Source organism: Ruegeria sp. HKCCD6647-2 (assembly GCF_057221075.1).
In genome coordinates, this window is record NZ_JBWVBD010000003.1 from 1 (window position 1) to 115343 (window position 115343).

Genomic DNA, 115343 nt, shown 5'->3' on the forward strand with positions numbered 1-115343 from the left:
AATATCGTCTTTGATTGGTCTCGCGTGAAACTGGCCAACCAAACTGCGTCGTGACAAGAATGTGTGAAAGTCTGCCTTCACTTCATCGGACACCAGTGCAAAGAGACAAAGTCAAATAATTCTGTTTTGGGGCAGTATGAACCGGCAATCTGCGATTCACAACCATCGTTGCCAATACAGTTGAAGCGTCTTTGATCCGGTAACTTAATAAAAACAACGGTTTATCATAGCGCAGTGTTCGCAGTTGGGCCTTACCATCATACGATGCTCACCTGTTTAGTCCCCTGTTCCTGGGACACTGAGTTGGCGTTTTCAAAAAATTGTTTCCGGTGCGGGCGCGCACATGTTGAGGGCTTGGCGCGGATGGGTGTGATCGTATTGCTTAGCGGATGATTGATGGCGAACCTATCCTGCTCGGTCGAGACACCCTGCACCTATCTGAGCGCCGCGATGCTGGAGACTTCGATACTTTTGTGAGCAACCCAATTGTCCGTCGCCCCTACTCGACAATCAGACGATCCTACTCCCACAAAACCTGCAAATCCAAAAGCGGTGTATCTGCCAACACTGCCAAATTCTCGCGAGTGAAGTTATCCTTCACAGCTGAGGCGCGAAAAAAGCGGGCAGGTTGCATGATTTCAAGGGTACTTCCTGTCGTTTCGTCGGTTCGATGAAGTCAAATCAAATTACCGCGAAGCGCAGGTAACTCTCGGCCATGTGCCATGATATTTGCTTCACGCTCTTTTTGACCTGCGCGCGAGCCTCAACATCGGCGAATGAATCGGGATTTGGGTGTTCAATGCGGCATGGTCGACTTCAACGCTCCGTTTGGCTACGGTCCCTTCCAAATCGCCGCGCGAAATTGCATGGCGCAGGAATAAGAAAACGGCATACAGGATCTCATTTTTGCGGAAATGGGACCTTTGGAATAAGATCATGTTAGCGCCTGCCCGAAAGTGATGCTTAGACAAAAGGTTACTGAAAGCGCGCGCTCGTCAATCCGAGCTTAAAGTTTGCCACACTTCCATTTTCATCCTGAATTACGTAATCAGAGGGTAATCAAAGGGTCTCGACGCTAGGCCCCTCAGGACGGCAGACGAGGCTCAATGCCCATGGCAGCTTGGTTTGGCAACTCAATCACGAAACTCGCTGACCCGATCATTTGGAGAATGTCAAAATATTGCACTTAGATGAACTGGAAGTCGTCAACCGTTACGCTTTCCGGGGATATTCCATCCAACTGAATTGTCCCGGACCCGGTATTGATTAAAATGCCCGCATCGTTAGAGCTGATTTGAAGCTCTAAAAAACTCTGGACGATACCGTCTAACTGGATAACATCTTCTCCCTGCGTGAAATCGGTAATGCGATCATTGCCACTATTCCTTCCAAAGAGAAACTTATCCGTACCAACTCCTCCGGTCAGTTCATCATTGCCGACTCCCCCGATAAGCATGTCATCGCCTTCTTCACCGAACAAGAAATCGTCGCCAGAGTCTCCGATCAAGGTGTCGTTGTCGGCACCTCCCCAAAGGTTGTCGGACCCTTCCCAACCGGCAAGCCAGTCGTTGCCGTCACCTCCGACGACCGTGTCGTTGCCCTGATCCCCATAAACGGCGTCATTGCCATTGCCTCCTACAAGAACATCGTCGTTTTGGCCCCCATGCAGACTGTCATTTCCATCGTCACCCCAGATCTCGTCGGATCCTGTCCAGCCCCGCAAAAAGTCCTTGCCAGTGCCCCCGACCAACAAATCATTTCCGTCGTCACCGAAAAGAGCGTCATTTCCGGCTCCGCCAAGGAGAATGTCCTTATCCTGGCCTCCATGCATGGAGTCATCTCCGCCGTCACCCCAAAGGACGTCAGAACCTAGCCACCCCCTCAAAAAGTCATTTCCATCCCCGCCGGCCAAAGTATCGGCGCCTTCGTCACCGAACAATGAATCGTTTCCGACGCCTCCGACGAGGATATCGTTCCCAACTCCGCCGTGGAGGGAATCATTGCCGGTCACTCCAAATATCTGATCGTTACCTCCGCTTCCGCGGATATAGTTGTTCTGGTTGTTGCCAAGAAGATAGTCATTGCCTTGTCCGGCGATGTAGTTTTCGATAACGGTTCCACGCATGATGGCCATGTTCCCGATCAAGCCAAAAACATCGGAATAGCTTTCTGCCTTTAGATCAACGCGTTGACTATAGGTGTCGTAATAAAAGTCGATGGTATCAACTCCACCGTCGTCAACAATGGTGAAGGCAACGCGGCCGCCTACTTCTGTGATTTTGTCATATACGCCGCCGGCGTTAGAGCCATATCCATACTTTGTATCATTGGTGCGGATGTTATTTGGCGTCCCGTAAAGAGTCCAAACCGCTAAGATATCTGCAATCATAGGGGTAATGACAAATGCGAATGATGCATTTACAAGGGTATTTTCGGTCTGCGAGAAGTACGACATGATAGAAGCCTGCCAACTATCATTGTCATAGTGGTTGTGTACACCATAGGTTGCACTACCATTGTAATTTCCTGCATGCCCAAGCCCAATTGCGTGACCAATCTCGTGTAAATATGTCTGATGGGAATAGCTGTTGTAACTTGTCCCGTAGTACGCGGTCCACGCCTTGCTGACGTTCACACTTGACGAAGCGAAGTTCCAAACCGATCCGCCGGTTGGCCAAAAATAAGACTGTGCGTAAGCTCCGCTGTCCTCATCGTCAAAAGTGATTTGCGCCGACGAATTGACCTTGTAAAAGTTCAAACCGGTAACGCTTGACCACGTACCAAGCGCCATGGAAACGAGATGCTGTGCGCTTGTCGCAACACCGTTGAAACTGACCGAGATGTCGGAAGATGCCCACTTCTTGGCGGTAGCACCTGCTTCATAAACTAAATAGTTGGCAATCTGATCATTTGTATAGACAACCACTGTTGTAACTTCCTTACTAGTTTTTTAGTCGTCAACGAGACAACGAATTGTCATTTTCGCAAACCTTTCACAAACTCAGACGCCATCTTCTAATGGAATAATGAAAATTAGTCTTCAGTATCGTGATCCGGTTTTGGCGGCTGTCTTCGGTATGAGATAGGCAGCGGGCCAATGCTTATCTGCAGCATCATTTTGTCCAAAATTTGTCAAATCTGCTCGATACCCTGATATTCTGTCAGATAAGTCGGAGTTTATGGGTTTGCCCTTACGTCACATCTACATATCCCTAAAGCGGACACGCCAAATCAGCATTGAACCGCACTCGAGCCCTGCATAGGCGTATGTGCCGATGGCCATCCGCAAATGCTCGTGTTAAGTGAACGGTAAAATCCTTCAACAAGCGTTCATTATGCCTCACTCAAAAAATCACTCTGCAGGTTTTTTGCCAGCTCTGTACTTGCCTGCCTCATCACTTGATGATTTGTTTGCAGGTGTCGAACTGCTGTCGTTAGATGTGTTTGATACGATCCTAGCTCGACGCTGTTTAAGGCCAACTGATGTCTTTGCATGGATTGAAGAAGCGTTTGACGAGCCAGGTTTTTGCGCCAATCGCATAAACGCAGAAGCCATGGCACGGAAGGGCCACAGGGAACGAGGGAATGAGGTCTCAATCGGCGAGATTTACGATGTGCTCGGAACTTTGCAAGAATTGCCTGACGATGCCATAGAGAGAGAACTGCAGGCTGAAGACGCGTTTCTTTTTGCGAATCCAACATTTGTTAGGTTGATTGCCGAGGCGCGTGCGCGTGGAATCCGCACCATTGCGGTTTCGGATATTTATTTTCAGTCTTCTCAAGTTTCGCGCCTTTTGAAAGGAAGCGGTGTGACTGTTGATGCCGTATATACATCTGCCGATATGCGGGCAAATGATGTGGGCAAATACAATGGTAAGATCTACCCGCATTTCATTCAGCGGGAAAACATAGCGCCAAAAAAAATACTCCATATCGGCGACAATCTCGTGTCTGATTTCCGGAATGCGCAATCTGCTGGGCTGAGTGCGATCCTAGCGTCGAATCTCCATGAGACGGCGGCAGGTCAGCATGATCATGTTTCTAAGGTTGTAGTTGCTGCCGAAACATCAACCAGTAACATAATCGCCGGTCAGGCAACGCACGGAGCGGTGACAGGCCGCGTAGAGATGGGGACTCTGGAAGGGTTTGGGTATTGCTACGGTGGGCCACTTCTCCTTGGTATGATAAAATTTATGGTCGATCAGGCGGCGTCGTCCGGAATTCAACGCATTGTCTTGCTGGAACGTGACGGTAACATCCTGAAAGAGGCGCTGGACATTCTAAAGCCCAATGTCGGATCTTATCCATTTGAATATAGACTTGTACCGTCATCGCGGCGGATGTCGGTTTTTCCACTTCTGCTTTTGGGCGGATTCGAAAGCATCGAGAAACTATTTGCTTCGACGCCAAAGAAAATATGCGCGCAGGAATTCTTCGACGTGCTTGCATTGGATATGCCCCCGGATGAAATGCTTGGTGCTGAAAAACTGCGTCCGGCGCAGCATTTCGAACGGCATTCGCGTTATCTGCGGGCGCAAGCCAAACGTGAGCGCGCCGCGCTGCAAAGGATGTTTTCTGCAGAGTTGGCGATTTCGCGCGATGATCAGTCGACTGCTTGGTTCGATGTGGGTTGGGCGCTATCATCTGCAGCGGCTATGAATGGAATACTGGATGTCCACTGGCCCTGCTTTTGCGTCGGGTCTCACGATCAAGCGCCAGAGACGCTATCGCAAATGGGCTATCTTTTCGAACGTGGTCGACCCGATTGGGTGGATCAGGCGATTTCGAGTGCTTTAGAGACTGTCGAGTTGATTTTTTCCGCAGTCGCTCCGTCATCTCTTTATGCTTTACCGGAGGGTGAGAATGGATGGAATACTATTACTACACCTCATACGCCTGCCGCTCGCGTGCGCGATGTGTTTGTCGAAGCAACCTGGAATGGAAGCCTTAGTTTCATCAAGGACATGGCGCCTTTGGCTAGAGGCATAGTCAGCAGCGATCTGCGCCAATTTAATCGCCGTCTATTCGAGAATCTGTGTTCCTCGCCGAGTTCGGGGCAATATGCAATGCTAGGATCTGTGCCTCATAGCCGCGGGGTGGGAAACAGAAACTGGGAAAATATTTCCCATTACTGGAAGCCGATCACGGTTGCGAATGCGGAGCAAAATGAGATGCAGCAACCTTCTAGGAACAATCAAACAAAATCACTAAAAAATCTGATCACTTACCACCTTCTGACAGCACTTTCGCATCAGGCGGTTCCGTTTAGCGAACGGACCAGGGCACGTTTCAAACGCTCCGCAAAAAAACGTGCCCGTTCACCATAGAATTTATTGCCGGCGGTGATTTGACTCTTTTCGACAGCTTAGTGTTAGAGTCTGTAATGTTACGATTGTCGTGAGCCTCCCCAACTGAATTGGTCCATCGGCATGTTTAGGAAATGGAGGACCAAGTACTGGAGTCACTTCATAGCCGCAGAAGATGTCTTGGATTCATCCCGAAACGCTTTGTCCACTTCGACTTCTTTGGGCGGGGCTCAACTCTCTGAGCGAATAATGCGTCTTTGTCCACGAATATCAGATTGACTTGAGTGCGAGCGGCGAGAACGTATTTCTGGTTTTCTAGGAATTCGATCATTGCGTCCGAATTACCTGCAATGTGATGGTCTGATGGTTCGACCTGCACAATCACGGGGCGCCAGTTTTTCCAGTTCAGATCCTGCAGGATTTGCAGATCAATACCTTCAACGTCAATTGCAAGAAAGACCGGAGCTTCTTGCCCAAAATACTTCTCGAGCAGTGAATTGATGCGCATAGCCGGGACTGTACGAATATCCGCAATTCCGACTGAGCCCCCTCGCCATTCTTCAACAAACCGCCGATCGAGTGAACTAAGTTCGGATTGGTTGGAAACGAAGAATTCGACAGTATCTTGGTCGTCTGGTGTTATTGCGCAATGAACGATTGTGTCGAGAGGGCGTGCGGAACGAAGCGTGCCGATCAAGTCAATATTGGCTTCGACGATGATACCGCGCATCCCTTGTTGGCGATGTAGAAGGAATGTTGCGCTTGTAGCAAATGGATGATTACCACCAAGTTCTAGATACTTACATGTCCTAAGTTCAACACCGGCGCGCAACGACCATGCGGACAAAAGTGCATCAACGATAACATCTTCTGCAAGCTGCCCGTATTGTTCTCTTAGTGGCACCTCGATATCTGGTTTGGGAATCCCTTTTTCTTGGATCAATTCGTACAAGTAAGGGTTCAAGTGCATATCTCAACTCCGAGTGTGCGCGGGAACTGTCAACGAAGAGCACACCCGGTCAAACAAGTATGTCAGGCAAGTTTTTGCTCAGTCAACGCGGACTTTTCCAGTTTGACGCAACAATAGTCAACCCCAATTGATCTTGCTTGCATCGCTACCGGCATGCACCGCACCAGATACGGTGCCTGAACACAAAAAGTTGAATGCACGTGACCGAATGCAAGCCCGCCGGCGGGATTGGACGAGCAACACGACAAGTGTTCTGTCAAGAGATTCCGTATTGGGGTGACGACGGAGCATCAAGTTGCGCTGCGGTTGCGGCTTAGCAACGTCCACTGGAACGCAGAAATTCAGTCTGTCGGGCGGGCGCTTTGGGAAAGCTCCTTCAACATGACATGGGCAGGGTTTGAATCGGCCGACAAAGACGAAAACTTGTTATCAGTACATTGCGTCAGGCTTTGTCGCAACGAGACTTGCCTGCAATTGTGTTGATAGGCTGGGGGTAAGGCTTATCGCAAATCAATCAACTGGGCGCGGGTAGGAACTTTGAAGTTCTGTGCCTCATAGCCCTTGATGGGCCAACTACTCCGAGTTAGGGGTCCGTATTCCGGAATCTACAAAACTCGATCAAATAACCAGGTGGACCAGTCAATTGAAAAAACGTCTGAATTATGCTAATCGCCACTTAAGATTCCATGACCTCAAGACCTGCAAGCACCCATGCTAGTTGCTTGTGGCTCGCCGAAAGTTTCCGTAATAATAACAACTTATCAGCATGCGGCATATATTGAGGATTGCCTTGCTTCGCTTGCGAACCTGAACTACCCGAATTTTGACGTAACTGTTTTGGATGATGGTTCACCTGACGGGACCGGCGCGCTTGCACAAAAGTTTGCCGAAGAAAGTGGCCTCCCAATCAGCGTGATCATCCAAAAAAACACTGGTCAAGTTGCTGAAAATGCACAAAAACTTCTCGACATGACCGATGGGCCCTATGTGGTGTTTATGTCGGGTGATGATATGTTTGGTCCAGTCTTCCCGCTTCAGAAAATCATCGATCGATTGATTGCCGATTCGACGTTAGAGTTCGCTATTCCGCGTCAGCTTATGCTCAATGACGATCTTTTGGAATCACCCGGCAGCATTTATCGGCAGGACTTCGTCCAGGGTCTGCGCAGTGGTGACCCCGAAGAGATGTTCCAGAGGCATCTGTACCGCCAATCTGGGATGGTGTTTCTGCAGGGCATGGTGATACGTCGTGAACTCATCACAAGTGTGGGCGGGTTCGACACCACCGTTTCAGCAGACGACTATGCATTGGTGCTGCGGTTTTTTAATGAAACGCGGCGAAGGCAACACCGGTTTTGGTTCCATGAAGGAGCTTTATGGGTCTACCGGATGCATGCAGACAACGTCCACAAAAAGAAGTGGCGTCAAATGCGTTTTATATTCGAAGTTGTGGCCAAGTATATTCCTGAAGAGTATTGGGAAGGTTTTGATTTTTTGGTTATGAATGCGCCAGAGCCGACATTCGAGGATTTCAAGAAAACCCAAGCCTTGGTTGCCGAGATATTTGGTGAAAAGCATAGAGTCTTGCTGACACACCGTTTGGCAGAGATGACCCTGAACCACGCACGGGACATAGGCGACATGGACCTTTTGCGGGCCTTCGGCAAGGCGGAACATGTTAGTGAATCCTTGCGCCTCCGCGCCAAACGAGGCTATCGCTACGCTAAGTTCAGACGGTCGCTAAAGCGTCTGCTGATTTAACAACCTAACTTTTCATATGTTTGAAAGCGCCTCAGCTACCTGTAGTGGCGCGTCTGGTGGACAGTGAGGACCCATTGGGAAGGACAGTACTGTTTGTGCCAGATCCTCCGCCAAGGGCAGGAGCATTTGCGCCATGTCCAAGTAAGCACCCTGTCTATGGCAGGCTATGGGATAGTGAACCAACGTACCTATGCCCGCTTTTTTAAGCTGCTTTTGCACTATCTCGCGGTTTTTTGAGCGTACGACGTATAGGTGCCAAGCCGGGTCAGCCCAATCGGGCACCTCCGGCAAAATAAGCCCGGTTTTGCCCAGAGCTTTTTCATAGGCAGCGGCCAAAGCCCTTCGCCTGGCGGTCCAATCGTCTAGATAGCGCAATTTGACTGAGAGTAGCGCCGCTTGCATTGGATCTAGCCGTGAGTTCAACCCCCGGGCACTGTGTACGTATTTCTGATCAGAGCCGTAGTTGCCCAGCCTGCGTATGGTTTCAGCGAGATCCGGATCGGAAGTGGTTACAGCGCCGGCGTCACCAAACGCCCCTAGGTTCTTGCCCGGATAGAAACTCCAGCAAACCGCATCACCATGGCCGCCGATCCTGCGCCCTCTATAGCATGCGCCATGCGCTTGAGCGGCGTCTTCAATGACGCGCAGATTATGAGTCTGTGCCAGATTGAGGATGGGATCCAGATCAACGGGTTGCCCGTAGAGGTGCACGGGCAGAATTGCTCGTGTTTCGGGTGTCAGCGCAGCCTCAATCCGCGAAACATCTATATTCATTGTGCCAGGGTCCGGTTCCACTGGTTGCGGCACAGCACCCACCTGGCTGACCGCGAGCCAGGTGGCGATAAACGTGTGTGACGGTACAATCACGCCATCCCCGGGACCGATGCCGCAGGCACGAAGAGCCAATACCAGGGCGTCAAGGCCGTTGCCCGTGCCGATGGCATGGTCAACCCCGCAATAGTGTGCCCATTTCTGTTCAAACGCAGTGACCTCTGCGCCACCAATATACCAACCTGACTTGAGCACACGGTCGGTGGCAGCGGCAAGATCTGATTCAAGCTCCGCAGTCGCAGCGGCAAGATCGAGAAAGGGGATCAAACCGCTCCAACCTCCGCGCGATACTTGTCATAATCCCGAATGTAATCGGCTTCGTCATAAGGCGCTGAGGCCAGCACCATGCAGACAGCTCCCTGGCTGAACGCATCCATTTCCCTCCAGATCAGCCTTTCAACAAGAAGGCCTCGCTTTGGAGTACGCAGCCAATGGTCTTCACTCCTTGTGCCGTCGTCGATGGTGACGCGGAAAGAACCCGACAGAGCAAAGATGACTTGTCGCAATTCGCGGTGCGCATGACCGCCCCGGCTGCTTTCGGCGGGTACGTTGTAGAGGTAATACACACGGGCAATATCAAAAGGGACATGATTTGAGCCTTCGACAAAGGTCAGATCACCTCGCGGGTCGGCCACAACCGGCAAATCAATATGTCGGCAAGATCCCAGAACTTGTGTCATGTTGGTTCTCATAATTTAGCCTCAACGGTCCAGTCCAACATTAAAAAGTGTCAAGAGTGGGCCGCTTTAAAGTGATTCATTAGAGTTTTCGTTAGAGATCAGACTGTCTCACATTGAGCGTTTAGCGAGGCGAAGCGACAATCACCAGCTCTGCGGCGATATCAGGGTAGCGCTCACCCAAAACCATAAAGGCATCCAGCATTTCAGGCGACCAATCCGCTTCGATCTGGCCATCTGAAATCGGCTTTAGCCAATAGCCTCCAAAGAAGTCGATGTTGAGTCCGGCCGAGGTGAACTCCGCCCGCAAGCTCTCAGGCGAATAGACGCGCCGGTGCCCATGGTGGATGTCTTTTGCGGACATATCTTGCTCGGTCTGCAGCAAACCCATAATCACCGCAGCTTGACGGTGCAGCGAGCGGCAGTTTGGTACAGCGCAGATAATCCGGCCGCCGGGTTTGAGCCATTTGGCGGCGCGGGCCAGGATTTGTGGTGGATTGTCCACGTGCTCCAGTACATGCCCTAGCAAAATGACATCATATTTGGGATCACTATCCCATGCCTCGAAGAGTGCAACGTGCAAAGGGGTGTCAGGGAATTTTCTGCGCAGAATATCTGCGAACTCTGGCGAGCCTTCCAGAAGTTCAACATCAAGACGCGCGCCGAGAAGCTCGGCTGTCATGGTGCCTTCCGCTGGTCCCATTTCGAGGATCTTTTCGTCGCCGGTCATGAAGCGCCGAAAAATCGAGAAGCTGTGGCGGATTGTGGCCAACCCGGCAGGCCTTTCATACCAACTGTTTTGTGCGGTAGCTGAAATTCGTTCAATTTCTTTGTTTGCAAAATCCACATTCTTGCCCTTTATGTTTCTGCACACTAGCCCCTAAACGACGCAAGGTGCTTTCAATGTCAAGAAATCAATTGGCGATTGCCGTTGGATCGGCAGGCTCGGCAACCGGTCTCGGTGTCCTGCGTGCTCTTGCCAAGTGGAAATGTCCGCCGCGGCTTTTGGCATGTGATACGAACCCATCGCACCTTGTAGCGGCCGCGACGGAGTTTGACTTTCAACAAGTTTCTCCAGCCGAAGACAATCGGTTTGCAGAAGAAGTAGCTCGCATTTTGAGTACTGATACATGGTCCGCATATTACCCGATCCATGACGCTGAGATTGCTGCAGCGACATTAGCGCGTGACCAATTCGCTGCAAAGGGGATCAACTTGCTGGCTCCCGACAATGCAGCAATTGCCCTTACCCGCGACAAGAGCAGATTGGCCGAACGTTTTGAGCATTGCGGTGTTCCCGTGCCGAAAACGCAATCGCTTAACAGCGCAAAATGGTGCGGTAAGCATTTGCACGCGAAACCACGTACGGGTGTCGGCAGCAAGGGGGCTGTTAAGCTTTTGGATGAGGCCGCCCTCAAACGTGCGCAAGCAAGCGTGGGTTCAGGTGAAATGATCGTGCAGCCTTTTGTTCTCGGCACGGAGATCACCGTTGATGTCTTCTGCAACAGGCCGGGAGAGTTGGTCGCGCATTGTTGCCGGGAACGTCTGGAGGTCAAAGCTGGCGTCTGCACCAAAGCTCGGGTTTTTGAGGATCCCGTGTTGAAGGCTCTGGCCTCTAAAGTCTCGCTCGCCGTTGGTTTAACGGGATCTTTCTGTTTTCAGGTGCGAGGAAAAAGCGAAGTCGCTGATTGGCGGGTCATTGACGTCAATCCCCGCGTTGGTGGGGCAACGCCGATGTCTCTGGCTGTGGGCTGTGATTTCGCTTCGGCACACGTGGCGATGCATTGCGGCATTGACCCAACGCAGTTCTTCAAGCCATTGCCTCGTGAGGATGTTTTTGTTACCCGATCCTTCCAAGAGCACGTAACATGGCCGAAAAACCCGTAATCGGCATAGATCTGGACGGTACAATTCTCGATTGCCGCCCACGCCAGATGAGAGTTTTGCTGGATATTTGCCCCGAGATTTGGCCCCACGAGGAGGCGATTTGGGCCGCGAAGCGCAGCGGGTTGTCTACTTTGGCCGCATTACGCGCTCAGCACATAGCGCCTCCGGAGGACTTTGGAGATCAGTGGCTGACCAGGATCGAAGACCCAGCGGTTCTGACCTTGGACCACGTCTTGCCCGGTGCAAAGCACGCGTTACAGATCTTTAGCAGTCACGCCGATCTGGTCCTGATAACCGCGCGGCAGAGTCTTCGGGGTGTGCACGACACTTTGGATCGCTGCGATCTGGCTCAGATGTTCTCAGCTGTGAAGGTTGTTACGCCGGGCGCAACTGCCGCGAACGCTAAGGCCATGTGCCTGCAAGAATTTGGAGCAGTGGCCCATTGCGGAGACAGTGAAGTTGACGGGCGCTGCGCAGCCCAGGCGGGCGTTTCTTTTTGGGCGGTTTCCTGCGGGCAGAGATCTGCTGCATTTCTGCGTGAGACATGCGCACTGGATAGCATTCATCCATCCCTTGAGGTCTTAGTCACAAAACTTGGTTTCAGTCCCGGAAAATAGCCTGCGTGACCCGCTCCAGAGTAACTATTGAAGCACTCTACGGCAGCACTTAGCGGCGGTAGTTCAGGTTGTCAAATAAGCGGGTTCTGAAGATGTAGACGCTCTCCTAGCCCAAGAAATATGTTTTTATGTTCGAAAACAACCGATTTGGAGGAAATTGCGGCAGAACCCCCGCAGGGGTCAGGTCCTCAAGTGCTTTGGCAAATAGCCAATATGCGAGGAGGCAATAGAACCCAGTTACATTGCGTAGTATTGGGATCGTGAGGTCGGGCACATAAGTTGTGACGTCAGGCTTATTGCGCAATGTTATGTGAAACCGTTCGTGAAGCAGCAGAATAAAGATGGCACGGATGCAGAATTTATTTATCAAGTCGCGGCTCGCTTGAAGAAGCGCCATGTACCTTTCAAGAACCAAGAGGCACAGGCGGTCGCTTTTCACTGCGCGTTGATTTAGAAAATGCACCAGTCATTTTTATTAGCTTCGAGGCCCTGAATGCAGTGTATTATGATTTCCGGGTTTAGGTGTTTCAATCGCCCATTCTGTTTTTATGCGCTCGGCTTTTTGTTGAGTATGTCGAAGGCGGCCTTCCAATACGCATCTCTTCGGGCTTTTTCCCAAAGCTTGAGACTGGACGCAGCTTTGGGTGGTAACTTGGGAGCCAAAACCAAACGGGCGTTGTTTGCGCCGGGGCCATCTGAATGGGTAACATTGGCCAGGTGTTGGAGCGCTTCTTGGTCTGGCTCATTGACAAGCTGTAAGAAGGCGTCTGCCCATGCTGGATTGCCCAGAGTTTCAGGTGATAACCAATCCAGCAAAAAGACGTGATCCTCGACAAAACGAATAACACCGGCCTGCGCACGCTGCGCCAGTGCCTGGTGTTCTTTTTCTTGCGGTTCTTGATCCTCTAGAACCGGAGTAATTTCGCTCCCGTCTACCGTGAGGTCGATAGTCGAACCATGCGGGGCAGTGAGGATGAACTCCAAAAGTTCGACCCCTCCGGACAACAGCGCTTGGGTCAAACTATCATATTTGTCTGAGCCATTTAACCAGCCTTGCATATTCATACCCAGTTCGGCGTTTAGATGCATGTGGTCACGATGCAATCCTAAGTAAAAACCAAATACGTTGGTCGAGGCGGTCGGATTGCTTAGAGAGTGTAAAAAACAGCGCTGAATGTTGCCTACCCATCCGATGTCAACGAGAGCAACGCGAGTATTATCTGTCAGGGCTTCGTCATAAAACCGCGAGAAAGTCTTGCGGTTTTCGGCGTTGCGTCGCAGAATCTCCATGTACGTGCTATTAAGTGCTTGTACTGCGCAAGCTTTCAAGTGTTCTGGCAAGACGGCGTCGATATTCGAGATACCGAAATTCTTCAGAACGCCGCGATGATCTTCAGCGTCGATACCTGCAGCAGAGAAAATACGTTTTGCGGTAGTACGGTTCTTTCCCGCAGCATAATACCAAGTGCGCGACGAATGCCAATCTCGCACACCTGTTTTGAAGCCTGTTTTGCGCGACATGTAAAAATAGCTCGATGTCATGTCCGTTGCAGGAAGTTTCTCGAGACAAGCCTGCACGAGTTTCAGCATCAGCCACCCATCGCGTGCAACAAACACCGTGCGCTGAATGTCGGTGCTGCGAAACTGCGAGATCAGCCAGCAACTAAAGCCGAACAGCATCGGTCCCCAAACTCGGTAACCGATGCGCTCAAGCGGATCCTGTGGCATCCGGCTGCAAGCGTGAGGCTCTTTCAGAGCTTCCATCAAGGACCGCACAAAGTTGCCGCAACCGTGCGCGTTAGGCCGCACGGTGGGTACGTTTTTGATCTTGGCCCAGGTGGCATGATGGGTCGCCAGCCCGGCCTCGCGCGCCTTTGTCACGTCGGAATGCAGATTGTCCCCCACATGAAGCCAGTGCGCGCCTGTTTTCTGGCCCTCTACTTCGGCAATAAGGCCGTAAAGAGTGCCAGTGTGCTTGGATAGTCGCGCCTCGCCGGAGACGTACAGCGGATAGCCTTCCGCGCCGTCAAAGCCTTCGGTCACCAGCGTGTCGCGTAAGAACACCGCCGGCAGGTACATGTCGCTGACAAAGAGGATGTCACAGCCAGAGGCGCGCGCGGCGTCATAAAACGCCTTGCCCTCCGCCGAGGCGTGAAGCACGCGGGCCTCACACTCTAGCTCCAGCGTCTTCAGCCAGTCCGCCAAGTCAGGCGTGGCCCCGGTCTCCTGCAGCCATTGGTCATAGATCTCGTCAAAAGTAATCTCGCCTTCGCCACCTTGCTCAGCCACGCGGCGAGAACGTGCCTTGGCTTCGGCCAGCATGCGGGACTCCACGAAGCCGTCGAGGTGCTGGTGGTTCAGAAGGCTTCGCGAGTCCTCGAAGGCGCGCAGTCTAACCAGTTCAAATACATCAACGGGTGCCAGCACAAGGCGGTGCAATAGGGTGTCGAAGATGTCGAAGCTTACCAGCTCGACTCCCGAAAAATCCCTGTCACTCATAGCGGTCTCCCAGCCTCACTAGAATCCAATACGCTTGCGCTTCCTGTTGAGCTCCGACAAGAATGCGCCCAGTTTCGATTTCTTCTTTCCGCTCTTCTTTTTAGGTCGGCCGCTGCGCTTATTGAAATGCGTATGGTCCAGCTTTTCTGCGAGCGCCTGTAGCTGGTGCCCCTGTTCCCGCAAGAGCACCATCGCCGCCGCCTTGGGGCTGTCCGCCGTTCGCAGCAGCTTGTTGCGGATATAGGCGTTGTACAAATCGTGCTTTGCTTTACCGGCCACTACGGTGTTGCCCATGTCTCCGGTTGCGTGTTCTCTGTGATGATAAAAGGCGAGCAACTCGGGATGCACCCATATATCCGCCTCCATGCAGAACCTTAGGTGAAAATCCCAATCGCCTAAGACAGGTAGGTTCTGATCATAACAGCCCAGTTGTCGTGCTAGAGAGAGATCGAAAACGAAAGCAATCGGAGGGTAGAGGTTTTGCAAGGCCAACCGCGCTAGGCTTATCAAGCCTTCGTTCAAACGGTCCGGGGAATGGTCGTTCCAGGGTTCGATTTGATTGATCTTAATGTGGTTGGCAGTCACGGTTTCTTGGACCCAATTGACACGCGTCACCACACCCCGAATGCTAGGCATGATGGCATTTCTCTGCCGCAGTACGGCCGTTGCCACAGCCAGCATGTCAGGTGCCCAACTGTCGTCGTCGTCGTGGATAACGGCCAGCTCGGTAGTGAGCCGGGTCAGTCCTGAGTTACTCGCAGCCTCCATACCCACTGACTGTGGATGATGGACCACCTGGACGCGATCGTCACCTTCGAAAATGGCATGCACCAGCTCATCAACCAGGCCGGGCTCCCCCCCATCGTTCACGACAACGAGCTGCCAGTGCGGGTAGGTTTGGTGCTTCACGCTCTCCAAGGCTCGTCGCAACAAAACTGTGCGGTTCTTGGTGCGCGTGACTATACCCACGGAGACGGACTCGCTATAGTAGGGTTGGGGAGCAACGAATGGGGCGGTTGGCACCGGGATAGGGTGGGCGCCCTTTTCTTGCGATACGGTGGGCACGCCGTCGAACAACGAAGCGCGATCAGCAAAAATCATGTTAGCCCCGGTCCGGGCTACTAAGACGTAGCCTTTTTCGTGCATGAAGGTGACAATATCCGTGCTTTGATCAGGAGCAAAGTGGTCCGACGGCTTGGCCTGGACGACCGCAGGCCGCCAGCGCACCCAGTCCACGTCCTGCAGAACATCGAGGTCCGACCCCTCGATATTGACCGAAATGAAGATCGGCCCGGTGTTATCGAAATGCGTCTCCAGCAAAGTGTTGACCCGCTTCGCGGGAACCTTGCGGGTATTGGCCTGACCATCCCCGCCATTCTGCCAATCCTCGATCAAACCCCGGTTTGGCGAGCTTTGTTCTGAATGGTTGGAGATATAAACATCCACCTCGCTAACGTCCTGAGATGTTATTGCGCAATAAGCCACCTCGTCCCGAGGGCGTGCCGCCTTCAACCCGTCCAACAGATCGGCATTGTCTTCGACCAGCACTCCGGTCATGCCATGTAGGCGTTGCAGCAGGTAACTGGCACTTGTGGCAAACGGGTGATTGGCACCGATCTCTAAGTAGCGGCAGGACGACAGATTTGCTCCGGTGCGCTGTGCCCAGGCGATCAGCAGCCCTTCGACGATGACGTCCTCTGCCACCTGGCAGTATTGTTCGCGTAGGGGGACCTCGAAATCGGGCTGAGGAACTCCGGTTGCATTGCTACGCTCAACTACGAATGGATTTTTCATAAGAGTATTTTTCTCATTTGCCTTATAAATTGGAACCGAGCGCGTTTTGCACTGGGGCCAGATGCTTCATAGCAATAAGGATTGCAACGTCATTCATAATGCCGTTCAGCATGAGACTTCAACACGATATGTCGTGATTTCGACGCTCGAGTCGATCATCTCGCTGTCGGCCGACAAGGTGTCCGAACTGTGACGAGGGTGCCGCTTAGCTTGTAGCAGAGCGGAGTTCATTTTGTAGGATAGATCTTCTTCGTTTTCTTCGCATCAAACACAAAAGAAGTTAATAGAAATATGTAGTTATAATGTCATTATCAATTAATTGAATTTTTTTGGAAATGCGGCAGTTGATCCGTGCTTCTCTGCCGCAAGTTTGACTACATTTTTTGAGGATGGGCTATCATTTAATTTTCGTCACGGGTTTTGAAGGCGCAAACTGTGACAACTTCTTTCGACGGTGTGAAATTTCCGATGGAAGCTTAATTTCACGCTTTTTTGGCTACCTGTGTCATTCAGCGCTGTGCCGCGAACTGGACGAAATCCTAGTGGCGCACGGCGATCTTGATAATCATGCAACATTGAACCCTTGGATCGTTAATTTAGCACTATTGTAGAAATGCGGACTCGTTGTAGAAATCAGGTTTGCGAACTATTCAGCGATGCAGGTCGAACTTGCCTGCACGGGGTTTTACACGAGGTTCGAGGTCATGAGCCGGGTCGCACAGGAACCACGGGTGTTGCTGAAAGCCGGGAAGGCACCTTGAAATCCCGCGTGAATGCCCGATACACAACCTCGTGCGTAATGGCCAGGTTCGGACTGCGGCTACCAAAGTATCTTCGGACTTACGATGAGCGGATCCACGCGATCCTTAAAGATCGGCCAAACCTGTACAGCTTCAGTCTGCCTTCATTTGACCTGAGAACAACGGCCCTTCGACAAGCGGTTGAGTTTGGTAAAGAAATGGCGTGCCGTTCGAAAAAAGATGAAACTTGCCAATCGATTGATGACAATCACATGTGTTGGTCCTGTGAGTGCCGTGGCCTTTGTTGTGACGAGCGACAATCCAGACCGATTCACAAATTACAGATCGGTCGGTGCATATCTTGGCTTAACATCCCAGTGTTGCCAATCGGCGGACATCAACCATGGCGGCAGAATATCGATACGCGGTGATCCTACGCTGCGCACTACTCTCTATGAGGCAGTCAGCGAGTGAAACTGGCAAGAGATCGGAATAGCAGAGGTCGGACCCGGTCTTAAAGTCGCGCCAGTCGCAAGAAGGCGGTCGTCGCCCTGGGGCGAAAACAATTATTCCCGATGCACGCCATCTGGACGAACAGATTAGCTTTTCGAGCAAAGTGGAGCATAGTCAAATAAGTTTAAAACTGAAGTGCATGAGTTGCCGTATTGACCAACACGGCGGGCTGTCGACCAATCCCGGTGAATGTACATGCGGCTATGTTGACCACGAATGAGAACTTTGGGAGTTGATGAAACAAACCGCCCCGACGGCGCTGACGTCATACACCTTTCCGACTTCGACTCCCTTACAAATTCCATCGCATACTTCCGGACTCTCAACGAATCCGCGGAATTTGTGGAGCAGAACCAGAGAATTTCGGACCATTCGTTTAGAGACGTTGACGGCGATCTAAACCTGACCGTAGCCGATGCCTTCAATGCGGCGAATTTCACGGTCATTGGTCAACCGTCGACTTTCTGAACAGCGCACTGGAAATCAACGACAACACGCAAACGGCCGTTTTGGCATTGACGACCCCAGTCTCGACCACCGGTTTCATTCTCTTTCTCCTGTCCTCGCGCGCGGAGAAAACCGATGATACAGACTTGGCGGCTTCGCTCGCGACGCAAAGCAGCGCCACCTTCGCCGCAATCAGCCCGTTGACAATCTGAGCTGGGATGACGGCATCCTGTCGAGATCTAGCTAGAAATTCACTTGCGATTTGAATCAGCCATCCGGTCTGGCGACAATCTTGCAAATTTATCCAACACCGCCGGACTGACCACTGCCAACCTGAGCCTCATACAAAACAGCGTTCGTCTGGTTCTGGCAACTGCGGCGCTGGCCACAGGCAGTACTCAATTGGTCAGCATTTCGACCCTTCTTAATGGGGCCGGTGCCGTCCCGGCCCCGGATAACAGAATACAACCGGAAACGCCGCGGGAGCTAAATCTTTTGTCGTTGGAACAACCCTTGCGGATGTCCGCCCTTGCCTCCTCGGTCGAGGGCAACGACACACTGAACGGCGGTGGAGGCGATGAAGAGTTGAATCGCGGCACGGGCTCGATCCTGTTCGACGGCGGGTAGGGCAGTGATTTTCTGTCTGGCGATGGAATGGGGATGGACTCAAAGGTGGGGTTGATCAAATTGACAAGCGTCTCACTGTTGCTTTTTCGTGTGCAGGGTTTCTCTCTCATTCCCCCTTTCTGGATGTTTCGAGAAGTCGGAAACCTTCGCATATCAAACAAACCTAGTCAGTCTCATTATTTTGGACAGCAGACAGGGCAGGGTCAGAAACCAAGAGTACGAACACGACTAATTTGGATGCGACATCGGGCGCGATCAGATCATTGGTTGTCACATCTTCCAACGTTGCAGACCTATGCCCTGCTATAGTTGCTACAGCATTACCATTGTCGATTTTGATCACCAGGTACCCGGATTCGATACCAGAAATTTCAACTTCTAAATTCGATGCCACATTCACAATCAGTGATGGCATCGTCGCTAAAACTGAGTGGCCTTGTTGAAACAAGGGTTCACACAAGGCACTGGGATTGAAGCAGGCTGGTATGCGACTATTTCGTCAATTCTCGCCACTCGCCACTTAACCCAAGGTCAAGGTGTAATTTTTTCTGCCATCTTTAGCTTTTCACCGGAACCGTTGCTGACTGGATTACTTCCCAACCTTTGCCTGGAATGCCTCCGCATGGTTGGGAAATAGCGATTGAAGGAATTCCATTGTCTGCCCCAGCGCACTTTCGCGGGAGTAGATGTGCGGGAACAGATGCAGTTTCTGCCAGTAGCCGTCGGTTAGTGTATCGATCCAGCCGCCAGCCAAACGAGCTTTGCCGGCGTCTTCAGGCACCAATTGATGGCAGATATCGCCGAGCATTTTAGACCGTTTGTCCTCAAACTCGCGGGTGATCTCAGCATATTGTGGAACAAAATTCTGCTCACCGAAGAATGCAAACCAGATGGCGAGTGCGCTGGGGTTGCAGATCTTGGGACTAAAATCCGCCTCGATGATCGTGCGCAGTCGGGCTGCGGGGTCTTCGGGTGCTTTGTCCAGTGCCGCCTCCCAGTGGGCTTCGTAGGTTTGGTATTGATCCCGCAGTGCTTCAGTAAGGATTCCGGTCTTTGACTTGAAATAGAAGACTGCCACGCCCTGCGACAGCCCGGCCTCATTGGCAACGGTCGCCAGCGTCGTCTTGGCAAGCCCGTTGGTCACAATCGATTTCAGAGTCGCGTCGAGAATCTGGCGCCGTCGCATGTCGGCGTTTTCCTTGCGTTCCTTGCGCGGCTTCCTGCCACTGCCCTGCGATGCCACCATGAGAATTCCAAAATTCGACTTTTTTCCCTTGTTCCACAATTCGCTGCTCCTGTCAGCCCACTTATTTTTATTTGAGCGCTCAAAAAAACTTTACGAGGAAAATCATCTCTACTACGATCCACCCGACAAAGGCCGAGCCAGGAGAGATTCATGGGGCAACACGACAGATACGACGCCATCGTGGCAGGAGCCGGCCACAATGGTCTGACTGCTGCCTGCTATCTGGCCAAGGCCGGGCTGAAGGTTCTGGTCGTGGAAAAGAACGACTGGATTGGCGGCGCAGCGGTGAGCCGGTCCCTGCACGAGGGGTGGACCTATTCCAACTGCTCCTATGTCTGTTCGTTGCTGCGCCGCGAAATCGTGCGCGATCTGGAGCTGCCGAAATATGGGCTGCAAGTTATCCCCTACGAAGGAGGAGCGAGCTTTAGCCGGGACGGCGATTATTTTGCCTATATGTCCGACCATGACGCATTGCGTCGGGAAATCTCACGTCATAGTGCACATGATGCGGATGCCTATGACCGCTTCAGTCAAACGGTGATCCGCCAATGCCGGTTCATTCGGCCTTTCCTGCTGCGCAACGCACCGGACCCAACCTCGTTGAAGCCGCGCGACATCGGCGAGCTGCTTTTTCTGATCAAACAGGCGCACGGGTTGGGCAAAAAAGAATTGGGCGAGACCCTGCGCTTCTGGTCGATGTCGATCGGTGATTTTCTCGACGAGCATTTCGAGAATGACCTGATCAAAGCCCACATAGCCGGGGCAGGAATCATCGGTACTGGCTTGGGCGTCTATTCACCGGGTACAGCGTACGTTCTGTTACACCACTACATGGGCGACGTAGACGGCGCGATTGGAGCCTGGGGCTTTGCCCGTGGCGGAATGGGTGCGATCTCCAACGCACTTGGAGCCTGTTTCGAGGAAGCAGGCGGCACTATCGTAACTGGCTCAGGCATCGACCGGTTTCTGGTTTCCAATGGCCGAGTTACAGGCGTGGCGTTGGAAAATGGCGATGAATACCGCGCGCCCTTAGTGGCCTCCAATATGGATGTGAAGCGAACTTTCCTGGAGCATACCGAGCAGCAGCATTTACCCTCCGATTTTTTGAAGGCGGTCAAAAGGTTCAAGATTCGCGGCTCGTCGGGCAAGTTGAACATTGCACTGGATGCCTTGCCCGATTTTCCTGCCGCGCCCAAAGGTGCGCCTTTCTTGCGCGGCGATCTGCATTGCGCCGAAAGCCTGAACGAACTGGAACGCGCCTATGACGATTGGAAAGAGGGGCGCTGGTCGCAAAACCCCTATTTCGACATGCTGATCCCAAGTCAGATCGACCCGACCATGGCCCCGCCGGGCAAACACATGATGACCGTCTTTGTGCAATACGCGCCCTATGATCTGGAAGTGGGCGGCGTGCGTGCCGGAACCAACTGGAATGGCCAGACCCGCGGCGCCTTTGCCGATTGTGTCTTCGACAAACTGGAACAGGCCTGTCCCGACATTCGCAGCAAGACTGTACATGCTGAAATTCGCACCCCTTGGGATATCGAGCAAGAAGTCGGCCTTACCGAAGGCAACATTTTTCAGGGCGAGCTCACCTTTGATCAGCTGCTCTTTAACCGTCCGGTCCCCGGCTACGCGCAATACGATACGCCGATTGATGGCATGTATATCGTCGGATCCTCAGCCCACCCAGGCGGCGGTGTGATGGCGGCTCCGGGCGCCAACGCTGCCAAAGAAATCCTGCGCAACATTGGCAAAAGCAACGCAATGACTGGCTACGCAGCCTGAGGAGTTTATGATGACGACACCTACTTATGATGCGATTGTCATTGGCGCGGGTCATAACGGGCTGGCTGCGGCTGCGACGCTGGCCCGTAAGGGCAAATCGGTTTGCGTGATCGAAAGGAACGAGACCGCAGGCGGTATGGCGCGCAACACCACGCTTGCAGGCGGGATGCAGGTGCCGGAGATCGCGCATCTGCTTTACAACCTACACCCAAAAGTGACTAAAGAGTTGGGCCTTGGGACAGCACGTGCTCCCTTGGAATTGCGCAAGCTGGCTTCAGTGTCGCTGTCAGAACACGGTAACCATGCAATCATCCGTGATGGTAAGGCCGAAATGGTAGACGGCCGACCTCATCCCGAAGCCGCGCCTTTTGCTGAATTGATGCGCTGTTTGACCCTTTTTGCGGGATTGCTGGGCCAACTTTCCACTAAATCCCCGCCCTCGCTTGAAGGTGGATTGACCAGCCTGAACACGCTTACCGAACTTGGGAAGTTGGCCAAGCTTGGGCTGGATCTGAAGCGGATAGGCAAGAAGGACATGCGCGAGTTTCTCCGCGTGCTCCTATCCAACGCTTATGACTTGATTTTGGATGATCTTGAGGACAGCCCGCTGGCCGGCGCGCTGGCAGCGGATGCTGTGCGCGGCGCGCATGCAGGTCCGCGTTCGCCCGGGACTGTTTTTACTTTGATGTACCGCTTGGGACAGGGCGGCGGCGCACAGCTGCCTGTGGGCGGGATGGGAGCTGTTTCAACTGCGTTTGAGACTGCGGCCCGCGCCGCCGGGGCTGAAATTCGCACCGGCACAGGTGTATCTCGCGTGTTGGTAGAAAACGACTGTGCCGCGGGCGTGGTTCTTGAAGACGGCACCCAAATCTCTGCTCGGGCGGTTTTGAGTAACACTGGCCCTATGCCCGCGATGATGCTGACCGGCGCAAAATACTACGACGTCGAAGCTGTACGACGAATGCGCAACCAGCGCTGCAAAGGCTCGGCGGCCAAGGTCAATCTGGTGCTGAGCGGCACGCCGGAGTTTACGGGCGTCAATCCCGACCTTGCCGCGAGCCGAATGATAATTGCCCCGAGTGCAACTTATGTGGAGCGTGCGTTCAACCCGGCAAAATACGGCGAGATGCCAGAAAGCCCTGTTATTGAGGCGATCATTCCTAGCCTGACAGACCCGACGCTGGCCAAAGACGGACGGCATGTGATGTCTGTTGTGGTCAGTTCTGTTCCCTACGGGCTGGAGGGCGGCTGGAATGACACCGCGCTTGAAAGGCTCGCGGCTGTCACAATCGCTACGCTGGAAAAATATGCACCCGGCATTGGGGCAATGGTCACTGAGAAACAGGTGCTCAGCCCCGCATGTATCGAGGCGCGAACAGGTGCGCCGGGCGGACATTGGCATCATGCAGAGTTGGGCATCGACCAGATCCTAACGGTGCGACCCGCCAACGGCATGGCGCATTACCGATTTGGACCCGAAGGCTACTACCTCTGTGGTGCGGGCGCCCACCCGGGCGGAGACGTGACCGGTTTGGCAGGTCGCAACAGCGCAATGCAGCTTTTGAAGGACGGAGTCTTCTGATGACAAAACATGTACCCATCGGACTGATTGAAACTCCGTTTCACCCGCGACTGGAGGCGCTCAGCACGGCCAAGAACTGGACCAATTGGGCGGGCTATGTCTCGCCCGCTACGCTGGACACGGTAGAGTTCGAATATTTTGCCATCCGCAACCAGACAACCCTGTTCGACATCTCACCGATGCACAAATACCGCATTACCGGGCCGGATGCGTTGGAGGTCGTGAACCGGCTGGTGACCCGCGACGCAGCCAAGCTACGTGACGGACGGGTTGGCTATGTTCTGTGGTGCGATGAAGAGGGTATGGTGATCGACGATGGTACTCTGTTTCGCTATTCGGAAACCGATTTCCGCCTGTGCTGTCAGGAGACCATGTACACGTGGCTACTCGACACCGCTTGGGGCTTCGACGCAAAGATCACCGACGAGAGTCATGACATCGCGGCGCTGTCTCTGCAGGGGCCGACCTCGTATTCACTGTTGCAGGATGCAGGGCTGCACGATGTTGGGGAGATGAAGCCCTTCGATTGGCGCGAGATCGAACCGGATTTGTGGGTCTCTCGCACCGGGTTCACTGGCGATCTTGGCTATGAGCTTTGGATGCCGAACAGCAAAGCGCTGGATCTGTGGGACCGGTTGTGGGCGGCAGGTAGCCATTGGGGGTTGAAGGCAATTGGCTTTGAGGCGCTCAATATCTGCCGAATTGAAGCCGGGTTCATCGCCGCAGGCTTTGACTTCCAGCCCGTCCATGCAGCCATGCGTCTGGGCCGAGGTCGCAGCCCCTTGGAGCTGGGATTCGGTAAAATGGTGGATTTCACCAAGGGTCATTTCAATGGACGTCGGGCGCTGCTGAAACAACGGGAAACCGGTTTGCGGTATCACCTGCGCAAGATCGATATCGGCGGATTCAAACCTGCTGACGGTGCGCTGATCTACCACAAAAAGAAGAAAGAAGTGGGGCATGTGACCTCTGGCGTCTGGTCCCCGACCACCAAGCGCAACATTGCGCTGGCCGAATTCAAAGCCCCCTTCGGCGAGGGCATCACCGAAGATCTTTGGGCTGAAGTTTACGTCAACGAAGAAGGTCAATGGGACAGGCGCCTTGTGCCGGTTGCCATCGAGGACAATCCCTTCTTCATCAACAGCCGTGCGCGGGCAACTCCGCCACGCCCGTTCTAAATCGGATCAGGTATTCCCAATGACCAAGATGAAACCGAATGCATTTGCAAACGAACCGAGCCCGGACACCTTGAACGAGTGGGATCGCACGCATCAGCTGCACCCCTGGATGGCAATGGACGACTGGCGCGGCTACGACAACATGCTGATGGAGACCGCCAACGGTATTCATCTGTGGGATGCGACGGGAAAGCGCTATATCGACGGCCCCGGCGGCATGTGGTGCACCCAGATCGGCTATGGCCGTCAGGAGATGGCCGATGTCATTGCCGCACAGGTGATGAAGCTGCCCTATACATCTCCGTTCACCAACACCACTGAACCATCGGCGGTTCTGGCCAAGAAGATTGCCGATATGGCGCCGGGCGATCTGAACAATGTCTTTTTCACCACCGGCGGCTCGACGGCGGTGGATACGGCGCTGCGGACCATGCAGTATATGAACAACCGACGCGGTAAGCCGAAAAAGAAAAAGATCATCGCGCGTGAGAAGGGCTATCACGGGTCGACTTATCTGGCCCATTCGGTGACCGGTAAGGAACGCGACCAAAGCCATTTCGATTTTGAAACCCGGCTGGTGCATTTTCTGCCCGACGTGAATCCTTACCGCCGCCCTGCGGGCATGAGCGTCGAGGACTGGTGCGATGCCAAGGTCGCGGATATGGAGGTCGCCATTGCAGAGATCGGCGCGGACAATATTGGCGCCTTCATTGCAGAGCCGATCCTCTCCTCTGGAGGCGTCATCGTACCTGCGCCGGGCTACCACAAACGGACCTGGGACCTCTGCCGTGCCAATGACATCCTCTATATCTCCGACGAGGTTGTGACCGGATTTGGCCGGCTGGGTCATTGGTTTGCTTCCGAGGAGGTCTTCGGTATCCAGCCCGACATGATCACCTGCGCCAAGGGTCTGACCTCGGGCTATCTGCCACTGGGCGCATGCATCATTTCCGACCGGGTTATGGAACAGATGAGTCACCTAGGTAGCCCGTCTTCCTACACAAACGGGTACACTTATTCGGGTCATCCTGTCTCGTGCGTTGCAGCGCTTAAGAACATCGAGATTATCGAGCGCGAAGGTATCCTGGAGCATGTCCGCGCCGTCACTCCGCATTTCCAGACACGCCTGCGCGAGTTGATGAAGTTTGATATCGTCGGCGATGCCCGGGGCAAGGGTCTGCTGGGTTGTATTGAATGCCGGGCGGAGGATCTGGAAGCCGAGCGCAGGCTTGGCGCGATGATTGATGCCGCCTGCGAGGAAATGGGCCTGATCGTGCGCCCGCTGATCAACATGGCTGTCTTCTCGCCGCCGCTGATCATCACTTTGGAGCAGATCGACGAAATGTTCGACATCCTGGAACGTGCCATTCAGCAGGTGGAGGCTCAGTTGAAGTCGTAAGACTGGAGAGGATGGAACAGGTTCCAGTCACTCTCCCCGAACTGGCGGGTGCTACGGTGGTTCCGGTGCCCGCCTTTTTGTTCTGAATTGTTGGGTCCGCGGCAATCGCCGCGGTAATCCATTGGAGTGTATCGCTTCACACCGTGTGTTCGCGACGCCCGTATTTCGTGGCAATATCAACTTCCTGTCCCAGGTCCATCGCCGCGCGATATCCGCTTTGCACGGCGGCGGCAATGATGTGGGGGGCCTCGGCGTCGCCGATGCGGATCACGGATTTGATACCGGATTCACGCAGACTATCTTTCATCCCTTTTAGACCATCATAGAGATCCAGCACAGGCAGGCGGCGGGCGAGGGGGATGACAGCATCGCAGGAATGGGTGCTGCGATCTTCCGAGAACATGCAGGACAAGACTGCCTCTCCTTTACGAGCTGCTACCAGCATGCGGTTGGGCACCACCGTAACGCCCGCCTCAATCAAGGCGGCGTTGGATTGGTAGACCTCCGTGGTCCATTGGCCCCAGTCGCAGGGGCGGCCAGCGGGCGTCACCAGCGTGACCCGGTGACCTTCCTTGCGCAGTTTCAGCGCAAGAACCGAACCGAGGTAGTAGTGATCGTCATCATAGATCATCACATGATCCGCATTGAGTGGCTCCCCGTTCAGCACAGTTTCCGCCGAGACGAGCATGCCGGGTGCTTCTTCCTCCAATCCGGTATCGGAATGCCGCCCGATGGTGTCTGTTGCCCAGACTGCCCCAGTGGCGGCGATGACATATGCCGCACCAAGGTCCAGCACATCGGCCGCCGTCAGCGGGCTTTCCGGGTAGATTTCCACATTGGGCAGTTTCTCAATCTGCCCGACGCGCCAGTCGCGCACGCGGGCCCATTCTATCATTCCTGGCAAGCGGGACTCACGGGTGACGCGCCCGCCGAGGTCACGGCGCGCTTCGGCAAGCATCACCGTATGACCGCGCTCGCCCAGAACTCGGGCCGCTTCCAGTCCGGCAGGGCCTGCGCCGACAACCAGCACTTTTTCAGGCTTTTCGCTGCGCCCGGCTTTCTCGGGATGCCAGCCTTGGCGCCATTCCTCGCCCATGGTCGGGTTCTGGGTGCAGCGCAGTGGCACACCAAGCGAGTCATGCGCATAGCAGATGTTGCAACCGATGCATTCGCGGATGTCTTCGCTGCGGCCTTCCTCAATCTTCTTTGGCAGGAACGGGTCAGCGATTGACGGGCGTGCCGCACCGATCAGATCCTGCCCGCCCTGGCGGATCACCTGCGCCATGGTGTCAGGCGAGGTGTAACGCCCCACGGCCACAACGGGTTTGGAGGTTAGTGATTTTGCCTGTGCGATACTATCCGTAAAGGATGCTTCCTTGACGAAACGGCTCGCCCCCATCTCCACCCCGTAGTCAGGTACCACAAGGTCCCATAGGTCCGGCAGATCCGCCAGCATGGCAAAGGCGTCATAACTTTCGGCATCCTCAAGCCCGACACTGAAACGGGTGGCCACGGCGCATTTGTGGCCAACGGCCTCTTTGGTCTCCTCAATCAACTCGCGTACCAGCCGCACGCGGTTCTCCAAGGAGCCGCCGTACTCATCGCTGCGAGAATTGTTCACCGGGTCGAGGAACTCTGACAGTAGATAGCCGTGGGTGGCGTAGACATAGACGATGTCAAATCCGGTTTCGACCGCACGCTGGGCGGCATCGCGATGCCATTTGCGGATGTTGCGGATGTCCTCTCGATCAATTTTGCGCGCCTGTCCCGGATGCAGCACGGTGGAATCCGTCTGAGGACGGTTGCGCATACCCAAGGGCGCAAGCCGGGTGCCGAAATTCGTCACCATGCCGCCGCCGATCCACAGTTCCACCCCAGCTAGCGCGCCATGTTCATGCACGGCGTCGGTCATCAGGCGGTTGGCTCGAATATCATCCTCATCCCATAGCGCGGCATAGGGGTAGTAGTCGTTGTCTGATGTTGGGTGAATCGAGCAGAACTCGGTGTTCACAACCCCCCAGCCGCCTTCCGCCTTCATCCCCCGCATTGCCGCCACGGTGCGCGGACGCCGCCACCCCATGCCTGCGCAGTGCGGCACCTGGTAAAACCGGTTCTTTGTCTCGACAGGACCGATTTTCAATGGCTGGAACAGGATGTCATGGCGAGGATCGCGCATCAGTATTTACCCTTCGATAGGTAGGATTTCTCTTGAAATTTAATTGAGCGCTCAAATAATTCTTGTGTCAAGTCAGATTCCCTCTTAACCTTTTCCATATCACGGTCGAACCTGCGCCGGAGGTGGCAAAAGGCAGGAAACAGGGCCGCGACAACAGGGAGACTTTCATGGAATTTTTGAAAACAGCCACTGCGCTTGGCATGGCCCTGTCCCTTCAGGCAGGTATGGGTTTGGCCGCTGATGAGGAGCTGACAGTTTTTGACTGGGCCGGTTACGAAGACCCCGAGTTCTTCTCTGCCTATATTGAGAAACATGGGGACGGGCCGACCTTCGCTTTCTTCGGTGACGAAGAGGAAGCCTTCCAGAAGCTGCGTTCCGGTTTCCACGCCGACGTTGCGCACCCTTGCTCACAATCGGTACCAAAGTGGATCGAAGCGGGGCTGCTTGCACCGCTCGACACCGCACGGATCGAGCGCTGGGATGAGTTGGAGCCCAGCTTTCGTGACATTGAAGCCTATACCAAGGACGGCAAGAGTTATTTCATCCCCGCAGATTGGGGCAACACTGCGGTCACCTATCATACGGAACATCTTCGCGACGCGGACGTGGCGACCTTGCAGGTCTTTGCAGACCCCAAGCATCAGGGGCGGATCTCGATTGGCGACAATGTGGACGACGCCTATGCTTTGGGCTTCCTCGCCACTGGCGTCACTGATTGGACCAATGCTACGGACGAACAATTCCAGGCTGCATCCGATTTCCTGCGCGCGGTGCACCAGAATGTGCGTACCTACTGGTCCGACGGCGCGTCGCTGGCGCAGCTCATGCAAAGTGGCGAGGTCTATCTGGCCTGGGCCTGGAACGAGACCTACTCGACAATGACCTACGAGGGCCATCCAATCGCAATCAAGCGCGATACAGCCGAAGGTGCCTCTAGCTGGGTCTGCGGATATGCCAAGCTGGCAAATGCACCTGGTTCGGAAGACAAGTTCTATGACTTCATCAATGCATGGCTTGAACCGAAAACCGCTAACTATCTTGTTTCCAGCTGGGGTTATGGCCACGGCAATGCCAAGGCCATGGCAGAGATGAATGCCGAAGATTTGGCCGCAATGGGGTTGGAAAGCAGCGAAAGCCTGCGGGCCAAGACCCTGTGGCAAGCGCCGGTGCCTTCGGATCTGCGCGAGAAGATGATTGCCGAATTCGAACTGATCAAAGCTGGTTTCTGAAACCAGCTTCACCCTACGAGCGACCAAACGCCCCGCCAATTTGGTGGGGCGTTTTTTAGTTTGCTTAAATTTGGAGCCTTCCGCGGCGGCCCGGATTACTGGAACAGTACGATCGAATCCGCACCCCAACCCACAGGTACCTCGCTGCCAGGGGGAACGATGGAACGGCCTGCGGTGTTGCGCATTGAGATAGTGACATCTTCGCCGTGACCGGGCAGGCGCACGCTGTAGTAGGTCATGTCACCGTAATAGGCCGTACCGGTCACCTGTCCCATGGCCACCTGCTCGGTCGGTTCGCTGCCGTCGAAGAGGATGGTCAGCATCTCTGGACGGATGCCAATCGAATCCAGGTTCCGAAAATCCAGCCCTTCAGGAATCTGAGCCGACGGTACCTCGATGCTGCCAAGTGCCGGAATATCGAGCGCCAGATGGCCATTCATACGTCCCGAAGCCTTGGCGTCGAGAAAATTCATTACTCCGATAAACGAGGCAACACGCCTGTTCACCGGACGGCGATACAACTCCTCGGGGCTGGCGAGCTGTGCAATTCTACCTTCGAACATCACCGCGATCCGGTCGGACATGGTCAGTGCCTCTTCCTGGTCATGTGTCACCAGAATGAAGGTGATGCCTAGCTTTTGCTGGAGTTGGCGCAGTTCCACTTGCATCTGATCGCGCAGTTTTTTGTCGAGCGCTGACAAGGGCTCGTCCAGCAAAACAACTTTCGGCTTCATTACCAGTGCCCGGGCCAGAGCAACCCGCTGGCGCTGACCGCCGGACAATTCGTGGGCAGCACGATCGCCCAGTCCACCAAGGTCCACCATTTTCAGCGCCTGCTCCACTTCAAGGGCGATTTCGACTTTGGGCATCTTGCGGGTCTTCAAACCATAACCGACGTTTTCTGCCACGCTGAGATGCGGGAAAATCGCATAGGATTGAAACACCATATTGGTGGGGCGGCGGTTGGCGGAGACCCCCGCCATGTCTTGGCCTGCAATCACGATGGTGCCGTCTGTTGGCGTCTCGAACCCGGCGATCATGCGCAACAGGGTGGTCTTGCCACAGCCCGAAGGGCCCAAGAGCGAAAAGAACTCGCCCTCGTTGATGGTAGCATCAATGCCTTTTAAGGCCTGAAAGGTTCCAAAATTCTTGGCGACGCCCGTAAGGTCGATGATTGGCTTAGGGGATGGGGTAGCCATATCAGGCAAATCCTCCGGTGGCTGAAGCTTCGATACCCTGTTTCCGGGCTGAGCGGCGACGGAACCACTCGGCAAGGATCAGGAGCAGGACGGACAGAGTCAGCAGAATAGTCCCGAGCGCCATCACAGATGGCAGCTTGGCAGGAAAACGTAGCTGGCTCCAGATATAGACGGGCAGGGTGACTTCGGTGCCGGTCAGGAAGAAGGCGATGATGAACTCATCCAGCGAAATGGTGAAAGTGATCAGCAGGCTGGATACGACGCCCGGCATGACCAATGGCAAAACCACGCGGCGGAACGTGCCCCAGCGGCTTTCGCCCAAGTCGTACGAGGCTTCCTCCAGGCTTTGATCCAGCCCTTGAAAGGCAGAGTTCAGAATGGCGATGGCGAAGGGTGTGCAGATCAGCACATGGCCCAGTACCACGGTTGCCAGCGACAACGGCATGCCCAGCTGAATCAGAAGAACCAACAGTGCCACTGCTACGATGATCTCTGGTAGCACAAGCGGCAACATGATGAAGCTCATGATGCCGCGTTTGGCTGGGAACCGATAGCGAGCTGCCGCCCGCGCTGCGCAGGCGCCGAGGATGGTACTCAGCACAGCTGACGTGACACCGACAACCAGCGAGTTTCGAACAGCACCGTGCAGGGCCTCAGTCTTCCACAGTACGTCGAACCACTGGGTGGTAAAGCCGGTTAGTGGAAATGAAATGATTGTGGCGTCATTAAAAGCGAACATCGGCAACAGAATGACCGGAGCGTAGAGAAACACCATGTAGGCAACAGCGTAAAACGCCAGCCATTTGGCGGAAAGCCCCTTCTGTTCGGATTTCATGTCACCTTGCCTCCAAAACGTTTGCCAGCAAGGAAAATTACCGCGCTGATGCTGGCCACGATCAGCATCGAGGAGATAGCCAAAGCTGCCCCCAGCGGCGCGTTGTTTGCCTTGCCGAATTGAATCTGGATCATGTTCGCGATCATCAACCCGTCGGTGCCACCCACCAGTTTCGGTGTAATGAAATCGCCAATGGTCGGAATAAGTACGATCAAGGTGGCGGCGACTACTCCGGGCATGGCCAATGGCAGCGTGATCCGAAAGAACCGCCTCACCGGCCCGTCGCCCAGATCCTCGGCGGCTTCCAGCAGCGAGCGGTCGATCTTCTCCAGCGCCACGAAAATCGGCAGAATCGCGAAGGGTGCCCAGGCGTGGGCCAGAGTCAGCACCACCGCATTTGCGTTATACAGCAGGAAAGTCAGCGGCTCGTCGATGATGCCCATCCCCGTGAGCGCGGTATTTAAAACGCCGTTGTAGCCGAGGATCACCTTCCACAGAAACACTCTTAGCAGGTAGCTGGTCCAGAACGGCACGGTGATCAGGAACAGCCACAGCGCCTTGCGCTGTTTTACGTGGAAGGACAGGTAATAGGCGATCGGAAACGCCAGAGCCACAGTTACCAACGTGACGATTAGCGAAATCTTCAACGAGCGGAGCAACAAAGTGCGGTAGATCGGTTTGCTCCAGGCTTCGCGGTAATTGTCCAACGTAAAGGTCGTATCGAGCTCCAGGTAATTCTGGGTCCAGAAGCTGAACGTCACGACCATCACCAGCGGTGCGGCCAGCATCAGCAGCGAATAGAGCAATGTCGGGCTGATCAGTGTGAGGCCCTGACGCCTCTCTCCGGTTAACATTCCTGGCTCCTCCCGGCCGGTATTTAGAACGCCGCCCTGTTAAAGGGCGTGCGCCTTCATAACTTGTCCAGCTGCGCCAGCAGCTCTGCATTTCGGGTCTTCAAGTGCCCCGGTTCGGGTTCGTCATGTTCCAGGACCGGGAACAGCTTACGCAACTCATCGTGGTAGCTGCGCACGCCATGTTCCAGATCAGATAGGATCACACCATCGTAGCCGCTGGAGAAGGCTGCCTCCCAGCACCATTCGATCAGCTGCTCATCTTCTTTCGACGTGATCCGGTCGATCCGTCCGCTGAGGTAGCGTGCAGCGCGCAACTGCCGATCCTCTGCCGGTCGTTTGTAACAGGCGGCACGCTGGATGGTGCGGCCATTTTCCACCGGGAACTCGTGGTAGAAGATCACCGAATCCGGGTAGATGCCGAACACCAGATTGGGGAAAAGACCCAGATAGAGCCAGGCTGCCTGATGATCGTCATCCAATGCCTCGTCTCTCGGCAGCAACTTCTTATAGTTGCGCACGCTCCACATCCGCCCGGAACCGGGACGAAAGCCGCCAAAGGACCTTGCGGCACCATTGCTGAACGGTTGATCCTCGTAGTTGTTACCAAAAAGATCATGCAGACCAGGGTGTGCCAGCGGCACATGGTAGCCTTCGTTGTCCACGTCACGAACGCATTTCCAGTTTGCAGCGATTTCAGTGACGCTGATTCCACTCCCGTCCGGCAAAACCGCAGGCAGGCCGTACGGGGCCAACTCTTCTTCAAACTGAGCCATCACCTCGGAAACCTTGGGCTGGGGCCCCGGCTTGAAGCGGACAAAGACGAAGCCTTGCCAAATGTCCATCTCGACCGGTTTCAGACCCCATTCCACCGGGTCCAGATCCGGCAGTGTCTCGGGTCGTGCCGCACCGCGCAGGGTTCCATCGAGGTTAAAAGCCCATCCATGAAACGGGCAGATGATGGCGTTCTTGCAACGGCCCTTATCTTCAGCCACGACCCGGCTGCCGCGGTGGCGGCAAAGATTGTGGAAAGCACGGACTTCACCGTCCGCCCCGCGGACCACCAAGGCCCGCTCACCTGTAAAATCAGCGGCCATGAAATCGCCAGGTTCGGGCACATCGTTTTCATGGCAAACAAGCTGCCAGTGTCGGCGGAACAGAAGCTCCTTTTCTTCTTCCAGAAGTTCGGGATTGGTGTAGCTCCAGGCAGGCAACCCGGTGCGCCCGGCTCTGGGGTCAGACTGAATCAGCACGTCATCCTTCATAAGGATCTCCTTTCCTCTGTCGGGAATCATTAACATTTTTTATTTGAGCGCTCAAATAAAAAAATTAGCGACAGATGTTTTTTGATGGCTGGACGGGACGATTGCAGAATGCCAAGTTTGAGTGGCCACTCAAACTTTGAGGACGTAAGCCATGCGCCGAAACAGAAGCCGCAGAAGATCTCCATTGCCCACTGATGTCGTCGCCAACAAAGGTCCGCATTCCCTGACGGATGTGTCGCAAACTTTGAGGGCCAGTTGACGAACATTCGTGATCTGACGTTTGTCCCCGTCGAATTTTTTCGAACGAGTTCCAACATGATCTCATTGAAAGGCTGATATTTCCCCAAGGATGCGGTTTTGTACGCTGTGAACTTCTATTTGCGGTACGCAGTGTCGTATCGGGATTTGGAAGAGATCATGGCCGAACGCGGCATGCAGGTGGAACACGCCAATCTCAACAGGTGGGTTGTGAAGTACCCACCAATGATCGCAGCGAGAGCGCAGTCGAAAAAACGCCCAACGCTGAGTTCCTGGCGCATGGACGACACTCTGAGTAATTGAGCGGCAGCTCTCTTGGCCGGTGCATGATGGCACCGGAACAAAGACATGAGAGTAAAATGGAATTGTGTTTTGTTGGATTGGATGTTTCGAAAGCTGAAACGTCAATTTGCGTCTGCAATGAAAATGAAGCCACCATGTTTGTGGTTAAGACAGTGACGGACCCTGACGTGAACTGTCAGGCGCTGCGCGACCACGTTGGCGCCATCCAATGTGTGGACCTTGAAACTGGCTGAATGGCGAACTGGCTATTCACTGAGCTGGCAGAACGGGGGTTGCCGATGGTTTGCATCGATGCTCGCCAGGCTCATGCCGTTCTCGGTCAGATGCACAACAAGACAGATGCCAATGATGCCGCCATGTTGGCCGAACTGGCGGGGACGGGGTTCTACAGGAAGGTCGAGGTCAAGAGCCGGATCGCCCAGGAGCGGCGAGCCTTGTTGAAAGCCCGGGAAGTGGCCTTGAAATCCCGTGTGAATGTCGAAAATACCATCCGTGGTTTGCTGGCCAGCTTCGGGCTTCGGCAACCAATGCATCTTCAAACCTACGAAGAACGGATCGACGCAATCTTGAAGGATAAGCCAGCCTTGCCCAGTGTCATTCTGCCATTGTTCGACTTGCGGACCGCGGCCCTACGGCAGGCGGCAGCCCTAAGCAAGGAAATGGTGCGCCACGCGAAAACCGATGAGGCCAGCCAACGATTGATGACGATCCCAGGCGTTGGTCCTGTGAGTGCCGTGACCTTTGTCGCAACGATTGATAACCCGCGCCGATTTGCGAAATCCAGATCAGTCGGCGCCTATCTCGGGTTGACAGCCCGGCGGTACCAATCGGGGGACATCGATTACGGCGGCAGAATATCGAAACGCGGCGACCCTATGCTGCGCTCGACGCTCTATGAAGCTGCCAGCAGTTTGTTGAACCGGGTAAGGCCAGGCACAGGGTTGGAATTACAGAGATGGGCTCGGGCTCTCAAAGCTCGCACCAGCCACATGAAGGCGGTCGTTGCCCTGGCGCGAAAGCTTGCTGTGCTGATGCACGCCATCTGGACAAATGGATCAATCTTTCAAACGAAGGAGGCAAAACCGACAATACAAACGGAATTCCCGATCACGAGTTGCCGTACCGACCAACACGGCAGGCTGTCGACCGAACCCGTGCAACCTAAATGCGGCTACCTAGATCAAACCGCGCATGAGACCTTTGGGGGTTGATGCCTTGAACGCCGAGATGAAGCGCCGACAGGATGACTTCGGAAAGAACCTTGCAGGTGGTCGATACTGGACTAAACTCACCGAGAGCTGCTGCTCAATTAAAGAACATATGTTCGTGTTCGCGGCAAATGGATGTATCTCTATCGGGCTGTCGACAAATCAGGAGATACCCCTGATTTCATGCTGTCTGAGCGGAGGAACCGACCAGCAGCATCCAGGTTCGTCGCCAAAGCACTGTCTTCCAATGGAATTCCAAGCAAGATTGTCATCAACAAAAGTGGAGCCAGCGCGGCAGGCATTTGAGAGGTGAACAAATCCTTAATCGGTTTGGTTGCCCAACCAAAATCCAAACAGTCAGGTCCAAGTATTTGAATAACATGATTGAACAAGATCATAGGTTTATCAGGCGTCGCATCAGGCACATGTGCGGGTTTAGGTCGTTCAGGTCTGCCTCAGCTACTCTGGACGGCATTGAGGTCGCCAACATGATCGGAAAGCGGCAATTTCCCTGACACTACGACGTCTGGTTTTCGGCTATTCGCCGAGATCGTAGGATAAGTGTGTCCCGTATATCTCTGACCCTGGCCACTCCAAATGTTTGCGACACATCCAGCCCGGGTTCCGTAAGGCACAGAAAATCCCATTGGCGCTGAACTTCGCTCAGTCCGTGTTGTTCAATTAATTCCATAACCTATTGCGCGATCCCCATGGCTGGGCGTAACCATAAGTAACTGGACATCAAATCGACGAGCGGCAGGGCGTCGTCCGACACGGCCGACGCAATTGCGACCCAGAGCCCCGCCAATGCCGCGGCCAGTCAGAAAGGTGCAATATGAGCAACGATGTTCGCCCGCTTTCCCTGAATGTACCCGAGCCGGGTTGCCGTCCGGGCGATACGCCGGATTTCTCGGATTTCGAAATTCCCCGTGCCGGAGCGGTCGGGCGCCCGCCTGTTGATGTCGATCCGGACGAGATACGGGATATGGCCTTCTCCATTGTGCGGGTCCTGAACAAAGAGGGCGAAGCAGTCGGCGAATGGGCCGGAGCGCTGAGTGTTGACGAGCTTCGCGAAGGTCTGCGCCACATGCTCACCCTGCGAGCGTTCGATGCACGTATGCTGACGGCGCAACGACAGGGCAAGACCAGCTTTTACATGCAGCATCTGGGCGAAGAAGCCGTATCCTGCGCGTTCAGCCGCGCGATGCAGCCCGGCGACATGAACTTTCCGACCTATCGGCAGGCGGGACTTCTGATCGCGCGCGACTATCCCATGGTCACGATGATGAACCAGATATTCTCCAATGCCGAGGACCCGCTGCACGGGCGCCAACTGCCGATCATGTATTCCTCGAAAGAGCACGGGTTCTTTTCGATCTCGGGGAACTTAGGCACGCAATTCGTTCAATCCGTCGGCTGGGCCATGGCATCGGCGATTTCCGGGGACACCAGGATTGCGGCGGGTTGGATCGGGGACGGTTCGACCGCTGAGAGTGATTTCCACGCAGCCATGGTTTTTGCGTCGACCTACAAGGCGCCGGTCGTCCTGAACATCGTCAACAATCAGTGGGCGATCTCAACCTTTCAGGGCATCGCGCGCGGTGGGGTTGGAACGTTTGCCGCGCGCGGCCACGGGTTCGGCATCGCGTCGGTTCGGGTCGACGGGAACGACTATCTGGCCGTGCACGCCGTGGCCAAATGGGCCTGCGAACGGGCGCGCCTTGGCCTTGGTCCGACCCTGATCGAACATGTGACCTATCGCGCGGGCGGGCACTCGACCTCTGATGATCCGTCGGCCTATCGTTCCCGGCGCGAGGCCGCAGCCTGGCCCCTGGGGGATCCGATTGAGCGGCTGAAGCAGCACCTGATAACAATCGGCGAATGGAGCGAAGAACGCCACGCGCAGGCCGAGGCCGAAGTGATGGACGAGGTGATCGCCGCGCAGAAAACGGCCGAGGCCGTTGGGACACTCGCCTCCGGTAAACAACCTTCGCCGCGGGACATGTTCGAAGGTGTCTATGAAACCATGCCGCCCCATCTGATCCGGCAGCGTCAGGAAGCGGGGTTCTGATTATGGCGCGGATGACCATGATCGAAGCGGTGCGTGAAGCCCATGACGTGGCCATGGCCGCCGACGAGCGTGTGGTCGTATTTGGTGAGGATGTCGGCTATTTCGGTGGCGTGTTCCGATGCACTGCCGGATTGCAGGCAAAATATGGAACCTCCCGCTGTTTTGACGCACCGATCAACGAGGCCGGGATCGTTGGCTCTGCCATTGGCATGGCGGCATACGGGCTGAAACCGGTGATCGAAATTCAGTTCGCCGACTACGTCTATCCCGCCTTTGACCAGATCGTCTCCGAGGCCGCGCGTTTGCGCCATCGGTCGAACAGCGATTTCACCTGCCCCATCGTGATCCGTATGCCCACAGGTGGCGGTATTTTTGGCGGCCAGACCCATAGTCAAAGCCCCGAGGGTCTGTTTACCCATGTATCCGGACTAAAGGTGGCGATGCCGTCCAACCCCCGTGATGCAAAAGGCCTGCTATTGGCTGCCATCGCCGATCCAGACCCGGTGATCTTCCTGGAACCCAAGCGGCTCTATAACGGGCCGTTCGACGGGCACCATGAAAAACCGCTTGTCAGTTGGAAGGACCACCCGCTGGGGGATGTGCCTGACGGAGATGACATTGTGCCTCTGGGCAAGGCCGCTATCCGCCGGGAAGGCTCGGATGTCACGGTGCTGGCCTATGGCACGATGGTCTATGTTGCTCAAGCTGCGGCTACGGAATCCGGTATAGACGCCGAAGTCATAGATCTGCGCACGTTGATCCCGCTGGATCTGGATGCCATCACCGGGTCGGTCAAGAAAACCGGCCGCTGCGTGATCGTGCACGAGGCGACGCGCACCTCGGGATTTGGGGCCGAGTTGATGTCGCTGGTGCAGGAGAGCTGTTTTTACCACCTCGAAGCGCCCATGATCCGCGTGACCGGCTGGGATACTCCGTACCCGCACGCTCAGGAATGGGAGTACTTCCCGGGCCCCACACGCGTCGCCGAGGCGCTGAAAAAAGTCATGGAGGATTGATCCATGGGCGTGTTTGCAATCCGACTACCCGATGTGGGTGAAGGTATCGCCCAGGCGGAATTGACGGAATGGCATGTCAAACCGGGCGACATTGTCCGCGAAGACGACGTGCTTGCCGATGTCATGACCGACAAGGCCACGGTCGAGGTGCCGTCTTCAGTCTCGGGTAAGGTGCTGGAATTGGGTGGTGAGGTCGGTGAGATGGTTCCAATCGGCGCAGTGCTTATCCGGATCGAGGTCGAGGGGGAAGGCAACGAAAAAGAACGTCCCGAAACGCCTAAAGCCGCAGAGCCGGTCGAAGTCGTTGAAGACACGCCTGAAACAGTGGATGAGCAGGTGACGAAGCCAGCCCCCACACCGGTGCAACGCAGCAATGGTACCAAGCCGCTGGCCTCGCCCTCTGTGCGCGCAAGGGCTCGGGAAGAGGGTGTCGATCTGCGGCAGGTCCCGGGTTCCGGCCCGGCAGGGCGGATCAGCCACGCCGATCTCGACAGCTGGATTGCCTCGGGCGATATCCGGCAAGGGGCCGTGACGCGAGGCCGGAACACAGGCGTGGAAGAGGTGCGAGTGGTTGGCATGCGCCGCAAGATCGCCGAGAAAATGGCGACGTCGAACCGGCAGATCCCACACATAACCATCGTCGAAGAGGTCGAGATGTCGGCGCTTGAAGACCTGCGCGCCGCTTTGAACACCAAGTACAAGGATGAACGCCCCAAGTTGACGCTGCTGCCCTTCCTGATGCGGGCCATCGTTGAGGCAGTCCGCGAACAACCTGAGTTGAACGGGCGTTTTGATGACGAGACCGGAGTGATCCACCGCTATGGCGGTGTGCATATCGGGATCGCCACACAAACGCCAAATGGCCTGAATGTGCCGGTTGTGCATCATGCCGAGGCAGGCAGCCTTTGGGACAATGCCGCCGAAATTGCGCGATTGGCGGACGCCGCGCGTGACGGTTCGATAAAACGCGAAGATCTGAGCGGTGGCACAATCACGATCACCTCGCTTGGTCCGCTGGGAGCTGTCGCCACCACACCGATCATCAACCATCCTGAATTGGCCATTGTCGGCATCAACAAAATGCAAGTCCGGCCGGTCTGGGACGGGCAACAATTCCAACCGCGGACGATGATGAACATCTCCTGCTCGTTCGATCACCGGGTGATCGACGGCTGGGACGCCGCTGTTTTTGTGCAAAAGCTGAAATCCTTGCTGGAAAACCCGGCCATGCTGTTTGTCGAGGGCTAAATGTCAGATATCGAATGCAAACTTCTGATTATCGGAGCCGGTCCCGGGGGCTATGTCTGCGCCATTCGGGCCGGGCAGCTGGGCATCGATACCGTGGTTGTAGACGAGAGCGAACCCGGGGGCACCTGCCTGAACGTGGGCTGCATCCCGTCCAAGGCGCTTATCCATGCGGCCGACGAGTTCCACAAAATCGCCCACGCATCCGAAGGCCCCTTGGGCATTTCAGTGGCGATACCGAAGATCGATTTGGCCAAAACGGTCGCCTGGAAGGACGGAATCGTAAAACGGCTGAACACGGGCGTGTCGGGGCTGATGAAAAAGGTAGGCGTCCGGTTCGTCAGCGGCAGCGCGCGCTTCCTTGACGGCAAAACTGTCTCGGTCCGCCGCGGCGATGAAGAGCACACGATCAATGCCGAGTACATTGTGATCGCGTCCGGCTCGGCCCCTGTCGAGCTGCCGATTTTGCCTTTCGGTGGACAGATTTTGTCCTCGACCGACGCTCTGTCTTTGACTGAAGCACCACAAAGCCTTGCCGTTGTCGGCGGGGGTTACATCGGGCTGGAGCTGGGCACAGTTTTCGCCAAGCTGGGCACCAAAGTTACTGTGGTCGAAGCCGAAGATCACATCCTGCCGCTTTATGACATCGCCCTGACGCGCCCGGTGGCCAAACGGCTGGATGACTTGGGCGTGAGGATCATGACAGGTACAAGGGCACTGGGCTACGAAGAGGGCAGGTTGAAGACTGATCAAGACGATGTAGTGGCCGAGAAGGTTCTGGTGTCGGTGGGTCGTCGTCCACGCACTGTTGGCATCGGTATTGAAGAACTTGCGCTGACTCAGGACGGGCCTTTCGTCAAAATCGATCGATTTTGCCAGACTTCTATGCGCGGTATTTATGCGATCGGTGATGTCACTGGGGAACCGATGCTGGCCCACCGTGCTATGTCGCAGGGTGAGATGGTGGCCGAACTTGTTGCAGGTCATTCGGTCGAATGGGACAAGCGCGTTATTCCCGCAGTCTGCTTCACCGATCCCGAAGTTGTCACCTGCGGCGCACTACCGGACGAGGTCGAAGGTACCAGCTCGACCCTGTTCCCCTTTCAGGCCAGCGGCCGTGCCATGACCACCGAACGCGAAGACGGTTTCGTCCGCGTCGTTTGGCGCGACAGCGATCATGCGGTGGTTGGTATTCAGGCCGTTGGAGAGAACGTTTCGGAGTTGTCGGCAGCCTTTTCGCTGGCAATTGAAATGGGCGCCCGTCTGGAAGACATCAGCGCCACAATCCACGCACATCCGACCCGATCGGAAAGCCTGCAAGAAGCATGTTTGCGGGCTTTTGGCCACGCGCTGCATATTTGATTTGCTATGCATTAGGGTCATGACCCATTGAAATCCGGATTCTGTTGTAACACACGCTGGCTTTAGCGCAGCTTAGTCAGTTTCCAATGGCAGGCTTGGATCCGGACCCCATTCGCTCATGGAGTTGTCATAGACCGCAACGTTGTCGTGGCCCAGCTGATAGAGCCAGAACGCGTCGACCGTGGCAAAGATGCCGCCGCCGCAATAGGTGATATGGCCTGCCGCGTCTGCAGTGCCTGCGCGCTCGAACACCTTCGCGATCATGTCAGGGGGCAGGAATGCGTGGCTTTCAGGGTCCACAAGCTCGACTTGTGGGACGTTGATGCTGCCGGGAATGCGCCCCGGCCGTCCATAACGCGCGTTCTCACCGGAAAAGATGTCACGTCCCAGCGCGTTCACCAGACACGTCGCCGGGTCGTCCATCGCAGCCAGTACGTCTTCTTTGGAAACGAATAGCTCCGGCCGAAGCCTGACTGAAATCTGACCGGGCGGAAAGGTTTCTTGTTCGGTGGAAATTGGCCGACCCTCGGTTAGCCACTTTTCGTATCCGCCATCCAGTACAGACGCGTTGTCGAAGCCGATCCATCGCAGCATCCACCAAAACCGCGTGGCCCAGGATGGGCTTCTTCGGCTATAGAGAACGACACGAGACCGGGCATCGATACCAGCGTTTTCAAATGCTGCCGCAACGGTTGCCGGGTCTTCCAGCGTCATTCCGAAGGGGCTGTCATCATTTGAAAAATCGCGCTGGAGGTCGAAATAGCTCGCTCCCGGGATGTGACCAGCTTCATGTTCGTCCGCACAGTTGAGTACGCGATAAGGTCGCTTCCCACCCTCTTCAAACTGCAGAACCGTTGAGCAGTCAAATATCCTGAGTTTGGGATCACCCAATCGATTTGCCAGCCACCCGGTTGTGACAAGAGCATCGGGATTTCTGATATCGTTGCGGGTCATTTGGATCTCGTCAGAAGATCAGTGTAACGGGTGTCAGTTTTCTACCAAATCGTAATGTTTGATCGTACGGGATTCGACCAATTCCGCCTCTGCCGGATCGATGTGCGGGCTTTGATAGTCTTCGCCAACAAATGCTTTCAATGCGTCCAGGCTCTCCCACACCATCACAAAGCTGAATTCTCGAGGTGAGTCCGCGCGCGGTGCCCCGGGAAGAACCTGCACGATACCCTCAGTCCCTTTCATCAGGGGGATCGCCGTTTCGTGAAAGAAACGTGCAAACTCTTCTTCCTTGCCGGGTCGAGTCACGACCTGGAAAATTCGCATGATCATTCAACCGTTCTCCTGGTTCTACGGTTTCCGGACGCATGACTGCCTCGTTTCCCACTACCATAGCACATATTGAATCCGACAGTTCCTCCAGCGTGCTTGGCGTTGTTAACACCTGAACTGAAACTCGAATGTCAAAGGCCGAAATCGCCTCACCGCGCTAAAAGTGCGCTCATTACGAAATCCTCGACGCTGCCCACTATCTTGGGCATCGGTATTTCGGACAGGACGCTGCGATACGCACTGCCTTCCAGTACTTCTATTGCCAATTGCGCAGCCTGGAGAGGATCCGGAACAGTACGCAGGTTACCATCCGCTATTCCCCGCCTTATCACGACATCCAGCGCATCGGTCAGCATCGCGCGGTTTTCCACAAACAACCGTGCGATATCCGGCTGGCGAACGGCCTCGCTTGAAATCTCCAGCGTGAGAATGACGTTTTCCGGTGCCGCCAGATACTTGGCGTAAGCGCCAATGAACTTTTTGAGTATTTTTGGTGCCGGCGACTTCGCATTCAGAATTTTCAGAAAAGGTTCCATTTCGCGGCGCTCGAACATCGCGATTTCGACAAGTACATCGTGCTTCCCGCGGAAGTGGTTGTAGAGATTTCCAAGGCTGACGCCGGCCCGCGCCGCGATGTCGCGCACGCCGGTCTGGTGATATCCTTGCTCGAGAAAACACATGACCGCGGCTTCCAAAATCTGATTGCGCCGCCTGGCGGTTGCCTTCTTTCGAACCGAACCTGCCTTTTCATCATCTGACATTTTTTTATTCTCTATATTGAACGAACGATCGTTCATAGTATATGACGTCGTATCCACCACCGCAAGGCGATGGATTCGATTGCGCTGAGAAAGGCCGTTTCATGACCGATATACACGCGGAAACGCCGCAAAACCCGAGACGCCGATGGCTATGGATCGGACTTGCCTTGGTGCTGCTGGTCGCAATCGTGTTCCTGCTGTTCGACACCGAAGACACAATCGACGTGCAGGCAACGACGACCGCGCCGCCACCGCCTATTGTTTCGGTGGTTACCGTGGCCCCCAAGACGGTACAGGCACAGATTTCAACCTTCGCCGAGGTTCGGCCACGTTGGGATGCCGAGCTGCGGTCGGCTGTATCCGGGCGTATCATCGCAGTTCACGATGCTGCTTTGGCCGGGGCAAAGGTGGAGCGGGGGGATCCTTTGTTCTCGATTGAGAAGGCGCCCTACAACAGCGCGGTTGCCGCTGCAGAGATGGAGCTTGAACAGGCGAAACTGGCACTGTTGCGCGCGCAGAACAATGTCACGGTTGCGCGACGCCAATTTGATCGGGATGGGGTGGAGCCACCCAATGACCTGGCGCTGAATTTACCGCAACTGCGTATTGCGGAAAAAACCGTTGCGGCGGCCGAAGCGCGACTGGGCGCGGCGCGCACCGAGTTGGCGGAAGCTGACGTGGTTGCCCCGTTTTCGGGCTTTGTGACACGTCGCTTTGCCAGCCTTGGTCAAACGGTTGCTCCGGGCGATGCTCTCCTGCACCTGTCGGACGACAGGCAGTTTGAACTGGTCGCCGAGTTCAGCCAGGCGGACTGGGCGCTTCTGGATCATCCGATATCCGGGGCCAACGCGGAGCTGCTCCATCGCACCGGGGCGTTGCTGGGAGAGGCTCAGGTGCGCCGCGGAGGTGGGTTTCTGGATCAGGACACGCGACAGGTGCGGGTCTTTCTTGATGTCGCTTCACCCGATGAACGGATACTGGCCGGCGACTTTCTGAAAGTTCGGCTTCTGGGACGTACGATTTCGGACACGCTGACCCTGCCGGAAAGCACAGTGACCCGTGCCGGGCATATCTGGCTGGTCGGGGAGGATGACCAACTGCAACGGATCAGCCCGGACATTTTGTTCCGAAGCGAAGGCACGATCACAATTTCGGCGCCGGAAGGGTCCGGCCCTTGGCGCGTGGCAAATACCCCTCTCGCTTCGTTCCTGCCGGGCCAGCGTGTGACGCCGCAAGCGGGCGAGGGTTGAGCCATGCATGCGTTGACATCCTGGTTCATCCGCAACCCGGTCGCCGCCAACCTGATGATGGCACTGATCCTATTTCTTGGGGTTCAGACGCTGCTGAATATCCGCATCGAGGGCTTCCCGCGTATCCCGCCGGAAAGCGTCACAATTGAGATTGAATTTCCCGACGCGACGGCCGAGCAGGTGGATGAACTGGTCACGCAGAAGGTTGAGCAAGCCCTTGAGGGGCTGGAAGGCGTGCGCAGCGTTACGTCGCAGTCCGAAAATGGCTTCAGCCTGGTCACGGTCCGCCGCGCAGGCGGCGAAAAGCTGCAAGCCGTTCTGGATCGGGTACGTATTCGCATCGACGGGCTGACTGACCTGCCCAATACCGCCCGCCGCCCTGTGATCGAAGCGTCGGGTTTTGATTTCCCTGCGCTCTATCTGAATCTGTACGGCGAAACCGATCCGGCCACTCTGCAGACACTGGCACAGCGCCTCAAGGAAGAACTGCTGGCCCAGCCGGAATTATCCCGTTTGCAAATCTGGGGGTTGATCCCACGCGAGTTGCGCATCGAAATCGACCCCGCGCAATTGCGACACTATGGCCTGACCGTTTCAGATGTTACCCGAACGATAGAACAGAACTCGCTGACATTTCAGGCCGGTCGGTTGCGCACCGAAGGTGGGACAATTTTCCTGCGGGCTGATAACAGGGCAAAATATGGTCCGGAATATGCGGCCCTGCCCATTATTGAACGCGGCGATGGATCCTTTGTGCCATTGGGCGATATTGCAACCATCGAAGACGGTTTTCAGGACGGCGAATACCTGTTTCGACTGAACGGCAATCCGACAGTGGGCATGGAGGTTCTGGTCGGGCAAAAAGAAAACCTGCTTGAGATCAGCGAAGTGGTTCGCAGCACTGTGCAGGAATTCAGCCGACAGTTACCGGCGCAAATTCAGGCTGAAGTGTGGGGGGATAGCGCTGGCTACATCTCGGACAGGCTGGCGCTGCTGCGATCGAACGGGGTGCAGGGGCTGATCCTTGTGACCCTGATGCTGTCGATTTTCCTGAACGTTCGGCTTGCCTTCTGGGTTGCGATGGGCATTCCGGTTTCGGTCATGGGGGCACTTGCGGTCTCGGGCTCGAAATGGGTGGATTACTCGCTGAACGATGTCACCACCTTTGGTTTGATCATTGCGCTGGGTATTCTGGTCGATGACGCAGTTGTGGTTGGCGAAAGCGTTTTCGAGGAACGCCGCAACGGCAAGGACCCGATCAAAGACACCGAGCGCGGTGTGCACCGCGTGGCCGTCGCCACTGTGTTTGGTGTGTTGACCACGATAGCCGCATTCTTTCCGATGCTGCTGATCGACAACCCGTTGGGCAAAGTGCTGGCCGGGTTTTCTGGTATCGTCATCCTGACTCTGATCTTCTCGCTCATCGAAAGCAAATTCATCCTGCCGGCGCATCTGGCTTATGTCCGGATGGGGCAGGGACGCCGCTATCTGTTGACCCGCATTTGGGGCCGCGTGCAGGACGCGGCGCAAGGCGCGTTGTATTGGGTTCGGGACAACATCTACCAACCAATGCTCATTGCCGCGGTGCGCCAACGCTATGCCGTGGTGATCCTGTTTATCGCTGCGGCAACGCTGGGGCTGGGTTTGATGTACAAAGGCAAGGTGAAGACCGTGTTCTTTCCCGAAGTGCCCGGCCAGATCATCACGATGAACCTTGAAATGGACGCCCGCGCGCCCTTCGCGCTGACCCGCGCAAATGTGAAGCGGATCGAGGATGAGTTGAACGCCTTGAACTCGGACCTTGCCGAAGGCACAGGCATGGTCACGCCGCCAGTCCAAACCGTGTTCACCATTATCAACAGCGCGGGCAGTGCGCAGATCTATGCCGAGATGATCCCGGTGGCGGAACGTCCGGAAGTTCCAATCCTGAAAGTGGTACGTGACTGGCGCGAACGGGTCGGTGACATAGAGGGCGCGACCGAGCTTGAGTTCACCGGGTCAGAAGCGCTCGCCGGAGGGTTCCGCATCCGGTTGGCGTCAAAGGACGAGGACCTGCTGCGGCAGGCCAGCGACGAGATGAAGACCTTTCTGGCCAACATTGAGGGTGTGGCAAATGTTCGGGACGGGTTAGCCGGTGGTCAACCCGAGCTGAAACTGCGCCTGCGCCCGGATGCGCGGCACCTTGGCTTCAACGCCGAGACCCTTGCCAACCAGATTGGCTATGGCTTTGGCGGGGACGAGGTGACCAAGGTCAGGCGCGATGGGTCGGAAATTCGCGTGGTCGTCCAGAACGCACGTGAAAACCGCGACACATTGGCCGATCTGATGCAGACCCGTTTGCGCAGCGCATCCGGTGCATGGGTGCCACTGGAAACGGTTGCCGAAATCGAAGGGTCCTATGCCTCCGGTGTCGTCAACCGGCGCGACGGCAAGCGCATGAATATTGTGGCCGCCTCGATTGACCGCAATCTCGTCGCCCCGGAAGAGGTTGGGCAAGCAGTGTTCGAGCAACTGGTTCCCAAGCTTTGGGAGAAATACCCCAGCGTGACCGTTCTGCCGGCCGGTGAACTGGAGGAGATGTCGGACATCAGCGATGGATTGAGGCGCGCGCTGCTATTGGCGGCGGTTCTGATCTATGTGTTGATGGCCGTGCCGCTGAAAAGCTATTGGCAGCCTTTCGTCATTCTGGCCATCGTCCCCTTTGGGTTCGTCGCAGCCGCCGTCGGCCACCTGATCATGGGTGTTTCGATTTCGCTATTCTCGTTCTTTGGCATGCTGGCACTGACCGGTGTGATCGTGAATGACAGCCTTGTCATGATCACACGCTACAATCAGGCCCGCGATGAGGGACAGCCTGTGAACCTGGCCCTGAACAGCGCGGGCGTCGGGCGCTTCAAAGCGATCTTTCTGACCACGGCGACGACGGTGATCGGTCTGCTGCCTTTGCTGACCGAAACGTCCGAGCAGGCACAATACCTGATCCCGGCAGCCATCTCGCTGGCCTATGGGGAACTGTTCGGCACCGCTCTGATGCTGGTGCTTGTACCCGTGCTGATCGCCATCGCCGAAGACGTCATCGCGATTTTCAAACCAACCCTCCCGCAAACAGGTACGGAAAGGACGAAAGCATGATCCGAAAACTCTTGGGACCCGCATTTGCCACGCTGGCATTGGCGGCACCTGCCGTTGCTGATGGTTTGCACGTAACGGTCGACGGTATTCGAAACGCCAAAGGCAACATCGTGATTCTTGTTTTCGATGACGCCCGTGCCTTTGACAAACTGGACTTTTGGAGTGCCGTGGACTTCGCCCAGATTCCGTCCCGGAAAGGCAAAGTCCGCCACGAGTTCTCGAATCTCAATGCCGGACCCTATGCAATTCTGCTGTTTCACGATGAAAACAAGGACGAAGACCTGAACATGACGGCCACGCAAATGTTGGAAGGCGTTGGTTCAACGGGTGCGCCAAATCCGCAGGATGAGCCTGACTTCAAGGCCGCCTCGGTGTGGCCCGGCGACGTTCGCGTCCGCATCCACTACGATCAATGACCCGCAATGCTGGCCAACCAAAACCTTACGATCGGAACGCTTCTGCGTGTGTTCCGCTGGCGCGTCGGATTGACCTGGTTTCTGATCCTGTCCGAAACGGCGCTGACCGTTATGATCCCGCTTTTTATTGGTTTTGCCATCGATGGGTTGCTGGGTGGTGAGTCAAAGCCCTTTTTGCATCTGGGGGCGTTGCTGGTCGCCCTGACACTGATCAGCGTAGCCCGACGGATCTATGACACGCGGGTATATGGCACGATGCGCGTTGAATTGGGCAAGACGCTCGCGTCGCGATTCTCGACCTTGCCGATATCGTCCCTGAATGCCCGGATCGGAATGGGCCGTGAGCTGGCCGATTTTCTGGAAGACACGTTGCCTTCGGCAATCGCCGGTGTTGTGCAGTTCGTGGTTTCGGCAATTCTGCTGTTTTACTTTTCGCCGACGCTGGCCTTGTCGGCCTGTTGCGCCCTGCTTGGAATGGTTTCAATTTATGCTTTGTTTCACGCGACCTTTTGGCGTTGGAACCGTGCCCTCAATGAGCAAATGGAGCATCAGGTCAGGATACTGGAACAACGCCGGGACCGCCTGGTGCTGGTTCACCTCAGAAGGCTGCGCCAGTTTGAAGTCAAACTCTCGGATACCGAAGCGATCCTCTATGGTGCGATTTTCATCCTGCTGATTGGTATGGTTCTGTTCAATCTTTGGTTCGCGACGCAGAACCTGAATGCGACACCCGGCGCGATTTTTTCGATTGTCAGCTACTCGTGGGAGTTTGCTGAAGCGGCACTTACCTTGCCGGTCACACTGCAATCCTGGTCACGGTTGTCGGAGATAACGACCCGATTGAAGAGTAATTGACCAGAAAACTGAGCGGCTCCGGCTGTTCTGTAAATGCGTGTCGCAGACGTTGCGCCTGAGTATGTAGACGCACGAGTCCTGACATTTTTTAGGCAATCAAATCATTAGCAGGTTTCAGTGTGATCACTTTCCAAGCGGTGCTTTTGGTTCAGTGACATTTGCGACAAGGTCCGCCTCTTTCAGGTATGCGACAAGGGTGGCTTCACAACCATCCTTCCAAATCAGTTCAAGCCATTTCGAAAACGCGTCAGAAAACCGTTTGGCTTCGCTCAAATCGCCATATACCCGGCTTTGCCCGAGCCATGCAGCGGGGTCGGATTTTGCAAGGCGGGCGGCTTGCGTTAGTTCTTGCCAGAATGGGTCGTTGGGTTCGATCTCGCTGCCGTCTTCGCGGGTTCCTGCGCACATGCGCGCCCACAGTGCTTCGACAAGGGCCAGCCCCTCGACGGAACGTCCTGCTTTCAACTGATCCCGCAAGATCGGCAACACAAAGCCCGTATGGCGCGCCGATCCGTCGAATGCGACACGGCGGGTCGTGTCGACGATCCGTGGGTTGGAGAATCTGCTTTCGATGAGGCTGACATAGTCTTCCGGGCGCTTTCCCGGCACTGGTGCAACCGTTGGTGCGATTTCCGTTCTCAGAACCCTGTCGAAAAACCGTGAAACCACTGGGTGCCTCATGCACTCGGAAATCGTGCCGAGCCCAAGGATCTCACCAACATTGGCGAGGACCTGATGCCCCGCGTTCAGGATGCGGATCTTCATGGTCTCAAACGCGTGGACGTCATCGGAGAAGGTTGCACCGACTTCGTCCCAGTCTGGGCGTCCCGCGCAGAACTTGTCTTCGATTACCCATTGGCGAAACGCTTCGTGGGTGACGACGGCCGCGTCCTCGATGCCGAAACTGTTGGCCAATACCAGTTCGTTCGGCCCGGTGGCAGGGGCGATACAGTCCACCATCGAGTTTGGGAAGGTTGCGTTGGCGTCGATCCAGTCAGCGAGTTCAGGGTCGGACAGGCGCGCCAGCGAAATGACGGTTTGACGCAGTACATCACCGTTGCTTTGCAGATTGTCGCAGCTCAACCCGGAAAAGGGTGCGTGCCCCGCGTCGCGTCGCAAGCGAAGTGCAGCCACGATGGCGCCAAATGCCGTGCGAGGCGTTTCGGGATGTGCCGCATCGTGCTGAATGTCCGGGTGGTTGGCGTCGAACCCTTTGGTGACAGGATCAATGTAGTATCCGCTTTCTGTCACGGTCATTGCGACGATGCGGGTATCCGGATCCGCCATTGCACTGATCAGTGCCCTGTTGTCCTTTTCGATCGGCAAGTAGTCGATCATGGAACCGATGACCTCGGCCGAGACGTTTGTCGGGTCGAGTTCGATCAGGGTCGTGAGGCAATCCTGGGCGAGCAGCTTTTCCCGCATGTTGGCGTCGTATGGGCGCACACCTGCGCCGATGATGGCCCAGTCGAGGGCTTTGCCCCGCTGCATCAGACGGTGCAGGTACCACGCCTGATGTGCGCGGTGGAAATTGCCAACGCCGATATGAACGATGCCCGGTCGCAAAGTTGTTCGGTCATATTGGGGGCGTTCAACGGACAGTCGATTCAGCGTCGCATTCGAAAGGGAGATCAGCTCATCCATTGCCCGCCATCCACATTGTAAGTTTGGGCGACGATGTAGTTCGCCGCATCGCTTGCCAGAAAAACAGCCATGCCTGTCAAATCGTCCGGTGTGCCCATGCGCCCGAAGGGCACTGCGGCACTGACTTCCTGTTTCTTCTGTCCCGGCGCCTTGTCTTCGTACTTGGCAAAGAAAGCGTCCACGCCATCCCAATGCTCGCCATCGACGACTCCCGGAGAAATAGCGTTCACGTTTATGCCGTGCCTGATCAGGTTCAGCCCGGCGGATTGAGTCAGGCTGATGACCGCTGCCTTGGTCGCGCAATAGACCGCGACCAGCGGTTCGCCGCGCCGCCCGGCCTGGCTTGCCATATTGATGATCTTGCCGCCTTGCCCGCGCTCGATCATGTGGCGGGCCACGGCCTGCATCGTAAAAAGCGTGCCCGCAACATTGATGTCAAAGACGCGCTGGTAATCATTGCGGTCGATTTCGACAATCGGAGCAGCGGTGAAAAGCGCGGCGTTGTTGATGAGAATGTCAATGTGATCGAACTCAGTCACGGTATGCGCCACGGCACCATCGATGCTGGCCTGGTCGGTCACGTCCAAAGCCACCGCGACAGCATGATCGCCCAGTTCCGCTGCGCATTCGCGGGCGCCATCGAAATTGATATCGGCAACGGCGACCCGGGCGCCTTCCTTGACATAGGCCTCGGCAAAGGCGCGCCCGATCCCGCGGGCGGCACCAGTAATCAGGGCTGTTTTCCCAGCCAGTTGCATTATTCGATCCTCAGGCCCTGAGCGTCGAATTTGTGCAACTTGTCCATTTGCGGCGTCAGATAGATCGTGTCGCCATGCTTGGCCTGGATGTCACCGGTGATCCGAACGGTGACCATGTCAGCAAGACCGGTGTCGTGGACGTGAATGAAGGTGTCCGATCCAAGGTGTTCGGCCACGCCGACGACGCCTTTCCACATCCCGTCCGTCATGTTGACGTCCGTGTGTTCTGGGCGAATGCCGATTGTAGCGGCGCCATTCTTCTTGGCTTCGGCTCCTTGAATCAGGTTCATTTTCGGAGATCCGATGAAGCCTGCAACAAACTCGTTACGCGGATTGTGGTAGAGTTCCAGCGGTGAGCCCACCTGTTCAATCACACCTGCGCGCAGGACGACGATCTTGTCCGCCATGGTCATGGCTTCGACCTGATCGTGGGTCACATAGATCATCGTGGTCTTGAGCCGTTCGTGCAATTCGCTGATTTCAAGCCGCATTCCGACGCGCAGGGCCGCGTCAAGGTTGGACAACGGCTCGTCGAACAGGAAGGCCGCCGGTTCCCGCACGATTGCCCGGCCGATGGCCACGCGCTGACGCTGCCCGCCCGACAGCTGACCCGGACGCCGATCCAGATAGTCGGTGAGGTTCAGCGCCTTGGCGGCGGATTCGATGCGGCGTTTTTGCTCGGCTTCATCGATCCCGGCCATCTTCATCGGGAAGGCGATATTCTTGCGTACCGACATATGCGGATAGAGGGCGTAGGATTGGAACACCATCGCCAGACCGCGCTTGGCGGGCGGCACATCAGTTGCATCCGATCCGTCGATCTCGATGTGGCCTGTGGTGATGTCCTCGAGCCCCGCGATCAGGCGCAGCAGGGTGGATTTGCCGCAACCCGAAGGACCGACAAACACCGTGAACTCGCCATCTTCGATCGTAAGGTCCAGAGGCGGAATGACCTGAACGTCTCCGAAGCTTTTGGTCACTTGGTTGAGTTTGATTTGTCCCATTGGTCAAGTTCCTTATTTGACGGCGCCGAAGGTCAGGCCGCTGACAAGTTGTTTCTGGCTGAACCAGCCAAGGATGAGGATTGGCGCAATGGCCATGGTCGATGCAGCGCTGAGCTTTGCGAAGAACAGGCCTTCGGGGCTGGAATAGCTGGCAATGAAGGCCGTTAGCGGAGCCGCGTTGGCTGCCGTCAGGTTCAGTGTCCAGAACGCCTCGTTCCAAGCCAGAATGAAATTCAGCAACAAGGTCGATGCGATACCGGGAATTGCCATAGGTGTGAGGACGTAGAGGATTTCCTCTTTCAGCGTTGCCCCGTCCATCCGTGCGGCTTCCAGGATCTCACCGGGGATTTCCTTGAAATAGGTGTACAGCATCCAGACGATGATCGGCAGGTTCATCAGCATCAGGATAATGACCAATGCGCCCCGGCTGTCGAGGATGCCAAGCTTGATGCAGATTAGGTAGATGGGGTAAAGCACGCCCACGGCCGGAAGCATTTTGGTCGAGAGCATCCAGAGCAGAATGTCCTTGGTGCGTCTGGAAGGCACGAACGCCATCGACCAGGCCGCCGGTACTGCGACGATGATACCCAGAATGGTCGAGCCACCGGCGATGATGATCGAGTTCCACAGGAACCGGGCATAGTTCGACCGTTCCATCACCGCAGAGTAGTTTTCCAGCGTCCAATCAAATGCCAGGAAAACCGGAGGGTCGGCGATGGCCGTAGCTTCGGTCTTGAAGCTGGTCAGGACGGTCCAGAGGATTGGGAAAAATATCAACAGTCCGATGCCCCAAGCGGCGGCGGTGTTGATGATCTTGCGTTGTTGAGTAACTGCGCGGGCCATTTTTTCCTCCTCACGCGTCCAGGTTCTTGCCGACGATGCGCATCAGGAAGATCGCAACGATATTGGCGAGAATGATTGCATAGACCCCACCGGCGGAACCGAGTCCGACATTCTGGCTTTCAAGCACACGCTGGAAAATCAGGTAGGTCAGCGTGCGGGTGCCAAAGGCACCGCCGGTCGTGACGAAGATTTCCGCGAAGATCGCCAGAAGGAAGATCGTCTGAATCAGGATCACGATCGTGATTGCCCGGCTGAGATGCGGCAGTGTGATGTAGCCAAATCGCTTAATCGGAGGCGCACCATCCATTTCGGCGGCCTCCAGTTGCTCTCCGTCCAACGACTGGATTGCCGTCAACAGGATCAGCGTGGCGAAGGGTAGCCATTGCCAAGAGACAATTATGACAATTGAAGGCAATGAAGCTTGGGAGAGCCACGAAATCGGCTCGGCCCCGAAAAAGCGCCACAGATGGGCAAACAAGCCGTTCACCGGATCCATGAACATGTTCTTCCACACCAGCGCAGAAACGGTTGGCATGACAAAGAAGGGTGCGATGACCAGAATGCGCACCACGCCTTGGCCCCACATCGGTTGATTCAGCAGGATAGCCAGCAGAACGCCGATCACGACTGTAATCAAAAGAACGCCACCGACGATGGTCAAGGTGGCCCCGATCGACGGCCAAAATGCACTGGACGTTACGAAGCGGACGTAGTTTTCGAAGCCAACCCATCCAAGGTCTCCGCCGCGAAGTGGGAGGTATTTCTTGAATGAAAACATCAGGGTCATGATCAGCGGCACGAGCATCCAGCCGAGGAGCAAGATGACCGCCGGCGCCATCATGAAGCGAGCCGCTGATCGGGAATGTTGGGTTGCCATGGGGCATACCTCCTCTGTTGATCGCCGTTGGGCCATCTTAAACGGAGCTGCGGTTTAGAGAGAGAACTTCAAACCCGGGGGGAAATTCACCCCCCGGATACAGGGGCGCTTAGCGGTAGCCGGCGGCTTCCATAGCGTCGTTTGTCAGAGCCTGGGCCTTGGCAAGCGCCTCGTCCACAGTCTGCTGGCCGGCATAAACGGCCGAGAATTCCTGGCTGACTTCGGTTGCGATTCCCGCGAATTCCGGGATTGCCGCGAACTGAATGCCGACATACGGGACAGGGTCCACGGTCGGATTATTCGGATCAGCGGACAGGATCGAATCCAGGGTCATCTGGGCAAAGGGAACAGCCTGATAGTTCGGGTTCTCGTACAGCGAGGTACGTGCGCCCGGAGGTACGTTGGCCCAACCTTCATTTTCGGCGACCAGTTCGATGTAGTCTTTCGACGTTGCCCATTCGATGAATTGCTTGGCGGCGTCTTCTTTCTGTGTACCGCCAGGGATGGCAAGCGCCCAAGCCCAGAGCCAGTTCGCATTCTTGCCGAGCCCGGTGTTCGGGGCCAGAGCAAATCCAACCTTGTCGGCAACTTCTGAATCATTGGGATTGGTTACGAATGATGCAGCAACTGTCGCGTCAATCCACATTCCGCATTTGCCCTGCTGGAACAAGGACAGGTTTTCGTTGAAGCCATTGGTCGCGTAGCCGGCGGGGCCGGATTCCGACATCATCCCGACATAGAACTCCAGCGTGTCTTTCCAGGGCTGGGTGTCGAACTGGGCGTTCCAGTCTTCATCGAACCAGCGTGCCCCAAAGGAGTTGGACATAGCCGTGATGAATGCGCCGCCTTCGCCCCAGCCGGCCTTGCCGCGCAGACAGATGCCGTTGATGTCGTTTTCACGATCGGTCATCGCGGCGGCTGCTTCGCGGATGAATTCCCAGGTCGGCGATTTAGGCATTTCCAGCCCGGCCTTCTCCATAAGGTCGGTGCGGTACATGATCATCGAGCTTTCACCGTAAAACGGTGCAGCAAACAGCGTGCCGTCGTGGCTCAGGCCTCCAGCCATCGCAGGGAGGATGTCGTCGACGTCATACTCGGCCGACAAGTCGTCGAGTGGGACCAGCCAGCCGTTGGCACCCCAGATCGGAGTTTCGTACATACCGATGGTCATGATGTCGAAGGAACCGCCCTTGGCGGCGATATCCGTGGTGACACGCTGACGCAGGACGTTTTCTTCCAGTGTTACCCACTCAACCGTATGGCCGGTCTTGTCGGTAAAATCCTGGGTCAAACCCTGCATTCGAATCATGTCTCCGTTGTTCACGGTTGCGATGACAAGGTTTTCCGCCAACGCGCCGCTTGCGGTGACAAGCGTCATAGCCGTCGCTGCGCAAAGTGCTTGTTTGAATGACATCCCAAATTTCCTCCTCGCTGGATGATGGATGGGACTGTAGCCGGTATCGCAACGCGAAGTCAATTAAAAATTTACGCGCGTAAAGAATGGATCGAGCGGGCGTGTTGATGGTGGCCTAAGCGGAATCCCGCATGATCAACCGGCCTTCAAAAAGCGTTTCCTCCCGCTCGGGCAGGCTTTCGTCCTTCTCAAGCATTCCAAACAATGTGCGCACCGCGCGGTTCGCGATGGCTTCGTAATCCTGTGCGATTGTTGTCAGGGGCGGGCATGTGAACCGGGAAAACGGATGATCGTCGTGACCGGCTATCCTGATGTGGCATCCCACGCCCTGACCGACACGCATTCCAAGCCCATAAGCGGCAGACAACATTCCTATGGCCAGGCGATCGTTGCTGCACAGCACCGTGTTGGTGGGAAACACGTCTTCAGCCAGATACCGTCCACCTTCGTTTTTGCCAATTTCCTCAAAATCCCAACCTTTGCCAAGGGCCTGGAAAATGTTCGGTTTGTGCCCGAGCCGTTCCATACTGTCGATATACGCCGCACGCCGTTTGTTGGCGTTTGGGTTGATTGGGTATTTCATTTCGAAAAAACATGGCGGCTCGCCGCTTCGACACAGGTATTCGACCATCAAGCCGACACTTTGGGCATTGTTGGTGCCAACAAATGCCTGACCGACTCCGCTGATATTCGCGTCAAAAAGCACAAGCGGAAAGTCGGCCTCAAAGGCCTTGACCACGTCCTTTTCCGACAGGCGTCCAAAAGGCGCAAGCAAGACACCGGCAGCTTTTAGGGACCGGAGCGAGTTGAGATTGTCGCGCTCCATTTCGGGGTTGCCGTGTGAGCTGAGCAGGATGGGGCTGTATCCAGCCTCGATGCAGGCAAGTTCAACGCGACGTGCGATCTCCGAAAAGAACGGGTCTGCCAGATTTGGCACGACAACCCCGATATTCTTCGTTCTGCGCCGGTTCTGGTTCATCGCGAACACATTTGGGTGGTAATCGTGTTCTTCTAAGGCCGTTTCGATTTTCTTCCGTGTCGACGCACGCACGCTTTCGGGATCGTTGAAGTATTTTGACACAGTTGGGCGGGAAATCCCGCTGACCGCGGCAAATTCCTCCATGTTTCGAATTTTTCGTGGCGACATTTTCCCATACCAAATTAAAAGGTTTCGCGCGTCAACTTTTGGTAAATTTAGAAAGGCAAACCTCGCGTTGTCAAGCGTCCGGAGTTCAATCGTTGGCCTGACTGATTCCGAACAGGATGCTGGATGGATTGATCCGTAAAGGGCGCAAATTCGTCGGACAAATATGATTCCATATGGCTTTTTGCGTGTGAGCCAAAACTGGTCTTCCCATACCTTCTGTCGGGTATTCTGCTTCTCAACCAGGACGAATTCGCGAAAGCTCTTGGTAAGCACTGGTCCAAGCTGTTCGTCTCGATTTGAGGGTTAAGGTCTGGCAGGGATCCTTCTGAGACCCGGTATCTGGGGGTGACCCTGATTTGCCGAAGTGGTTCACCAAAGTAACCAGAGGACGGCGGACTGGAGCGGCACGTCGAGGACTGCGGATACGAACGCCTTCAGAAGCTTTGAATGCCAAAAAATTTCAGGTTACTACTTCAACCATCCAATTTGCCACTCTGACATGGCTATGGATTCGACAGCATACGACGTTTCTGAGCCATTGCTTCACGACGGCGGCTTTCGATGCCGAATTTGAATGATTCCTCGACAAAGTCTATGTGATCGTGAGCCGCCTTTTCCGCGCGCGTTTCGTCACCTTCGATCACAGCTTGGCCAAGTTCCATGTGCTGTTCCAAGAGCCGCTTTCCCGTACCGTCAATCGATTTCAGAAACTCGCGGTTATAAAAGACACCTTGACGCGTCAGTTCGTATATGGACGCCATCATGTGAATGAGAGTAGCGTTTTGGCTGGCGTCCACGATTGCGGAATGCAGCGCGAAATCGGCCTCGCGTGAGGCTTCCTGATCCTCTTCGCGCCAGGCTCGGTCGCATTCTTCAAGAATTTCGCCGATCCGCTCTTTGTCGGCTTTAGTTGCACGGCGTGCAGCAAGCCGCGCCGCAAACCCTTCCTGTTCGCGCCGGTACTCAAGGTAGTCAAAGAACGCAGGTTCGTGTCGCTCATAAAGCGCCAACAATGCAGGCAGCATGGCTTTCCCGGTCAGTGCGGCAACAAATGTACCTTCGCCATGCTGCGTCCTGACCAGGCCACGTTCTTCCAGAATATGAAGCGCTTCGCGCAGTTTCGGGCGCGAAACGCGCAAGATTTCGGCAAGATCGCGTTCGGACGGCAGTTTACGCCCCTGTTTCAATACGCCCGAAGCAATCAATTCTTCGATTTGAGCCACCACCGCATCTGCCAGTGATTCGTGTCCTATTGGTTCAAAAATCGCAGTGGGGGTCATGGGATATTGCCCTGTTGGTTACGATCCGGTCCTTACACTCTGGTAAATAAAAGTAACCGGCAGGGAAAGTTTTTTCAACCCGCTACGAGTTTTAGCTCAGGCATCAATCCACGTGATAAATCGTTAAAAACAAACAGGGATGCCAGAAAACGGGAAAGAAATACCTGCATCGTCCCGGTTTTGAAACTGTTGGTAACCACACCCCGCAAGATAGGTTGGCAAACTCGCAGTGGTAAACAAAGTTGTTGACTGACTGCAATGGTAAACTTTATTAACCTCTTAGCGCGCAGGGTGATCCTGCGCCCCGATTGGTCGGACCTGGCGTCCGGCAAACACTGGAGGAGTATTCATGAAAAAGACCCTGACGAGCCTCGCCGTGGCCGCCAGCCTGATCGCTGCGCCTGCACTTGCAGCTGACAAACTGTTGCTAAAAACACCGATTGCGTTCTCGACCGAACTGCCGGGTCTTGGCTCGCCGATCCCGCGCGTTGCCGAACAGCTTGATCTGATGTCGGGCGGCACACTGAAGATGAAAGTTTACGAGCCGGGCAAGCTGGTTCCGCCGTTCGAGATTCTGGATGCCGTGTCCACCGGCAAGATCAATTCCGGGTACACTACCGCTGGCTACTGGGCAGGAAAAATCCCGGCCGCACCGCTGTTCTCGGCCGTACCGTTCGGCCCCGAGGCGGGTGAATACATGGCGTGGCTGTATTACGGTAACGGCCTGACCCTGTATCAGGAAATGTACGATCAGGCCGGCTACAACGTCCATGTTCTGCCCTGCGCCATTATCGCGCCCGAAACCTCGGGCTGGTTCGCAAACGAGATCAACTCGCCCGAAGACCTGAACGGCCTGAAGATGCGTTTCTTCGGTCTGGGCGGCAAGGTGATGCAGAAACTGGGCGTCGCGACTTCACTGCTGCCAGGGGGTGAGATCTTCCCCGCGCTGGAAAAAGGCGCCATCGACGCGACCGAGTTCTCGATGCCTGCCATTGACGCGCGTTTGGGCTTCCACAAACTTGTCAAGTTCAACTACTTCCCCGGCTGGCACCAGCAGGCGACTGTGTTCGAGCTGCTGATCAACAAGGACGTCTGGAACGAGACCAGCGACCAGCACAAAGCGATCATCGAAAGCGCCTGCAAGGCCTCGATGGCGGACAGCTTTGCCGAGGGCGAAGCCATCCAGCATGCGGCCCTGATCGACAATGTCGAAAACAACGGTGTCACCATCAAGCAGTGGTCGCCCGAGATGCTGGATACGTTCCGCTCGACCTGGGAAGAGGTTGCTGCTGAAGAGGCTGCAAACGACGCCTTCTTCGCTCAGGTTCTGAACGACATGAACGAGTTCCGGGACGGTTATGAGCTTTGGAAATCGAACGCTTTCCTCCCGCGTCAGTAACCTTTCTGACTAACAAAACCGGAGCGGCGTCCGCCGTCGCTCCGGCGCATTTCCCAGACTTTCGGAATTTCTAACCTTTCACTGCCCGCGCGCCGGGCTGCTGAGCGAGGAATGACCATGGCCACGCAGAAGAACTTCAACGATCCGGTCGAAGCCTATGAAGGCCTCCTGGAACACCCCGAGACCGACCGTCAGAAGATCGCCGTTGCGATCGACACCGGGGTAAAAGCTGTCGGCCATGTGGTTATGTGGGCAAACGTCCTGCTGATTGCCGCGATCTTCTCTCAAGTGTCGCTACGGTATCTGCTCAGTCAGAATTATCCCAAACTGGACGAAATCCAGTGGCATTTCTACGGCATCGTCACGATGATCGGTATTTCCTACGCCCTGATCACCGACAGCCATGTACGCGTTGACGTTCTGCATATGCAACTGTCACGCCGGGCGCAGCGTGTGATCGAATTGATCGGGATCCTGACCCTGCTGACCCCGTTCATCTATCTGATGATCGATCAGGGATATGACTATTTCTACGAAAGCTTCCGTGTCAATGAACGCTCGGACAGCCCCACCGGTCTGCCTGCACGCTGGGCCTTCAAGGCGGTCATTCCGATTAGCTTCATCCTGCTGGCACTGGCTGCGCTGGCGCGGTTGATCCACGACGGGCACGCGTTGCTGTACGGACCGGAGTCCGAACGCGAAGGCGCACCGCTACGCCGCATCCTGCTGGTGCTGGCCGTATTTGCCGCCGTCTGCGTCGGCCTGACTTTCCTGGTTGAAACGACCGAGGAAAAGCTGGTCATCGCGATGTTCCTGACCTTCATCGCGCTGCTGTTCACCGGTTATCCGGTGGCTTGGGTTCTGGCCGGTGTAGGTGTGGCTTATTGCGGTCTGGCCTATCTGTTCGACAACGACGTGATGCTGTGGACCGGGTTGGAGAGCACCTTTACCGGGCTCGACTACCTGACCCTTGGCGCCGTGGTGAACCGGGTCTATGCGACCATGTCCAACGCAGTTCTGGTCGCGCTGCCGATGTTCATTTTCATGGGTCTGATGCTGGACGAATCCGGTGTGGCCGAGCGTCTGATGTCCTCGATGCAGCGCCTGTTCGGTACCGTTCGCGGCGGTCTGGCGATCACCGTGACCCTGATCGGGATCATTCTGGCGGCCTCGACCGGCATCATCGGTGCATCCGTGGTGTTGCTGGGTGTACTGTCGCTGCCCTCGATGATGCAGCAAAAGTACCAGCCCACTTTGGCAGCGGGCGTTGTTTCGGCTTCGGGCACGCTGGGCATTCTGATCCCGCCGTCGATCATGTTGGTGATCATGGCTGACCAGATGGCCCTGTCGGTCGGAGACCTGTTCATGGCGGCTGTCTTCCCGGGCGTGATCATCGGCGGCCTGTACCTGTCCTACATCTTCATCCTTGCGCTGGTGAAACGCGACGCGGCCCCGGTGCCTGAGGGCGCAAAAGCCCCTGACTGGGCCGCCGTCAAGGACGTTCTGATCGCGGTCATCCCGACTCTGATCCTGATCCTTGCCGTTCTGGGTTCCATCTTTGCGGGTCTGACCACGCCAACCGAGGCTTCGGGCATCGGTGCTCTGGGCGCTACGCTGCTGGCGCTTGGGTATCGCAAGCTGAGCTTTGGAAAACTGTGGAACGTATTGGTGTCAACCTTCAACACCACCGCCTACATCTTTGCAATTTTCCTCGGCGCGACGGTGTTCTCTTACGTGCTGCGTGAGTTGGGCGGAGACGAGTTGATCGAGCATGTGGTGCAGTCCACCGGTTTCGGCGCGAACGGCACGGTAATCTTCATCCTGTTCATTGTCTTCCTGCTGGGCTTTGTTCTGGATTGGATCGAGATCACGCTGATCGTACTGCCGCTGATGCGCCCCATCGTGAACGGGCTGGGAATCGACATCCCTGGCTTTGGCGTTTTGGATGAACCGGCGCTTGTATGGTTCGTGATCCTGGTCGCGGTGACACTGCAAACCAGCTTCCTGACACCGCCCGTTGGCTTCGCGCTTTTCTACCTGAAAGGTGTCTGCCCGCCCGAGATCAAGCTGACGCACATCTACAAAGGCATCATCCCCTTCGTTCTGCTGCAGTTGACAGGTCTGGCGCTGGTTTTCCTGTGGCCGACCCTTGCCACCTGGTTGCCCTCGGTCGCCTATTAAGGAGCCCTGAAGATGCGTTTGAGCCAGTGCCACAACTTCCACGATTTCCGGCGGCTGGCCAAGCGCCGGCTGCCGGGGCCCATCTTCAACTACATCGACGGTGGCGCCGATGATGAAGTCACTTATCGGGAAAACACTAACGCGTTTGACCGTTGCGACCTGCTGCCCTCTGTTCTGCGTGGAGTGTCCGACGTGGACATGTCGGTCACCGTCATTGGGCAAAAACTCGACATGCCGGTCTATTGCTCGCCTACAGCCTTGCAGCGTCTGTTCCACCATCAGGGTGAGCGCGCCGTAGCCGCGGCGGCTGAGAAATATGGAACCATGTTCGGCGTGTCTTCGCTGGGAACTGTGTCGCTGGAAGAACTGCGGCAAAAGCATAAGAACCCGCAGGTTTACCAGTTCTATTTCCACAAGGACCGGGGCCTGAACGCGGCCATGTTGCAACGCGCGAAAGAGGCCGGCGTCGAGGTCATGATGCTGACGGTGGACAGCATCACCGGCGGCAATCGCGAGCGCGATCTGCGCACCGGCTTTTCCATCCCGTTTCGCCTGACGCTAAGCGGCATGATTCAGTTCGCGATCAAGCCGATGTGGGGGATCAACTATGTCACCCACGAGAAATTCCGCCTGCCTCAGCTTGAGGGCCACGTGGATATGGGCAGCGGTGCCAGCTCGATCGGGGGCTATTTCACGGACATGCTGGACCCGTCGATGAACTGGGATGATGTGGCCCAGATGGTTCGCGACTGGGACGGTCAGTTCTGCCTCAAGGGCATCATGACCGTCGAAGACGCCCGTCGCGCTGCCGAGATAGGTTGCACGGGCATCGTATTGTCGAACCATGGCGGGCGTCAGCTTGATGGTTCGCGCACGCCCTTCGACCAACTGGCCGAGATCGTTGACGCGGTCGGAGATCGGCTGGATGTAATGATGGACAGCGGTATTCAGCGCGGAACCCATGTTTTGAAGGCGCTCTCGTTAGGTGCCAAGGCGGTTGGTGTCGGACGACAGTACCTATATCCTTTGGCTGCCGCAGGGCAGGCGGGTGTTGAACGCGCCTTGGGCCTGATGCGCGCCGAGATTGAGCGGGACATGAAACTGATGGGAGTAAGCCGGATCGACCAGTTGTCGCGTGACTGCGTCCGTTTTCGTGATGGGACCCTTGCACCGATGTCACAGAGGAGCGCGGCATGACCAACGGCGCACTCATTAAGGAATTCCGCAGCATCGTCGGATCGCGCCACGTGCTGACAGGCGCGCGCGCCACCGAACGCTTTCGCCGTGGCTTCCGTTCGGGCGAGGGTGAAGCCCTGTGCGTTGTCCAGCCAGGCTCTCTGCTGGAGCAGTGGAAAGTGCTTCAGGCCTGTGTTGCCGCCGACAAGATCGTCATCATGCAGGCCGCCAATACGGGCCTGACCGAAGGATCCACGCCATCAGGCAGCTATGATCGTGAAGTTGTTCTGATCAACACGCGCCGGATGGACACACTGGTGCCGCTGAATGGCGGCGAGCAGGTCGTCAGTTTCCCGGGGGCCACACTGTTTGCCCTGGAAAAACTGCTGGATCCCATCGGTCGCGAGCCGCATTCGGTGATTGGTTCTTCCTGCATCGGTGCGTCCATCGTTGGCGGCGTCTGCAACAATTCCGGTGGTTCACTGGTCGAGCGGGGGCCAGTCTATACCGAACTGTCCGTTTACGCCCGAGTGAACGAAGTCGGGGCGCTTGAGCTGGTCAATCACCTTGGTATCGATCTGGGTGAGACACCCGATGAAATTCTGGCAAATCTGGACGCGGGCACCTTCGACCGGACCCCCGATCCGACCAACAAACGCGCCTCGGCCAGCGATTATGCACAGATCGTGCGTGATGTGGACGCAGCGACCCCCGCGCGGTTCAATGCTGACAGGGCGAAATTGTTTGAATCGGCCGGGTCGGCCGGAAAGCTTGCCGTTTTTGCGGTTCGGCTGGACACCTTCCCCAAAAACAGATCAGAGCAGGTCTTCTATATTGGTGCCAACAATCCAGACGACCTGGCTGATCTGAGACGGGTTATTCTGTCCGAATTCAAATCTCTGCCGGTATCGGCCGAATACATGCAACGCGACGTATTCGACATTACCCGGACCTACGGCAAAGACACGGTCTGGATGATCGACAAGCTGGGCACTGACCGCCTGCCAATGTTCTTTGCGATGAAGGGCGCGGTGGACGCTCGTCTGCGTCGCATCTCTTTCCTGCGCAACTTCACCGACCGGTTCATGCAGATGGCAGTCAGCGTGTTGCCCGAGATTTTGCCCAAGCGAATGCTTGATTTCCGAGACAAGTTTGAACATCACCTGATCCTCAAGATGAAAGAAGACGGGATCGAGGAGGTTCGGAACTGGTTGCCCGGCTTTCTTGATGGGCACGATGCCGGTTTCTTTGAATGCACCCCTCGCGAAGCCAAGATCGCCGGCCTCCACCGCTTTGCCGCCGCCGGGGCTGCGGTGCGTTACATGGCAATTCATGCGGATGAGGTCGAGGACATCATTGCACTGGATGTTGCGCTGCGCCGCAATGATCGTGACTGGCTGGAAAAGTTGCCGCCCGAAATCGACGATCAGCTAGTGCATAAGCTCTATTATGGCCATTTCATGTGCCACGTGATGCATCAGGATTACGTGGTCAAAAAGGGCGCAGACCCAAAGGCGCTGAAAGCGGCAATGCTCAAATTGTTTGACGAGCGCGGTGCCGAATACCCTGCCGAACACAATGTTGGCCATCTGTACAAGGCCAAGCCCGATCTGGCCATGCACTACAAATGCTGCGATCCAACCAATTCATTCAATCCCGGGATCGGAAAAATGTCCAAGTCCCGGAATTATGAGACGAATCCCATCCGGTGACCAACGTGGTCATCGCATCGGCAGCACCTGCCGCTGCTGGTCGTTTTGGTGGTTCCATTTGCGTTACTCGGGTTGGTAGCGAGGTCAGATGGAAATCCAGCCGAGTGATGAGTTCGACGCGATACCCGCACATAGCAATTCTGCCCAGCCAACAGGCCGCAGTCTCTGCCGTGCTACCCCGCGAAACTGTAGGCGGTCTTGACCGTAGTAAAGAACTCGGCGGCATAACGCCCCTGTTCGCGCGACCCAAGTGATGAGCCTTTGCGCCCGCCGAACGGGACGTGATAATCGACCCCTGCGGTTGGAAGGTTGACCATTACCATATCTGCCTGACTTTGCTGTTTGAAAGCACGGGCGTATTTCAGGCTGGATGTGCAAATGCCTGAGGACAGACCGAATTCGGTATCGTTCGCGACCGACAGCGCCTCATCAAAGTCGGCAACTTTGATGAGGCTGGCGCAAGGACCAAATATCTCCTCGCGGCTCGATCGCATATCGTTGGTCGCGTTCAGGAACAACGCCGGCGCCTGAAACCAGCCTTCGGTCTCAAGAGTCACACGCTCACCGCCGATAACGTCGGCACCTTCAGCCGCCGCAATATCTATATAGTTCAAGTTGCTGGAAAGCTGGCGCTCGGAAGCGACCGGGCCGATTTGGGTGGCGGTATCCAAAGGGTTGCCAACTTTCAGCGCGCTCATCTTGGCGGTCAGTTGCTCGACGAAGGCATCGTGGATGCCATCCTGCACCACGATCCGGCTAGAGGCCGTGCAGCGCTGTCCGGTCGAAAAGAACGCGCCATTCAACACCGCGGGAACTGCGATATCCAGATCCGCGTCGTCCATGACCACCATGGGGTTTTTGCCGCCCATTTCGAGCAGGACCTTCTTCATACCTTGTGCCGCTGTCACCGCCAGGGCATGTCCCACCGGTGCCGAGCCGGGCTGTGCCTGGTCCCGAAACGAGCTGCGCAAGCAGGAAGCGGATCGTCTCTGGTTCGCCGGCGAGGCGCTGAGCGATGACGATTGGGCCACAGTTGCCGGTGCGCATAAGTCAGGTCTTGTTGTGGCCGAGGACATCCACGATTCGCTATGAGCCGAGCAATCGATATCAGAAAATCAGGTCAGAGCGGGGCAATGAAGTGTCTGGCTCTGACCTGTTTTATTTTGTCAAAAAATCGGAATTCAGATGATCAGATTTGGCAGTGGAACGCTAAACTCAAAAGAAAATACGTAATAACAAGCAAGTAGGCGAAGTTTAAACGAATGCTTGCGTTACGTCTGCCTTCCGAATAAATTTGATCAAAAAGGAATCCGGATGCACGCAAACTCCTACTATGCAGCAACGGCCCGCGACACGAAGGGCTTTGCCAGGTTGGCAGAAAACCTGGATGTGGATGTCGCCATCGTTGGTGGTGGTTTCAGCGGCGTTGCGACTGCCGTTGAGCTTGCTGAACGTGGCAAGAAAGTTGCGTTGCTTGAGGCAAGGAAAATCGGTTGGGGCGCGACCGGGCGGAATGGCGGGCAGATTACGGGTAGCCTGTCAGGCGACATCGCCATGGCGCGCGAGTTCCGGCGTACCGTCGGCGATGAAGCGGACGACGTCGTCTGGCAAACACGCTGGCGGGGCCATGACATCATCAGGAGTCGGATCGAGAAATACGGTATCGAATGTGACCTGAATTTCGGCCACTTGCAGACCGCGATGAAGCCCGCCCACATGGAAGAGTTGAAGACGATCCATGAAGAGGCGCAAAACCGCGGGATGGGTGGCGAACTCGAACTGGTCGACGGCAAGGACATCCCGAATTATCTTGAGACCGAGATCTACTGCGGCGCGTTGCTAAACCGGCGCAATATGCACGTCCATTCCATGGACCTGTGCGTCGGCGAGGCGCGTGCGGCTGAATCACTGGGTGCAAAAGTGTTCGAGGACTCGCAGGTGACGAGGATTGAACACGGGCATCGTCCCACGCTGTTCACCAAACAAGGCCGGGTCACGGCTGACAGGGTTCTGATTGCAGGCAACGCCTATCACTTTCTCGAGCAGAAGAAACTTGCGGGCAAGCTGTTCCCGGCGTCGCTGGCCAACATGGCCACCGCTCAATTGGGAGAGGAAGTCGCGCGCAAGATCAATCCATACAATCTTGCCGTTTACGATTGCCGCTTTGTGCTGGACTACTATCGTTGTACAGCCGATCACCGCCTGATGTTTGGCGGCGGCACCAATTATTCGGGCCGTGACAGCAAGGATATCGGAGCCGAACTGCGCCCGGCGATGGAGCGGACCTTTCCGCGCCTTAAGGGCGTCGATATCGAATTCAGCTGGGCGGGGATCGACGGGATCGTCATCAACCGTATTCCGCAGGTCGGGAAGATCAGCGAAAACGTGTTCTACGTGCAGGGATATTCGGGCCACGGCATCGCGCTGACACATATTCTGGGCGAGATCATGGCCGAGGCAATTACCGGCGATATGGCGGATTATCTGGTGTACGAAAACGTCCGCCATATGAGGCTGCCATTTACCCGGTCGCTTGGCAGTCAGGCGATCGCGGTGGGAATGATGTACTACAAACTCAAGGAAAAACTGCGCTGACCCGCAGGGGAGACCTGAACAGTGTCTGATATCAAATGCGTATCTCCGATTAACGGCGAGGTGTACGTAACCCGCCAGGCCATGTCCAAGGACGAAGCTCTAGCGCGTATCGAACGTAGCAAGGCGGCTGGAAAGGCCTGGGCTGCGCGGCCTTTGGCCGAACGCCGCGATCTGGTCATGAAGGCAATCCATCAGCTTGCCACGCACCGCGAGGAAGCCGCCGAAGAGGTCGCCATGATGATGGGTCGACCAAAGGCTCAGTTCTTCGAATTCAATGGTTGTATCGAGCGCGCGACGTATATGGCGGAGATTGCCGAAGAGGCGCTCAAACCCATTGTGACCGAAGACAGCGACAAATTTGAACGCCGGATCGAAAAGGAACCGGTGGGCGTTGTTTTTATCGTCGCGCCGTGGAACTACCCGTTTCTGACCACGATCAACTCGCTGGTGCCTGCGCTTATCGCCGGCAATACGGTGATCATGAAACATGCGGCCCAAACCCTTATTGCGGGCGAGCGGATCGTGAAGGCGTTTGATGAAGTCGGGTTCCCGGCAGACGTGTTGCAAAATGTCTTTTTCGATCATGGCACCACGTCGGAACTGATTGGCGAGGGGCATTTCGGCTTCGTCAACTTCACCGGCTCGGTCGGTGGCGGCCAGGCGATGGAGCGCGCGGCCGCAGGAACGTTTACCGGTGTCGGCACCGAACTGGGCGGCAAGGACCCGGCCTATGTGATGGAAGACGCCAACGTGGACGCCGCTGTTGCCACGCTGATGGATGGCGCGTTCTTCAATGCCGGGCAGTGCTGCTGCGGGATCGAACGGGTCTATGTCCACGAAAGCAAGTTCGATGAGTTCGTCGAAAAGGCCGTGGCCGAGGTGAACAAACTGAATCTGGGCAATCCGCTTGAAGACGGCACGACCGTTGGTCCGATGGCCAATGTCCGCTTTGCACAGGAAGTGCGTGACCAAATCAGTGAAGCTGTCGCCGATGGCGCAACCGCTCTGATCGATTCGGCAAACTTCCCGGCGGATGATGGCGGCGCCTATCTGGCACCGCAGATTTTGGTGAATGTGACCCACGACATGCGGGTGATGCGCGACGAGAGCTTCGGTCCGGTTGTCGGCATCATGAAAGTGTCGTCGGATGAAGAAGCCATTGCGTTGATGAACGACAGCGAGTTTGGCTTGACTGCCAGCCTTTGGACGCAGGATGCCGGGCGCGCCGCCGAGATCGGCGCCCAAATCGAAACGGGCACCGTTTTCATGAACCGGTGCGACTACCTGGATCCGGCCGTGTGCTGGACCGGCTGTAAGAATACGGGGCGGGGCACTACCTTGTCGGTGTTGGGCTACAACTCCCTGACCCGCCCGAAATCCTACCACTTGAAAAAAGCGCTGTGACGACAGCAACACGAGGATAAAATGAACCTTCAGAACCGAAATCTGGACGCCTATTGGATGCCGTTCACGGCAAACCGTCAATTCAAAGCAGCTCCGAAAATCCTGTCCGGCGCCAAGGGCATGCATTACACGACAGACGATGGGCGCGAGATCATCGACGGCACAGCCGGTTTGTGGTGCTGTAACGCTGGTCACGGTTATACCGAAGTTGCGGACGCCGTTCACCGCCAGTTGAGCGAGATGGATTATGCGCCGAGTTTCAATATCAGCCACGATCTTGCGTTCCAGTTCGCTGATCGCCTCAAGGCGTTGGCGCCCGATGGGTTCGATCATGTTTTCTACACAGGCTCGGGCTCGGAATCGGTGGACACGGCGCTCAAGATCGCGCTTGCCTATCACCGCGCGCGGGGTGAAGGATCGCGCACGCGTCTGATCGGGCGCGAGCGCGGATATCACGGTGTTGGCTTTGGCGGCATTTCGGTGGGCGGGATCGTCAACAACCGCCGCCATTTCGGCGGTATGCTGACCGGTGTCGACCACCTGCGGCATACGCACCTGCCGGAAAATGCCTTTGCCAAGGGGCAACCCGAACACGGTGCCGACCTGGCCGAGGATCTGGAGCGGATTGTCGCTCTGCACGGCGCGGAAACCATCGCGGCCTGCATCGTGGAACCGGTAGCCGGTTCGACCGGTGTGCTTGTGCCACCCAAGGGGTATCTGGAACGCCTGCGCGAGATTTGCACTAAACACGGGATTCTGTTGATTTTCGACGAAGTTATTACCGGATTTGGCCGCTTGGGCGCTCCGTTCGCATCGCAGTATTTCGGGGTGACGCCAGACCTGTTCACCACCGCCAAGGGTCTGACCAACGGCGTGGTGCCCATGGGCGCGGTCTTTGCCCAGAAGCATGTGCATGATGCGTTCATGCAAGGCCCGGAAAACATGATCGAACTGTTCCACGGCTACACCTATTCCGGGCACCCGATTGCGTGTGCGGCCGGTCTGGCGGTTCTCGACATCTACGAAAAGGACGGGTTGTTGACCCGGGCCGCTGAACTGGACGCCAAGTGGCAGGACGCCGTTCATTCGCTGAAAGACGAACCAAACGTGATCGACATCCGCAACCTTGGACTTATCGGGGGAATCGAGCTGTCCTCGCGCGATGGGGCACCCGGCGCACGCGCTTACGACGTGTTCACCGAGTGTTTCGAAAAGGGGGCGTTGATCCGTGTGACCGGTGACATTATCGCCCTTTCGCCGCCGCTGATCATCTCGGACGCCCAGATAGACGAGTTGATCGAAATTGTCAGGGCTGCACTTCGCAAGATCCAATAAATCCCCAACTTGGCCCGGCGCATGGCCGGGCCGTTCTTTTTTGGAGTCTCCCATCAAATGAGCACAAAAACCATCACCCGAGTGGACCGTTCAGCACCGTTGATCGAAAGCGACATCGCGGCGGAAAAACTGATTTCCGGCAAGGCTGCGACATGCCTATGGAACGCCTTTTCCGACACCACCGAACAATTCAATGTGGGGCAGTGGTCCAGTGAGCCTTGCAAACTGAATGTGAATTACAGCGAAAACGAGCTGTGTATTCTGGTCGAGGGAACCGCGACGATCGAAAACAAGGACGGCGAAATCTGGACCTTCTATCAAGGCGATGCCTTTGTTATTCCGGCGGGTTTCGTCGGGACCTGGGAATCCGTAACGCCGGTTCGCAAGGTCTACGCGGCATTTGAAGCCGCCTGATCCCAAACGCAGCATGTAAAGTCGGAAATTTTCGGTGGCCGTCGCGCCGCCGGCTGGAGGTACGATGCGAACGGAAACCAAACCGCATATCGTGATCATCGGGGGCGGCGCAGGCGGGTTGAACCTTGCAACCCGCCTCAGCCGGTCATTGGGGCGTCGTGGCCAGGCTGAAGTGACTCTGGTGGACGAAAACCTGACGCACATGTGGAAACCATCGCTGCACGAGTTTGCCGCCGGCACCAAAGGTAACGAGGATGAAATCAGTTTCCTCGAACACTCCAACCGCAATGGGTACAATTTCCGGCTGGGGCGACTGAGCGCCCTGAATCTGGAGGCAAAAACCGTTCTTTTGGATCCGGTTCGAGACAGTGCGCAGAAACTGCTGGCACCGCAACGAACGCTGCATTTCGACTATCTGGTCATGGCTATCGGCAGCCGGTCCAATGATTTCGGCTGCAAGGGTGTGGCTGAGAACTGCATGTTTCTCGACACGCCGAAACAGGCCAAAAAGATGCAGGCCGAGCTGCTGAACCTGTGCCTGCGACTGGAGACCGGGGCGTTGGGTGATGCCGTATCCAAACTGAACATCTGTATCATCGGCGGCGGTGCGACCGGGGTCGAACTTGCGGCCGAACTCCGAGAAGCCACGGAGCAGTTTGCCCGAAATGGAATTGACAAACTGCGCGATCCATCGTCAGTCAACATCACGCTGATCGAGGCGGCGGATCGTCTGGTTGCGGCCCTGCCCGAAACAGTGTCGGAAAAGGTCGCCAGGAAACTCGGCGGCATCGACATAGACCTGCGACTGTCCTCCATGGTCGAAGAAGCAGTGGCGGATGGGGTCAGGTTGAAGGGTGGCGGTTTTGTCCCGGCTGAGCTGATGATCTGGGCGGCTGGGATCAAGGCGCCTGCAATTCTCGACGACCTGCGTGCTTTCGAGATCGGGTCGTTGGGGCGGATTCGCACCCGACCGACCTTACAAACCGTGAACCACGATTCCGTTTTCGCCATAGGTGATTGTGCTGAATGCCTGTGGCCTGAGAAGGGAACCTCCTTGCCGCCGCGTGCTCAGGTGGCCGCGCAGCAGGCCGAGTTCATGGAGGAGCAATTGCGCCGCCTGATTCAGGGAAAGCCATTGGAGGATTTCCAGTATGTCGATCGTGGCTCGCTGGTTGCGATCAGCAACTATTCGGCTGTGGGCTCACTGATGGGCAAGGCGCTTGGAACGATGACAATAGAAGGTTGGATGGCCCGCCGCGCCTACCGCTATCTGCATTACGCTCATGAATCGGCTGTTCAGGGAAGCTGGCGCGCCGCGCTTCGGAGCCTGTTGAGCCAGGCCATGAAAAGGGTACGGCCGCAGCTCAAGCTTCACTGAGTGGCGGTCGGATCGAACCGGACTTCGACAATCCTCTGTGTCGGTTCCTGCCATGACAGTTGCAGCTGCAATTCGCGCTCCAGCTTTCGGCGCATTGCATGCCGCACGCTGTCCGTTTCAGTGATGGCCATGACGAACGAACCTGCGCCGCCCGCGACGAATGTCGCGTAATAGGCGCCAAGTTCCCTGTCGCTGCTCAGGATCGCGAGACCATTGATGGTGATGCCCTGATCAATCGCGTATTGCCGCGGCAGCAAGGGGTGCACACCGGAATTGTTGCGGGCGTCTCCCGATATGTCGATTTTGCGAAATAGCCCAGTATATGCGTTTTCGTTCAGCAATTCGGTTGCGCGCTGGATGGCTTCGCCAATAGCCGTGGCGCGGCCGCCACCTTTCCGCTCGATCCGTTCGACCTGGTCCGCGACATAGAGCGCATCGGCGGCAGTGCGCAGGTGAAACCAGGGCAGAACGGGGCGATTGAGATGGCCATAGCTCCATTCCATGACGGTTATCGCAAGGCCGTCTGGCATGGCAGCGATGGCCGCCTGCACATGCGGGCCGCGCAGTGCGTCGGCCACGCCCAGAAGTTGCAGGGCAAATTCCTGATCGGAAACGCTGACCGACGTGTCGATGGCAATGACCAGCTCGATGTCGACAGGCACTTGCGCCTGCGCACCGCTGAAAAAAGACGACAGCAGCAGCGCGGCCACCGCCTTTGTCAGAGCGCGTATCATTCGTCCGCCGCCGAGGGTGGTCCCGGATTCGTTGCCTCCATCGTCGGGCGGGCCGAAAACCAGTCGAACCACTGTGCCAAGGGCGGGAACCGCTTCAGCATTTCAGCGCCTTCCAGCGTCATCACGAAATACCCTAGGAACGGGCCCAGATACAAATCGGCCAGCGTCACTGATTTTTGGTTCAGGATCAGGCCCTCGTTCACAATCGCCTGCAACGCCCCAAGCGCGCGCTCTGCCCCCCGCAAACCGTCGGCAATCGCGGCTTCGTCCGGTTGCTCTCCTTCCAGCGGCGAGAACAGTCGTTCTGTCACGACCTTGGCGATGATCGGCCCGACCGCGTAGTCGTCCATCAAAGACATGACTTGCGTCATTCGCGCCGCCGCCCGATTGTCTTTGGGTATCAAGGAATTACCATCAAATGTCTGGTCAAGGTAGCGCGTGATCGCCTGCGCCTCGTACAGGACAAAATCATCGTGAACCAGCGTCGGAATCCGGCCGAACGGGTGCATTGCCAGATAGCTTTCGGGCAATGGCGGGTCGAACGGATCCATTTCAATAAAATCATAGGGCAGAGCGCGCTCGTGAAGTGCCAGCCGGGCGATCCAGACATAGACCGAGTCTTCGGTTCCATAGAGCGCAAGTCGCCCCTTGTTCGGTGCCTGAACCATTACGCAGGCGCCTTCTGTTTCAACAGATAATCCCGTACCAGATCGGCCAGAACCGAGCGATTGTCCTCGATCGCCATGTTGCGTTGGCCCTGATCCACGTCTTCGTCCCGCAGTACGCTGCCGCGGCGGTTCTCCAACAGGGCGCTTGCATAGGGCTTGCCGAACTCAGGGTGCCCTTGAACCGTGATGGCAAAGCCCGGATACCACAACGCGCCCTGTTCGCAGAAATCGGTCGAAGCAATCGTCACTGCGCCTTCGGGTTTTTCTTCGACCTGATCCTGATGATAGGCCTGAATTGCGATTTTTTCGGGCGCTTCACCCAGGTTCGAAGGCCAGTCGTCGGTTGTGGGGTACTCGTGCACGCCAAGTCCCCAACCCTTTTCGGATTTTCGCACGACGCCGCCCAAGGCTTGTGCGATGATTTGATGCCCAAAGCAGATTCCGAACATCAACCTGCCGTCATCGCGTGCGTCGCGAATGAACTGTTCGAGCGGCGGAATCCAGGCATGATCTTCGTAGGCGCCGAATTTCGATCCTGTAATCACCCACAGATCGGCGTCTTCGGGTCCGCTCGGGAATACTTCGTCCAGGACTGGAAAGGTCGAAAACTCGGCGTCGAGCCCTTTCAGCCATTGGCGCACCATGCCCGGGTAATCTCCGTGGTCAGCGGCGAGTTCCTCGGGCGGGCGACCTGTCTCAAGGATGCCCACACGGATTTTCTGGTTGCTCATCATGCTCTCCAGTCCTGAAACCCGTACCACGCATAGACAAGCGGTAGTAGTGCGCGCCGCCAGCGCCCAAGCTCAAACTTGCGCATGGGTAGGGTCATAACATGCGGGGTATTTACCCCCTTATTCAAAATCTGGGCCGCAATCATCGCGCCGGCATAACTGCCCAACGCGACGCCGTTGCCGTGATAGCAAAGCGCCGCCCATGCCCGGTCAAGGCCGGGGATCGGTCCGGCATAGGGTGTCCGGTTTCTGGCCAGACTCAAAAGGCCAGACCAGTAGTGGGCGGTTTCGACGTGTTGCCATGCCGGGAATATCCGGTCGAAATCGGCGCGCGCGCGCGCTTTGGTTTCGGCCTCGCTTTGCGCTGTGGTTCGAGACGCCGCGCGCAGGCCGAAAAGCATTCTGTTGTCCGGAAGCAGTCGAAAGTAATGTACAAGGTGGCGGCTGTCGAAACACATCTGACGGCTGGTCCATCCCTGTGCATTGAGCTCATCCTCGGTCATCGGTCGGGTGGTGATGATTCCCGATTGTACAGGCAGATACCGCCCGCGCAGCCATGACGGCAGGTTTTCTGAACTATAACCGTTTGTTGCCACCACGATGTTCTTTGCGCGAAGTTCGCCCTGCGGTGTCTTCAGCAGATGGCGACCATCGTCTGCACGCGTCATCTCGGTCACGGCGCTGTTGCCGAAGATGCGAACGCCTTCGTTTGCAGTCACGCGCGCCAATCCGGCGGCATATTTCAACGGGTTCAGGGCAAAGCCAATGGGCGTGGTCAGCGCGCCAAAAAATTCCGCACTGTTCAGGCCGTTTTCGGCTAATGCCTCCTGCGGCAGAAACTCGGGCTCGGCACCATAGATCTCGCGATACTCGGCGATCTCTTCTCGCATTTCATCGGCGGAGCGTTGTGAATGCGCCAGTTGGGTTTCGCCGTGGGAATGGGTATCCGCGTCGATTCCATGTGCGTCCAGCCTGTCCCGCACGAACCCCACGGCGTCGCGTTCCGCTCGCAGGTATTCAAGTGCGTTTTCTCGTCCCACATGCCGAGACAAATCACTTAGCCCCGTTTTGGAGCCGCCGATGCAGCAGAATCCGCCATTGCGGCCTGAGGCACCCCAGCCCGGTTGTTGGGCTTCCAAAACTACGACGTCCTGACCGCCGCGCACCAGTTCCAGCGCCGCATTTAGCCCGGTGAAGCCTGCGCCGATGACGGCGGTGTCGCAGCTTGCCGCGCCGGCCAGTGCCGGATAGTCCGGGCATTCGAGTGTTGTCGACCAGAAACTGTCTGCGATCGGGGCCGGGCCATAGGCCATGTCTTCGAACAATCGCATGGTCAGATCCTACTGAGATAATATTTGTACTCTGCCGGAGTAATCGGATCTAGGATCGCGGAGATCTCGTCCCGTTTCACGATTGCATAAAGGCTCCGGTAGTCACCGAAGATCTCCTCGGCGATCGGCGCAGAAGCGAAACGATCCACGGCCGAGTGCCAATCGTGATCCAACGGTTTGGCCGGCTGACAGGCGGGGTCGTCCAGTGGCAGTTGTAACGCCGGTGCGTTTTCCAGCCCGTGCATCATTCCGCCAAGTATGGCGGCCAGAGCCAGATACGGGTTGGTGTCGGCACCGCTGATCCGGTGTTCCAGCCGTGCCGCCGGGCCCTTGGTCTCGGGCAAACGTACCGAGGCCGCGCGGTTGTCCAGCCCCCAATCCGGTGTCGCGGGGGCAAAACTGTTCGGCCTGAAGCGCCGATAAGAGTTGCCATGAGGTGCGAAGATCGCCTGCAGATCGCGCATGGTGTCCAGAACGCCCGACACCGCGTTTTGAAGGGTCTGTGCAATTTCCTCCCCGTCCGCGGGGGCGAAAACGTTGTTACCGTCCTTGTCGATCACCGAGGCGTGCACATGCATGCCGCTGCCGGGGCGATCCAGATAGGGTTTGGCCATGAACGTGGCCTCGTACCCGTGGCTGGCGACAACCCCGCGGACCAGACGACGGAACATGAGCGCGGTTTCGGCCGCTGCCAGCACGTCGTCGGTGTGGTGAAAGTTGATCTCGAATTGCCCGGGGCCATATTCGGCGATCAGAGTATCGGTCGCCAAACCTTGCGCGGCACTCGCGGACAGGATGTCGTTCAGGATGACTTCGCGCCGCGCGAGAAGCTCCATGTCGTAATTCTGGGCGTCCGGGCTGAAGGCGGGAGGCTGGGGGGCCTCGCTGCGCTCGCCCCGTGCCCGGACGATGTAGAATTCCAGCTCGGTCGCAACGACCGGGCGCCAGCCCTTTTCGCTGAACCTGTTCCACACTGCGCGCAGCATCTCGCGCGGGGATTGCGGACTGATTACACCTTGCATGTCGGTCATTTCGACCAGAACCTGCGCCACGTTGCCCGGCAGCCATGGGACAGGGTGCAGAGTACCTTCGATCGGCATCAGAATACCGTCGGGGTCGCCCACTTCGATGCCAAGACCGGTGTTTTCGACCTCGTTTCCCATGATGGCGGGCGCGTAGGTGGACAGGGGCAGACGAACTGCCCCCTTTTCCAGTTTTTCGACACCATCGCCGGGCAGCCACTTGCCACGCAGGACCGCATTGATATCGCAAAGCAGCAGCTCGATCCTGTCCGGAATGCCGTGGAGCCGGCAATAGTCGTCGTATTCTCTGGCAAAACTCATGCCATTTGCTCCGCCATCTGTTCTTCTCTCTGACGTTTTTTGACGGCGCTTTTGCTTAACAGCGAAGCGCTGATTGTACCGATAGTGACCAGTCCGATCAGAATTGTTGACAGCGCATTGATCTCGGGGCTGACGCCCAATCGGACCGAGCTGAAGATCTTGATCGGCAGGGTGGTGGACGACGGGCCTGCCACGAAGGATGCGATGACCAGATCGTCAAGCGACAAGGTCAATGCCAACAGCCAACCCGAAATCACGGCTGGCGCGATGATCGGAAGCGTTACCGACTTGAACGCATCGAACGGCGTGCAGCCCAGGTCCAGAGCGGCCTCTTCGACCGAGCGGTCAAAGCTGACCAGACGTGAGCTGACCACCACCGAAACGTAACACATCGAAAACGTCGTGTGCGCCAGAACGATGGTCAGGATGCCGCGGTCCAAACCGATCGAGATGAACAGCAACAACAAGGACAGGCCCGTGATTACTTCGGGCATCACGAGTGGTGCGTAGATCATTCCGGAAAACAGTGTGCGGCCGAAAAACCGGCCTCCGCGCACCAGAACGTAAGCAGCCATCGTTCCCAGAACCGTTGCTGCGATGGACGAGGCGAACGCAACCTTCAGAGTCACGACCGCAGCATCAAGAAACGCCTCGTTCTTGACCAGTTCGCCATACCATTTGGTCGAGAAACCGCCCCAAACCGTCACAAGCCGGGATTCGTTGAAGCTGTAGATGATCAGTATGATCATCGGCAGATAGAGAAACGCGAACCCAAGCGTGAGCGAGGTTGCGTTGAACCAGGTTAAACGCCTCATCTCTCGGCCTCCATCATCTTCTGTTCATTGCGTTGATAAAGAACGATGGGGATGATCAGGATCATCAGCAGAACGATCGCCACCGCACTTGCAACAGGCCAGTCGCGGTTCGAGAAGAACTCTTCGAACAGGACCTTGCCGATCATGAGCGTTCCGGACCCGCCCAGCAGCGACGGTATGACGAATTCACCCAACGCGGGAATGAATACGAGGAAGCATCCCGCGATGATACCGGATTTAGACAGCGGAACGGTGATCAGCCAAAATGCCGATATGCGCGAGCATCCAAGGTCTTCACCGGCCTCTAGCAGCGATCCGTCCAGTTTCTCCAGCGTCGAATAAATCGGCAGGATCATGAATGGGCAATAGGTGTAGACGATACCGATATAGACGGCCCAGTTGGTGTTGAGGATTGTCAGCGGTTCACCGATGATCCCCAGCCACATGAGAAACTGATTCAGCAGACCTTCCTGGCTGAGAATTCCCATCCATGAATAGACACGGATCAGAAAGCTGGTCCAGAACGGCAGGATTACCAGCATCATCAGGGTCGGGCGCCATTCGTCTGGGGCATTTGCCATTCCGTAAGCAATGGGAAATCCGACCAACAGGCACAGGAACGTCGACAAAATCGCGATCCGAAGACTGGACAGGTAGCTTTTCCAGTACAGGTCGTCGGTCGTCAGAAAGACGTAGTTTTCCAGATCGAGCTGCGAGAAGAACTCTTTTATCGAGCTCCAGCCGCCCGCCAGATCCAATGTTGGAGTGTAGGGTGGGATTGCAAGGGCCGTGTCGGACAGCGAGATCTTGAGAACGATCCCGAACGGGATCAGGAACAGGATCAGCAGCCACATGTATGGCACGGCTATGAGAAAGAAACGCCTATAGTTCATGACTGTCTCCCGTTACCGGTCCAGCACGATGCCGGCGGTCTCGGTCCAGGACAGCCACACCTTGTCGTCCCAGGTCAGATCCCGTCGGGCGACACGGCGATTGTTGGCAGTTTGTGCCTTGACCATGACACCGTTGGGCAATTCGACCTTGTAGGTCGAGATATTACCCAGATAGGCGATGTCGTGAATCGTGCCCTGTACGACATTGGTCCGGTCGGACGGGCGCTCTTTGCTGATTGATACCTTCTCGGGGCGTATTGCAAATGTGCAGCGCGCTTCGACGTTTGGTGCATGTGGGCATTCCGCGACCAGGGGCGCCTGGCCTTCGGACCAGTACAGCTCTGTCTTGCCGTCGCCGCGGGGTTTTGTGTTGCCCTCGATCAGGTTCACATCGCCGATGAAGTCTGCCACGTAAACCGAGTTCGGATTCTCGTAAATACGGTCCGGGGTTTCGACCTGGATCAGCTCGCCATGATCCATAACCGCAATACGGCTGGCGACGGTCATCGCCTCTTCCTGGTCGTGAGTCACGATCACAAAGGTGGTGCCGGTCTTTTCCTGAATGTCCATCAGTTCGAACTGCGTGTCCTGACGCAGCTTTTTGTCCAGCGCGCCAAGCGGTTCGTCCAGCAGCAGCAGTTTGGGTGCCTTGGCCAGCGACCGGGCCAGCGCGACCCGTTGCCTTTGTCCGCCGGAAATCTGGTGCGGTTTGCGCTGCGCGAACTTGTCGAGCTGAACGAGGCTCAGCATCTCCTCGACGCGGGCGGCGACCTTGTCCTTGGCCATCTTGTCGCGTTTTAACCCGAACGCGATGTTGTCCCAGACAGACAGGTGTGGAAACAGCGCGTAGCTTTGAAACATCATGTTCACGGCGCGCTTGTTCGGAGGGACGTTGACCATGTCCTGGCCGTCGATCGTAATTACGCCTTCGGTTGGAGTTTCAAAGCCGCCGAGCATCCGCATCAGAGTCGTCTTGCCGCAGCCCGAGGGGCCCAGCAGCGCAAAAAACTCCTTGCTGTAAATGTCCAGGTCAATGTTGTTGATCGCGGTGAATGAGCCGAACTTCTTGGTCACCGATTTAAACGAAATCAGCGGCGTTTCTTCCGGATTCGTCCAGGGTGCGAAGTCAGATACACTTGCCGGTTGGTTCATGTTTAGTCCCTCCTTACGGAAGCCGCCCGGCCCGTATTCGGGCCGGGCGGTCCAATTTGAGCGTAAGCTGAGATTAAGTACCAGATTTAACCTTAGTCCACAGCCGGGTTGCAGCACGCTGCGTTTTGGGAGGCCACGGGTTGGTTGTGTACAGGTTGTTCAATGTGGCTTCGTCAGGGTAAATTGCGGTGTCGCCGATCACATCTTCGTTCAGCTCTTGGTTTTCCGTCTTAACCCCGTTGGCGAAGTAGACATAGTTAGATGCAGCGGCGATGTTCTCGGGGTTGATGATGAAGTTAATAAAAGCATGGGCCGCTTCCGGGTTCGGAGCATCGGCAGGAATTGCCATCTGATCGAACCACATCAACGAGCCTTCCTTGACTGGGTTATAGACGATTTCAACCCCGTTGTCGGCTTCGGCGGCACGGTCGCGGGCCTGAAGAATGTCACCGGACCAGCCGAAGGCGACGCAGATGTCGCCGTTGGCCAGTGCAGAAATGTATTCTGAGCTATGGAATTTTTTCACGAACGGGCGCACCGCGCTTAGTACAGGTTCGGCTTTCTGAATGGTCTCGACATCCTGGGCATCTGGGTTCTCACCAATGAATTTCAGCGCGGCGGGGATTACCTCGCCGGGAGCGTCCAGAATGTAAACCCCGCACTCGGTCAGCTTTTCCATGTATTCGGGGTTGAAAACCAACTCTAGCGAATCCACCGGTGCGTCTTCGCCAAGCACTTCCTTGACCTTGGGCAAATTGGCTCCAATACCTGTCGTGCCCCACATATAGTTCACGGAATAAGCGTTCTCTGGGTCATATCCTGCGGTGCGGTCCTGAATGACGTCCCACAAATGCTCGGAATTCGGCAGCTTCGACTTGTCCAAGGGCTGGAACACTCCGGCAGCGATTTGACGCTGCAGGAATGTCGCCGAAGGTACGACGACATCGTAGCCCGACTGGCCGGCGAGCAGCTTGGTCTCCAGAACCTCGTTGCTGTCAAAAACGTCGTAGATGAGATCAATGCCGGTTTCTTCTTCGAATTTTGCCAGCAATTCTTCGTCAATGTAGTCCGACCAGTTATAGACGCGAACTTCCTCGGACCATGCGGCTTGAGCCGTCATCAACAGGGCCGCAATGACAGTGGTTGATTTCTTGTTGAGCATTCATTCCTCCCTCAGGTCTGATTTGCCTCACCGGCACTTTTGATCAAAAAATGATTCTTTGCAATCCCCACGCGGAAATTTGATAAACTTTTGACAATCCGTTAGGTTCCGGCTGCGTCAAATGCGACCTGAGGAAAGGAGAAAAATGAACCGGTTAGTTGGCAAGCGGCCAGAGCACGAAACTATCTATGTTCGAGTAAAAGAAAAGATTCTGTTCGGGGAATTCGTACCTGGTCAACCTCTCACCATACACGGACTGGCAGAATCAATCGGGTCCGGCGTCACTCCGGTGAGAGAGGCGATTCGACGCCTGACTGCTGAGGGTGCGTTGGTGACGCTCGAAAACCGCCGCGTGGAAGTGCCTGCGATGACCGGGCATCGTTTAAGCCAAATTGATATGGTTCGAAAAGCGATTGAGCCAGATCTTGCCGCGATGGGGGCCAGGCAGGTCAATCTTGAAGATGTTGAAGAGCTTGAGCGAATCGATGCCAAAGTGAATACGGCTATCGAAGTGGGCGATATACGTAGCTACCTCGAGGCAAACTATCAGTTCCACTTCACGTTATACTCCTTTGCAAACGCTGAAATCTTGCAACGGATCGCCGAGTCCCTTTGGTTGCAGATGGGGCCGTCCCTGCGTGTGGTTTGTGGCCGATTCGGGACCGCCAATCTGAAAGACCAGCACCGTGAAGCGACCAATGCATTGCGTGAGGGCGACGTGGAAAAAGTTCGTTCGGCATTTGAGGAGGACATTCGCCAGGGTATGGAATTTGTCCATCAGACTCTTGTGACAAAGTGAAATACTGCATCAAAAGTATTATCTTCGGAGCGGCGATTGACTATGTGACAAAATTTGATCAAAATCCGCTGAGCAAATGACACGCCCAATGTGGCGGCCCGGAGGAATTTATGGAAAAGGCGATCGGCATGAACTGGCTGGAGAACTTGTCGGAAGAGTTCGTGGCATACGCGCAGGGGCGCCGCGTGGACGAGGTCGAATGCATCGTTCCCGATTTGGCTGGAACATCGCGCGGCAAGGCAATGCCTTCAACGAAGTTCGACCCCGATGCAGAGTTGGCGCTGCCTATATCGCTGTTTTATCAGACGATTTCCGGCGAGTACGTCGATATGGAAATCGAAGGCCAATGGCTTGAGAAGGACATAGTTCTGAGGCCGGACATGAACACGGCCTGTGCCGTCCCCTGGGCTGATGATCTGTCTGTCCAGGTGATCTGCGACATGTTCAACCGCGATGGAAGCCCGTTGGCGATTGCGCCACGCACAGTTCTGCAACGCGTGGTGCGCGCCTATCGTGACAAGGGCTGGAAGCCGGTCGTTGCCCCCGAGCTGGAGTTTTACCTGACCAAACCGAACCTGGACCCTAACGAGCCGATCGAACCGCCGCTGGGACGCACCGGACGAAAAGGCGCCAGCCGTCAGGTCTATTCGATGGCTGCGGTCGATGAATATGGACCGGTCATCGACACCATCTACGACTATGCCGAGGTGCAGGGGCTGGAGATCGATACCGTCATTCAGGAAGGCGGCGCCGGTCAGATCGAGATCAACCTGATGCATGGCGACCCTGTGCATCTGGCGGACCAGGTGTTCTATTTCAAGCGCACGATCCGTGAGGCGGCGCTGAAGAACGGGGTATTTGCTACGTTCATGGCCAAGCCCATCCGTGATGAGCCCGGCAGTGCCATGCATGTTCATCAAAGCATCGTCGAGATTGAGACCGGCAAGAATATCTTTTCGAACGAGGATGGCTCGGCAGCGGATCTGTTCCGCTGGTTCATCGGTGGTTCGCAGAAATACATGATGCAGATCGTTCCGTTGCTGGCGCCCTACGTCAATTCCTACCGCCGGATCACGGTCGAGGGCCAAAGCGCGCCCGCGAACCTGGAATGGGCCGGCGACAATCGCACCACCGGGTTGCGCGTGCCCCATTCCGGCCCGGCCGCGCGCCGGCTGGAAAACAGGGTTATCGGCATGGACTGCAACCCCTACATCGCCATCGCGGCGTCGCTGGCCTGCGGATATCTGGGGATGATGAACAAGGTCGAACCGCGTGCGGAAGCCAGGGAAGAGGTCTGGGAAGCAGAAGAACCGTTGCCCGCAAGCTTGCGCGAGGCGCTCGACCAGTTCGACGAGGCAACCGAGATTCGTTCGGTTCTGGGCGAGGAGTTCTGCCGCCTTTTCGCCGACATCAAGCGCGCGGAAAACGAGGAATACCAGCGCGAAATCTCACCCTGGGAACGCCAGCACCTTCTTTTGAACGTCTGAAAGAGAGGCGATTATGACAACACTTGCAAACCACCTGCCCACAGCCGAATTGCAGGCAATGGACGCCGCCCACCACCTTCATCCCTTCACCAAGGGTAACGAGCTGAATGAAAAAGGTGCTCGGGTCATCACCAGCGCGAAAGGCGTTTGGCTGAGGGATAGTGAAGGCACTGAAATTCTTGACGGAATGGCGGGTCTTTGGTGTGTAAATATCGGGTACGGCCGGGATGAACTGGCCGAGGTCGCTGCCCGGCAGATGAAAGAGCTGCCGTATTACAACACCTTCTTCCAGACTACGCATGTGCCGGCGTTGATGCTGGCCAAAAAGCTTGCCGAACTGGCGCCCGGTGATCTGAACCACGTGTTTTTTGCCAATGGCGGCTCGGACGCCAACGACACGAACATCCGTCTTGTGCGCACTTACTGGGCCGAAAAAGGGCAACCCGAACGCGACGTTATCATCTCGCGCTGGAACGCCTATCACGGTTCGACCATCGGCGGCACTTCGCTGGGTGGAATGAAGGGCATGCACGGGCAGGGTTCGCTGCCGATTCCGGGTATCGAGTTCATTGATCAGCCGCACTGGTGGGCCGAAGGCGGCGACACGAGTCCTGAAGAATTCGGGTTGGAACGTGCGCGTCAGCTTGAGGAGAAGATCAAGGAAGTGGGCCCCGACAGGGTCGCGGCCTTCTTCGGCGAGCCGATTCAGGGTGCCGGAGGCGTGATCGTTCCGCCCGCGACCTACTGGCCGGAAATTCAGCGGATCTGCAAGAAATACGACATTCTGCTGATCGCGGATGAGGTGATCTGCGGCTTTGGCCGGACCGGCAACTGGTTTGGATCGCAGACCCTGGGCATTCAGCCAGACATCATGACCGTGGCCAAGGGCCTCAGTTCGGGTTACGCGCCGATCGGTGCGTCGATCGTTTCAGATGAAGTGGCGAAAGTTCTGGACGGGACCGAGTTCAATCACGGTTACACCTACTCGGGCCATCCGGTTGCTTGTGCCGTGGCGCTGGAAAACCTGCGTATTCTCGAAGAGGACGGTATCATCGATCACGTTCAAAACGTGGCCGCGCCGTATCTCAAGGAAAAATGGGAAGCGCTGGCGGATCATCCGCTTGTGGGCGAAGCGAAGATCGTCGGCATGATGGCCTCGATCGCGCTGACACCGGACAAGGCGGCGCGCGCGACGTTTGCTTCGGATGCGGGTACCGTGGGCTACATTTGCCGCGAGCATTGCTTTGCCAACAATGTAATCATGCGCCATGTCGGAGACCGGATGATCATTTCGCCGCCGCTGACCATAACGCCGGCCGAAATCGATATCCTGATCGAACGCGCCCGAAAATCGCTTGATGAATGCCTGGAGCAGATCCGCTCTGAAGGCATGTTCGAAGCAGCCTGACAAAAGAGTAAAATATGGACCTGCTGACTGCCAACGACCGCCCGGGCGAATACCCGGACTCGTACTATGCAAATATTGCCGAAACCCTGGACCCGTTTCCAAAAGCGCAAGGTTCGCTGGAATGCGACGTGTGCGTTGTTGGGGCTGGCTTCACCGGGCTTTCAGCCGCTTATCACCTGGCGCAGCGCGGTTATGACGTGATCGTGCTGGACGCGCAGCGCGTCGGCTTTGGCGCATCGGGTCGGAATGGCGGTCAGGTCAGCATGGGCCAGCGGGTCGATCAGGAAGACCTTGAGGACATGGTCGGAGACGAGCATGCGCGCCAGTTGTGGGACATCGGCGCGCAGGCCGTCGATCTGGTGCGCACGCTCACGCAGAAGCCGGAAGTCCGGACCGAGTTTCACGACGGCGTGATTCACACGGTTCACAAGGAACGGTATCACAAGCACAATGTTCACTATGTCGAACACATGTCCAAGAAGTACGGATATGACAAGGTTCGTCTTCTGGACAAGGACGAGTGCAGGCATCTGGTCAACTCGCCGGCCTATTTTGGCGGTACGCTGGATATGGGGGCCGGGCATGTAAACCCGTTCGAACTGGTGCTCGGTCTGGCGCGTCTGGCGGTAAATTCCGGTGTCCGGATTTTTGAACAGTCGAAAGTCACCGGGATCATCGAAGGCGATCCCGCTATCGTCAAGACCGGTAACGCCAGCGTCAAGGCACGTTATGTTGTGCTGGGCTGTAACGGCTATTTGGGTACGATGCACAAGCATGTGGCGCAGCGGGTGATGCCCATCAACAACTTCATTGTCTCGACCGCACCGATGAGCGCGGCGGCACAGGAAGAGATCATTCGCAACAACTATGCGGTTGCGGACAGCAAATTCGTGATCAACTATTTCCGGTTCTCGGACGATCATCGCCTTCTGTTTGGCGGTACGGAAAGCTATGGCTACAAGTTTCCGGCAGATATTGCGTCGGCCGTGCGCAAGCCGATGGCGGAGATTTTCCCACAGCTCAAGGACATCGAGATCGAGCATGCCTGGGGGGGAACTCTGGGCATCACTATGAACCGAATGCCGCATTACGAGCGGATGTCAGGCAACATCCTGACGCTTTCCGGCTTTTCAGGCGCGGGGGTGGCGCTGGCCACTCTGTCGGGTCAGATTGCTGCGGAAACGATCGCCGGTCAGGCGGAACGCTTTGACATCATGGCAAAAGTTCCGACCAAGACCTTCCCGGGCGGACCGATGCTTCGAACTCCTTTGCTGATTCTGGCTATGTTGTGGTTCAGCCTGCGCGACAAACTCTGACAAGGGTGCCCGGTGCCTTCCGCGCCGGGTTTTGGTAGAAAACTAAATGGACGGTTAGTTATAAAATGTGTGCGGCAGTTACGAAACCGGATGGGCGGATCAAACGAGGCGAGGAAACACGCTCGCGTATTCTGGACGCCGCCGTTGATTGCATCGCGGAATTCGGTCTCGGCGGCACAACAGTCGGGCGTGTGGCCGAGCGTTGCGGCGTGTCCCAGTCACTTGTCATCGTGCATTTCAAGTCCAAGAAGAACCTGTTTGCCGCCGTCCTCAGACAGCTTTGCGAACCTTACGAGGAGGAATGGCAGGCGCTGTGCAAGGATGAGCGGGGCGACCCGCTGGAACGGCTGTTGCGGATGGCCGAAATGGAGTTGCAGCACGCTTCTGAAAACCCCCGTGCCATCGCAGTCTGGTTTGCCTTCTGGGGATTGCGCGAGGGCACTGAGATTTATGGGGAAATCATGGGGCCGGACGACCTGACCCACACGCAAACATTGCGACGATTGGTCGGCGAGGTCTGCGCGGGCAGGCCGGCCGAACAGATCGAGACAATCTACTGTGGCGTGTCGTCGATTCTGTGGGGATATCTGTCGATGGTGCACGTAGGTACGACAACCCCGCCACCTGATCGTGTGTTGTCGGCGATCTGTCAGCTTCTGAAACCTTACGCTTCGGATGGGGCGGTGCCCGCGCCCGATTCAGACGCGGGTGATGTCCGATGAAAAGACTCTACGAACCGCTGGCCTATGGCGACCGCCCGATCCGCGACCGGTATTGGGACAGCACTGTTGATACGCCCCCGCCGGACTATCCGGCCCAGACCGGCGAGACCGAATGTGAATTTGCCATCATCGGTGGCGGTTATACCGGATTGTCTGCCGCCCTGACACTGGCCGAGGCCGGGGCTGATGTAGTGCTGCTGGATGCACAGGGGCCAGGTTGGGGCGCGTCCGGGCGCAATGGCGGGCTGGTATCCGTCGGTAGTGCCAAGCTGGAAGATGACGACATCGTCAGGAAATACGGCGCAGCGGACGCGCGGGTGTTTTTCGATGCGGAACGCGCTTCGGTTGATCTTGTCGAGGAATATCTGGATCGTTTCGAACTGGATGTGGACCGCCACTCCAAAGGCTATACCTATGTGGCCCATCGCGCGGATGCGATCGAAGGGTTGAAGGAATACGGGCAGGAATACACGAGCCGATACGGGCTGCCCTACGAATTCGTGCGCCAGGAAGAGATGGTCGATCATGGCCTGAACAGCCCCGATTTCTACGGTGCGGTACATCTGCCCATAGGTTTCGCGCTGAACCCGATGAAATTTGTGCTGGGTTTGACCCGGCAGGCTGAAGCCGCCGGGGTGCGTATGTTCGCGCATTCCGCCGTCACCCGAATTGCCCAGGACAACGGCCACGTATTGCATACGCCCAAAGGGATCGTGCGCGCGAAAAAGCTGCTGATTGCAACAAACGGCTATTCCTCGGACGATCTGCCCCGCGCGTTTGCAGGCCGTTACCTGCCGGTGCAGTCCAACATTCTGGTCACTCGTCCGATGAGCGATGATGAAATCCAGGCGCAGGGGTGGTGGAGCAAGCAGATGGTCTGCGACTCGCGCACGTTGCTGCACTACTTCCGGCTGCTGCCGGACAAACGGATGCTGCTGGGCCTGCGCGGCTCGGTGCGTGTGACCGAGACCAACATCAAGGCAACCGAGGCCAAAGCACGTGCGGATTTCGAACGGATGTTCCCGGAATGGCGGCATGTGGAAACGGCGCATTTCTGGTCGGGCCTGATCTGTATGACCCGCAATCTGGTGCCCTTCGCCGGTGCGGTTCCGGGGCTGGGCAACGCGTGGGCGGCGCTGGGATATCACGGTGGCGGAGTGACCATGGCGCCGTATGCGGGCGCCTTGATTGCCGACATGGCGCTTGGCCGAACACGCCTGCCACATCCTGATCTGATGAAGCGGTCGATGCGCCGGTTCGAGCTGGGACCATGGCGGCGCGCTTCTCTGCCGCTGGCCTTCACCTGGTACAACCTGAAAGACAACCTCTGACCTTGCCAAAGGAGCGCTATGGGCGTTCTGAACCTGCAAAACCTGCCTGATATCCCCGACAATCAACTGGAAGACTGGGGCCCCGTGCCGGAACCCATCGACAGCGAACCGTCGTTGCTGGGTGGACTGACCCTGGCGGAAAACGACGACGGATCCGAGGTTGGCGTCTGGTCCTGCACTCCCGGCAAATGGCGCCGAAAATCAAGGATGCCGAGATGTGCTATTTCACTCCAGGCTCGTGCACGTATACGGACGAACAGGGCAATGTAACCGAGATCGACGCCGGCGACATGGTCTATTTTTTGGCCATGAGCCTTGGTGTTTGGGAGATCAAGGACCACGCCTGCAAAGCCTAGATCACTTACAAAAGCAAGTAATTCCAACGCATTGGGTGGATCGCGCCCCGTTGGTTCCTTTCAGTGGAGAAGACTGATGTCCTATGCGAAAACCGACAAGTTCAATATCAACGGCGAATGGGTCGACTCGGTGTCGTATCGGTGATGCTGCCGCATGTCACAGCAGCCATGAAGTAGCGAAGGGCATTGAGGCTGGTATCCACCACGTCTCTCAATTCAGTTTTTTCGATTTTAGAATTTCAATTTTTCAGATTCTCAAAAAATAGAATTGAGCCAATAGTCGTGCCGTTTACAAAGCCCAGGGAGGTTGGGATGCAAAGCCACGCACGGGTTGTCATCGTCGGTGGCGGTGTCGGGGGATTGTCGGCGCTGTACCATTTGACGCAGGAAGGTTGGACGGATGCCGTCCTGCTGGAACGCAACGAACTGACCTCTGGCACCACCTGGCATTCGGCGGCGCAGTGTCCAAGTGTGGCGTTCAACCAGTTGCTGCTCTTGCTGCGTGACTACACGATCAAGCTCTACAAGGAACTGGCCGATGATCCCGCCTATCCGATCAACTACCACTATGCCACAGGTGGCATGCGCCTTTTGACGAACCAAACGCATCTGGACGAGGTGCACCACATCATTTCCGTGGCCAAGGGGCTGGGACTAGAGTTCGATTTGCTCGACGCAGCCGAAGCACAGCGCCGCAATCCGCTTTTGAACGTAGACGGCGTGCTTGCGGCGATGTGGGACGAAAAGGACGGCGACATCGACCCAGCACAACTGTGTCAGGCGTTGGCGGCCCGATCACGCAAGGCCGGGGCCAGCATTTACCGCAACACTCCGGTGACGGGGTTGCGGCAGCTTCCGACCGGTGAATGGTGCGTGACAACGGACAAGGGATCTATCACCGCCGAACACATCGTGATTGCGGCTGGGTATCGGGTGAATGAGGTCGGCGCGCTGATGGGCATTGAATACCCGGTCATCGCCATGGAGCACATGTACTTCGTGACCGAGGATATTCCGGATCTTGTAGACCGCCCGGACCGGGTTCCGATGGTGCGGTGCCCGCGCGATACCTTCTACATGCGTCAGGAGAAAAAAGGGCTGTTGGTCGGCATCTACGAGCACGATTGCAAGACGTTCGGCATGGATGGGATCGACCCGGACTTCGTCAACGCGCTTTGCCCGGATGATCTGGATCGGCTCTTGCCCAAAATGGAACCGATCTTTGACCGCCTGCCATGTCTAAAGGAAGTCGGCATCAAATCGGTGGTGAACGGACCGATATCCTATGCCTCGGACGCAGGACCCCTGGTTGGCAAACAACCGGGGTTGCGAAACTGCTGGTCGATGAATGGATTGCGGGTCGGCATCGGCGAAGGGGGCGGCTATGGCAAAATGATCGCGCAGATGATGGTTCATGGCGAAACCGAATGGGACAGTTGGCAACTGGACCCGCGCCGGATCACAAGCTTTGCCAATACAGAGTACACCGCGCTGAAATCCATTGAGGATTACCAGAACGAGTTCCGATGGCATCTGCCGCATGAACATCGCCCGGCCGGACGCCCCGCAAAGACTTCTCCGCTCTATCCGGTATTGAAGGCGCAAGGGGCGGAATTTGGCGTAGTCAACGGTTGGGAACGCACGAATTTCTACAAGCCGGAAGCTGAATTCAAGGAAAGCCACGGCTATGCCTTTCAGAACTGGCACGATGTTGTGGCATCGGAAATTGAGATGCTGCGAAATGGTGTTGGGTTGGCCGAGCTTTCCGGCTTCAATCATTGCCGGATCAGTGGCAATGGCGCTGTGGAATGGCTGAGCAGCCTGACATGTTCGCCCGTATCAGGCAGGACCGGAAAAGCCAGTCTTTGTTATTTTCTGACGCCGAAAGGAAACATCGCGGGTGAGGCCACCATCGTCCCGTTCCAAAACGGCGATATCTTTTATGGTTCTGCCGCCACGGCAGAATATCACGACCTGGATTGGCTCACCGAGCATCTGCCCGAAGGTTCAGACATTCGCATTGAAAGCCGAACCAACACGCATACCATGCTGGTCATAGCCGGGCCGAAGACCCGCCAGCTATTGGCGTCGGTGTCTCCGCGCAGCCGCTTCGGCCAGCAGGATTTCCCGTGGCTGACGGCGCAGAACATATTCATCGGCCACGTTGAAGCGCTGGCAATCGCCATCAGCTATTCCGGCGAGCAGGCTTTCGAGCTGCATATACCCAACAATCAGCTTTACGCGGCCTACGAGATTCTGACACGTGCGGGTGCGGAATTGAACCTTTCCCACTTTGGCATGTACGCGATAGACTCGATGCGGTTGGAAAAGGGATATGGTCACTGGAAGGGCGACTTCATCACCGAGTTCAACCCGGTCGAAGCTGGTTTGGGTCGTTTTGTGGATATGAAAAAGGACTTTCCGGGAAAGACCGGGCTGGGGGCGCAAATGGATGCCGGAAACAGGAAAGAGCGGGTTCTACTTGAACTCAGCAGCGCGGACGCGCCGGCACAGCCCGGCGAAGGGGTCTTTGTTCAAGGCCGCCCCGTGGGCTCGATAACCTCTGCAGGATGGGGGCATCGCGTAGGAAAGAACCTTGCCATGGCCTATGTCGAGCCCGAACATGCGGGCAAAGACACGGAACTGGAAGTTTTGCTAATCGGCAATCCTGCTCAGGCTGTTGTGTGCGTTCCGTGTCTTTTTGACCCAGAAAACAGGATTCCGAGGGGGCTGGCATGACGAGTAAGGAGGCGCGAAGAAGTCGCTCGGGCGGGCGCGCGGCACGGATCGCCTCGCGTCTGAATCCGGGCGACGAGGTGCCGAATGCGGCACCGTCCGGCTTGCCCGGCGGCCAGTACCGCCCGCTGACGGATAGCCAATGCCGACAAATCACCGATGCAGCGTTCGCTTTGTTGGCCACGGTCGGCATTGGCGACGTTCCCGATCCGGTCAAACGGCTCGCCAAAGCGCGTGGATGCCGAATCGATGACGAGGGGCGTGTGCTCTACTCGCGGGATTTCGTCGAGGACATCATTGCGGCGACACCAAAATCGGTCACTCTGTACGGTCAGGACCCGCGCCATGACTTCGAGGTAAAACAACAGGATGTTCGCTTTGGCACCGGAGGCGCGGCGGTGCAGACGCTGGATCTGAACAGCGGCAATTATCGGCCATCGACCCTGCGAGACCTGTATGATTTCGCGCGCTTGGCCGACCAGTTGGACAATATCTGCTGGTTTACGCGTTGCTGCGTCGCCACGGATGTGCCCGATATCTTTGACCTGGACATCAATACGGCCTACGCCATCGCCAGCGGCACCACAAAGCCGATCGGGAACAGCTTCAGCTTTGGAAGCCATGTGGATGCATGTGTCGAGATGTTCGACATGATCCTCGGCGAACCGGGTGCATTTGCCCGCCGGCCGTTTTGCAAGGCACATATTTCACCGATCATCTCGCCCATGCGCTATGGCGAAGATGCCGTGGACGTGGCCATCGCAGCACTGCGCCATAATATGCCGGTGAACACCATCATCGCAGCGCAATCCGGAGCAACAGCTCCGGCCCCGCTTGCCGGTATGCTGGCCCAGTCGCTTGCGGAAACACTGGCCGCACTGGTTTTGATCGATCTGTTGAAGCCGGGGCATCCGGTGATCTTCTCGAACTGGCCCTTCGTGGTGGATTTGCGTACCGGTGCGTTTTCCGGCGGCAGTGCCGAGATGGCTGTTCTGAATGCCGCGTCGGCCCAATTGACGAATGCCCTCGGCCTTGTTTCCGGCGTGGCGGCTTCGATGACGGATTCCAAACTTCCGGACGCGCAGGCCGGGTACGAAAAGGGACTCACTGTATTGGCGGCTGGGCTGGCCGGAGGAAATCTGATCTACGAATCCGCCGGCATGTTTGGCAGCCTTCTTGGCGTGTCTTTCGAAGGTTTCGTGATCGACAACGACATTTTGGGGTCTGTCCACCGCATCATTCGCGGGGTCGAGGTCAACAGCAATACCCTGGATCTGGATGCAATTGAACAAACTATCCGCGGCGCAGGACATTTCCTGGGCGGCGATCAGACACTGGCAGCGATGCAGCGCGACTATTTCTACCCACCCCTCAGCGACCGTGACAGCCCCGACGCCTGGTCAGAGGCCGGTAAGGCGGACATGCAGGAAAGGGCACGAGAGCGGGCCAAATCGCTGCTGGGCTCGCATTATCCATCCCATGTCAGCAGTGCGGCAGATGATCGGATTCGGGCCCGCTACAAGATTCACCTGGCGCGGCGCCACATGAATTAAACGACCGGTCAAAATGGAGCCGCAGCGCCAGGCATATCGGTTTTTCGGAACGGTATGTGACACAGATCAGCCTCTGCTTTCTTGGCTGATTTCCATCGTACCCACTGCCATCAACCGTTCTGGCGATGCTGTGTCTCCACGGTTTCACGCCAGTTGCCCGGTTGCACCGCATAGAAAATCCGGGCGCGTTTACCGCCATAGGTCAGCTTCGTGCCCTTTGGAATCCAGACAACGTCACCGGCGCACGCATCAATCGTTCCATCGTCCGTCGTCAGACGAAACTCTCCTTCGATAACGTAGACGATTTCGTCATAGTGGACGGTCCATGCGATCGCGCATTCGTCAAATTCAGCAAATCCTGCCGCCATTGTTGGGCTCAGGTCCGAAGAAATCGCGCGACCAACCCGTCCGATACCGGGCGGTCCGCCACGATACGTCAATTCAATGTCAGAGCCTCGGATCAGTTTTGCGGTCAATGCTCAAAACTCCAATCGATGCGCCCGGCCGCGCTCGGCAAGCCGCCGGTTCAGGTCGTCCGCTTCCGGTGCGCCGGATTCCAGCGCATAGACAAAAGCATGCGTCAGGTAAAAGCAGGCCGCGTCAACGTCCTGCGCAAGTTCCCGTTCATCGGCAGCAACCGTATACAGGTGAACCAGCGCCGCATGATCGTATTTTTCATGGGCGGCCAGCAGATTGCGGTCCAGAGCCTCATGGTCCATGACTAGCCTTTCGCAGAAATCGAAATGCGGGTTGTCACAGAAACGCCACTGGCCAGAATGCTTCTGGCCAGCCCGTCCCTGACGAAATCGATTAGGCAGTTCTGCCCTTTTCGATCTGGCTTGCGACCCAGTGGTGGAAGTTGTGGGTAGGGCCGTCCATCGCTGGCGAGAACCGGCCGCCGTCGAACAGCGCGCCATGGCGGCCTTTCTGCATGCCTTCGACCACGAACACGTCTTCCTCGAACACGGTTTTCCAAAGCTGGGCGTTCGAGGCGCGCAGCCCGTCATGCTCGGGCGTTTCGCGTTCGCTTTTCGCGTAGTACAGCTCGATATGTTCGATCGTGTTCTCCTGATCGACAGGTTCCAGCACGATGGCAAAGCTGTGATCGCGCTGAACACCCAACAGTACGTTTGGATACAACGCGACATATTCCGCGCCTTCATCCCATTTGTCGCTCAGGCCTTCGAAATCTGGCAACGTTGCGCCGTCCTGATCGGTCAGTTGGCGATAGACCAATGTACCCTGACCGGAATAGTGATCGCGCTTTTCGATGTTGTAGTGATCTTCCAGACGAGAATAGCTGTTCAGGCCGGGGTGAACCCAGGGCAGGTGATAGCTTTCGCAGTAGTTTTCGACCGCCAGTTTCCAGTTGGTTTTGACCTCCAGCTTAAAGCTCGACGACTCTCCACCGTGAAAGATCGGCTGTTCGAATTCTTTCCACCGCGCCATCAGCGCGCCATGAACCTCCTCGAACGCCGGGGCGTTGGCATCCACATTCACAAAGATCACATCGCGCCAGACATATGAGCGGATACGGATCAGGCCCAGTTCGTCCAGCTTGACGTCTTCATGGGTGTTCTGACCGGGGCCGCCGACATGGGGCGTGGTGCGCAGTTCGCCGTTCAGCCCGTAGCACCAGCTGTGGTAGGGGCACCGGATAGCACCGCGGATTTTCTGCGGCTTGTCGACCAGGATCATCCCGCGGTGACGGCAGGTGTTCTGGAACACACCGATCGAACCGTCGCGGTCGCGGACGATCAGCAGGGGCATGCCCAGGAAATCTACGGGTTTGGCATCGCCGGTCTCGGGGACATCCTTGCCAAAGCCGATCCCGGACCAGTTTGCATACAGGACCGACTGCTTTTCTTCGGCGAAGACTGCCGGATCAACATAGTGTTCGTTCGGCAGACCGTTCGCGGTGTTGACATCGGTCAGGACGGACGAAAGCGGGCTATGCTTGTTCATCAATATCTCCTGAAATTGAATCATGCGCGTTTTGCCCCTATTGGCGGAAGGAACGGGCAGGCCTCAATATCAGAAAAGCTAATCGCCGGGTGACCTGATCTAAACCGACGCAGCGTGGGCCTCATCAAGGATCCATTTTTTCAGGGCACGGGCACTTTCTGACAGCTCTTCGTCGGGGCGACCAACCAGATAAAACTGATTGGGAGCGCTCAGCTGGTGCTGCCCGACGGGAACGAGTTTTCCCGTTTCCAGCATCGGTCGGATCAATCTTTGCCAGCCAAGCGCAAGCCCCGCGCCTTTTTGCGCAAGCTGCAACGCCACCGAATAACTGTTGACGCGGTTTTCAACCGGGATTGTGCCGCGATAGCCAAACTGCTGAAACCAATCGGCCCAAGTGGTCCAGGTTCTGTCGTCTGTTTCCAGATGGATGAGCCGCTGTTTCGCAAGATCCTCCAACCCTGCTCCGTCCAGCTTTTCCGCCAATTCCGGACTTGCAACCGGGACCAGGTAGTCGCGATAGATCGGTGTATGAGTCAGCGTGGAATCTCCGTCGCGACCATAGCGAATGAAAAAGTCGATATCGGGCCTGTCTTTGAATGGACGGTCCTGCGACAACTGATTGACGTTCACGTCGGGCATTTCTCGCCAGAAGCGGATTATGGCAGGGGACAGCCAAAGCGCGGCGACGGCTGTGGTGGACCCAACGGTTACTTTTTCGCCGGATGTACGATCGCGGATCGTTTCAAGCGTTTTCGAGATGCGCGCGAACGAAGTTGCCAGCGATTCGTATAGAGCCTGCCCCTCCTCGGTCAGATTAACGCCGCGATGCTTTCGTTGAAACAACGGCGTCTCCAGGTCGCCTTCCAAGGCTTTGATCTGATGGCTGACGGCACCGGGTGTTACAGACAGTTCAATGGCTGCGTTCTTGAAACTCAGATGGCGTGCCGCGGCTTCAAATGCAGACAAAGTCGTCAGCGGCGGCAGATTGTAATGGCGTCGGGACATGGTGGGGAGGCTTCGATTATGGCTACGGTTTAGGTCGTTTCACGCAAGTATGAGTTTTTTTGACATTGAAGACCAGTAGCCTTTCCTATCAGGTGCGGCGCCAAGACCAGGAGGGTGAAAATGCCTCATACTTTCGGCGCCATCGATCGGCTTCCGCCGAATGACACGCCGTCTGGGTGGGTCGAACCCGGCGAATTGAATGTCATTGGCAATGTGCGGCAACATGATCGGCTGAACTGGTTTGACTGGACCGTTGTTGGCGCCGGCTTTACCGGCCTGGCTGCTGCGCGTCGGCTGGCCGAACTGAACCCGAGTGACCGGGTCGCCCTCATTGATGCAAAGCCTGTTGGTTGGGGGGCATCCGGGCGAAACTCGGGCTTTATCATTGATTTACCTCACAAATTCGATCTGGACAGTGCGGATTCGAGCCGGCTGGCGTCAATACTCAGGTTGAACACGCAGGCAATTGAGGATCTGCGGCACCTTGTCGATCAGTTCGAAATTCAGTGTGACTGGTCGCAGGTTGGCAAGTTGCAGGGTGCGGTTCAGAAACGCGGCACAGGCAAGATGCGCGCCTTCGCCGAGGCGCTCGACAATATCGGTGAACCGTATTCTCTGCTGGACCGGAACGATGTCGCGGAAATAACGGGCACTGACTATTATGCGGGGGCGATTCACACGCCCGGTTGTGTTTTGATGAATCCCGTGCGTCTGACGCGTGGCCTGGCGAAATCTCTGCCTGAAAACGTGACGCTCATGGACGGCTGTCCCGTCATTCGGTTCGAACGCGAAGGGCGCGGGTTCGGCCTGACATTGCGTTGCCAGGGAACACAGGTTGAAATTGCGACGGCATCCACACTTCTTTGCACCAATGCATTCACGTCCGAGTTCGGTGTTCTGAGAAACCGGGTCGTCCCGGTTATTACTTTTGCGTCCATGACCCGCCCCCTCGGTGACGCAGAGTTAAAGGCCTATGGCGGTCAGCTGGATTGGGGTCTGACACCGGCGGACCCAGGTGGCACCACTTTGCGCATGACCCGCGACAGGCGGTTGCTGGTAAGAAATCAATACGACTATGCCGGCCACTATGGGGTCGCCGATACCAGCCTGGATCGAATGCGCCAAAAACATCGCGAGGCCTTTGTGAAACGCTACCCCATGCTGGACAAGGTCCCGTTCGCCAGCAGCTGGGGCGGCGTGTGCGGCCTGTCGCGCAACCATGTCAGCTTTTTTGGTGAAGTTGCCGAAAACGTCTGGAATTCATCCTGCCACAATGGCGTCGGCGTCGCGCGCGGCAGCATTTCGGGCCGGCTGTTGGCCGAAGCGGCCTCGGGTCGCAAAAGCGATCTGCTGACACAGATGTATGCGGTCTCCAATACACCATCACTCAATCCACCTGATCCGCTTCTGGGGCTTGGGGTACGGGCGCGTCTGAAGCTGGCCGCGTGGGAAAGCAAAGAGGAAATTTGATGGATATAAAGCCCGCCCGTCTGATCCGAAAAACTGCGCTCAGCCCCGATACAAGCGATTTCTGTTTCGAGATCGAAGAGGATCGCTTTACGGGTCTGGAACCAGGCGCGCATGTGGATGTTCATCTAAGTGACGAGTTGGTCCGTCAGTACTCGATCTGGGACTGGAGCCAGGACGGACGCATTCTGAACGTCGCGGTGAAACGTGAAGATGAAGGCCGCGGTGGCTCGATCGCGATGCATGCGCTTAGGGAAGGAGCGGTCGTCGACATTGGCGGGCCGCGCAACCACTTCAGACTGGAAACCCACGACCGCCATGTCACCCTGATCGCCGGCGGGATTGGCGCGACGCCCCTGGTCGCGATGGCGCGGCAGCTGCTGAACACCGGCCAGGACTTTCGGGTGTATTATCTGGTCCGCTCCAAAGACTATGCCGCGATGGATGCTCAATTTCGCAACCTCGGCCTGAATGAATGGTATCACCTGCACTGTGACGACACGGATGGCCAATTCGACCTGAATACCGTCATGCAGTCGATGCCGATGGGCAGCGACGTTTACACCTGCGGTCCCGAACCTCTGTTGAATGCTGTCCTTGAAGCGGGCCGCACCCTGCGCGGTGGCTCGATTCACTTCGAGCGGTTCGCAGCCGTATCGGACATCGAGCACGCGCCAAACGACAGTTTCGAAGTCGAGGTGCAATCCACCGGGGCCATATTTTCTGTTCCGGCCGAGTTATCCGTTCTGGACGTGCTCAGGGCCAATGGCGTTCATGTTGACATCGGCTGTTCGGAAGGGCTGTGCGGGTCCTGCATCGTCGACGTTGTCGAAGGAGAAGTGGACCACCGCGACGGGATTCTTACGCCTGAAGAACAAGCGTCCAACAGTTTCATGTGTACCTGCGTATCTCGCGCAACCTCTGATCGATTGGTTCTGGCGTTGTAGGCCAGAAAGCAAAAAGGAAGACAAAACCACCGAACGCGGCAAAGGACTGCGTTTGGAATTTACCAAGAACGACTTACAGGGAGGAACCTAATGTCGATAAAAGATCCGTTCACAGAGCTAGAGATAGAAACGGCTGATGCCGGATTCTATGAGAACTACAGTGTCCCGATTGCGCTTATCAGTAAGGGCATCATGGTTGCGCTGGTGTTGTGGGCATTGGTCTTCCCGGCCAATGCCAACAGCACTTTGGGCAGCTGGAATGGCAGGCTTCTGGAAAGCTTCAACAGCTTCTACATCATCATTGTCGGGCTGTTCTTCTTCTTCCTGGCGGTTGTTGCCTTAATCCCGGCAACCGGGAAGCGGATCATGGGTACGCCCGGTGAAAAACCCGAGTTTTCGAACTTTTCGTGGTTTTCGATGATGTTCGGCGCCGGTCTGGGTGTCGGGCTTATGGTCTTTGCCACGGCTGAACCGCTGGGCCTTTGGGGATCGAACCCAGAAGTGGTGTCCGGTTCCGTCGCAGGTAACGAGCCCGAGGCGCTGCAGTCGGCCTATCGCTATACCTATCTGCACTACGGCTTCCACGCCTGGGCTATCTACGTTGTGACAGGGCTGAGCCTGGCCTATTACGCCTACACACGGGGCATGCCTCTGACGATCCGGTCGGCACTGACGCCCTTGTTCGGTAAGCTGATGAACGGGTTCCTGGGGCACGTCGTCGACGTGCTGGGCGTGGTTGCAACGATCCTTGGTGTTTCGGTCACGATCGGTTACGGCGTCAGCCAGTTTATCGACGGTGTTTACGCGATCACCGGCATGGGTTGGGTCATGGACCTGGGCGGCGAGGTGCCGACCCCTAGCAAAGTGGGCCTGATAACCGGTCTGGTCGTAATCATGGCACTGTCGATCATTTCGGCGGTTTCGGGTGTTGGGCGCGGCGTCAAATACCTGTCGAACCTGAACCTTGTGCTGTCGATCATTCTGTTGGGAACTTTCATTGTGTTCGGCTCATTCGTCTTCGCCATGACGACCTACGGCACGGCGATGGTCGACTACATCCTGCACTTCATCTCGCTCAGCTTTAACGCTTATGGCCCGCTGTCGGTCGAAGAATTTGCAGCAGCACTGCCGGAAGCGGCCAAGCCGCTGGCAGGTGACCTTGTGGGCGGTGCAACCAACGCATGGGGTAGCTTCGACGGGTTCAAGAGCGGTCTCGAGGGCGCAGCCGCCGAACTGGGCGAAGAAACGCTGGCCGCCGCGTATGCCGCAGGTGAACAGGGTCGTCAGTTCGGCTGGCAGTCGGGCTGGACCACGTTCTACTGGGCTTGGTGGATCGCGTTCTCGCCGTTTGTTGGCCTGTTCCTGGCCCGCATTTCCAAAGGCCGCACGGTGCGCGAGTTCATCCTGGGCTGCGTGTTCGCACCGGCGCTGGTCTGCTTCGCGTGGATGACGGTTCTGGGCGGCACCGCGATTGATCTGGAACTGGCCGGCGAGGCCGGTGGTGCGATCATCGGTGCATCGAACACCAACAAGCTGTTCGTGACGCTGTCCTACATGATCGATGGTGGTCTGCTGGCGATGCTGAACGTGATGTGCGTAGTGTTGATCATGACCTTCCTCGTCACCTCGGCGGACTCGGGTATCCTCGTGATGAACACCATCATGTCCGGTGGCAGCCAGGAAACTGGTGTCAAGCACCGCATCATCTGGGGTGTCATCCTGACCGCCGTGATCGGTGCGTTGATCCTTGCAGCGGGCGAGAGCAATCCACTGGATGCACTGCGCAATGCAATGATCATCGGCGCCTTGCCCTTTACCATGGTCATGGGACTTATGGTGGTGTCTCTGACCAAGGCCCTGTACCGGGACAGCCTGCGCGACAAGCATCGGGTGACCGAGACACAAGCCGCTGAGTAAACCACTCACTGAAAAACTCAGCAAGCGCCGCCCTTTGGGGCGGCGCTATTTCTTTCAAGGGCCGGTTGTCAGGGCTACGGGCCGGTTGGCTATCTGAATGAGGGTGAGGACACTCTCAGGCGGCCAGGGAACGGCCGCAGGGGCAACGCAAATGACTGGCAGGGACAGTTCTCCGCATGTGTCATGACGCGATGCTATGGATCGTCTGTCCTTCCAATTGGCCAATGAGTATCTGAGGCGGTGGTGCTTGATGTTTGCCGCAGGCTTGGTGCGACTGGTCCGTGACGGAATGCAGACGCGCTACACCGGATCCCCCAACGCAACGCGAAACCAGTTTTGCGACTATCCCCTTGGTTCAGAAGGATGGTGGCATTGTGATAACAAAAATGGCCGATCCATGGATCGACCATTTTGATTGATTTTTTACAGTCGAAGCTTTCAGAGATCAGCGATCAGAACCTCCACTCGTAGGAGGCCCACAATGCTTGCGTCGACACGTCGGCCGCGACGGTTGATTTTGCCTCAACGCGAAGGGTGCCGCCGTGATCAAACGCTTTCTCATAACTCAACCCCACTTCGCCGAATGTGTCGGTTCCGCTGCCGCCCGAAGCCAATGTCAGCGTGTTGCCAAAGATGGCAACATCAATGACCGACGGCGTGTCTGCGTCGCGGTGAACCGCTGCCAGTGAGGCAGAGAGGCTTCCTCCCCCCACGGGCGTCGAGTAGACGCCGCCAATCCGGGTCTCGTTGAACGTGACGTCCCTTTCGCCCACTGTCGCATTGGCGCTGCTACCAGTCTCGGTGTAGCCGTCCAGGTTCTGTCTGCCGTACAGAAAACTGGCGCGGGGCGTCAGGATTGCGCCGTTCTCCATGGCGAATTCCCGCTCTGCCGCCAAAAGGGCAGTGATCATGTCGCTTGAGTAGTCAGCCACCGAACTGGTGTTTCCGCTGGCGCGGGTTTCGTTGTGATCCAGATTGCCGTAGCCCAGGCCGAAACTCAGATCGGCAAACCCGAAATCCTGAGCAACAATGCCGCTGACAAACACCCCTGACGTATCGAAGGAAGCGGAACCGAAGGTTCCGTCACTCTCAAGATAGCTGGCACCAAATCCGTATCGCAGCCCGGTTCCCAGGTCGCGGGTCAGGCCTGCGCTGGCGCTCCACATATTCGACGAAAGCGCCGAAGAACTGCCGCTTGCAGTGCCATCGCTTTGGCTGCCGCTGACAAGGAAATACGGTCGAAACCCTTCGATGGCCCCACTCCCACGGGTGCTGAGCACAAGGCGATCCCGGCTGACAGTACCGCTGTCGGCGCTATCCAGCTGGCGCGCCAAATCATATGTCAGGCCTGCAATCTCGAAAGCCTGGTTTGTGTTCGGTTCCATTTCGGCAGCATCGACCGAGGCATAGATGGGTGCCGAGCCCCCTTCGTCAGTAACGAACCAGCCCTGAGTGGCTGAGGATACCGATGTGGAGAACACACCGGCAGAGGTGTCATCGTCCTGAAAGCGATAAACAACTTTGCCACCGACATTCTTGAGATTTACGTTGTGATCGCTGACCCGAAGGGTTCCATCGATGTCGGCACTGGTTTCGATATTGAGTGTGCCGCCACCGTCACCGAGGAAAACTGCGAAACTCTTGCCGGATGACCGGACGTCAATGTCGCCGGTCACGTTAACCACACCCTGCGCCGTCTGCAGATACAGACCATATGCCTCTGCATCCGAGCTCCCGGTGGCAGATACCGAGATCGAGCCACTGTGGTTCAGAACGCCGTTGGTGCCCAGGGCGCCGCTGGTCAGACCATGGGCACGAACCATTGTGTCACCATGGGCCGCGACGGAAATCGACCCGGAGTTTTCAACGGTGCCGCCGATAATGCCGAACCCCAATCCAATTGCGGCTGCAGTCGCCACATTCCCGCTGTTGACCGTCACCTGCACGGACCCGGAATTGGAAATGTGAGCCGTGTCCAAAACTCCGCCAGCAAACATCCCGGCAGCGTAGGCGGAAGACCCTTGGGTGTTTTCGACCAATACCGAGATATCGCCGGTGTTGGACATGCGCCCGCCGATCCTTGAGGCTTGGATGCCCTGCGCATACGCATAAGAAACATTGTCGCCTGTCGCGGCAATCGAGATGCTGCCCGAATTCGCGTAGGTTCCGGTTTGTTCTACGGTCCGCGCAATGATACCCGTAGCACTGATGCTTGAACCATTCGCTGCCGCAGCCGTGGCAATGATGTTTCCCGAGTTTTCAAATGTCCCGCTGATACCTCTGAAACTGTTGGATGTGATGCCAACCGCTCCGGCGCTTGTTGCTCCGGACGCTGCAACGGTTATGGTGCCGGTGTTGACGAAGGAACCTTGGATTTCACCCGTTTCGATACCTCGCGCATAGGCCGAGGATCTGCCCTGTGCACGGGCGGTAATGGCTCCGCTATTGCTGAACGTGCCGTCGATGTTTCTGCTGCGAATACCCACGGCTTCGGCGGTGTTACCCTGCGCCATCGCGTCAATTGAACCGCTGTTGTTAAACTGACCATCAATATTCGAGGTAAAGATGCCATACGCGCTGGCGGTGGATACGTCGGAAATGGCCTGAACCGTCAGGTTGCCGCTGTTGGTCAAAGTGCCGGACATCAAGCCGCCGATCTGTAACCCGCTGGCGTCTGCCTGCGACCCCTGCGCGTTGGCCAGAACAGATACGGTGCCGGTGTTGGTCACGGACCCACCGGCGGTGATGCCGCTTGTGCGGATCCCCTCGGCTGAAACATTCGAGCCCTGAGACACAACCGTGATGCTGCCGCTGTTCGCCAATGCGCCCCTCACGGTCGAGGACCGGATGCCGATGGCCTCTACACTGGACCCGTCGACAACATTAACCGAAATCGTGCCCGAGTTGTTCAGCGTGCCGCCGATCTCGCTCAGGTCGATACCATAGGCCGACGCGTGATTGGCGGCGTCTGCCTGAACCGAAATGTTGCCCGAATTCGAGACCGTCCCGTTCAGCCGTCCGAGGTCGATACCCGCGGCCAGGGCAGAAAAGGTTGACGCGGCTGCATTCAACGTAATCTCGCCGGTGTTGATCACGGTCCCGTCCACATTCCCGGTCTTTATCCCCATCGCATTGGCACTGTTGCCCTGGCCAGTTGAAAGGATGTCGCCGTTGCTCCTCAGGGTACCCTGCACCATGCTGGCCGAAATCCCGGTTGCGGTCCCACCGTTTGTTCCGGTCGCGGCAACCACCACATGCCCGTCATTGGTCAACTGGCTGCGAATTTCTCCAACTTCCAAGCCAAATGCCGTGGCCGAGCCATTTCCCGCCCGCGCATCCGCGAAAATCCTCCCGCTGTTGTACAAGGCACCGGAAATGTTGCTTCCTCTAGCGCCGCGGGCCGTTGCAGAGGTGATACCCGCAGCAATAACATTTACCACCCCAGTGTTCGATGCGCTGCCGACGATATCGCCGAAGTCCAACCCATCGGCATTGGCTGCCATAACGGTCGCCAGTGCCTGAACATTCACTGCGCCGGAATTGTCGAAACGGGCACTGGCCGCCACTGTCGGGATATCAAAACCGTCGGCAGAGGCGCTGCCGCCCAACGCCCGGCCGTTTACCGCACCCGTATTGATCAGCGTTCCACTCAGGTTGGAAACTTCGATGACATCCAAGCTTGCCGAGCCCGCATTGCTCGCCGTCATCGCAACAGACAGGGCACCGCTGTTTTGCAGCCGGCCCGAAACATTCGCGATCTCGATTGCGTCACCGTTCGCGTTGTTTCTTGCATTTGCCACTACATTGATGGTGCCGGTGTTGTTCAGATCGCCCAGCAGATCGCCGATGCCGATCCCATCCGCACCGCCGTTGAGTTGCCCTGCCACTGAAACGTCAATAGGGCCGGAATTTTCGACGGTCCCGTTGATTGTGCTAATGAAAATGCCATCCGCAGTTGCCTGACTGCCGGAACCCGTGCTGGAGATATCAATGCTTATGGCGCCACTGTTGCGAACGGCCCCGTTTACCGTCCCTACTTGCAGCCCATTTGCTTCAGCCCGGCTGGAGTTACTGCCCCGCAACCGGATCGTGCCGGTGTTTGACAGCGTACCACCGACCTGATTGGCCAGGATTCCCACCGACGTTGCGAAGGTCAGGGCTGAGTTCGCGATGTCGATGACGCCGGTGTTCTGTATCGATCCCGTCGTGCTGCCCGAAATATCAATGCCGTGAATTACTGCGCTGTCACCAAGTGCTGCGCCCATTGAGATTGTGCCGGAATTCAGGACGGTGCCGGACAAACCGCCGTTGATGTCAATCGCCGCTCGCGTTCGGACGTTCGCTTCGGGGGCAGTCAGTCGTCCGGCGTTTGTCAGCGTACTGGAATAATCAGCAACGTTGATCTGCACCAGAGCTGGCCCGGGCAACCGGACTATGTCAATCGATCCGGTGGCCGTGACGGTGTGGTCTTCGTCGACGTTACTGACCAGAGGTGTGGTTCGCGGCCCATTCACAACCTCACCAAATCCAGATCCCGCTGATACTGCCAGAACCGAGGCGGAACACAGAAACACAGAAGGGGCGATACTTGCTACTCTACCCTTCCACTTGGTCAAACGCCCCCCGCGCCCGAAAGCACGAACTCTTTGCTCGATCTGCATGTAACTCTGCCCCATCTGGCTAAATTTCCGGTCCCCGGGTTCGAAGGTTGTTTCCCCGGCGTCACCCGCTCAATGCGCAATGTGTTTGCACACTCAAGATCGGCGTTAAATGTGCGATGGGGGCGGAAATGTGGCCAATTCGGCGGTTTAAAACTTTAGTTTATGCAATATGAACCGAGGTTTATCCTACTATGAGACTTCACGCGGCAATTGATGGCAGGGGCACTCTTTCCAGATGACGCGCCCCTTCCAAAACGGTTGATATCAAGCCACCGATCCACCGTCAGTCAGGTCCTCCAAAAGGGCGCTGAGAAGTTGGGTTTTGCCTGCGTATCCGGATTTTCTGTAGATTGAATTTGTTTGCGCCTTGATGGTGCCTTCCTTGGCGTCACGAATTTCCGCCATTTCAGCGATCGAGCATCCTTTGATTAGCAGGCGGGTGATTTCACGCTCGGCCTCCGAGAACGACCATTTCTCGAAATATGCGCTCAACAGATCTTCAAAGGCGCTGGAGGCTCTGGCCACCTTATCCTCAAGTGTCTCCTGATAGCGCTGCATTTTGAGAACTTCGATGCCAAGCACCATGATTGCACCGAACAGGGAGAGCATGATCAGAACTTCCCAGACATGAATATCATCCCATTCGTCAATCCAGGCCACGCCCATGGCTTCGCCTATGTCTTCGAACAGCATGATGCAGGCACAAAAGAGCGAGGCGAAGAAAGAAAAGGTCAGGCGTTTCTTGGAGGGCATTGAAGATTCCACATTTGCTGTTTTTGAGTCGCAGGTTCCTATGTCAGGTCCATCCGAAACCACAAGCAAGAAACGCCGGAGTGTCGAAGCCAATGTGGCAAATGGACCACGAGGTCCTGATCGGACCCAGAGTACCAATTAATGCTGCTTCTCAGCGTTTGCTTCAGGATCATGTGCAACATCAGTGTCAGTGATGTCCCAGCACCTGACGAGTTTGACCCAAGGTCAACGTCCCCATACGATTTCACACGTCGTTTTGAGAAAACGAATAGATACGATGACCATGGACTTCATCCGCATCGGCCACAGGCCTGAAGACGATCTCGCCACGCGGCGACTGAAGTCTGTTCTGGCCATTATCATTTTCATTACAATGGCAATGTCTTTGTCGTTCTTCCTGTTCGAACCGAACCGGTCGGTACTCCTGCGGGCCTTTGACGTTGCGGCGCTGATCACCGAGGTTACCGCACTTGTGATTTTGCATGTCAGTCGTGACGTTAAGACGCTTTTCTACTTTTTCTGCCCTTTGCTCATGGTCATCCAATTCGGTTTCACCTTGTTGAATGGAAACCGCGAAGGCGACATTCTTCCGTTTATCGTAATTCCTGCGGCTGCTGTCGTTGTCCTTGGACCGGAACGCTCGAAGATCTGGTTTGCAGTTTCACTTGGTGTCATGCTTTTTCTGCCATTCATCGAGCTTGCACTTCCCGAGGTTTCATCGGCCGCGCATCAGACCGCAACAAACCCATCGGGTTCGCTTTTCGATTCTGCTTACCGTCGACCGGTCGAAGTGGGTGAAGGTCTTGCAATGGCCATCGGCGTTTTCTTCATCTATTTTCTCACTTATTCCGGCTACAAACAGCTCCAGAATGCCAATGCGCTGATCCTCGTACAGAAAGAACAGATTGAACATGAGCACGCGCGCGCCGAGCGGCTGCTGGAAAACATCCTGCCACGTTCCATTGCAGAGCGGCTAAAGCAGGAACCGGACCAAATTATTGCGGATGACCTGCTTCAAGTCACTGTCCTATTTGCGGATATCGTTGGCTTCACGCCGCGCGCTTCAAAGATGTCCGCAACGCAGACAGTCACCTTTCTCAATGCGGTCTTCTCCAGGTTCGACAAGCTGGCGGATGAGTTCGGGTTGGAAAAGATCAAGACAGTGGGCGACGCTTACATGGTTGCCGGCGGGTTGCCCGAACCCAGCAATAGTCACGATTCAGACGTTGCGGAAATGGCGCTGAGGATGCTTGAGACATTGGACGAGTTCGGCAAGGAAATTGGCGATGATGTAACCGTCCGGATCGGTATTCACACAGGTCCTGCGGTCGCCGGCGTTATTGGGACACGCAAGTTCTTCTACGACGTTTGGGGGGACACTGTGAATCTTGCTTCCCGGTTAGAGGCGCACGGATTGCCCGGGCGGATACAGGTCAGTGACGCAACACGTCGCGCACTTGCAGATAAGTTTACATTTGAACTGAGGGGGCAGGTCGAGATCAAGGGAATTGGAACTACAAACGTATATTTCCTGACCGGGAAAGCGGGTTAGTGCAGTAGGTCTGCAACCTGATTCAGCGGCCGATTACAAAAAATTGGATCCTTCGCTCGAACCGTGCATCGCTTTGGTATGCGAAAGTTGCACTTTGGCCGAACGTAACTGAAAGTGGCTGTAACGCTTGTTAATCCAGTTCCGACAAGAGTAGGGACATCCGCTTCAATCCCAATTCCAGATTGGCGGCAGTGCCACCTCCAACACCCAGCCGAATATGGTTGGGCATATCGTATGATGACCCTGGTAGAAGAAAGGTGCGGTACGGATCGGCCAACAGGCGTTTTGCAAATGTATCCCCGTCAATCCCCTCCAATCTGGCCAGCCCGATCAAACCGGCCTGAGGTTTTACCCAGCTCAAACGTGGTTGACCGGAAACAAACTTGTCCAGCTTTTTCAGCGTCTTGCGCCCGGCAGCACGAGCGGATTGAAGTGTTGCTTCGTAACGTTCCGGCCGCAGGGCGATTTCCGCTAGCACCTCGCCAAGAATGTTCATGATCTCACTCGAGTTTTCACGCAGGATAATTGCGTCCCAAATCAAACTCGGGTCACGGCAAACCATCCACCCGGTGCGCAACCCCTGCATTCCAAGTGCCTTGGACACACTTCCGGTGGTTATGCCGCGATCATACATACCGGCAATCGACGGTGCCCGCTGACCTTGCCATTCCAGGCCGGCATAGACCTCATCGACCAAAAGCCAAGCACCGACGCGGTCTGCAATCTGTACCAGACGGTCCAATTCCTGCCGTGTCATTAGTCGGCCGGTGGGATTGTTCGGGTTGGTCAGAAAAATCATCCGTGTGTGATCGGTTACCGCCGCTTCCACCGCGTCCAGCGGTAAAATCCAGCCGGACGTTTCGTCCCGGTCTACCAGTTTCAATCTGGCTCCGACTGACTCGGCCAGAACCCCGGCCTGTGGCCATCCCGGTCGATCCGTCACGACTTCGTCGCCGGGTTGCACCAGTTGCATGAAGGCAAGGTAATTCGCCTCGGCCGTCCCCGCCGTGATCAAAACGTCGCCCGGGTGGCACTGATCAGTCAAACCAGCGTGGTCCAACACATGTTCGCGCAAGGCAGGCAGACCCCGAAAGCTTTTCTGGTTCCAGTCCAGGGGTAAATCGGGATCAAGAGCATCCAGAAAATCGCCCAATCGAGGTGGCTCGGAGAGCGAAAACCCAATGAAAGCTTCCGGCTCGGCTTCGGTCGTGTCGAGCAGATACTGAAACAACGTGTGTACCTTGACTTTCATGCTCAGCCCCAAAATTCTTGTCGGATACAGGAGGAAAGTGTGTGCAAGCCGAAGGATTTGTCAAAGGGCGGCCCGTGAATCTGGCTGTGTTGGATTACGGGCTGTTCAAAGTTCACTCAAATGGTCGTGTTATCGGGATCAGCGGGTTTGCGATCCGGACAGACGCCGACGAGACGATCCTTGTCGACTCCGGTTTCCCTGAAAAATACGCAACCGATACGGATACTGCATCTCAGGAGGACCGGTTGTTTGAGTTTGGAGAAGTTCTTGTATGTACGCCGGATAATCTTCCAAAGGCACAGCTTGCAAAGCTTGGGTTGGCTCCCGAAGCGGTAACTCTGTACATCTGCACTCATACACATATTGACCATGTTGGCGGCCTGCATGCCTTTCCCAAAACGCCAATACTGATTTCGGCCAAAGAACGCGCGTTGCCCCGACCATTGTATTGGGGCGGAATGCAACCGCTGGACTGGCCGGATCGCAATTATCTTGAAGTTGAAGGCGATGTAGCGGTTGGGCCAGGGCTGACAGTCCTGGAGGCACCGGGGCACGCACCGGGTCAGATAGCGTTGTTGGTCGAGCTGCCGTCGGGCCCGGTCCTGCTGACCAGCGACGCCATTTCCCGACCGGCAGAGATCGAGGAAAAGTTTGCAGGATCCTGGGACGAAACTATGGCGATCGCCAGCGCAAACCGATTGATGAATCTGGCCGCTGAGAAGGACGCATTCATAATTTACGGCCATTGCCCGGAACAATGGCCGAACCTTCGGAAAGCCCCAGACGTGTACAAATGACCTTTTTGAGTGGCAGGCGCTTCATCAAGGCGCTAACGCACGTCACGCCCCTGATTGAGAATGATGACGTTCCCGCTGCAGATGTCACCCGCCGGCGAAATCAGAAAGCCGACCCAATCTGCAACCTGTTCGGGCTGCATTGCCTGTCCGTGCGGCATCGCGCTGATCGCGTTTTGCAATACGTCCTCCGTCAGAACTCCGAACAATGGTGTCTCGGTCATGGCGGGCGCAATTGAGTTCACGCAGATTTTTTCTCGGGCATAGCGGCGCGCGAGGTCCTTAGTCAACGTATCCATCGCCGCCTTCGATGCCCGGTAGTGCGGTGGATCAAACACGTCGAAATTGTAAGCGCCGTTTGAAGAGATATTGACGATCTTCTTTACCCCTTCTTGCCCCAGCATCAACGGTATGGCCTGCTGACAGCAATGAAAGGCCGAAGAAAAATTGATTGACATCTGTTTGTCGAACTCGTCGCTCGGGATGTCCGGAAATTCCGACATGAAGCACGTGCCCGCATTGTTCACCAGTGCGTTCAGGCGGCCGTGCCCGGCTTTGATACCTTGAAACGCCGCCGCCACGCGATCGGATTGCGTCAGGTCAACGCATACTGGTGAGAAACCCGCATCCAATTCTTCGGACACCTTTTTCAGGCCGTCAGCGCTGATATCGAAACCAAACACATGCATGCCATTGGCAACGAGTTTGGTGCAGATGACGCGTCCCATTCCGCCCGCAGCGCCGGTAACAACCGCTACTTTCAATGATATCCCTCTTTCATTCGCAACCAGATCACCTGTTTGGCTCTGCGCGTCCGGTAACTATTATCCGAACTTCGTTCTGGGGCAACTGCGGGCAAATATCTTGCGCTGAATGTTAGGTGTTCTTCCTTCGAATTAGCGCGATGAATTGGCAACCGGTCACCAAAACAGGTCATAGCGTGAAAATGTCTTGTGGACCGGAAAACCCTTTGAATTCAACTTTCCGGATCCTTTGGACGTTCGCAGAATTGTTCAGACAAGCCATCGTCCGTTCATCAAAAAGAATGCTTTGATCCGCTTCGCGGGTATGGGCCTCCAGCCGAGCAGCCAGGTTCACAGTGTTGCCGATGCATGTGTAGGTCGCCCGTTCGTCCGTGCCGGCATAGCCTGCAACAACATCGCCGGTGGCGATGCCAATGCCCAGCCGAAGCTCGGGCGTGCCCTCAACTGCCCGATCCGCATTTAGCACATTGATCATGCTCAACATCTCTTGAGCAGCGGAAACCGCGCTTTGCGCTGAATTTTCCAGCGACTGTGGCGCACCGAATAGTGCCATCAAACCGTCACCGATCATCAGGCTGACAATTCCGCCGTTGCTGGAAACGGCTTCGAACATCAGGGCATAGTAGGTGTTCAGGAGTTCGATCGTCGCCTCAGGTGGCAGGTCTTCGGACAATGCGGTGAAATCGCAGATGTCGCAGAACAGCACCGACGCTGACACCCGCCGACCACCGATCGCAAAACCGGATTCCTGCAAATCCTGTGCAACCTCATTGGTCGCAAATCTCTCCAACAGACGCTTTTGCTCGTCCCGGAGGCGCTTTTTTTCAAGGCTTGACGACAAGCGCGCGCCCAGGAGTACCTTGTTTACCGGTTTGGCCAGATAATCTTCGGCACCCAGTTCGATACATCGCACTACGTTGTCCAGACCCTCAACAGACGAGGTGACAATAACCGGCACATCGCGAAGATCTGAGGTGCCCTTGATCGCCTCCAGCACTTCGAACCCATCCATTTCGGGCATTTCGATATCCAGCAACACCAGATCAAAGTCGTCCTCAGCCAGCTTTTGCATCGCAATGCGTCCGTTTTCCGCGACGTCGGCGCGATGACCCAACAACTCGACATTACGGGCCAGCAGAAGCCGGTTGACCTTGTTGTCGTCAACGATCAGCAAATGTCCCTGTTGATCAGCCATCCACAATGTCCCGCAAGGCTGTGGATGTACGTGCATATTCCGCATCCAACTCGGTGAAACGCGGATGCGAATTGCTAATGTCCAATAATTCCATTTCGCGGGACAGTTTGGCCAGCCCGGCCGCGCCAAAGATGTTGGCGTTGGACTTGATTGAATGCGCCGCGCGCCGGAACGCATCAGCGTCCATTGCCACCGCCGCTTTTTTGAGATCCGCAATCATGCCGGGTGCTTCATCAAGGAACGTGTTTACCAGATCGGCCGTAAATTCGGGGCCTGTCGTTTCCTGCAACTCGGCGAATACCTGGTGATCGATTGCACTGTCGCTCATGATGCCTCCCCGCCGCGCTGCTTGACCCTTGTCAAAGCTGCGACCAATTCCTCAACTCGGATAGGTTTCGCGATGTAATCGTCCATGCCGGCACCAAGGCACATTTCGCGGTCTCCCTGCATGGCGTTGGCAGTCATCGCCACGATTTGTGGCCGGTCGCCATCGGGATGATTGTTGTTGATCTGCCGAGATGCTTCCAGACCGTCCATTTCAGGCATCTGAACGTCCATCAGCACGACATCGTAGGTCTGTCGGGCCACACTTTCTAGCGCTTCGATTCCGTTGCTGGCCAGATCGGCACGATATCCCATTTGTCCCAACAAACGTATTGCCAGCTTCTGGTTCACCAGATTGTCCTCAGCCAGCAAAATCCGCAATGGATGCCGTTTGGCCAGTTCGGGATCGGTTTGCGACTTGCCCGTATCTTTTGCGTTCACGTCGGGTTTGGGATTTGGCGCGAGAAGCGAAACCAAAGTGTCAAACAGGTTCGATTGACGCAACGGCTTGGCGAGGTAGGCGTCAAACAATCCCCTTTCGGCTTCGACATCGCGCAAACCGAGGCTACTGAACAGGACCAGCGGGATGTTTGGATGGGTTTCCCTGATAGTCCGAGCCAGCATTACCCCATCCATTTCGGGCATGTGCATGTCAATAATGGCAAGGTCGAACGCTGCATCTGACTTCAAAACGTCCAGAACCTCATGCGCAGAGGCAATCGCCCTTGTCCGCGTACCCCATTTTTCGGTCTGCAATGACAGGATCTTCCGGTTGGTTTCATTGTCATCCACCATCAGAAGGCGTTTGCCAGCCAACTCGGATTGCTCACCCACAAGGTTGCGAGCCACTTTTTTGGGCAAATCGGCGGCCCTTGTCCGGATCGAAAAGTGGAATGTCGAACCTTTTCCTTCGCCATCGCTCGTCGCCCACATCGTGCCACCCATCAATTCGGCCAGCCGTTTCGAAATCGCCAGCCCCAACCCGGTGCCACCGTATTTCCGTGTAGTTGAGGAGTCGGCCTGACTGAATGACTGAAACAGGCGGCTCATGCCTTCATCCGTCAGACCAATACCAGTGTCGCGCACTTCAAATCGCAGGTTGGTTGCACCGTCGGACGCTGACCCAACCGAAACCGTCAACACGACCTCTCCTCTGTCGGTGAACTTGACCGCGTTTGACAAGAGATTCAGAAGGATCTGCCGCAACCGGGTCAGATCGGCGCTGATTGCGGGTGGAACGTCGTCGTCCAAGATATAGGCCACATCCAGCTGTTTTTCCGCCGCGCGCCCGCCAATCAATTCCAGCGCGGATTCAATGCATTCACGCAGATCGAAGGGATGCTCCTCGATAGCCATCTGACCCGCTTCGATCTTGGAAAAGTCGAGGATCTCGTTGATGATCGCCAAGAGTGCGTCGCCGCTGTCTCGAATTGTGCGGGCATAGTCTGCCTGTTCAGAGTTCAAATCGGTATCCATCAACAGGCCACTCATTCCGATCACGGCATTCATCGGGGTGCGGATTTCGTGGCTCATCGTAGCCAGGAACGCGCTTTTGGCTTCATTGGCCTTTTCCGCAGCGGCGCGCGCGTCCTGTGCTTCCTGAAACAGACGGACATTTTCGATGGCAATAACCGCTTGATCTGCAAAGGATTCTGCCACGGCAATTTCGTCCTCTGTGAAGGCGCGCTGAACCTTGCGAACAAATGCCAACCCGCCAATGCATTCTTCGCCGCGAAGCAACGGTAGCATCAACGAGGATTTGAAGTCTTGCGCGTCGCGGATGTCGCGATCCTGCTGAGGCAATTCGGCTTTTGTCCAGTCCGGAACATGGAGCAGGGACCTGCTGACAAGGCAGCGAGACGGCAGGTTGTTGGTTGGATCAACCGGATAATGTGTTTTGGTTGTGTCAGCCTGCACACCTTCTGGCGTTGCCACAGCTTCCTGCCAGAAGTGTTTGCCATCGCTTTCCATGACAACAGCCAGGTCGCAAGAAATAAGTGAGGTGGCCAGACGGACAATTTCGTCGAAAACCGGTTTGGTATCTGTGGGGGACTCACTGATTACCCGTAAAACATCGGCGCTTGCCGTCTGTCTTGCCAGTGCCGCCTTTGTCTCGTTGAACAAGCGCGTGTTCAGGATCGCAATCACCGCCTGATCCGCAAAACTTTCGGCTAATTCGATCTGCTCTGCGGTAAAGGCGCGCCGGGCTGTGGACCGGGCAAAGATCAGAACACCCACACAGGCTTTGTCCCGCACCAGCGGCAGGTAGAGGCATTCCGTCAAACCGAATTTCCTGACGGTTTCAGCTTCGTGTAACGGCAGCTCCTCCTTGGAAAAATCCGAAATGTGGACCAGCTTGCCGGTCCGAAAGACCTGGCTCGGATAGTTCAGCTCGGGCTCGATCCGTACCGGCTCGGCATTCAGACTGTCCATTGGACCATCAATGGTCATGCCCGCGGCGGGCGAAAAATACTCGCCGTCCCGGATCAGAACTGCCGCACCGTCGCAATCGAGCAGTTGCAGCCCGGCACTGGCAATCGCCTCGAACACCGGTTTTGCATCCTCCTGCGCGCCGCTGATCACACGCAAAATGTCGGCGCTTGCTGTCTGACGCACAAGCGAAGTCTGCAATTCCGAGAACAGGCGTGCATTGTTCAGCGCTATCACGGCCTGGGACGCAAAAGTCTCCAGCAGCGAGATTTGCCTTGGCGAAAACGCAGACACCTTTTCGTCCGCCAACGCTATGACGCCAATAGCTTCGTCATCCTTGATGAGCGGAACAGCAAGAGAAGAGCGGAAACCGCCGCGGCGCGAAGCCTCTTTCCAGGTATAGGATTCGTCAGTTTCCGTATCTTCTATGTAAACGGTTTGCTTTAGAAGTGCGGCGCGCCCTGTGCTGCTGCCGCTGACCGGTCGCACCGGATTGTCGGTCATGAACGTGCGAAACTCGCTGTCCACGCCGACAAATTCAACAACGCGGTAGGCGCCGATATCGCGATCCAACAGCGCAATGTAGCCATATTGCGGGGCACACAATCGCTCTGCGACTTCCAGTATCGCTCGCAATACCGGTTGCACCTCGTTCGGCGATTGCGAGATGACGCTCAGCACTTCGGACGTGGCCGTCTGATACTCCAACGCTTGTGTCACCTCAGCCGTACGGTCCTGCAACTCGGTAAACAGGCGCGCGTTGCTGAGCGCGATCACCGCCTGCGCAGCAAAGGTTTCGAACAGGGCAATCTGCTTCGCGGTGAACGCGTTTTTCTTGACGTGGGCAAGCGTGATCACCCCAATGGTTTTTCCGGCCTTGTTCAAAGGCACACCCAGACCCGAAAGGAACCCGCCCTTTCGGGCCTGTTCATGCCAGCCGTAATCGGTGTCCGCTTCAATGTCGGGAATATAGGTCGTCTTGCCGGTCAACCCGACGCGCCCGGTTACCGTTTCGCGACCCGGAGAGAAAACCTGTTGCGCCAGGATCTCTTCGAACATGTCGTTAACGTTGTGTGTGGCTACAACGTCATAAATCCCGGTCTGCTCGTTGAGCAGTGCAACATAGGCGACCTCGGGCCTGCAAATCCGGACCGAAACCTTCAGAATTTCCTCCAGAACCGGTTGTACTTCGTTCGGTGAACGGGAAATCACACTCAGCACATCCGACGTCGCGGTCTGGTACTCCAGAGCTTCTGTCAGTTCTGCCGTGCGCGCCTGCACTTCCTCGAATAGGCGAGTATTGTTGATCGCAATCACGGCTTGGGATGCAAAAGTTTCCAGCAGCGCGATTTGAGTGTCAGAAAAGGCCGAAGGCCGCTCGTGGCCGAGTGTTATGACACCCACAACAGCATTTTTGTCCAGCAAAGGCACCCCAAGCGCCGAGCGGAAATTCCCTTGTTTTGCAGCGTCTTTCCATTCAAATTCCGCGTCCAGCTCGGTGTCTTTGATGTAGACCGTTTTCTTCAGAAGTGCCGTTCGCCCGGTGCAACTTCCAGCATCGATTTCAAAAGCTACTTCCGAAAGGAATTTGCGGAACTCGGTCGTCATCCCGTGTGTTGCCGCGACACGGAACGTGTTGTCTTCAGCATTCAAAAGCGTGGCGTAAGCGGTCTGCGGCTGGCAAATGCGCGAAGCGACCCCCAGGATTGTTTCCAGTACCGGCTTTAACTCGTTGGGCGAGCGGGAGATAACTCCAAGCACTTCGGATGTCGCTGTCTGGTGTTGCAATGCTTCCTGCGTGTCAGCAAACAGTCGTGCGTTTTCAATCGCGATGCCGGCTTGGTCCGCAAATGTCTCCAGAAGTTCGAAATCGGCCTGCTGGGGGCCGCTCCCCGTCGGCCAGCCCAGAACCAGAACACCCCATATTTCCTCTTCACGGTGAACGGGAACCGCCACCATTTCTTTATAGTCGAACTGCTGTGCCGTCTTGTAATCCGAATATTCCGGAGATTGAGCATTCAGCAGATGGACGGTGCGGCGGTCGCGAATTGCCGGAAAGGTGATCGAATTCTCTGCGGGAACAGCGGGGAAATTGGCGAGATAGGCCTCCATGAACGACTGGGTGAAACCATGGCTCGCGCAATAGTGGATCATCTCATTCGCGTGACGCCACAGGATACAAAACCGAGCATCGCAAAGCTCGGTTGCGCTGGTGACGATGGTGTCGAAAACGGGTTGAGCGTCGTTTAGTGAGCGGCCAATGACTTTGAGAATTTCGGATGTGGCGGCAAAACGCGCCTTTTCATTTGCCAGTCTCTGCCTCAGAGCCTTGGCTTCATTTGCAGGATTGGTCTGCGGTCCAAAATTCGTTTCGTCATAATCCATCAAGAACTTATACCCGTTGACGGCGGCAAAGAGCCAAATGATCACACGACCGATGGTTGGTTTTGAACGATAGAGAATTTTCTGACTCAAGCCCAGTTTTTGTTATTGCTCAAAACCCACGATGCGTGGCGCGAGACGCCAGTGATCGCTTTGGTGGCAACCAGTGACCTACACGCCCTCAGGTCTTCGGGGATTTCATTGCGAGCCTACCATGCTTGGCGGCACCACGAGGCGGGTAGGGTCATGATATTGCACG

At 56.2% G+C, this 115343-nt stretch carries 90 protein-coding genes and 3 pseudogenes; 47 read left to right on the plus strand and 46 right to left on the minus strand.

Going from position 1 to position 115343, the window contains the following annotated elements:
• Positions 1–1186: 1186 nt before the first annotated feature.
• Positions 1187–2926 (minus strand): M10 family metallopeptidase, encoded by a 1740-nt coding sequence (locus tag AC2TDJ_RS09200; RefSeq protein WP_480841459.1) that lies wholly within the window; start codon positions 2924–2926, stop codon positions 1187–1189.
• Between the two features lie 376 nt (positions 2927–3302).
• Here AC2TDJ_RS09200 and AC2TDJ_RS09205 point away from each other — a divergent pair, with 376 nt between their 5' ends.
• Positions 3303–5327 carry an HAD family hydrolase gene (locus AC2TDJ_RS09205; protein WP_480841461.1) on the plus strand — a complete coding sequence of 675 codons (2025 nt, stop codon included), beginning with the start codon at positions 3303–3305 and terminating at the stop codon, positions 5325–5327.
• A gap of 139 nt (positions 5328–5466) precedes the next feature.
• Here AC2TDJ_RS09205 and AC2TDJ_RS09210 read toward each other — a convergent pair whose 3' ends face one another.
• A complete protein-coding gene (locus tag AC2TDJ_RS09210; protein WP_480841463.1) occupies positions 5467–6276 on the minus strand; it encodes an FkbM family methyltransferase in 810 nt (269 codons plus the stop codon).
• A gap of 711 nt (positions 6277–6987) precedes the next feature.
• Here AC2TDJ_RS09210 and AC2TDJ_RS09215 point away from each other — a divergent pair.
• The gene (locus AC2TDJ_RS09215; RefSeq protein WP_480841465.1) at positions 6988–8037 is read left to right on the plus strand and encodes a glycosyltransferase family 2 protein; all 1050 of its coding nucleotides are present in this window, start codon (positions 6988–6990) and stop codon (positions 8035–8037) included.
• A gap of 12 nt (positions 8038–8049) precedes the next feature.
• On the opposite strand, the gene AC2TDJ_RS09220 is transcribed toward AC2TDJ_RS09215, so the two are convergent.
• The 3 genes from AC2TDJ_RS09220 to AC2TDJ_RS09230 all read right to left on the minus strand — a co-directional run bounded on the left by AC2TDJ_RS09220 (position 8050) and on the right by AC2TDJ_RS09230 (position 10392).
• Entirely contained in the window at positions 8050–9135 is a 1086-nt protein-coding gene (locus AC2TDJ_RS09220) for a DegT/DnrJ/EryC1/StrS family aminotransferase (protein WP_480841467.1), read from the minus strand.
• A complete protein-coding gene (locus tag AC2TDJ_RS09225; RefSeq protein WP_480841469.1) occupies positions 9132–9548 on the minus strand; it encodes a sugar 3,4-ketoisomerase in 417 nt (138 codons plus the stop codon). Before AC2TDJ_RS09225 ends, AC2TDJ_RS09220 begins: the two co-directional genes overlap by 4 nt.
• A gap of 121 nt (positions 9549–9669) precedes the next feature.
• Complete coding sequence (locus tag AC2TDJ_RS09230) at positions 9670–10392, minus strand: class I SAM-dependent methyltransferase (protein WP_480841471.1); 723 nt, start codon at positions 10390–10392, stop codon at positions 9670–9672.
• 56 nt (positions 10393–10448) lie between these two features.
• Here AC2TDJ_RS09230 and AC2TDJ_RS09235 point away from each other — a divergent pair, with 56 nt between their 5' ends.
• Together AC2TDJ_RS09235 and AC2TDJ_RS09240 are read left to right on the plus strand one after the other, a co-directional pair.
• The gene (locus AC2TDJ_RS09235; RefSeq protein ID WP_480841473.1) at positions 10449–11432 is read left to right on the plus strand and encodes an ATP-grasp domain-containing protein; all 984 of its coding nucleotides are present in this window, start codon (positions 10449–10451) and stop codon (positions 11430–11432) included.
• The gene (locus AC2TDJ_RS09240; protein ID WP_480841475.1) at positions 11414–12049 is read left to right on the plus strand and encodes an HAD family hydrolase; all 636 of its coding nucleotides are present in this window, start codon (positions 11414–11416) and stop codon (positions 12047–12049) included. Before AC2TDJ_RS09235 ends, AC2TDJ_RS09240 begins: the two co-directional genes overlap by 19 nt.
• A gap of 546 nt (positions 12050–12595) precedes the next feature.
• Here the strand turns inward: AC2TDJ_RS09240 and AC2TDJ_RS09245 are convergent.
• On the minus strand, positions 12596–14548 hold the full coding sequence (locus AC2TDJ_RS09245; protein ID WP_480841477.1) for a hypothetical protein: 1953 nt from the start codon (positions 14546–14548) through the stop codon (positions 12596–12598).
• Between the two features lie 18 nt (positions 14549–14566).
• On the minus strand, positions 14567–16342 hold the full coding sequence (locus tag AC2TDJ_RS09250) for a glycosyltransferase (protein ID WP_480841479.1): 1776 nt from the start codon (positions 16340–16342) through the stop codon (positions 14567–14569).
• Between the two features lie 61 nt (positions 16343–16403).
• On the opposite strand from AC2TDJ_RS09250, the gene AC2TDJ_RS09255 reads away from it, so the two are divergent.
• Together AC2TDJ_RS09255 and AC2TDJ_RS09260 are read left to right on the plus strand one after the other, a co-directional pair.
• Positions 16404–16535, plus strand: a complete 132-nt coding sequence (locus AC2TDJ_RS09255; protein ID WP_480841481.1) for a hypothetical protein — start codon at positions 16404–16406, stop codon at positions 16533–16535.
• A gap of 808 nt (positions 16536–17343) precedes the next feature.
• Entirely contained in the window at positions 17344–17556 is a 213-nt protein-coding gene (locus tag AC2TDJ_RS09260; protein WP_480842236.1) for a transposase, read from the plus strand.
• A 1276-nt stretch (positions 17557–18832) separates the two neighbouring features.
• Here AC2TDJ_RS09260 and AC2TDJ_RS09265 read toward each other — a convergent pair.
• Both AC2TDJ_RS09265 and AC2TDJ_RS09270 read right to left on the minus strand, forming a co-directional pair.
• On the minus strand, positions 18833–19084 hold the full coding sequence (locus AC2TDJ_RS09265) for a hypothetical protein (RefSeq protein WP_480841482.1): 252 nt from the start codon (positions 19082–19084) through the stop codon (positions 18833–18835).
• 174 nt (positions 19085–19258) lie between these two features.
• A complete protein-coding gene (locus tag AC2TDJ_RS09270) occupies positions 19259–19912 on the minus strand; it encodes a TetR family transcriptional regulator C-terminal domain-containing protein (RefSeq protein ID WP_480841484.1) in 654 nt (217 codons plus the stop codon).
• A gap of 153 nt (positions 19913–20065) precedes the next feature.
• On the opposite strand from AC2TDJ_RS09270, the gene AC2TDJ_RS09275 reads away from it, so the two are divergent.
• Genes AC2TDJ_RS09275 through AC2TDJ_RS09290 form a run of 4 tightly spaced genes read left to right on the plus strand, consistent with a single transcriptional unit; the run spans position 20066 to position 25862 of the window.
• Entirely contained in the window at positions 20066–21703 is a 1638-nt protein-coding gene (locus AC2TDJ_RS09275; protein WP_480841486.1) for a phytoene desaturase family protein, read from the plus strand.
• A gap of 10 nt (positions 21704–21713) precedes the next feature.
• Positions 21714–23285, plus strand: a complete 1572-nt coding sequence (locus AC2TDJ_RS09280) for a phytoene desaturase family protein (RefSeq protein WP_480841488.1) — start codon at positions 21714–21716, stop codon at positions 23283–23285.
• Complete coding sequence (locus AC2TDJ_RS09285; RefSeq protein WP_480841490.1) at positions 23285–24463, plus strand: aminomethyl transferase family protein; 1179 nt, start codon at positions 23285–23287, stop codon at positions 24461–24463. Before AC2TDJ_RS09280 ends, AC2TDJ_RS09285 begins: the two co-directional genes overlap by 1 nt.
• Positions 24464–24491: 28 nt before the next feature.
• Positions 24492–25862: an aminotransferase gene (locus tag AC2TDJ_RS09290; RefSeq protein ID WP_480842238.1), complete on the plus strand. Its 1371-nt coding sequence runs from the start codon at positions 24492–24494 to the stop codon at positions 25860–25862.
• Positions 25863–25998: 136 nt separating this feature from the next.
• Here the strand turns inward: AC2TDJ_RS09290 and AC2TDJ_RS09295 are convergent, their stop codons facing one another.
• Positions 25999–28038: an oxidoreductase gene (locus AC2TDJ_RS09295; RefSeq protein WP_480841492.1), complete on the minus strand. Its 2040-nt coding sequence runs from the start codon at positions 28036–28038 to the stop codon at positions 25999–26001.
• Positions 28039–28205: 167 nt separating this feature from the next.
• Here AC2TDJ_RS09295 and AC2TDJ_RS09300 point away from each other — a divergent pair, with 167 nt between their 5' ends.
• On the plus strand, positions 28206–29267 hold the full coding sequence (locus AC2TDJ_RS09300; protein ID WP_480841494.1) for an extracellular solute-binding protein: 1062 nt from the start codon (positions 28206–28208) through the stop codon (positions 29265–29267).
• Between the two features lie 95 nt (positions 29268–29362).
• On the opposite strand, the gene AC2TDJ_RS09305 is transcribed toward AC2TDJ_RS09300, so the two are convergent.
• From AC2TDJ_RS09305 to AC2TDJ_RS09320, 4 genes are read right to left on the minus strand one after another with little or no spacing between them, the layout of a single operon-like run.
• Positions 29363–30466, minus strand: coding sequence for an ABC transporter ATP-binding protein (locus tag AC2TDJ_RS09305; protein ID WP_480841495.1), 1104 nt, complete (start codon positions 30464–30466; stop codon positions 29363–29365).
• Between the two features lies 1 nt (position 30467).
• Positions 30468–31301 carry an ABC transporter permease gene (locus AC2TDJ_RS09310; RefSeq protein WP_480841497.1) on the minus strand — a complete coding sequence of 278 codons (834 nt, stop codon included), beginning with the start codon at positions 31299–31301 and terminating at the stop codon, positions 30468–30470.
• Positions 31298–32155 carry an ABC transporter permease gene (locus AC2TDJ_RS09315; protein ID WP_480841499.1) on the minus strand — a complete coding sequence of 286 codons (858 nt, stop codon included), beginning with the start codon at positions 32153–32155 and terminating at the stop codon, positions 31298–31300. The genes AC2TDJ_RS09310 and AC2TDJ_RS09315 overlap by 4 nt, the downstream gene beginning before the upstream one ends.
• Positions 32156–32211: 56 nt before the next feature.
• Entirely contained in the window at positions 32212–33417 is a 1206-nt protein-coding gene (locus tag AC2TDJ_RS09320) for an aromatic ring-hydroxylating oxygenase subunit alpha (RefSeq protein ID WP_480841501.1), read from the minus strand.
• 357 nt (positions 33418–33774) lie between these two features.
• Here AC2TDJ_RS09320 and AC2TDJ_RS09325 point away from each other — a divergent pair.
• The 8 genes and pseudogenes from AC2TDJ_RS09325 to lpdA form a co-directional block, all read left to right on the plus strand.
• Positions 33775–33966 (plus strand): annotated as a pseudogene (locus AC2TDJ_RS09325) (IS6 family transposase); the annotation flags it as partial.
• A gap of 35 nt (positions 33967–34001) precedes the next feature.
• Entirely contained in the window at positions 34002–34211 is a 210-nt protein-coding gene (locus AC2TDJ_RS09330; protein WP_480841503.1) for a hypothetical protein, read from the plus strand.
• The gene (locus AC2TDJ_RS09335) at positions 34212–35189 is read left to right on the plus strand and encodes an IS110 family RNA-guided transposase (RefSeq protein WP_480841505.1); all 978 of its coding nucleotides are present in this window, start codon (positions 34212–34214) and stop codon (positions 35187–35189) included.
• Positions 35190–35294: 105 nt separating this feature from the next.
• Positions 35295–35701, plus strand: a pseudogene (locus tag AC2TDJ_RS09340) (IS6 family transposase); the annotation flags it as partial.
• A gap of 320 nt (positions 35702–36021) precedes the next feature.
• Complete coding sequence (locus AC2TDJ_RS09345) at positions 36022–37257, plus strand: thiamine pyrophosphate-dependent enzyme (RefSeq protein WP_480841506.1); 1236 nt, start codon at positions 36022–36024, stop codon at positions 37255–37257.
• Between the two features lie 2 nt (positions 37258–37259).
• Positions 37260–38273 carry an alpha-ketoacid dehydrogenase subunit beta gene (locus AC2TDJ_RS09350; RefSeq protein WP_480841508.1) on the plus strand — a complete coding sequence of 338 codons (1014 nt, stop codon included), beginning with the start codon at positions 37260–37262 and terminating at the stop codon, positions 38271–38273.
• A 3-nt stretch (positions 38274–38276) separates the two neighbouring features.
• Positions 38277–39521, plus strand: coding sequence for a dihydrolipoamide acetyltransferase family protein (locus AC2TDJ_RS09355; RefSeq protein WP_480841510.1), 1245 nt, complete (start codon positions 38277–38279; stop codon positions 39519–39521).
• On the plus strand, positions 39522–40880 hold the full coding sequence (gene lpdA / locus AC2TDJ_RS09360; protein ID WP_480841512.1) for a dihydrolipoyl dehydrogenase: 1359 nt from the start codon (positions 39522–39524) through the stop codon (positions 40878–40880). It begins immediately after the preceding gene.
• 72 nt (positions 40881–40952) lie between these two features.
• Here the strand turns inward: lpdA and AC2TDJ_RS09365 are convergent, their stop codons facing one another.
• The 3 genes from AC2TDJ_RS09365 to AC2TDJ_RS09375 all read right to left on the minus strand — a co-directional run bounded on the left by AC2TDJ_RS09365 (position 40953) and on the right by AC2TDJ_RS09375 (position 42961).
• A complete protein-coding gene (locus tag AC2TDJ_RS09365; protein WP_480841514.1) occupies positions 40953–41834 on the minus strand; it encodes a sulfurtransferase in 882 nt (293 codons plus the stop codon).
• Between the two features lie 33 nt (positions 41835–41867).
• Positions 41868–42164: an antibiotic biosynthesis monooxygenase family protein gene (locus tag AC2TDJ_RS09370; protein ID WP_480841516.1), complete on the minus strand. Its 297-nt coding sequence runs from the start codon at positions 42162–42164 to the stop codon at positions 41868–41870.
• 149 nt (positions 42165–42313) lie between these two features.
• Complete coding sequence (locus tag AC2TDJ_RS09375; RefSeq protein WP_480841518.1) at positions 42314–42961, minus strand: TetR/AcrR family transcriptional regulator; 648 nt, start codon at positions 42959–42961, stop codon at positions 42314–42316.
• A 65-nt stretch (positions 42962–43026) separates the two neighbouring features.
• On the opposite strand from AC2TDJ_RS09375, the gene AC2TDJ_RS09380 reads away from it, so the two are divergent.
• Genes AC2TDJ_RS09380 through AC2TDJ_RS09395 form a run of 4 tightly spaced genes read left to right on the plus strand, consistent with a single transcriptional unit; the run spans position 43027 to position 48578 of the window.
• Positions 43027–44175 (plus strand): efflux RND transporter periplasmic adaptor subunit, encoded by a 1149-nt coding sequence (locus AC2TDJ_RS09380; RefSeq protein ID WP_480841520.1) that lies wholly within the window; start codon positions 43027–43029, stop codon positions 44173–44175.
• A gap of 3 nt (positions 44176–44178) precedes the next feature.
• Positions 44179–47307, plus strand: coding sequence for an efflux RND transporter permease subunit (locus AC2TDJ_RS09385; protein ID WP_480841522.1), 3129 nt, complete (start codon positions 44179–44181; stop codon positions 47305–47307).
• A complete protein-coding gene (locus AC2TDJ_RS09390) occupies positions 47304–47723 on the plus strand; it encodes a DUF2141 domain-containing protein (protein ID WP_480841524.1) in 420 nt (139 codons plus the stop codon). Before AC2TDJ_RS09385 ends, AC2TDJ_RS09390 begins: the two co-directional genes overlap by 4 nt.
• A 6-nt stretch (positions 47724–47729) precedes the next feature.
• Complete coding sequence (locus tag AC2TDJ_RS09395) at positions 47730–48578, plus strand: ABC transporter six-transmembrane domain-containing protein (RefSeq protein WP_480841526.1); 849 nt, start codon at positions 47730–47732, stop codon at positions 48576–48578.
• A 123-nt stretch (positions 48579–48701) separates the two neighbouring features.
• Here AC2TDJ_RS09395 and AC2TDJ_RS09400 read toward each other — a convergent pair whose 3' ends face one another.
• From AC2TDJ_RS09400 to AC2TDJ_RS09435, 8 genes are all read right to left on the minus strand, one after another.
• The gene (locus tag AC2TDJ_RS09400) at positions 48702–50222 is read right to left on the minus strand and encodes a mannitol dehydrogenase family protein (RefSeq protein WP_480841528.1); all 1521 of its coding nucleotides are present in this window, start codon (positions 50220–50222) and stop codon (positions 48702–48704) included.
• Positions 50210–50983 carry an L-iditol 2-dehydrogenase gene (locus AC2TDJ_RS09405; RefSeq protein WP_480842240.1) on the minus strand — a complete coding sequence of 258 codons (774 nt, stop codon included), beginning with the start codon at positions 50981–50983 and terminating at the stop codon, positions 50210–50212. The genes AC2TDJ_RS09400 and AC2TDJ_RS09405 overlap by 13 nt, the downstream gene beginning before the upstream one ends.
• Positions 50980–51984 carry an ABC transporter ATP-binding protein gene (locus AC2TDJ_RS09410; protein WP_480841529.1) on the minus strand — a complete coding sequence of 335 codons (1005 nt, stop codon included), beginning with the start codon at positions 51982–51984 and terminating at the stop codon, positions 50980–50982. Before AC2TDJ_RS09410 ends, AC2TDJ_RS09405 begins: the two co-directional genes overlap by 4 nt.
• A gap of 12 nt (positions 51985–51996) precedes the next feature.
• Positions 51997–52827, minus strand: a complete 831-nt coding sequence (locus AC2TDJ_RS09415; RefSeq protein WP_480841531.1) for a carbohydrate ABC transporter permease — start codon at positions 52825–52827, stop codon at positions 51997–51999.
• A gap of 10 nt (positions 52828–52837) precedes the next feature.
• The gene (locus AC2TDJ_RS09420; RefSeq protein WP_480841533.1) at positions 52838–53704 is read right to left on the minus strand and encodes a carbohydrate ABC transporter permease; all 867 of its coding nucleotides are present in this window, start codon (positions 53702–53704) and stop codon (positions 52838–52840) included.
• A gap of 109 nt (positions 53705–53813) precedes the next feature.
• Positions 53814–55118 (minus strand): ABC transporter substrate-binding protein, encoded by a 1305-nt coding sequence (locus AC2TDJ_RS09425; protein WP_480841535.1) that lies wholly within the window; start codon positions 55116–55118, stop codon positions 53814–53816.
• Between the two features lie 115 nt (positions 55119–55233).
• Positions 55234–56265 carry a LacI family DNA-binding transcriptional regulator gene (locus AC2TDJ_RS09430; protein WP_480841537.1) on the minus strand — a complete coding sequence of 344 codons (1032 nt, stop codon included), beginning with the start codon at positions 56263–56265 and terminating at the stop codon, positions 55234–55236.
• Between the two features lie 503 nt (positions 56266–56768).
• Positions 56769–57491 (minus strand): FadR/GntR family transcriptional regulator, encoded by a 723-nt coding sequence (locus AC2TDJ_RS09435; RefSeq protein WP_480841539.1) that lies wholly within the window; start codon positions 57489–57491, stop codon positions 56769–56771.
• 403 nt (positions 57492–57894) lie between these two features.
• Between AC2TDJ_RS09435 and AC2TDJ_RS09440 the strand changes: the two genes are divergently transcribed.
• The 4 genes from AC2TDJ_RS09440 (at position 57895) to dld (ending at position 64013) form a co-directional block, all read left to right on the plus strand.
• Positions 57895–58944 carry a TRAP transporter substrate-binding protein gene (locus AC2TDJ_RS09440; RefSeq protein ID WP_480841541.1) on the plus strand — a complete coding sequence of 350 codons (1050 nt, stop codon included), beginning with the start codon at positions 57895–57897 and terminating at the stop codon, positions 58942–58944.
• 117 nt (positions 58945–59061) lie between these two features.
• Positions 59062–61125 carry a TRAP transporter large permease subunit gene (locus AC2TDJ_RS09445; protein WP_480841543.1) on the plus strand — a complete coding sequence of 688 codons (2064 nt, stop codon included), beginning with the start codon at positions 59062–59064 and terminating at the stop codon, positions 61123–61125.
• Positions 61126–61137: 12 nt separating this feature from the next.
• Positions 61138–62322 carry an alpha-hydroxy acid oxidase gene (locus AC2TDJ_RS09450; protein WP_480841545.1) on the plus strand — a complete coding sequence of 395 codons (1185 nt, stop codon included), beginning with the start codon at positions 61138–61140 and terminating at the stop codon, positions 62320–62322.
• Positions 62319–64013, plus strand: coding sequence for a D-lactate dehydrogenase (dld, locus tag AC2TDJ_RS09455; protein ID WP_480841547.1), 1695 nt, complete (start codon positions 62319–62321; stop codon positions 64011–64013). Before AC2TDJ_RS09450 ends, dld begins: the two co-directional genes overlap by 4 nt.
• 173 nt (positions 64014–64186) lie before the next feature.
• Here the strand turns inward: dld and AC2TDJ_RS09460 are convergent.
• Positions 64187–64951, minus strand: a pseudogene (locus tag AC2TDJ_RS09460) (aldehyde dehydrogenase family protein); the annotation flags it as partial.
• Here AC2TDJ_RS09460 and AC2TDJ_RS09465 point away from each other — a divergent pair.
• The 6 genes from AC2TDJ_RS09465 (at position 64854) to AC2TDJ_RS09490 (ending at position 71139) form a co-directional block, all read left to right on the plus strand.
• Positions 64854–65105: a hypothetical protein gene (locus AC2TDJ_RS09465; RefSeq protein ID WP_480842262.1), complete on the plus strand. Its 252-nt coding sequence runs from the start codon at positions 64854–64856 to the stop codon at positions 65103–65105. The pseudogene AC2TDJ_RS09460 and the gene AC2TDJ_RS09465 overlap by 98 nt on opposite strands.
• Positions 65106–65327: 222 nt before the next feature.
• Positions 65328–66608 (plus strand): NAD(P)/FAD-dependent oxidoreductase, encoded by a 1281-nt coding sequence (locus AC2TDJ_RS09470; RefSeq protein WP_480841549.1) that lies wholly within the window; start codon positions 65328–65330, stop codon positions 66606–66608.
• Between the two features lie 21 nt (positions 66609–66629).
• Positions 66630–68012 (plus strand): aldehyde dehydrogenase family protein, encoded by a 1383-nt coding sequence (locus AC2TDJ_RS09475; protein WP_480841551.1) that lies wholly within the window; start codon positions 66630–66632, stop codon positions 68010–68012.
• Positions 68013–68033: 21 nt separating this feature from the next.
• A complete protein-coding gene (gene aptA / locus AC2TDJ_RS09480) occupies positions 68034–69347 on the plus strand; it encodes an omega-aminotransferase AptA (RefSeq protein ID WP_480841553.1) in 1314 nt (437 codons plus the stop codon).
• Positions 69348–69404: 57 nt separating this feature from the next.
• Complete coding sequence (locus AC2TDJ_RS09485) at positions 69405–69761, plus strand: cupin domain-containing protein (RefSeq protein ID WP_480841555.1); 357 nt, start codon at positions 69405–69407, stop codon at positions 69759–69761.
• Positions 69762–69825: 64 nt separating this feature from the next.
• Positions 69826–71139, plus strand: coding sequence for an NAD(P)/FAD-dependent oxidoreductase (locus AC2TDJ_RS09490; protein WP_480841557.1), 1314 nt, complete (start codon positions 69826–69828; stop codon positions 71137–71139).
• Here the strand turns inward: AC2TDJ_RS09490 and AC2TDJ_RS09495 are convergent.
• The 9 genes from AC2TDJ_RS09495 to AC2TDJ_RS09535 form a co-directional block, all read right to left on the minus strand.
• Positions 71133–71873: a DUF1194 domain-containing protein gene (locus AC2TDJ_RS09495; RefSeq protein WP_480841559.1), complete on the minus strand. Its 741-nt coding sequence runs from the start codon at positions 71871–71873 to the stop codon at positions 71133–71135. The genes AC2TDJ_RS09490 and AC2TDJ_RS09495 overlap by 7 nt on opposite strands.
• Entirely contained in the window at positions 71870–72541 is a 672-nt protein-coding gene (locus AC2TDJ_RS09500) for a glutathione S-transferase family protein (RefSeq protein ID WP_480841561.1), read from the minus strand. The genes AC2TDJ_RS09495 and AC2TDJ_RS09500 overlap by 4 nt, the downstream gene beginning before the upstream one ends.
• Complete coding sequence (locus tag AC2TDJ_RS09505; RefSeq protein ID WP_480841563.1) at positions 72541–73272, minus strand: type 1 glutamine amidotransferase; 732 nt, start codon at positions 73270–73272, stop codon at positions 72541–72543. The genes AC2TDJ_RS09500 and AC2TDJ_RS09505 overlap by 1 nt, the downstream gene beginning before the upstream one ends.
• Positions 73272–74603, minus strand: a complete 1332-nt coding sequence (locus AC2TDJ_RS09510) for an NAD(P)/FAD-dependent oxidoreductase (RefSeq protein ID WP_480841565.1) — start codon at positions 74601–74603, stop codon at positions 73272–73274. The genes AC2TDJ_RS09505 and AC2TDJ_RS09510 overlap by 1 nt, the downstream gene beginning before the upstream one ends.
• A 2-nt stretch (positions 74604–74605) precedes the next feature.
• Positions 74606–75946, minus strand: a complete 1341-nt coding sequence (locus AC2TDJ_RS09515) for a glutamine synthetase family protein (RefSeq protein ID WP_480841567.1) — start codon at positions 75944–75946, stop codon at positions 74606–74608.
• The gene (locus tag AC2TDJ_RS09520; RefSeq protein WP_480841569.1) at positions 75943–76761 is read right to left on the minus strand and encodes an ABC transporter permease; all 819 of its coding nucleotides are present in this window, start codon (positions 76759–76761) and stop codon (positions 75943–75945) included. The genes AC2TDJ_RS09515 and AC2TDJ_RS09520 overlap by 4 nt, the downstream gene beginning before the upstream one ends.
• Complete coding sequence (locus tag AC2TDJ_RS09525; RefSeq protein ID WP_480841571.1) at positions 76758–77654, minus strand: ABC transporter permease subunit; 897 nt, start codon at positions 77652–77654, stop codon at positions 76758–76760. Before AC2TDJ_RS09525 ends, AC2TDJ_RS09520 begins: the two co-directional genes overlap by 4 nt.
• 12 nt (positions 77655–77666) lie before the next feature.
• Entirely contained in the window at positions 77667–78806 is a 1140-nt protein-coding gene (locus AC2TDJ_RS09530; protein WP_480841573.1) for an ABC transporter ATP-binding protein, read from the minus strand.
• A 73-nt stretch (positions 78807–78879) separates the two neighbouring features.
• Positions 78880–79968: a polyamine ABC transporter substrate-binding protein gene (locus AC2TDJ_RS09535; protein ID WP_480841575.1), complete on the minus strand. Its 1089-nt coding sequence runs from the start codon at positions 79966–79968 to the stop codon at positions 78880–78882.
• A 145-nt stretch (positions 79969–80113) separates the two neighbouring features.
• On the opposite strand from AC2TDJ_RS09535, the gene AC2TDJ_RS09540 reads away from it, so the two are divergent.
• The 9 genes from AC2TDJ_RS09540 to AC2TDJ_RS09580 all read left to right on the plus strand — a co-directional run bounded on the left by AC2TDJ_RS09540 (position 80114) and on the right by AC2TDJ_RS09580 (position 91676).
• Positions 80114–80767 carry a GntR family transcriptional regulator gene (locus AC2TDJ_RS09540; RefSeq protein ID WP_480841577.1) on the plus strand — a complete coding sequence of 218 codons (654 nt, stop codon included), beginning with the start codon at positions 80114–80116 and terminating at the stop codon, positions 80765–80767.
• A 110-nt stretch (positions 80768–80877) separates the two neighbouring features.
• Positions 80878–82254 (plus strand): glutamine synthetase family protein, encoded by a 1377-nt coding sequence (locus AC2TDJ_RS09545; protein WP_480841579.1) that lies wholly within the window; start codon positions 80878–80880, stop codon positions 82252–82254.
• 13 nt (positions 82255–82267) lie between these two features.
• A complete protein-coding gene (locus AC2TDJ_RS09550; protein ID WP_480841581.1) occupies positions 82268–83662 on the plus strand; it encodes an aspartate aminotransferase family protein in 1395 nt (464 codons plus the stop codon).
• Positions 83663–83676: 14 nt separating this feature from the next.
• Positions 83677–84978: an NAD(P)/FAD-dependent oxidoreductase gene (locus tag AC2TDJ_RS09555; protein ID WP_480841583.1), complete on the plus strand. Its 1302-nt coding sequence runs from the start codon at positions 83677–83679 to the stop codon at positions 84976–84978.
• A gap of 65 nt (positions 84979–85043) precedes the next feature.
• Positions 85044–85700 (plus strand): TetR/AcrR family transcriptional regulator, encoded by a 657-nt coding sequence (locus AC2TDJ_RS09560; RefSeq protein ID WP_480841585.1) that lies wholly within the window; start codon positions 85044–85046, stop codon positions 85698–85700.
• A complete protein-coding gene (locus tag AC2TDJ_RS09565; protein ID WP_480841587.1) occupies positions 85697–87031 on the plus strand; it encodes an NAD(P)/FAD-dependent oxidoreductase in 1335 nt (444 codons plus the stop codon). Before AC2TDJ_RS09560 ends, AC2TDJ_RS09565 begins: the two co-directional genes overlap by 4 nt.
• Positions 87032–87219: 188 nt before the next feature.
• Complete coding sequence (locus tag AC2TDJ_RS09570; RefSeq protein WP_480841589.1) at positions 87220–87387, plus strand: cupin domain-containing protein; 168 nt, start codon at positions 87220–87222, stop codon at positions 87385–87387.
• 312 nt (positions 87388–87699) lie between these two features.
• Positions 87700–90126: a GcvT family protein gene (locus AC2TDJ_RS09575; RefSeq protein ID WP_480841591.1), complete on the plus strand. Its 2427-nt coding sequence runs from the start codon at positions 87700–87702 to the stop codon at positions 90124–90126.
• Positions 90123–91676 carry a trimethylamine methyltransferase family protein gene (locus tag AC2TDJ_RS09580; protein WP_480841593.1) on the plus strand — a complete coding sequence of 518 codons (1554 nt, stop codon included), beginning with the start codon at positions 90123–90125 and terminating at the stop codon, positions 91674–91676. Before AC2TDJ_RS09575 ends, AC2TDJ_RS09580 begins: the two co-directional genes overlap by 4 nt.
• A gap of 110 nt (positions 91677–91786) precedes the next feature.
• Here the strand turns inward: AC2TDJ_RS09580 and AC2TDJ_RS09585 are convergent, their stop codons facing one another.
• The 4 genes from AC2TDJ_RS09585 to AC2TDJ_RS09600 form a co-directional block, all read right to left on the minus strand.
• A complete protein-coding gene (locus AC2TDJ_RS09585) occupies positions 91787–92152 on the minus strand; it encodes a cupin domain-containing protein (RefSeq protein ID WP_480841595.1) in 366 nt (121 codons plus the stop codon).
• 3 nt (positions 92153–92155) lie between these two features.
• Positions 92156–92395: a hypothetical protein gene (locus AC2TDJ_RS09590; protein ID WP_480841597.1), complete on the minus strand. Its 240-nt coding sequence runs from the start codon at positions 92393–92395 to the stop codon at positions 92156–92158.
• A 91-nt stretch (positions 92396–92486) separates the two neighbouring features.
• Entirely contained in the window at positions 92487–93641 is a 1155-nt protein-coding gene (locus tag AC2TDJ_RS09595) for an aromatic ring-hydroxylating oxygenase subunit alpha (RefSeq protein WP_480841599.1), read from the minus strand.
• 99 nt (positions 93642–93740) lie between these two features.
• The gene (locus AC2TDJ_RS09600; RefSeq protein ID WP_480841601.1) at positions 93741–94646 is read right to left on the minus strand and encodes a LysR substrate-binding domain-containing protein; all 906 of its coding nucleotides are present in this window, start codon (positions 94644–94646) and stop codon (positions 93741–93743) included.
• Positions 94647–94766: 120 nt separating this feature from the next.
• Here AC2TDJ_RS09600 and AC2TDJ_RS09605 point away from each other — a divergent pair, with 120 nt between their 5' ends.
• The 3 genes from AC2TDJ_RS09605 to AC2TDJ_RS09615 all read left to right on the plus strand — a co-directional run bounded on the left by AC2TDJ_RS09605 (position 94767) and on the right by AC2TDJ_RS09615 (position 98977).
• Positions 94767–96116 (plus strand): NAD(P)/FAD-dependent oxidoreductase, encoded by a 1350-nt coding sequence (locus AC2TDJ_RS09605; protein WP_480841603.1) that lies wholly within the window; start codon positions 94767–94769, stop codon positions 96114–96116.
• Positions 96116–97060: a PDR/VanB family oxidoreductase gene (locus tag AC2TDJ_RS09610; RefSeq protein WP_480841604.1), complete on the plus strand. Its 945-nt coding sequence runs from the start codon at positions 96116–96118 to the stop codon at positions 97058–97060. Before AC2TDJ_RS09605 ends, AC2TDJ_RS09610 begins: the two co-directional genes overlap by 1 nt.
• Before the next feature lie 90 nt (positions 97061–97150).
• Entirely contained in the window at positions 97151–98977 is a 1827-nt protein-coding gene (locus tag AC2TDJ_RS09615; RefSeq protein WP_480841606.1) for a BCCT family transporter, read from the plus strand.
• A 452-nt stretch (positions 98978–99429) separates the two neighbouring features.
• Here the strand turns inward: AC2TDJ_RS09615 and AC2TDJ_RS09620 are convergent, their stop codons facing one another.
• Positions 99430–103653 carry a beta strand repeat-containing protein gene (locus tag AC2TDJ_RS09620; RefSeq protein ID WP_480841608.1) on the minus strand — a complete coding sequence of 1408 codons (4224 nt, stop codon included), beginning with the start codon at positions 103651–103653 and terminating at the stop codon, positions 99430–99432.
• A gap of 249 nt (positions 103654–103902) precedes the next feature.
• Complete coding sequence (locus AC2TDJ_RS09625; RefSeq protein ID WP_480841610.1) at positions 103903–104391, minus strand: helix-turn-helix transcriptional regulator; 489 nt, start codon at positions 104389–104391, stop codon at positions 103903–103905.
• Positions 104392–104668: 277 nt separating this feature from the next.
• Here AC2TDJ_RS09625 and AC2TDJ_RS09630 point away from each other — a divergent pair, with 277 nt between their 5' ends.
• The gene (locus AC2TDJ_RS09630; RefSeq protein ID WP_480841612.1) at positions 104669–105943 is read left to right on the plus strand and encodes an adenylate/guanylate cyclase domain-containing protein; all 1275 of its coding nucleotides are present in this window, start codon (positions 104669–104671) and stop codon (positions 105941–105943) included.
• Between the two features lie 130 nt (positions 105944–106073).
• Here AC2TDJ_RS09630 and AC2TDJ_RS09635 read toward each other — a convergent pair whose 3' ends face one another.
• Positions 106074–107195, minus strand: a complete 1122-nt coding sequence (locus tag AC2TDJ_RS09635) for an aminotransferase class I/II-fold pyridoxal phosphate-dependent enzyme (RefSeq protein ID WP_480841614.1) — start codon at positions 107193–107195, stop codon at positions 106074–106076.
• Between the two features lie 41 nt (positions 107196–107236).
• Here AC2TDJ_RS09635 and AC2TDJ_RS09640 point away from each other — a divergent pair, with 41 nt between their 5' ends.
• Complete coding sequence (locus tag AC2TDJ_RS09640) at positions 107237–107992, plus strand: N-acyl homoserine lactonase family protein (RefSeq protein WP_480841616.1); 756 nt, start codon at positions 107237–107239, stop codon at positions 107990–107992.
• Between the two features lie 32 nt (positions 107993–108024).
• On the opposite strand, the gene AC2TDJ_RS09645 is transcribed toward AC2TDJ_RS09640, so the two are convergent.
• From AC2TDJ_RS09645 to AC2TDJ_RS09660, 4 genes are all read right to left on the minus strand, one after another.
• The gene (locus AC2TDJ_RS09645) at positions 108025–108753 is read right to left on the minus strand and encodes an SDR family NAD(P)-dependent oxidoreductase (RefSeq protein WP_480841618.1); all 729 of its coding nucleotides are present in this window, start codon (positions 108751–108753) and stop codon (positions 108025–108027) included.
• Between the two features lie 169 nt (positions 108754–108922).
• The gene (locus AC2TDJ_RS09650) at positions 108923–109948 is read right to left on the minus strand and encodes an adenylate/guanylate cyclase domain-containing protein (RefSeq protein ID WP_480841620.1); all 1026 of its coding nucleotides are present in this window, start codon (positions 109946–109948) and stop codon (positions 108923–108925) included.
• Positions 109941–110276: an Hpt domain-containing protein gene (locus tag AC2TDJ_RS09655; RefSeq protein WP_480841622.1), complete on the minus strand. Its 336-nt coding sequence runs from the start codon at positions 110274–110276 to the stop codon at positions 109941–109943. The genes AC2TDJ_RS09650 and AC2TDJ_RS09655 overlap by 8 nt, the downstream gene beginning before the upstream one ends.
• Complete coding sequence (locus AC2TDJ_RS09660; RefSeq protein WP_480841624.1) at positions 110273–115177, minus strand: GAF domain-containing protein; 4905 nt, start codon at positions 115175–115177, stop codon at positions 110273–110275. The genes AC2TDJ_RS09655 and AC2TDJ_RS09660 overlap by 4 nt, the downstream gene beginning before the upstream one ends.
• Positions 115178–115343 lie beyond the last annotated feature (166 nt).

Excerpts from the sequence above, each read along its gene's own strand:
- AC2TDJ_RS09210 (WP_480841463.1), bottom strand. The coding sequence starts at position 6,276 with ATGCACTTGAACCCTTACTTGTACGAATTGATCCAAGAAAAAGGGATT.
- AC2TDJ_RS09215 (WP_480841465.1), top strand. The coding sequence starts at position 6,988 with ATGCTAGTTGCTTGTGGCTCGCCGAAAGTTTCCGTAATAATAACAACT.
- AC2TDJ_RS09225 (WP_480841469.1), bottom strand. The coding sequence starts at position 9,548 with ATGACACAAGTTCTGGGATCTTGCCGACATATTGATTTGCCGGTTGTG.
- AC2TDJ_RS09235 (WP_480841473.1), top strand. The coding sequence starts at position 10,449 with ATGTCAAGAAATCAATTGGCGATTGCCGTTGGATCGGCAGGCTCGGCA.
- AC2TDJ_RS09240 (WP_480841475.1), top strand. The coding sequence starts at position 11,414 with ATGGCCGAAAAACCCGTAATCGGCATAGATCTGGACGGTACAATTCTC.
- AC2TDJ_RS09245 (WP_480841477.1), bottom strand. The coding sequence starts at position 14,548 with ATGAGTGACAGGGATTTTTCGGGAGTCGAGCTGGTAAGCTTCGACATC.
- AC2TDJ_RS09250 (WP_480841479.1), bottom strand. The coding sequence starts at position 16,342 with ATGAAAAATCCATTCGTAGTTGAGCGTAGCAATGCAACCGGAGTTCCT.
- AC2TDJ_RS09255 (WP_480841481.1), top strand. The coding sequence starts at position 16,404 with ATGCTTCATAGCAATAAGGATTGCAACGTCATTCATAATGCCGTTCAG.
- AC2TDJ_RS09260 (WP_480842236.1), top strand. The coding sequence starts at position 17,344 with ATGACAATCACATGTGTTGGTCCTGTGAGTGCCGTGGCCTTTGTTGTG.
- AC2TDJ_RS09265 (WP_480841482.1), bottom strand. The coding sequence starts at position 19,084 with ATGCCATCACTGATTGTGAATGTGGCATCGAATTTAGAAGTTGAAATT.
- AC2TDJ_RS09275 (WP_480841486.1), top strand. The coding sequence starts at position 20,066 with ATGGGGCAACACGACAGATACGACGCCATCGTGGCAGGAGCCGGCCAC.
- AC2TDJ_RS09280 (WP_480841488.1), top strand. The coding sequence starts at position 21,714 with ATGACGACACCTACTTATGATGCGATTGTCATTGGCGCGGGTCATAAC.
- AC2TDJ_RS09285 (WP_480841490.1), top strand. The coding sequence starts at position 23,285 with ATGACAAAACATGTACCCATCGGACTGATTGAAACTCCGTTTCACCCG.
- AC2TDJ_RS09290 (WP_480842238.1), top strand. The coding sequence starts at position 24,492 with ATGAAACCGAATGCATTTGCAAACGAACCGAGCCCGGACACCTTGAAC.
- AC2TDJ_RS09295 (WP_480841492.1), bottom strand. The coding sequence starts at position 28,038 with ATGCGCGATCCTCGCCATGACATCCTGTTCCAGCCATTGAAAATCGGT.
- AC2TDJ_RS09300 (WP_480841494.1), top strand. The coding sequence starts at position 28,206 with ATGGAATTTTTGAAAACAGCCACTGCGCTTGGCATGGCCCTGTCCCTT.
- AC2TDJ_RS09305 (WP_480841495.1), bottom strand. The coding sequence starts at position 30,466 with ATGGCTACCCCATCCCCTAAGCCAATCATCGACCTTACGGGCGTCGCC.
- AC2TDJ_RS09310 (WP_480841497.1), bottom strand. The coding sequence starts at position 31,301 with ATGAAATCCGAACAGAAGGGGCTTTCCGCCAAATGGCTGGCGTTTTAC.
- AC2TDJ_RS09315 (WP_480841499.1), bottom strand. The coding sequence starts at position 32,155 with ATGTTAACCGGAGAGAGGCGTCAGGGCCTCACACTGATCAGCCCGACA.
- AC2TDJ_RS09320 (WP_480841501.1), bottom strand. The coding sequence starts at position 33,417 with ATGAAGGATGACGTGCTGATTCAGTCTGACCCCAGAGCCGGGCGCACC.
- AC2TDJ_RS09330 (WP_480841503.1), top strand. The coding sequence starts at position 34,002 with ATGATGGCACCGGAACAAAGACATGAGAGTAAAATGGAATTGTGTTTT.
- AC2TDJ_RS09335 (WP_480841505.1), top strand. The coding sequence starts at position 34,212 with ATGGCGAACTGGCTATTCACTGAGCTGGCAGAACGGGGGTTGCCGATG.
- AC2TDJ_RS09345 (WP_480841506.1), top strand. The coding sequence starts at position 36,022 with ATGAGCAACGATGTTCGCCCGCTTTCCCTGAATGTACCCGAGCCGGGT.
- AC2TDJ_RS09350 (WP_480841508.1), top strand. The coding sequence starts at position 37,260 with ATGGCGCGGATGACCATGATCGAAGCGGTGCGTGAAGCCCATGACGTG.
- AC2TDJ_RS09355 (WP_480841510.1), top strand. The coding sequence starts at position 38,277 with ATGGGCGTGTTTGCAATCCGACTACCCGATGTGGGTGAAGGTATCGCC.
- lpdA (WP_480841512.1), top strand. The coding sequence starts at position 39,522 with ATGTCAGATATCGAATGCAAACTTCTGATTATCGGAGCCGGTCCCGGG.
- AC2TDJ_RS09365 (WP_480841514.1), bottom strand. The coding sequence starts at position 41,834 with ATGACCCGCAACGATATCAGAAATCCCGATGCTCTTGTCACAACCGGG.
- AC2TDJ_RS09370 (WP_480841516.1), bottom strand. The coding sequence starts at position 42,164 with ATGATCATGCGAATTTTCCAGGTCGTGACTCGACCCGGCAAGGAAGAA.
- AC2TDJ_RS09375 (WP_480841518.1), bottom strand. The coding sequence starts at position 42,961 with ATGAACGATCGTTCGTTCAATATAGAGAATAAAAAAATGTCAGATGAT.
- AC2TDJ_RS09380 (WP_480841520.1), top strand. The coding sequence starts at position 43,027 with ATGACCGATATACACGCGGAAACGCCGCAAAACCCGAGACGCCGATGG.
- AC2TDJ_RS09385 (WP_480841522.1), top strand. The coding sequence starts at position 44,179 with ATGCATGCGTTGACATCCTGGTTCATCCGCAACCCGGTCGCCGCCAAC.
- AC2TDJ_RS09390 (WP_480841524.1), top strand. The coding sequence starts at position 47,304 with ATGATCCGAAAACTCTTGGGACCCGCATTTGCCACGCTGGCATTGGCG.
- AC2TDJ_RS09395 (WP_480841526.1), top strand. The coding sequence starts at position 47,730 with ATGCTGGCCAACCAAAACCTTACGATCGGAACGCTTCTGCGTGTGTTC.
- AC2TDJ_RS09400 (WP_480841528.1), bottom strand. The coding sequence starts at position 50,222 with ATGGATGAGCTGATCTCCCTTTCGAATGCGACGCTGAATCGACTGTCC.
- AC2TDJ_RS09410 (WP_480841529.1), bottom strand. The coding sequence starts at position 51,984 with ATGGGACAAATCAAACTCAACCAAGTGACCAAAAGCTTCGGAGACGTT.
- AC2TDJ_RS09415 (WP_480841531.1), bottom strand. The coding sequence starts at position 52,827 with ATGGCCCGCGCAGTTACTCAACAACGCAAGATCATCAACACCGCCGCC.
- AC2TDJ_RS09420 (WP_480841533.1), bottom strand. The coding sequence starts at position 53,704 with ATGGCAACCCAACATTCCCGATCAGCGGCTCGCTTCATGATGGCGCCG.
- AC2TDJ_RS09425 (WP_480841535.1), bottom strand. The coding sequence starts at position 55,118 with ATGTCATTCAAACAAGCACTTTGCGCAGCGACGGCTATGACGCTTGTC.
- AC2TDJ_RS09430 (WP_480841537.1), bottom strand. The coding sequence starts at position 56,265 with ATGTCGCCACGAAAAATTCGAAACATGGAGGAATTTGCCGCGGTCAGC.
- AC2TDJ_RS09440 (WP_480841541.1), top strand. The coding sequence starts at position 57,895 with ATGAAAAAGACCCTGACGAGCCTCGCCGTGGCCGCCAGCCTGATCGCT.
- AC2TDJ_RS09445 (WP_480841543.1), top strand. The coding sequence starts at position 59,062 with ATGGCCACGCAGAAGAACTTCAACGATCCGGTCGAAGCCTATGAAGGC.
- AC2TDJ_RS09450 (WP_480841545.1), top strand. The coding sequence starts at position 61,138 with ATGCGTTTGAGCCAGTGCCACAACTTCCACGATTTCCGGCGGCTGGCC.
- dld (WP_480841547.1), top strand. The coding sequence starts at position 62,319 with ATGACCAACGGCGCACTCATTAAGGAATTCCGCAGCATCGTCGGATCG.
- AC2TDJ_RS09465 (WP_480842262.1), top strand. The coding sequence starts at position 64,854 with ATGACCACCATGGGGTTTTTGCCGCCCATTTCGAGCAGGACCTTCTTC.
- AC2TDJ_RS09470 (WP_480841549.1), top strand. The coding sequence starts at position 65,328 with ATGCACGCAAACTCCTACTATGCAGCAACGGCCCGCGACACGAAGGGC.
- aptA (WP_480841553.1), top strand. The coding sequence starts at position 68,034 with ATGAACCTTCAGAACCGAAATCTGGACGCCTATTGGATGCCGTTCACG.
- AC2TDJ_RS09485 (WP_480841555.1), top strand. The coding sequence starts at position 69,405 with ATGAGCACAAAAACCATCACCCGAGTGGACCGTTCAGCACCGTTGATC.
- AC2TDJ_RS09490 (WP_480841557.1), top strand. The coding sequence starts at position 69,826 with ATGCGAACGGAAACCAAACCGCATATCGTGATCATCGGGGGCGGCGCA.
- AC2TDJ_RS09495 (WP_480841559.1), bottom strand. The coding sequence starts at position 71,873 with ATGATACGCGCTCTGACAAAGGCGGTGGCCGCGCTGCTGCTGTCGTCT.
- AC2TDJ_RS09500 (WP_480841561.1), bottom strand. The coding sequence starts at position 72,541 with ATGGTTCAGGCACCGAACAAGGGGCGACTTGCGCTCTATGGAACCGAA.
- AC2TDJ_RS09505 (WP_480841563.1), bottom strand. The coding sequence starts at position 73,272 with ATGAGCAACCAGAAAATCCGTGTGGGCATCCTTGAGACAGGTCGCCCG.
- AC2TDJ_RS09510 (WP_480841565.1), bottom strand. The coding sequence starts at position 74,603 with ATGCGATTGTTCGAAGACATGGCCTATGGCCCGGCCCCGATCGCAGAC.
- AC2TDJ_RS09515 (WP_480841567.1), bottom strand. The coding sequence starts at position 75,946 with ATGAGTTTTGCCAGAGAATACGACGACTATTGCCGGCTCCACGGCATT.
- AC2TDJ_RS09520 (WP_480841569.1), bottom strand. The coding sequence starts at position 76,761 with ATGAGGCGTTTAACCTGGTTCAACGCAACCTCGCTCACGCTTGGGTTC.
- AC2TDJ_RS09525 (WP_480841571.1), bottom strand. The coding sequence starts at position 77,654 with ATGAACTATAGGCGTTTCTTTCTCATAGCCGTGCCATACATGTGGCTG.
- AC2TDJ_RS09530 (WP_480841573.1), bottom strand. The coding sequence starts at position 78,806 with ATGAACCAACCGGCAAGTGTATCTGACTTCGCACCCTGGACGAATCCG.
- AC2TDJ_RS09535 (WP_480841575.1), bottom strand. The coding sequence starts at position 79,968 with ATGCTCAACAAGAAATCAACCACTGTCATTGCGGCCCTGTTGATGACG.
- AC2TDJ_RS09540 (WP_480841577.1), top strand. The coding sequence starts at position 80,114 with ATGAACCGGTTAGTTGGCAAGCGGCCAGAGCACGAAACTATCTATGTT.
- AC2TDJ_RS09545 (WP_480841579.1), top strand. The coding sequence starts at position 80,878 with ATGGAAAAGGCGATCGGCATGAACTGGCTGGAGAACTTGTCGGAAGAG.
- AC2TDJ_RS09550 (WP_480841581.1), top strand. The coding sequence starts at position 82,268 with ATGACAACACTTGCAAACCACCTGCCCACAGCCGAATTGCAGGCAATG.
- AC2TDJ_RS09555 (WP_480841583.1), top strand. The coding sequence starts at position 83,677 with ATGGACCTGCTGACTGCCAACGACCGCCCGGGCGAATACCCGGACTCG.
- AC2TDJ_RS09560 (WP_480841585.1), top strand. The coding sequence starts at position 85,044 with ATGTGTGCGGCAGTTACGAAACCGGATGGGCGGATCAAACGAGGCGAG.
- AC2TDJ_RS09565 (WP_480841587.1), top strand. The coding sequence starts at position 85,697 with ATGAAAAGACTCTACGAACCGCTGGCCTATGGCGACCGCCCGATCCGC.
- AC2TDJ_RS09570 (WP_480841589.1), top strand. The coding sequence starts at position 87,220 with ATGGCGCCGAAAATCAAGGATGCCGAGATGTGCTATTTCACTCCAGGC.
- AC2TDJ_RS09575 (WP_480841591.1), top strand. The coding sequence starts at position 87,700 with ATGCAAAGCCACGCACGGGTTGTCATCGTCGGTGGCGGTGTCGGGGGA.
- AC2TDJ_RS09580 (WP_480841593.1), top strand. The coding sequence starts at position 90,123 with ATGACGAGTAAGGAGGCGCGAAGAAGTCGCTCGGGCGGGCGCGCGGCA.
- AC2TDJ_RS09590 (WP_480841597.1), bottom strand. The coding sequence starts at position 92,395 with ATGGACCATGAGGCTCTGGACCGCAATCTGCTGGCCGCCCATGAAAAA.
- AC2TDJ_RS09595 (WP_480841599.1), bottom strand. The coding sequence starts at position 93,641 with ATGAACAAGCATAGCCCGCTTTCGTCCGTCCTGACCGATGTCAACACC.
- AC2TDJ_RS09600 (WP_480841601.1), bottom strand. The coding sequence starts at position 94,646 with ATGTCCCGACGCCATTACAATCTGCCGCCGCTGACGACTTTGTCTGCA.
- AC2TDJ_RS09605 (WP_480841603.1), top strand. The coding sequence starts at position 94,767 with ATGCCTCATACTTTCGGCGCCATCGATCGGCTTCCGCCGAATGACACG.
- AC2TDJ_RS09610 (WP_480841604.1), top strand. The coding sequence starts at position 96,116 with ATGGATATAAAGCCCGCCCGTCTGATCCGAAAAACTGCGCTCAGCCCC.
- AC2TDJ_RS09615 (WP_480841606.1), top strand. The coding sequence starts at position 97,151 with ATGTCGATAAAAGATCCGTTCACAGAGCTAGAGATAGAAACGGCTGAT.
- AC2TDJ_RS09620 (WP_480841608.1), bottom strand. The coding sequence starts at position 103,653 with ATGGGGCAGAGTTACATGCAGATCGAGCAAAGAGTTCGTGCTTTCGGG.
- AC2TDJ_RS09625 (WP_480841610.1), bottom strand. The coding sequence starts at position 104,391 with ATGCCCTCCAAGAAACGCCTGACCTTTTCTTTCTTCGCCTCGCTCTTT.
- AC2TDJ_RS09630 (WP_480841612.1), top strand. The coding sequence starts at position 104,669 with ATGACCATGGACTTCATCCGCATCGGCCACAGGCCTGAAGACGATCTC.
- AC2TDJ_RS09635 (WP_480841614.1), bottom strand. The coding sequence starts at position 107,195 with ATGAAAGTCAAGGTACACACGTTGTTTCAGTATCTGCTCGACACGACC.
- AC2TDJ_RS09650 (WP_480841620.1), bottom strand. The coding sequence starts at position 109,948 with ATGGCTGATCAACAGGGACATTTGCTGATCGTTGACGACAACAAGGTC.
- AC2TDJ_RS09655 (WP_480841622.1), bottom strand. The coding sequence starts at position 110,276 with ATGAGCGACAGTGCAATCGATCACCAGGTATTCGCCGAGTTGCAGGAA.